The organism is Collinsella acetigenes, assembly GCF_012844445.1.
Lineage (GTDB): Bacteria > Actinomycetota > Coriobacteriia > Coriobacteriales > Coriobacteriaceae > Collinsella > Collinsella acetigenes.
In genome coordinates this window covers 57,672-161,428 of the sequence record NZ_JABBCP010000004.1, presented here as the reverse complement: position 1 = coordinate 161,428, position 103,757 = coordinate 57,672, and the positions used below count along the sequence as shown (strand labels likewise).

Genomic DNA, 103,757 nt, shown 5'->3' with positions numbered 1-103,757 from the left:
CCGCGAAGTCTCCCGCGGCGAACGCCGCCGCGGCCAGCGCGGCCGCCGCCTGCCACCTCATCTCTCGGGCCCCTCGATCTGGCGCGGGCCGCGGTCCCGGCCGATGCCCTGGCTGTGGGCCCTCGACGCCTCGCGCGCCCGCTCGGCGCGCTCCGCCAGCCGCTCGGGCGCCTGGCGCCTTTCGGCTATCTCGGAGAGCCGCTCCCTTGCGCGATCGGCGGCCTTGCCCGTCTCTTGCTCCAGCTGGCGGAAGGCCTCGTCGACCTCGGGGGCGTCCTCCACCTTGAAGAGCAGCCAGTCGCGGCCCTCGCCGGGGATGATGTGGTGCTCGACCGACGCGGCGCGCAGCTTGTCGGAGACGACCTCCTTGATCGTCGCGTACTCGGGAAGCCCAGAGAGCTCCTCGAGGCTGAGCTTCGCGTAGGTCGGCGCGCCGTCGGCCGCGATGGCCTCGGCGCGCCCGCCGGCGATGGTCCCGCGGATTCCCGCGAGGCGCTCGGAGAGCTCCCTCGCGCTGCGCGCCATTGCCTCGGCGCCGGCCTCCTGGCCGATTCTCAGCATCCAGTCGAGCAGCTTGCCGCCCGCCTCGTCCCCGTAGTCGCTCGCCATCCCGCGCCTCCCTTCCAGTCGAGATGAAAAAGGGCGCCTTCGCGCCCCGGTCGTCCCTATTCGGCCCCGACGGCCCTCTCGCGCGCCATTGGGGCGCGGGCTTCCTGCCCGGCGTGCGCGCGGCTCGCCTCGCGGGCGGACGCGGCGCGCTGCGCCAGCGGCTCGGGAGCCTTCTCGTGCAGATGGGCCCACTCGCCGCTGCGGCACTGCTCCGGCGTCGCCTCGCACATGTCGCGCATGGCGCGCTCGAACCGCTCGGGCTCCTGGGCGATGGCGCCGAAGCTCCAGCTCTCGAAGCCGGTCCACGCGTCGCCGTCGCGCTTGAGCGTCCACCACTCGTCGCCGCCGTTCACCTGCTGGATGAACGCGAGGTCGCGGTAGCAGAACCCCTGGCGTATGGCCCAGTTGCCCGAGCCGAGCGCCTCGCGGAGCCTGTCGACGCTGTCCGTGCGGGAGAACTCGTAGGGGTACTCCTCGAGGAACGGGTCGTCCTGCCAGTCGAAGCCGCCGACCTTGAGCCAGCCGTTCTCCTGGCACTTCTCCACGAGCCCGTCGTGCTCGCGGCCGGTTATCCTCTCGAAGCCGTCCATGGGCCCTCCGCCTTTCGTTTGTTGTTTGGCGGGCGGCGTCCTCGCGATGGGGGCACGGTGCGAGTCGGAGCAGGCGTGCGTGCCGGCGCGTCGGCGCCGCCCAAGACGTGTATAGCGATTTCGATTGCGGCGGCGACCGGGGCCGCCCGCGATGGGTCGAGCTGGGTCGAGCCGTCCGCGCCTCCACGGGAAGCGCACAAGCTAGCCGAGCCGGCGCCTGTCCCTTCCGCCCAGGTAGACGGGCCTGCAGGTCTGGGAGATCCTGCTCGCGATCGCCTCTGCCGTTACGCGCTCGCCGCGCCTCGCGAGCCTGTCCGCCAGCGCGCCCGGCGCGTAGTTCGACGTGACGATGGTCGGGCGCATGTCCTCGTAGCGCGCGTCGAGCACGCTGAACACGGTGCCGACGGACCATTCCGTCGCGTCCTCCTTGCCGAGGTCGTCGAGCACGAGGACGTCGCACTTGGCGTACCGCGCGACGGCCGCCTCGGTGCCGCCCTCGTCGAACGTGGCCTTCACGCGCTCGAGCATGCCCTTGGCCGTCGTGAAGGCGACGTCGTAGCCGGCCTCGGCGAACAGCCTGGCCATGGCGGAGGCGGCGTGCGTCTTTCCGGCGCCGACGCCCCCGTGTATGTAGAGCCCGGCGCCTCCGTTGCCGGCGAACGAGGCGATGTACTCGGCGAACTCGGGGCGGTCGGCCTCGGCGGCCCAGTAGCGCCTGGGGATGCCCGCGCGCGCGAGCGCCTTCTCCCGGCGGGCGGCCTCCTCCTTGGCGGCGAGGGCCGCGCGCCTTCGCGCCTCGGCCTCCCGCTCGCTGGTTGCGCCCTCGCACGGGCAGGGGGCGCTGGAGACCCAGGCGACCCTGCCCGCCAGCGCTGCGCCGAGCGGTTCGAGGGCGGCGCCGCAGTGCGGGCACGCCCTCGGCTCCGGCTCGTCGAAGGAGAGCCCGGCGGCCCGGGCCTGCTCCAGGGTGATGAGTCCCGCTCGGTCCATCGGGCGCCCCTTCCTTATCTTCTGAAGTCCTTGTTGTCCCTTTTGCTTATTGGGTGGCATATCGTCAGGGGTTTCCCTGTCATTTCGTCAGGGGTTCGGGCTGCGAGCCCTGACGGTTCGTCATCCTTGTTCGCGGCGAACCCTGTCATTTCGTCACCCTTTCGCGCCGGGAACCCTGACGAATCGTCAGGGGTTGCCAACGCTCCGGGCGGCAGCCTCTCGCGCACGATGCGGTATCGCTTGGTGGCATGCCCGCGCGCCGGGGCGTGCACGCCGCACTCCTCGATGAGGCCCTGGTCGAGCAGGTTGCGGATGGCGCGGTGGACGCTGCGCTCCTGCACGTTGAGGAATCGGGCCAGGCCGCCCTTGCTCTCGAAGTAGCCGCACCCGGCGTCGCAGAAGCCGAAGATGCGCGCGTAGACGAGCAGGGGAAGGCCTGAGAGGCCGAGGTCCGCCATCATGAAGTGCCGTACCGTCGCGAACTCGCGCGGGGAGGGGCCGTCGCGCCCCCTCGGGCCTGCGGCCGCCATGGCGCTAGCCCCTTCTTGGCGAGCCGACGACGCTGTTGCGCTCGACCCATGCGACGAGCTCGTCGTGCAGCACGATGCCGTCGCGCGTCTTGCCGCCGATGTAGCGGATCGGGAACGGGTCGTCGCGGTCCTTGGCGAGCCGGTACATGGCGTCGCGGCTGATGCGCAGCATCGCGCACGCCTCGTCGGCGCCGAATATCGCGTTTGTCGATGCGATGAGCCTCACCTGGCTCCTGCTAGTGCTCTTGGTCATGGTCGTCCTCGAGCTCCTTTCGTCTCGAGGCTCCCTCGCGTGCCCGGCCGCGGGCGGCTCCCGGGGCGGTCGCCGCCGTCATTTCCTGCCGCTCCTTGACTCGATGTAGGCGTCCACTGACGCCCTCGAAACCAGGAGCTTCCTGCCGAGCCTGTACGAGTCGATCTCTCCCGACCAGATGAGGTCGTACGCCTTGTTTCGGCTCGCCCTCATGTACTGCTGCATCTCGATCACCGTCATCCATTCGTCGCGGCCCTGGTTGTTCTCGGGCGCGGCGCATTCGGCTGTGCGTGCCATGGTTCCTCCAATCTTCCCGTGCGGCACCGTGCGGGCACACCGCGCGGCACAGTGTCCCTTTTCGTCTGCGCGACGATTGAACCGCCTGCTGGCGCATCGCGCGCATGACGGGAACGGAGACGGGTCGAGGTGGGTCGAGCTGGTCGGGCCTCCACGAAACGGCCATGAGCCGCGTGGCTTAGCTCTCAGCTAAGTCCCTGAAAAGTAAAAGGCGCCCATGCGGGCGCCTGCCTAGGAGCGATGTTCGTTCGGTTGTGGTTGGAATGCTTCTCTTCCGCGGTGCTGTCGTCCGGGGTCCGGCATCTGTCGTTCGCCTCTTCTGTCGTGTTTGATGTTGTGTGTTATGCGAGCGACCTTGCGCGGGCCTGCCGGCCCGTTGCCCCAGGTGCACCCGGGTAAATGGTACCCATCCGTTGGAACATGGACATCGCGGGAGGGCTGTTTGGGCAAGCTAGGATGGATGAGCGGCGGGGTTCTAAATGCAATAATTCGAGCTAAAGGGCCTTGTACTCTCTTTTGTAAAACGCGAGGGTGCAATAAACTCGACGATCCCCCTGAACCTTTTCTGAACGAATCAGCTCTTAGGCGGTATGACGCGACACGCATCGGTAGTGCTCGGACTGGGTTAGTCATCGAGTGGGTATAGAACATACGTTCTGTATAACGTTATAGCACCAGGTGGCAGGCGTAGTTTCAATCGAAGCTACGCCTGCTGCTATATATGGGTTGATGGTGGTATCAATGACCGCGATGCTTCTGTTTGCGCTTCAGTTTTCGCTGCTCGAAGCGCGCCTCCGCCTCATCCGCTCGACGCTGGCTTCTTGCTTGAGCCGATTCCCGCTTCATCGTCTCCCGCTGATTCGCGAGCGCCTGCTGCGCCTTGGTGCTCACCGCGGGCCGTTTAAGGGCTTTCGCCGCCTCGCGGGCGCGTCTCTTGGGGTTCTTCGCGGGCTCGCTCGCCTCGGACGGATCGTCACCGAAGAACGCGAGCTTCGCCCATTTGCTTGTAACGAATCGCAGGATCTCCTCATCGGACGGTTCTGCGCCGAAGACGATGCGGGCGACGCCGTACCTGCCGTCCTCGACATGCTCCGCCAGCCCGACCCAGAATTGGCCGTCGTGATATACGGTCAGGGTGGACGACACGCTGATCTGCATGGCTGGTTCCTCCTTTATGTAGATGACCATGCAGAGAAGGGACAACCAAGGAGGCAGGTTACTGATGCGGACTCCCGCACGCCCACGACTACCCGACGGGGACTGTGTTTTCATCTCTGGTGCCCGCATTGTAGCACGCGCGGATTCACGATGTTGATTGCCGGCGCCTAGACGGAGATGAAGGCGGTTCGTCTAGGTCAAGCCGGTCGCTCGTTCATGAAGCGGCCGATTCCCTGAAAATAAAAGGCGCCCACGAGGACACCTACAGGCTATCTTCGAACTACTTGGTTGGGGCAGACGGAGGAAAAAAATAGGGCAGAATCGCTCTCACGATCCCGCCCCGCAAACCCGAGGGTTTCTAACTGGCTCCATTATTCCGGGCTTCTCAGTTCTGTCATTGACCCAGGTATCATCCGTCTCCTATAGCGAGTGAATATAAAAATAGGGCAGAGTCGCTTGCGCAAGTCCGCCCCTAAAACCGTGAAGGTTTTGCTATCTGCAGGCTATTCTACCAACCCGAGCGATTCTGTCAACCTGCGAAGGAACTCGAGCGCGGAGCGAGCTGCGGCGTCGGGCCCCTTGTCGGGCAGCGCCTCGGTTTCGCCGTCGGCCCTGGCGAACATCTCGGCGAGCTCGGATGCGGCGCGCGAGCGCGAGGAGCCCTCGGGTACCAAGCCGGAGTGCGCCACGAGCACGGTCGCGACCTCCTGCATGGCCGTATTCCCCATCCACTTCCTCCTGGTCGCCTTGGGAATCCCCACGGCGGCGACCCTTCGGGAGACGCCGCTGGACGCCGAGCCCCGGGCGGCGCCCCTCTCGGCGAAGCAGTTGATCAGGCACGAGCCGTGCGCGGCGCAGTTGCGGACGGACTTCACGCGCTTGAGGTCGTAGTGGGAGGCCTCGAGGCGCCTGTCGCCCCATCGCCTGGCGCAGAAGCGCACGAAGTCGATGAGGGTGCCGAACGAGGTGAGCTCAAGGAAGGCCCAGGCAGGCATGTCGCCGGAGTACTTCGCGTAGAGGCTCGAGCTGTAGGGGCTGCGGCCGCTCATCTTGAGCTCGCGCAGGCGGTACTCCCTGTTTGCAGTGGTAAGCGATGCCATGTAGTCGGCCACGATGGCGTAGCCGTCCTCTCCACGGTCCTCCATCTCGCGAAGCAGTGTCACCTTCTGGAAATGCTCGATGTCGAGCGTCATGCCGAGCAGGGCGTGGCGCAGCTCCTGGTCGAGCGCCGCGAGCAGGCGCAGCTGGCCGAAGTCGAGGTCTACGTAGCGGCCGTCGCGCGGGCCTCCCTCGTATTTCGAGAAGAGTTTGCGGTAGGATGCGAGCTTGAAGAAGTTGCACTTGTCGCGCAGGTAGTCCGCGGCCTCTTCCTCGGAACACAGTTCGAAGGCTACGCCCTTCTGCTTGAGGTGCTCTATCTGCTGCTCGATCGTGAGGATCGGCTTCCTATCGTGGGGTTCGGCCATGCTCGGTCTCCTGTCATTGATTTGAGAATCCTATTCTACCAGCATGTTTGCCCTGAATCCTGAAGGCCCGTTCGCCAACTCATAAGCAAGCCACCTGAGACTACTCACTTTGTTCACGAATGGCGAAGACCTGCGACCTGGGGTTTTGCAAATGGCGCGCAAGCCACCCGCGTTAATTCACTTGCGATTGCAGCTGGCGGCTTGCGGGCAAAAGGGCGGTTGAGTTTCAAAACGGGCGTTTTCGGCGCCATCGAGCATCCAAAGGCGACCCGCCGCGCACTTTGGGACAAAAACAAAAACTCAAAGCCCTGAGTTTGAAAAAAGTTTTTGAGGTTGTCCCAGCTTTTGTCCCCGAAGCCGACGAAACGCGACATCGCGTCATTCGGCGGCACGCGTTCCGTGTCGATGCCGAAAACTGGGTGTAACTGGAGTGACGGGACGGAAGAACCGACGCCATCGAGTGGGAGTGACCCTAGGCTAATTTTGCCAAGCCACCTGAAATGATTCACCATGGCTCATAAAGTTCCATTGAGGGTCATAGCGAATCAAGGCACTTGCAAAACAAGAGAATGATTCCACCCCGGAAGCGTAAGTTTCCGGGGTATTTTTATGCCTTTGAACAGGTATTTTGATTTGCTGTCATTCTATGGATTCGATATTCGTTACACCCCATGGCGACCATGCGACAACATAGTGAAAAAGCGACAATCACCAAACCACCTGCGACGAGTGTTCTGGCGATTGCCGCGCTGTTTGAGGGTGATTCGAATCAATCGCGAATCACTGGGCCTTTTTCGGTGGTATTTGACTAAAACACCAGGTCAAATTGAGGGGATGACAAATCAAAAATTAAGCTGATCTCAGCCTCAAAATGCCCCTTGCAACAACGAAAAAAGTGGTTTTGACCGCAAGAAGTGATTCTCAATCATTCCCAAAGTGGCTTGCTAGGCTCCGAATTTCGCCTTCCATTCGGCGAGCTGCTCGGAGGTGATTTCGCCGGACTATTCCGAATCAATCTGCGCAAGCCAAGCTTTGAGCGCCTGAGCGAGCTTGGGCGCTTTCTTCGACGACGGGCCGATCGTCAGGACGACCTCGCCCCCCCCGATCTCTTTCGGCTTGAGGCCGAACTCCTCATCAATCCGGAAGATGAGCTCCAAGGCCTTGGCCTGGCGCTCGCCGCACTCGCCGTCGCCGCGCTATGCACCTGGATCGCCACAGACGACAGCGACAAGGCCGAGATCGCGGAGCCGCTCGAAGGCGCCGTGTCAGGGGAAAGCGAGCATGAGGAGCCCCGGGGTATCGACTGGGACAGCTTGTCCCAGGAAATCGTCGCCTGGATGGAGGTACCCAGCACGAACATAAGCCAACCGGTAGCCAGGCCCGATAAGCGGAACCCGAAGGCCTATCTCTACCTGGATGCGCTCGGCCAAGGCGGCTGCGGCACCCCATACATCGACGCCGACTGCACGGAAGAGTCGCTCCTCGTCCCGATCTGCGGGCGCAGCATGTCCGACGGCAGCGCGTTCGCGGATTTCACGAAGTACAGCGAGGAAGATTACGCGCGAAGCCATTCGCGCGTAATCTTCCTGCATACCCGCGATGGCGGCACGTATGAGCTATCGGTCATTGCCATGGACGTCGTGGACGCCAGTGCTGAGACCGTATGCCCAAGCTTCGACGACCCAAGCGCGATTGCCGAGTGGATTGGCAAAAGCGACCTCGTTCTGCTTGAATACGATGGGTCGAGCAAAGTATTCGCTTTCGCGACCTGCTCATACCAGACCGTCAATTCTTGAACAGTCGTTTATGCGTTGTCGGCAGCCTAATGATTCGAGATTTACGATGCACTCGCCAAAACGGTCGCGGGATTCATTTCTTGCAGCAAATCATTCCATTTTCGAGAAAGCTGATCATTGAGCTTGTTGAAAACTCTAGAACTAAGCCTAGTTTTGTAATGCGCCTTCACGGCTTCGTATTCTAGGGCCGTCGATTTGAGCTTAATTGCATCGATGCCACTTCCGTCGTATTGCCGAGTGACAAAGATGTCAAAAAAGATCTCGTTCAATCGTTTGACCCGTGTATAGCATACTATGCTTCCCGTACAGCCGAAGAGAACGCAAGTAGAGAAAATGCCCTGAGCCAAGATCACTACCACCGCAGGATCGAAGCAGAACATGAAAACAGTCAGGGCGATTGCCGATAGAGTAATTTTCACGATTATCCCAGGAAGCATCTTCTTCAAGATTGCCTCAGTGAAATAGCAGCTTTCGTATAGGTTGAGCGCATATTTCGTTTCAGAATCGCCGGCGCCGTTGTTGTAATAACCTTCCGTGCGCATCGGCGTCAACTTGGTATGGAAAGCGTTTTCAATGGCGCCTTTTCGCCGCCCGTTCTCAGCTTGGTACCACACATGGAGGTCGTCGATCATATATATAGCCGAGTAAGTGAACGCCGATATCGCGATTGCGATGTTCAGGCAGAACGATATATCGTTAGGAGCCACTGTCGCAGCCAGGTTTAAAACTACCGTCAACGCGAACAGTACGGTTTCGGCTACGCCGAGACCCGTGGCAACTTTGTATACTGATGAGTGGTCATCCCTGGTGCTCATGGAATCACTCCGGGAAAATTTTTTTTATTTCCGAGAGAGCGCTGTACGGCATATCATCCGCCTCGTACTTCAGAGCATTGTCGATATGTTGGACCGCATCGTCGACTTTCTTCCAATTCGTATCCCATTGAATGGCGAAGAAGGCCTTTTTCAGATATTCGGTGTAGGAAGAGCAGCAGAGATATGCATATTTCAGCTCTTCAGCGATCTTCTTCTCTAGCTCGAAAGATGCCATGTCTCTGCCGTTTAACGAAAGGTTCCATAGCTTCATGAGGCGAACGACAGGTTTGATCTTGTATTCGTTGTTCTTGTTGCACTCGACGAGGATGTTGTTAAATCCGTTCGGATCGGTTGCTTGCCATTCGCTTCTGCTTGCCGGTATATAGTAGCCGTACCAGCTCTTGTATGCAGGGGTAATTTCGAACGTGATATGTTCCAATTTCAGAACGATCGAGGGACTCGATTGAGCAACGATGCTATTTGGGTACCGGAATTCAGCAAATTTCTTAAGTTTGTCTAGGAAAGTTTGCGGCTTGCATCCGTACTCATTTTTGAATACTGCCATGATGTCAATGTCTGAGCGTGAGTCTGCCGAGCGGGGGAGGATAGTCCCCCTCGTGTAAGACCCGAATAATAGGACATCTGACAAGTCGCTACCAAAATAACCGTTGAGCCTTAATTTTATGGTATCAACCGATTTTTGAATCTTCTCTTTCTCGGTTTCACGAATAACCAAGTCATTTGCTCTGCCCTGCAAATACGAATTAACAGTCATGGCTCCTCCTTATCGAATCAAGCTATAGAGACACGTTCGTAGCTTCTTGATTTATGTTTAGTCAGTTTATTAATCACGAGTATTCTATCAGCCACCTGGAGACAAAACCGCACCGACAAGTTCTGCGCATCAATTTCTACCTTGTATCAAGATGGGCCTTGATACATTCTGAAGCAGTGCAAAATTCCGCGATCTTTCAGGGGCACCTATGGCCAAACAGGTCAAATCCCGAGATCGAGTCATGGACCACGGCGAGGTCTTCACTAATGAGCGCGAGGTCAACGCCATGCTCGATAGGTGGCTTCCGAATGCGAGAGCATTGAAAGCCGCTTCCTTGAGCCCGCCTGCGGCGATGTGAGCTTCCTAGCCGAGGTATTGCGCTGCAAGCTTTCGGTTGTCAAAAAGAACCACGGCAAGTCGGCATCCGACTACGAGCGCAACGCGTTCCTCGCGGTGTCGAGCCCCTACAGCGTGGGGCTGCTCGCTGACAACACCGCAGCACGCCGCAGGCGCTTGTTCTCCTTCTCGAGCTTCAGAAGCCGCTGCTGCTCGGGTGTCCTGCTTCCGGCCGCCTTGCTGGATCCGGTCTCGTTGATCCTGGTGATCCAGCGCCTCACCGTGGACCGGCCCAAGTCGTACTCGGACATGATCTTCGAAACCGGCTTGCCAGCGTTGTAGAGCTCGACTATCTGGCGCTTGAACTCCTCGCTGAAGTGCCTGGGGTGCTGCGGGTCCACCATCTCAGGTCCTTTCTCTCAAGCGATCTTCCTCCCTCGTTTTCCTGCCCAAGATAGTGTAGCCAATCCAGGGCTCCCGGCCCTCCAGCTGGGGCCGGGATGGAGGTCGGTTGCTCGACCCCTCAGCTGAAGGCGTTGATGTGGTGCCTCGGGAGCGCCCTGTCGGTGCTCACGACCAGCATGTCGATGATGTCGAAGCGGACCTGGATGTCGCCGTCGGGCGTGTTGCCTGCGAGCCAGGACGCTGCCGCGATCCCAAGGTCGCTGCGGGGGATCTTGCCGCCCCCGAAGCCGCCCCCGCCGTACTCGGTTGCGGTGACGTCGATGAAGACCAGGGTGTCCTCGTCGCTGGCGATCAGGTCGATCTGGGTTCCCTCGGGGGGAAGTCCAACCGGTCTCAAAAAGCTCGAAGCCCTTGCGCTCGATGAAGCGGGTGGCTGCCTTGACTGCCTTCTCCTGAAGTTCGAAATTGCTCATGATTACCTCCGTTTGTTCGTGGCCGGCCCCTTTGGCCTGCCTTGTGATTCGGAAGCCGCTCAGGTTCTGGCCGAGGGCAAGGAATCAAGCGAAAACCCGGTAGGGCTCGAGTTTTGCGCAGTAAAAGTTTTTCGCGCCTTGCCTGAAGAGCCTGGTTCTGAGCGAGTGTGGCGGAGCCAAGGAAGGCGAAGGGGGACGTCCCGGCATAGGGGTCTGCGCAATGAACTCAGGATGGCTGGATGGGCTTGCCGTCGCGTTTGCGCCTCCACCTGGCCGCGCTCTCATGGCTCACGCCGAAGCGGCGCTCCGCGTCTCGAGCCGAGTGTCCCTCGTCCAAATATGCCAGAACTTCATCGATTGCTTCTTTTGAGTACGCCATTTCGATTCCTCCTCGAGAGATTTTCTCCAGGATTTGGGGCGCACCCCCAGCACCCATGGCGCACTGCGTCATGGGTGCTGGGGGTGCGCAAGGAAGCGGGCCGCGGCGCACTGCAGGCACCATCTCAGGGCTGCATACTTTTGATAGGTCAAAAGTATAGTAAATACGCTATACTTTCGGTATGGCTAAAATCGACGACATATACGAGGCGGTAGACGACTTCGGCCTAATCACCTCTGCTGAGGCAGCCGGGCTCGGCATGTCCAGGGCGGAGATGGTCCAGCAAGAAAAGCTGGGGAAGCTCGTGCGCGTCGCGCGCGGCGTGTACCGCATGCCCATTTGGCCATCGCAGCCGCAGGCGCCCTATGCCATCGCCGTGAAGGCGGCGGGTGAAGATGCCTTCCTCTGCGGAGAATCGGTTGTGGCGCTACTGGGGCTGGCGCCGACCGACCCTACTAAAATGCGTCTCGCGTCGCCGAGGCGCTGCCGGCGCAATCTGGGCCCCGGGGTCACCTTGGAGCGAATGGGTGGGACGGTCCCCGTCTACCTGGAGGGCATCGCCTGCCAGCCCTTGCCGGCCGCCATCGCGGCGGCCTCGAAGACCATGGGGGCCGACAGGGCCGTCGAGGCCGCAAGCGAGGCGCTCGCGCGCGGCTACATAACCAAAGAGGAGGAAGAGCGGATCAAGGAGGAGATAACCCGATGAAGAGGCCCAACAGCATGCGCCATCTCGACGACGCGATACGCAGGCTCTGCGGGGGCGCGCCCCAGGACTTCGTGAGGGCGCGCATCGTGATGGCGAACGCGATCGTGGCGAGCATGCTCCCCGACGGGGTCGTCAAGGGCGGCAGCGCGCTCAAGATGCGCTTCGGCGAGGATAACACACGGTTCACCACGGACCTAGATACCGCCACGGCGACCGATCCCGCAGCCTACGCCGCCCAGCTCGACTCGGGGCTCCGCTCCGGCTGGGAGGGGTTCTCCGGCCGCGTGGTAGAAAAGGACCCGGCCTCACCCGATGGGATTCCCGAGCAGTACGTCATGCAGCCGTATGACGTCAAGCTGGACTACCTCGGGAAGCCCTGGTGCACGGTGCCGCTCGAGGTCGGCCACAACGAGATAGGCGACGCCGACGCGCCAGACTGGGCCGAGCTGACGGACGCCGGCGAGCTCTTCGAGGCGATGGGGTTCCCCGCGCCCGGCAGAGTTCCCCTCATGCCGCTCGACCACCAGGTCGCCCAGAAGCTCCACGCCGTCTCCGGTCCGGGCGATCGGGCCCGCGATCTCATCGACCTCCAGCTGATCGACGCCAGAGCCGAGGTCGACCTTACGGCTGCGAGGGCCGCCTGCCGGAGGCTTTTCTCCTACAGGCGAGCGCAGGCCTGGCCGCCGGCCATTGCCAAGCAAAAGGGATGGGATGAGATGTACGCCTCCCTCGCAGAGGGCCTGCCCGTGCTCCAGGATGTTGACGAGGCGATTCGGTGGGTCAATGAATTCGTCGCCAGGATCGAAGACGCCCGGTAGGCTCGGGCGGAAGCAGACGGGCGGCGCCGGCCTGGGGAAAGCGCACAGTAGGAACGGGGCCTGTCTACCGCTTCTCTCTTGCCATGCAATTAAAACACCTTGAGAACCCACTCGCCAGCTTTCGTGACCCACTGTGACCTACAAAATAGCCTCCGATGACCCGAAAAGCCGTGACCCAGATTTGACCCCATGGAATTTTGTCAATTTTTGAGACTGAGCGTAAATAGGGCAAACTGGAGAGAGGTTTTTGCTATTGAAGAGGTATCTGAGAAGGTCCTGGAACAAACTGAAAACCTCAAGGCAGAATCGAACTGCAGCTTCGAAGCGATGAAATGGTCAAAACAGGCAACATCTGATTTGCAACGTCGAACAGCATAGCTAAGGACTATCAAATGGTTGATTTTAAAAAGATGGCAGCATCGCAGAACCCTACGCTGCGCATAAAGCCTGATGAGATTTTCGATAGGCTGCCGAAACCCCAATCCTTTGATGATTTACATAGCAGCCAGGCTGAGGTACTTGATGCATGGTTTGCTAACAGAAAAACGAAAGACACCGTTATCAAGCTTAATACGGGAGGCGGCAAAACCCTTATAGGCCTGCTGATTGCCCTCTCTAGTGCACGAGAGCTAAAACGTGGAGCATTGTACCTTGTCGACAACAAACAGCTTGTCCATCAAGTGTGCGAACAAGCAAGGACACTTGGAATACCCGCTTCCGAATATAACGGAAGGGGATCGCTTACTGCGGATTTCAGAAATGGCTCAACGATTCTCGTTGCCCATTATCAAGCCCTCTTTAACGGCAAGTCCTCCTTCGGCTTGGAAGGAGGACCCGAAGCCGAGGAAGTTTCAGTAATCATCATAGATGATGCGCACTCTTCCTTTGACTCGGTTCGAAGCGCATTCACGGTGGAGGTAAATGCATCGGATGCACCTGACTTATATCAAAAAGTTGCGATGCTCTTTCGCTTAAGCTTTGATGATATCGATAAAGTGTCAACTTTCGACGATTTCGTTTCTGGGACTCGCACAGCTGGCGAAGAGGTGCTGGAGGTCCCATTCTGGGCGTGGGAAAAGCATCGACAGAAGGTCGCCCGAAGCATTTCTGATTTCGCAGCGTCAAATAAAAAAGGCACGCCTACGGCAAACTCTATAAGCTTTGGCTGGGATCTCATCAAAGACGATCTCAAGTACTGTCTTGCAACACTGAGTCGCGACAGATTCTCAATTACTCCAATTCTTCCCCTTGTGGAGAAGTTTCCGACATTCGAAGAAGCACCTAGAAGAGTGTACATGTCTGCAACGTTTGCTGACGAAAGTGCAATCGTTAGATCGTTTGGATGCAAGAAAGATGACATCAACGTCATCTCCCCCAAAACACTTGCTGGTGTAGGGCGGAGGATGGTTCTCGAGATTGGGGCAAAAGAAGAGCTTCGAACCGCGCTCGTCGAGAAAATGATTGCCCTTGCGAAAGACAAAAAGGGCGTCGTAGTCCTCGAACCGAGCTTTGCAACTGCAGAGCAATGGAAACAATTGGGAATCCCCACTGTAAAAGGAGGAAGCGAGGTTGTTCAGGCTGTAAACGACCTGAAGGTAAGCAAGCTGGACACACCAATTGTATTTGCAAATCGATACAACGGTATTGACTTGCCAGGCGATGCATGCCGTATGCTTGTCGTCTCAGGCATCCCCAAGGGGATGTCCGATCACCATAAATTGATGTCGAAAATCCTAGTCCATAGCAAAGTCTATGCCCGCTCAATCGCCCAAAACATTGAGCAAGCAATGGGCAGAGGTACAAGGGGTTCGGGTGATTACTGTGTCGTTGCTTTGATTGGATTCGATCTTTGCGAGTGGGTTAATGACAACCGCCATGCTGTGTTCTTGACCCCTACAACAAGAGCCCAAATCGAATGCGGGCAAGGCATTATGAACGAAGTAAAGTCAGCAAAAGACTTCGTTGAGGTTATCGATCAGGGAGTCAATGACGACCCCGATTTTGCAGCCTATTTGTCAAGCTATGTGGCAGATAAGGTCAACGATTTTGAATCTGTTGACGACAGCATGCTCGAAGATTTTGCTCTCTGTGAAAGAAAAGCGCTAAACGAATGGCGCAAAGGCAGGAGTGGTCGAGCTGTCGAGCTCCTAAAACAATTTACGAATAGTGAAAATATAGACAATTCAGTAAAGGGACTTGTCCTCCGCCTGGCAGCTCAAATTGCCTATTCGGATGACGATGTAGAGACTTCCAGAGAGCTACAAACTCGCGCAAACGGGCTCAACCGTTCACTTGCTAAGCCCATGTTCTCTAGCTCAGACTCTGACGTTAGCTTGCAAGCAAGAAAGATAATTGAATTCATTTCGTACCAAACTCGAAAAAGCAGCGATGTGTCGACGAAATTCGACACAGACTTGAAATCCTTATCGGAGCAATGCGATTCAAAAGAATTCGAATCAAAACTTGAGCTGCTGGGGAAATACCTTGGTGCCAGCTCGAAACGTTGCGACGATAACGGTGACGGACCCGACGTTGCCTGGGTTTTTGAAGAAGAGGATATTGCTTTTGCCTTTGAAGCAAAAAACGAAAAACTTTCGGATAATCCGCTCACGAAACAAGAACATGGACAGCTTCAGGTCGCAAAAGAGTGGTTACGAGCTCAGTATCCAAAAATGAAATGTTTTGCAATATCTGTTCATCCAAATAATTTGGCATACAAGAATGCAAGTGCAGAATCAGCATTAGTGCTTACGCTTAATAAGCTTAACGAACTTGTAAAATCGATTGGTCAATTGATTGCGATCCTAAGTCATGGAACGCTTAATGAGGGAGGTCGATTGGCGGAATGCGAGATGCTAATCGACCAGCACAACCTTCGCCCCGACCAGATCCTTGATACCAGGGTTGAAACATTCATAGCTAAGGAACAAAGGTAGACTCGTGGTGGATTCCTCGCCAAAACCGACCGTATTAAAGCGCTTGAGATGTTTTTCAATCCTGGTCATTGCAACGGCTGATCTTAGTTTTCAGAAGAGGCAAGTGCTGGATAACGGATGCACAGAAGTTTTGGCGGCATCCATCCATACCAACATCCTCGAGTTCATGCAGGAAGGGAGGATCTTTTAAGGGTTTGTAGAGCTTCTCTACCTTGCCCTCCCTTGATATATAGTGCCCGTGCGACTATTCGGTACTGCTCGCAGCTTGCCGTGACTCACAAAAATGCTTCGAATGACTCGGACAACCGTGACCCAGATTTGACCCCATGGAATTTCGTCAATTTTTGAGACTAGGTGTAAATAGGACAAATTGGAGCAAACTGCGACAAACCAGCCCAAACTGGAGAGAGTTTCTAACTATTGAGTGGGAATAGTAAATAGCTCTTTGCGAGGGAGGTCGGATGCGGCCTCCCTCGTTTTTTATTTGCGTGCCATGGATGCTTGTGCATTGTGGTGTATGTGGTACATGCAAACCAGCCACGCAATCTCTCAAGCTGTTTAGCTGGGATTATTGTTTGCTGGTATGTTTTAAAGTGTTTTCAATTACCGAAGCAACGCCATCAATTTATTTCTAATTAATGCTGACCGGCAGATTGCGTCCGCCCGCAAGAGGCCGCTCGGACTGGTACTCAAAATGTACTCACGACGTTTTGAGTATCGATTTGCTGGTACTCACAGACGGTAAAAACGACTGTCTACCTCGATATATTCGTTATCCCCAACGATTCGTCAACGAATACTGACTAGTGATTGATTGATGCATGGCTCAAATTGGCATACGTAATTACGTAATTACGTATTCTGAAGTAAAATGATTTCGGTCAATTAAGGAACGTAGAACAGGTCAATTCGGAGGGGCGACCATGGAGGAAGATCAGGCTGTTCATGCCGAAAGGGAGCTAGATAAGTTCACGCTCTCGATAACCCGCGAGGATAAGCGGGCTCTTAAGTCCTATGCCGCGCGCCAGGATAAGACGGTGGCTAAAGTCCTGCGCGAATGGATTGACGAGAAATGCAAGGGGGAGAAGTGATGTCTCAGACGGCGCAAGCAGTCGTTCAGAACCTTGTTGATCGCGCTGTCAAGCTGGGCGATCGTCAGCTCGCTGCCGACATCCGCGCCTTTGCGGCGCAGCGCCAGTTTGGGCTTGTATTTGAACACAACCGTCCAGAGCGACTTCGCCTTTATGGCAAACCTATCATGGAGGGCGATGTCGTACAGGTGCTTCCCGAGCGTGGTAAAAAAGAGGACTCTAGCTCCCAACTGCTATGGTTGGTAAATGCCGTTCGGGGGGGGGTTGCTGATCTAAAGCCATATCAATCGCCCTCATATGACGAAAACGAATGTGAGCCCCGCTCCGTTGCTGTCGACGATGTCGTGCCTGTTGCTGAATATGACCAGCCGATTTATGCTGGCCTCAAAGAGACTGGGCGTGTCGAGCGCGCTGGCGATAAGCCCTATCAAGTAGTCATTAACGGCGAAAACTACCATGCTCTTGAAACCTTGGCCTTTGCCTATGCAGGCAAAGTGGACTGCATATATATTGACCCACCCTATAACACTGGCGCCCGCGACTGGAAATACAACAACGATTACGTCGACGGCTCCGACGCCTATCGCCACTCCAAGTGGCTTGCCTTCATGGAGCGCCGCCTCAAACTCGCCAAGCAGCTGCTCAACCCCAACGATTCCGTACTCATCGTGACGATCGACGAGAAGGAGTACGCAAGGCTTGAGCTTCTTTTAGAGAGCGTTTTTCCCAACGCGACCGGTATCCAGACGGTTTCAATCACCATAAACAAGAACGGGGTTGCCCGCGGCAACCAGTTCAAGAGAGCTGACGAGTACGCTGTCTTTTGCTTTTTTGGCACCGCCGCGCCGTGCCAAGTGGACCGCAGACTCTATTCCGTTGAGTTCGGAGAACTTGAGGAAAAAGTGGCTGATGACGCGTCGAGCAGCCGCTCCCAACGTAAAGTACGTTGGGAGTGGCTGCTGAGGGGCGGTCCCAATGCCGCTCGCACCGCAAGGCCGAATCTCTTCTATCCCATCTATATCGATGAGGAGACCGCGACCATTAAGGAGCTCGGCGCTTCTCTCCCCCTTGAACAAGACTGGACAAAGATACCGACAAAAACGGGTCTCAGGGCAGTTTGGCCTATTAGGACCGATGGCCGAGAGGCGACTTGGAGGATCTCCCAGAATGCTCTACAGGCCAAGCTTGATCGCGGGTGCGCAAAAGTAGGTGAGTACAACAAAAAGAGTAATCGGTACTCCCTCCTTTACCTAGGAGATTCCCAAGAGGAGCGTCTCAAGAATGGAGAAATTAAACTCATCGGCAAGGCTGAGGATGGGTCCTTGCTTCTCGAAGAGCAGGGAGAGCGCTCTGCCATTCCAACAACTGTTTGGAGTGGTACGCAGTTCTCTGCCGGTGAATACGGGAGCCGATATATCAAAAAGTTCATCGGCGATAGGCGCTTCACATTTCCAAAGTCCCTTTATGCGACCGAGCTCTCAATCGCTTCCGTTGTTGCCGACAAGCCCGACGCCCTTGTAGTCGATTTCTTCTCAGGATCGGGCACCACGGCACATGCCGTCATGCGCTTGAACCATCAGGACGGCGGGCGCAGGCGCTCCATCAGCGTAACGAATAACGAGGTCTCCGAGGACGAATCCAAAAAGCTCACCAAGCGCGGTCTTCGCCAGGGCGACCCCGAATGGGAAGCACTGGGCATCTGCCAGTACGTTACCAAACCACGCGTCACGGCGGCCATCACGGGCAAGACGCCCGAGGGTGACCCCATCAAGGGTGACTACAAGTTCACCGACGAGTTCCCCATGGCCGATGGCTTCGAGGAAAACGCCGTCTTCTTTGACCTCACCTACGAAGACCCGGACGCCGTCGAGCTGGGCGTGGCCTTCGAGGAGATCGCGCCCCTGCTCTGGCTGCGCGCTGGTTCGCGTGGCAGCATCATCAAGCACGAGCAGCCGGGCTTTGCCATGGCCGACGCCTACGCCGTCCTCTTCGACTTTGCTTCGGTCGGCGCTTTCATAGACGCCGTCAAGCAGAATGCCAGCATAGGGTGCGCCTATGTGATCACGGACGACACGGCTCGATACGCCTCCGTCAAGGCACAACTGCCTGGACTCGACGTCGTCCGCCTGTACGAGAACTACCTGCAATCGTTCAAGATTGCCGCCGAGGATGCGGTGAGGTAAACATGAGAGTCGAACTTAAGGATTTCCAAGCCGGTGCGGTCGCGACCCTGGCGAACAAGTTGCAGTCGATGCGCCGACGCTACGAGCAGGACGGCGAGCTGTCCTCGATATGCCTCGCATCTCCCACGGGGTCGGGCAAAACGGTCATGTGCGCAGCGACGATCGAAGCGCTCTTCTTCGGAGACGACGATCTGAGCCTCATGCCCGACGAGAATGCCGTCGTTCTTTGGCTCTCGGATTCCCCGAGCCTGAACGAGCAGACGAGCGTGCGTTTCTCAAACGTGGCGGACAAGCTGGCAGACAGCATCCTTGACAGGCGCCACCTGGTCACAATTACCAACGACTTCGGAGCCGCGCACGACATTCTCGAGCCGCGCCACGTCTATTTCCTCAGCAAGGACCTACTCAGTAAGAACGGCCTGCTCACCAAGGGTAGTGAGGCCAACTCCGGCCGCGTGTTCTGGGACATCCTTGACCGCACCATCAGGGATCCGGAGCGTAACCTCTATCTGTTCATAGACGAGGCTCATCGCGGTCTGGGGGCCAATGCCTCGAGCGAGCGCGGCACCGCGACGATCTACGCCAGCCTCATTGATGGGCTCGACGGCCGTGCAGCGATGCCCATCGTCGTCGGGGTCTCTGCCACGCCGCAGAGGTTCGAGGCGGCCATGGACCAGCGCGCCGATCGCGTGCGTATGCCAAAGGTCGCTGTGACCCCTCGCGAGGTTCAGGAGTCAGGTCTGCTCAAGGACATCATCGAGTTGCGCGTGCCAGAGAAGGACGACCCTGTCGAGCACCAGTACCTCACTATGGCGTGCGAGCGCTATGCCTTGGCCTGCCGCGAGTGGGGCGAGTACTGTGCCCGTGAGGGCGAGAGTCCCGTCAACCCGCTGCTGCTCATCCAAGCGGCGGACAACGCGAGCAGCTCGGCCCTGGCTGAGATGTGCGACCAGATCACGGGCCTGGTCCCCGGCCTTTCCGAGGCGATGTCGTTCGCCAACGTCTTCGGCGAGCATAAGGACATCGCGGCGGGAAAATACCTCATTCCCTATGTCGAGCCCGAGTTCGTTCAGGACGCCTCGCGCATTCGCGTGCTCTTCGCCAAGGAGGCTGTCTCCAACGGATGGGACTGCCCGCGAGCGGAGGTCATCTTCTCGCAGCGCAGGCGTTCGGACTCGACCTATATCGCACAGCTCGTGGGACGTATGGTACGCACTCCACTTGCGCGGCGCATCGAATCCGATGATCTTTTGAACTCAGTCGCCTGCTACCTGCCCCAGTTCAATCCCGAGAGCACTCAGGACGTGGTCGACTACCTCATGGGCCGCAAGGACGACATGGGCGAGAGCTCAATCGGCAAGCAGAACATCGTTCTCAACCCCGTGACTATCACGGCGGCTGTGCCCAAGTCCGAAGCCGACTATCAACAGGAGCTCAAGGCGTACGAGGAGAACGAGAAGGCCATCGAGACGGCGCGGCAGGCACAACCCGGCTACCAGGCGTCGCTTGCCGGCATCGCGATTCAGGAGCCGTTGGACATGCAGGGAGCGCAGCCCTCGCTTGCCTCGGCGGTCAGGCCCGTCGACGTCCCGGCGCCAGAAGCGGAGCTGGCGCCTCAGCCCGCAACAGGCAACTACGTTGCAGCGTCTGCCCCGCAGCAACTTGCGACACCTGAGCCAAGTTCCGCACGGACCGAGCCGACCCAGCCCGTCTCGATCGTAATACCCGTGCCCATGGCAAAGCCCAAGCCGCCCACCAAGCGCGAGCAGTCTTTCACGCATCAGGAGTGGCAGGGTATCCGCACAGCCTTCGATTCCATTCCCGTGCAGCGCATTCCGAAAAAGGCCAGGAACGAATTCCAGAGCCTGGTTAAGACGGCGACTCTGCTTGTCGAGACTGGCCTCGATGTCAATGCCGCGGCCGACGTGAAAAAACAGTTCGTCCAGAAGCTCAAGGGATACATCGTTGCTAACGAGGACGAGTACCGCGAAGCCAAACACGACGTAGAGGTTGCCGAGACCGTCAAGATCACGCTCGACAAGCTCAACGAGACCGAGGACCAGGAGCAGGAGGAGGCCCGCACGGACGCCGAAGGCCTCAGAAAGGCCGCCCGCGACGCCGACATGCATTTCACTAAGGAGTTTGCGAATGAGTATCGTCGCGCCAACTTCAAGGAGCTTGGGCGGCCCGAGTGCGACCTGCGCCTTGCCGCAGCGGTGCGCACGCAGACCATCGTTGATGCGCTCGAGGGCTGGGCGGCTCAATGCCGAAAGGAATACTTCGATAAGGTCGATGGATCTGGCGATTATGACTACCTTAACGACGCGGCAAAGCAGCGCTACGACGAGCTGGCGCGTGAAACCGAGGGCAAGCGCCTCACAAAGATAGAGTGGCCCACGTCTACCAGCACGTCGGATGACTTCGCTAAGTATCCGTGCCATATCGTGCAGAAAGAGGACGGCCTCTGCCCGCTCGACCTGAACCCGGCGGAAGACTATATCGTTAGGAACGAATTGGCAAAGAATCGTACGGTTGCCTTCTATCGCAATCCGTCGGGCAGCATGTCTGCCAAGGCGTTTTCGATTCCGTACATGTCTTCGGTGGGACGCAAGGCCCTGCATCCAGACTTCCTCTTCTTCGTGAAGGACGGCGACGGGACAATCAAACCGTCGATCGTCGACCCGCACGGAGATTTCCTCAGTGACACGCTTGCCAAGCTCAAGGGTTACGTTGCCTATCTACGTGAGTATCCCGACGTGTTTAAGCAGGTGCTTTTCGTTGGGGACATGGGAGGGGGCGTATACAAGGTGCTTAACCTTTTGCGCGCCGATGTGCAGGATGCCGTTATGGGCTACAGCGATGTCGATTGCAAGGCGCTCTTCTATAGTTCGTATGCAAACGACTACCAATAGAAGATTGATTGGATACCGACTCCGAAGTGCGCTCAGTTTAGGGCTACACAAAACAACAAAGGAGGAAAACGAGGAATCAAGGCGGTCGATACGTCAATCGAACGGTTCACAGCTTATTGACGGCCATTTTTATAGCGATTTCTGCCCCTTCGACGAGCGTTTCAAGAGGGGGTATGCGCTTGCTTAGCAAGTGCTTCCTTTGTTGACGAGTCGGAGCATATTGTTTCGGGACATGCCGCTAGGAAGGATAAGGGATATGAATAAAGAAACAAAATTGGGCGACGGAGTCGCTAATGAGGTAAAGGAAGAAATCAATCGCGAGTTGTCTTCGACGGCCAAGGCCCTCATTCGGATCTTGTTCGCATACCTTAACGATAAAGTTCAGGGCATTGATATTGATGATATTCTAGGAAAACTTAGCAAGAAAGACGAGGATGAGATTATCTCCCTATGGTCTTCTCAGCTCGTAGAAGAAGGCTTACTGCCAAGTGGATATGGCGGCTTGCCAAATGATTTACTTATTGAAAATTTGCACCAAACGGGTTATGTGGACGGTCTTTATAGCGGATATGTTCTTGCAATGATTTCGCTGATAGACAACAATGCGCCTCACGAGTTGATTGCTTCCGTAAAAGACGATCTTTCCCCTAAACCTATAGCGTTGCGCTATAGAGATCGCCATGAGTTGGCCGCGCGCCTTGACGATGAGAAATATCGTTGGGTCAAATGCCCGCCAAAGGATGATTCAGTTGATTAAAGATCTTGAATCGGCCTTTCCGTTTTATGCGTGGGGACCAAATGAGGACCAAATTTAGTTGAAGAAACGCCTGTTAATTTGTGGTGCAAATAACTGGACTACACTTCTACCTGCGGATCTTGTTATCGAGTGGGAATAGGAAATTCTTTAGTTATGGGGGTATAAATTTGATTTACTTTAGGATAAGCCCCCATGACTATATGAATTGACCTGCTAACTCCAATGAAGATTGGAGGGTAACTGCCAGGGATGACGGCCCAGCGAGTGTTATTTTGCGAGCCGTGCGCATCGAAGGCGACGTTTAGTGGTATAAACTACTTGCCGGAAGCCGCGGCTTTCAGAGTACGGCTTACGTGTACGTTTAACCTCCGTGGGAGACGGGGTGCCGCAAGGCGTAGAGTATCGCCCACCTGTAGGGGCCTGCAGCGATGCGGGCCCCGCTTCGTATGAGGGGGCGCAACCGGTGAAGATCGTATCCGTCTCCCAGGACTTTTTCGACCTCGTCGAGGGCGACCGTGAGCTCATGCTTAAGCGCGACCGCCCCTGCAGCGTGGTGGTGAGGCTGCGTTTCCGCGGGAAGCGCAGGGACTTCGCCGTGCCGCTGCGCTCCGACATCGCCCCCAACGTGCCCAAAGACCAGTACTTCGCGCTACCGCCCCGCCCCGCGACGCGTCCCGGCTGCCGCCACGGCATCCACTACGTCAAGATGTTCCCCATAACCAAGGCCTACCAGCGCCGCTTCAGGACCGAGGGCTCGGCCTACTACGAGACGCTCCAGCGCATCATCGACGGCAACACCAAGCGCATTGTCTCCGAGTGCCAGGAGTACCTCGACCGCTACGAGCGCGAGGGAAGGCCCCGCTTCGCCGTCGACATCGACCGCATCGTGGGCCTGCTGGAGGGCGGGAAATAGGGCGCCTCGGCTCAGTCTCGAGCCATGCGGAGCCGCTCCGCATTTTTGAACGCCGCGTGTGCGTCCCAAATACCCGAGAAGCAAGCCATGAGGTGCGGCGGCACGCTCGTGCCCGCACGCAGCCATCTCCATCAGCGTCTACGGTGCGCTACAACATCACGAGCAAGCTGCCTGGCAAGCCGGGCGTCGTAACCGTTCCGCCTATGAGCTACGTCGCCGTGCGGGGTAAGGGCGATCCCAACATCGAAGGCGGCGAGTACCAGAATGCGTTGCCGTTGCTCTACGGCGTTGCCTATACCATCAAGATGTCGAAGAAGGGCCTGCGAGAGATCGAAGGCTATTTCGACTTCGTTATTCCGCCGCTCGAGGGCTCCTGGTGGCAAGACCGCACCGATGGCGGGATCGATTATGCACGGAAGGACGACTTCAACTTCATCTCATGCATCCGCCTGCCCGATTTCGTCACTCGCGAGGACTTCGACTGGACCGTTTCGGAAGCTGCCGTCAAAAAGAAGCCGGACTTCTCGGCGGTCGAGCTGCTGAGGGTTGACGAGGGCCTTTGCGTTCAGTGCATGCATACCGGGCCTTACGGCGGCGAGCCCGTGATCGTAGAGGCCATGCGCACATTTGCAACGGAACAGGGCTACGCCCCCGACTTCTCCGAAGCCCGCCTCCATCACAAGATCTGCCTCTCCGACCCGCGCAAGCGTGCGCCGGAGAGGCTCAAGACTGTGATCCTCCATCCCATCAAGTCGATTTAGCGAAACGAGTGACGCCGCGCGGTCCGGCTTCTGCTATTGCGGTTTCGAAATGGCGGGCCGGCGGCCGACCATAGCGCCCGGTTGATCAGCTACATGAAGGTCTTTGGCTATCGCGATGGCGAGATCTCGCATCTGTACATCCGCTCGATTACGCTATGTGTGGCGGCATCGCTCGCGTTGAGCCTGCCGTTGATCATCGGCTCGCTCAGCGCGATTTTCCGTGCGATGCTGCTCTCCTACAACGGCAATATCGAGATTTACGTGCCGACCTGGTCCATGGCGGCATGCGTGGGCATCGGCTTTACAACGTACCTGGTCGTGGCGCTGTTGCACATGCGGTCCATCAAGCGCGTCAGCCTGGCCGAAGCCCTCAAGGTGCAGGAGTAGTCATCGGAGACGTTTTCAACGACCGGGCGTCGCGTTTGACTTCAACCCCACTTCAGCGGGTGCCGCCCTCTATGTCTGTAACGCCGTATAGACCAAGGGGGTATTGGCGTCTGCCCCATTATCGCTTCAAAGCGAAGGGGCCGAGTCTGGACTACCTCCAGGCTCGACCCCTTTCATCAAGCAGCCCTATTTCTGTACTACCGTGCAGCAAACGGAGATGAGCAAGCTTAATACGTTAGTTCATCTTCTTACGACGAAGCACGGATGCTGCAACCAAGGCAGCGATAGCGGCAACCAAAGCACATGCGCTACCGACAAGAGTGAGGCTGTCGCCGGTCTTGGGCAAGCCGCCCTTTGCAGGCTTCTTACCCTTGTTGTGACTGTTGTTGTTAACGGTGTTGGCGTTTGCGTTCGCATTGGCAGAGGAGCCGCCGTCGTTGCCCCCGTTTTCGCCCGTACCGGGTTGAGTTGCTGCTTTCCAGCCTGCATACAGGGTGAGCTCGGGCTCAGCGCCGTCCACGGCGGCGTCAAAGTCATAAGCCGTGGCGCAATCCTGGTCAGTGAACCACCCAGTAAAGGTATAGCCTTCCTTGGTAGGATCTGCCGGCTTCGCTACTTTGCCACCGACGGCAACAAGCTGAGAGACAACTGCCGTGCCCTGGTTGGAATCGAAAGTGACGGTAACCTTCAAAACCTTAGGAGCAGCGCCCGATTCTTGGGCATAGTTGTTGGCACTCTGAGCATCGGTGAAGTAAACAACGGTTCCGTCAGCATTAGTTACGGAATAGGCCGCATCGTCCTTCGCGGTCTCCTCGTCAGTGACGGCATACTTGCCGTCGCTGAACAGCACGGCAAAGCCGCTCTTGAGGTGCTTGGCAACCTCTTTATCTGTGTACTTGCCGCCGCTTACTTCGATATTGCCAAGATTGAGACTGCCGTTAAATTCACCGTCGGAAACGGTGATCGCGTTATCGGCACCATCGAAATCCGACTCCTCCTTGGTCGAGGAATTCCAGGTGTAAGCCTTGATTACCGCGTTGTCGCCCTTAGCCGTAAAGGTGCCACCGGTGATGGCGACCTTGTCGAGGCCCTTGTAGCCGGGACGGTTGACGATGGAGATCGCCGCGCCGTCCTGGATAGCGCCATCGCCCTCGGTCTTTGCAACCGGATCGCCCGAAGCGGTAATCGCGCTACCCGCGTTGATGCTCAGGCTGCCCGAGCACACCTGCACGCCCATCGTCTTCGCGTTGATCGTGGAGTTGTCGATGGTCAGCTTTCCGCTGCTGGGGAAGTAGATACCGAAGCCATTGGGAACGTTGAGCGTGCTGTTCTTCAGGACAACAGTGTCGTTCGTGTTGTTGCCGTTGGTCTCAATGCCGCTCGTGGCAGTGGTAGAGGCCTCGACGCCATCGAACGTAAGGGTAGAGTTGTCGTACGTGATCTTGCCGCCATTGGCTGACGGAATCAGGCCGATGAGCTGCGAGCTCACGACCTTGCCGTTTTTCACCGTAAGTGATGCGTTGGGGTAATTGATTTCGAACGCCGCGGAGTTCGCGTCGGTTCCGGTGCACGTCCAGGTGTGGCCGTTCAAGTCAACCACGCGAGCAACGGTTCCGGAGTTGAACGTGCTGCCCGTGGTGTAGTCGCGCAGCAAGGTGATGGCTTCGCCAGTTTTGGTCTGAGCATCGAACGCCTCATCCATGGTGTAATAGCTGGTTTCGCCAACCTGAGCGAGGTAAGCTTTTGCCACGCCGTACGTGCCGTCGGCGTTTTGGGTAGCCGCAGAGCCTTCAACCAGGTAGCGGGACGGATCGGTGCTAAACGTACCGCCCGTGACCTCGATTGCTGCCTTTGTGGGGTCGTTGGAAGTGGTACCCGTGCTGTAGTCAACCGTGTTCAGCGTGCCATTGACGGTGCCGCCGGTGATTGCCACCTTCGCCGCTTTACCCTCGGCGCCGTCGTAAGTCACTGACTCAACGTTACCGTTGACGGTGCCGCCACTGATAGTCAGATCAGAGCCGCGCCCTTCGTACGTCCACGACGAAACGTTGCCGTTGATGACCGCAGTATCTTTGATGATGGCATTTTTCCAGTTTTCAATGGCATAGCTGTTTTGCGAATTGATTTTGCCGCCCTTCACATAAAGGGTGCCGTAATCAACCTTAATTGCAATGAAGTTATCCTGCGTAAAGGTGCCGCCTTCAATTGTCATAGTTGGTTGCACTTTAACGCTATCGTCACCGATACGAACGAGGGACGCACCTTTCGTTCCGCCGGCACCGCTGTTGTTCTTTACGGTGCCGCTCTTGAACAGCAGGAAACCGGTTTTGCCCTGAACGTCGATGACATAGTGGGACGAAGTGCCGGAATTCGCCGCAGTATCCTCGCGCATGATAGTGCCCGTCTGGGCTTCGCTGGAGTCCTGGACGGTAACCCTGGCGTTGTTGATCGTCAGTGCCGGCTTGCGCTGGCCTGTACTGCCGTTGAGGATATGGCCATTCAGGTCAAGCGTAACCTCATACGTAGAGATCGTGACGTTTTCCTTCGTGTCGGCGAGCAGCTTCACCGTTGCCTTACGCGGCGCAGCGTTAATTGCCTCCTGGAGGCTGGGGTAGCTTTTGCCGTTTACTTCTGCAATTGCAGATTCGGTGCCTTCAGGCTGAGTCAGTTCGGCCGGGGATGACGAAACCCCCCGATGCCGCGCCAGCCCCTGCCGCGAATGCCGCGGTTGGCAACACCATGGGGCACATCGCAGCACCTATCAGGAGCGAAATGAATTTGCTTTTATTGCTTATCTTCATTCCTTACGCATCTTCCTTTCTGTTTTCTTGGATTCCAACAATTGTCTTATCTTTTGCATCCCCCCCCTTGTTTTTGTGTGTCTATTTCCAGCATTTTAACGTGTATTGAAAATGGTCTGTTAAATAAAAAATGGTCTACTAAAATTAATTTACAAGCAGCCGCGTATTAACACCGGTTTTATAAGCGCTTTGGCGAAAACGCCCTGCTTATCAGAAGGATTTAAATCCCAATTAAACAAGGAGCGGAAAGAGAACCAGATGCAATAGCAAGATTTGCTATTGCATCTTTTGCTTGGATTTGCCTTAGAAAGCCTTATATGCCCTATATTACGATGTTGCGCAATCGTATCCTTTTACCGAATCTGAGCAAGCACTTGCACGCCCCGGCTCAGATTCTAAAGACTTTGAAAGCGAGATACCGTGAGTAAAAAACGCAGGGTGTTGACCTTTGTTGCAGCATTGGCACTCTACGCATTGGCGATGCCGATATCGGCCTTCGCGGCAACGCCAACCACTATTAAAGTGGGCAGCAGCAGCGAATTCGATAGCGCGGTAGCCACCGTAAACGCTGCTCCCAGCGGCGAATACGTCATTGAGCTCACCGACGACATTCAAACCGGAGGAGCCTCGTTCACCTCTTCGCGACCTGTAAGCATTGTGGGCAACGGGCACACCATGACGCTTGGTCAGTACAGCTCGATTTCCGTACAGTCGGGAGCTCAATTGAACTTGGGCGCAGCAGATGGCAGTGACACGCTAAAAATTAGCGGCGGGAACGAACAGAGCAACGACGTACCTGGTCTGTTGTATATCCAAGGCACGTGCAATATGTATCCCGGCGTTACCATTGCCGACCGTAAAGGCAATAACTACTTTGGCGGCGGCGTAACCGTGCAGGGCGGTACCTTTCATATGTATGGCGGCACCATTGATAACTGTGGCATCACCGGCGGATCCATGTGCTACGGCGGTGGTGTTGCCGTGATTTACGGCGGTTCGTTTACTATGGATGGCGGCGAAATCACGAACTGCTTCGCCACTTCCTCCTTCAAAGCCTCGGATTACGGCATGGATTCCCGCATTATCACGTCTGCCGGCGGCGTGTACGTTTCCGGCGGATCTTCGTTCGTCATGACGGGCGGAACCATTTCGAACAACAAGGCCAACGAAATGGGCGGCGGCGTTGCTGTTGTTGCGTCAATCGATGAAATCATCAATGGCGGATGGGGCAACCTTCAAAGCTCGGCACAAATCCTTGGCGGTACCATTAGCGGAAACCAAGCAAACGATGGCGCAGGTGTTCTTTCTTCCGCATACTTCTACGCCGCAGCATACGGCCTGTGCGCTGACACCCCAAACGTAGGCGCTGCCGAAAAACCGGGCTTATTCCTTAAGAACACCACCATCACCAATAACACAGCGAATCAGGACGAAGGCTATGGCGCCGGCGTGCTTGCGGTGATGATGAAATCGCCTGCCGCAGCAGAAATTCGCGACTGCACGATAACAAAGAACAGTGCTGCAATAGGCGGCGGCGTTGCGTCGTACGGCAACTTCACCAGCTTGACCATTGACGGATGCACCGTCACGGGCAACAAGGCGGCAAATTACGGCGGAGGCTTTGCTGCAGAATCGAATTCCGGTGAAGGGGCAGGCACCACCATCGCCAACACCAAGCTGTGCAACAACAGCGCAGGCAAGGCGGCTTCCGACGTCTACCTGGATGGTTCCCGTGCAAAATTGTCGGCCGCAAAAGACATGAACGAGCTTTACCTGGGCAAACCCGACGACGTGACCAATAAAAAGATTGACGGCTGGTATCTTGATAACGAAAATGCCCGCTACGCAACGCAGACAAAAGAACAACGCACCGAGTGCACCAACTACGCCAGCATCGACTCCGATGGCAAGGTTTATCTGATTGCCGCCGCAAAACCGTCTTTGGTGAAAATCACCTTCGCGAATGAAGACGGAACCACCATCTATAGCGAAGACTGGTACGAAATCGGCACGAAAGCAGACCAAATCACGGTACCCACTCCTACGAAACCGTCTGACGACAAGTACGACTACGTGTTCGATTCGTGGCACAAGGAAATCACCGACGCGACAGAAGATGTTGTCTACAAAGCCCAGTTCAAGAAGGTGCCCAAGAACAATCCGGGCAATTCCGATACCGACAAACCCGGCACGGACGCCCCGGGCAACAACACCCCTGGCGCGGACGGTTCTCAAACCAACGGCGGCAACGCGAACGCCAACAGTGCCCTTCCTTCGATGGGCGATCATACGGCAACAGCGCTTGGCACTGCCCTGACCGGAACGGGCGTACTTGCATTGGCAGTTGCAATCTACACGCGCAAAAGAAAGCGCATCTGGTAAACTAGGCGCTCTCATTTCGCTTGCCGCAAGAAGCCGGTACCGCGCGGGTGTGAACTGCGGCCCAAACTTAGACGGCTCAATAAAAACTAAGCTGCAGAGGGCTGGCCCGGAACTTCTCCGGGACCAGTCCTTTCAATTTGATCCGACTCCTCTGGGCGTTTCAATGGGATGCGTAGGCGTCGAGATAACATCTGTACCTAGCCAATAAAGACGAGCCTATGGAACGAAGAATCAGAAAGCTTGGGCTGCTGTTTGCTGCACTTGTCGCGTCTCCACAAATTACTTGGATGGCGTATCGCAAGAGTCCTCTATTTCGTTCGAAGGCGAGAAATGGGAGGCGATTTTTATGAGGTAGCCAATGTCTTTCCGACTCCAATTTGGGACATGGGGTAATTCCGCCTGCACGGAATGCGCGTTACGCTGAATGCAGGGTAGAGCGCGGTGCTGTCTCCTGCGGCAGGCTCGTCTTGCTCCATAGCGCACCGCGCCACTACCAGCGTTCCCGCATCGAAAGGAGCCACCATGGCAGTTGGAAACGAAAAGGCCCCTAAGGAAATCATCTGTCCAGGCTGCGGCGACGTCATCAAAAACACGGCGTTCAATCCTATCACCGACACGTGCGGCGCCATGCTGCAGGACGGCTGGCTTTGCCCCGAGTGCGCCTACAGGCTGCGGCCCAAGTACCCGATGCACTATACCGACGACGAGCCCGCCACGTTAGAAAAGGCGCCTGATGCCGGCAGGCCCATCCTCACCATGCTCAGGAACGACTTCCTCTATGCCGATCCGCTCGATCCGGTGGACAGCACTGCCTTCTCTTATACCGGCGCGCTTCGGAGCGATCCTTTGGCCAAGCTCAGATCGGAGCAGATCGAGGACGAGCTCGCGAGCATCGATGCGTACAAGCAGGAGGTCTCGAAGAGATTCGGCGGTGCCAAGAACGTATTCGAGGTGCTTGAGGTCGCTCCGATGCCCAAACTCAAGCCGTTTTGCGCGGGGCTTCCCAACATCAAGCGCCTTAAGGGCACCATCGCAATCGCGGGCAACGTGCGCCTGGGCGCATTCGCGGCAGGTGACATTGTGACGGTCCATCATGGCAGCATGCGCTATTCGGCAAAGGTGCTTATTAACCGTGCCACCACAGGGTTCTTGCGCTGGTGGATGTTTCCCAACGCAATTATTGGCAAGCCGCTGCCGACCGTTAGCACAATCGACAGTTCGGATCTTATCCCCGAGAAGGGCGGCTTAACCGAAGGGTGGCACGGCGTGCTGGTGCTGAGTCCCGAGGCTTCCGACATCGCTCCGGGAGACGTACTCACGCTTGGGTGATGGGTGGCTCCGTACACGTATACGGCGGGGACGTTTCGGGTCTTGATTCATGCCCTTGTTTAGAGCGCGCCTCTACCCTCGGGCGATGTGCTGCGGATACCACTTCTGGAACCATGCAGTAAAGACGCCCATAAGCGCGGGGAGGACCGAGTTGATCGCGCCAACAAAGCTGGCGGCATCCGTCTGCATGATGAAATATGTCCAGATGGGCGTGACCAGGTAGAGGATCCCCCATGCGGCGGTGAGGATGCGATTCGTCCGCATGAAGATTGGGTTTCGCAGCGCCGCGTCTCCGTTATAGCTGTTCTTGGAGTAATGAGCAGTCAGCGGCACGTTTGTGAAACAGGAGACGGTCCAGATGAGCCCGAACAGGAAATACGATGCCGGAATCACGAGGATGGGGGAGGCCCCTGTCAGCAGCGCGATGGAGCATGCGCCGACTCCCAGGTTCGAAATCTGGTCGTATCGGGTGGCCTTGGTTCGGCACATCAGTACCGGCAGAAGAACGCATATCGCCATGCTGAGAAGGCTGCCCCAAAAGCTGTCGATGGAAGCTGCAACCCAAAAGACGATCCAGGGAATCAAGAGCAGCAACATGTTGGTTTTTGGCTCGTCTGCGTTCTTGCCGGTACCCAATTCGTTGACGCTCGCGTCTGCATTGCCGCTGCCCGCGTTGCCGCGTGCTGCCTCAAAGTATTCGTCCCAGTGCATCATCAGGTCGAAGTCGCCCTCAACCGAGTACATATGTTTCATGAGTGCCTCGTCGCCGGCAATTTCGCCGGCGGCAATCGAGCGCCAAACGCTCAGAGGCGTGTTGATTTGAGTGGTGCAATTGGTGGTGAAGCCTTCGGCGGGTTCCTCCTCGACGTGACTGCCGTTCTTTCCAAGGACGATGCGGTAGGTCTTGTCGATGTCGGTATAGTTCATGTCGAGCAAGACATCATGTCCAGGCCAGGCATCCTTGCGGTAGAGGGCTGCCATCTGACGGGTGAACACCAGGCTGGGGTCCTCTGCTTCGCCCGATTTGCTGATTCCCCAGCTGGCATCCGCCATCGCTTCGAAGACATCGCGCGGGAACAGGTCTTGATCGAGTTTGGCACGGGTCTCCCCAGTGATGCCCCCGTCTGCGAACTCCTCGCCTGCTTTTTCGACGTGTGAAAGGTATTCGTCCGTACGCTCTGCCAACTCCTTCACGCGGAAGAGTTCGCCTTGCCCGCAGAAGAGCGCGGTGTAGCCGCCTTTGCCGCAAAGTCGATCGAACAGATCGGTCACACCGCTGTAATTGCCCTTTGCGGTATAGAATCCGCAGGTCGAAATCACAACTGTCCGTTTGTCGCTCATGTCATAGCGCGACGGGTGTCCGCCGTTTTGCGCCTCGACGCTCATAAAGGGAAGCGACATGGGAAGCTGGCGGTCGATGAGGTTCTTCAGCGGACCGGGCAGCCCGAAGTAGTACAGGGGGAAGCTCCAGATAATGACATCGGCCCACAGGATTTTCTCAATGATTGCTTGCATGTCGTCGTGCAGGCAGCATGTTCCCGGCGTCTTGCTCCAGCAGGAAAAGCAGCCCAGGCAAGGTTTGATGTCGAGTTTGGTGACATGTAGGGTTTCGACTGCTGGCGTGCGCCCGTAGGCACTCTCTTCCCGGGTGGCGATTCCTTGCAGGAAAGCGCTGGTCAGGCGCCAGGTGTTGCTTCGTTCGCCTTTAGGGCTGCCGTTGATGGCCAGGATGTTCATCGTTCGCTCCTCAGTTTAGCGGCGCAGTGCTCGGCCCAGTCGATGTGCATTTGCAGACTTCTCCTGCCAAAGTCGGCGGTCATTTTCCAGTATGGACTTTGGTCCTGCAGGTTGAGTTCGCCCTCAAAGTAGTCGATGCTTTGTTCGATGTCGGAAAAGGAGGCCAGCTGCTGGCGGCATGTGCATGCGATGCCTTCGAAGTAGGCGATGTTCTCCTCTTTGCTTCGGTTGCCCAGGAAGAACACCTGCATGAGCAGGGGCACGCGGGTATCGCCGATGGGGTCTTGCCTGGAGAGCCAGCTTAGAAGCTCGGTGCGGCCATTTTCTGTAATGGAACAGACATTCTTGTTGGGTTTTCCGCTTTGTTCGACGGTGGTGATCGCTATCCAGCCGTTTTTCTCGAGGGTCCGCAACTCGCGATAGATCTGACTGCTTTGCGCCTGCCAGAAGAAATTCAGGGATTTGTTGAAGATCTCTCGGATTTCGTAGCCGGTCATGTCGCCGTAATTGAGAAGGCCGAGTATCCCGTGTTTTAGCATCGCCCCTCCGTCCCTTATGATGATATTCCACTTGTGCACTATGATTATAGGCTACGGAAGGGCGATGCCGGGGGACGAGGCGTAATGGTTCGGTAAAGGCGGGGTTGGATGCGCGAGCGGATTTGAAATGAGTGGCGGAACGAGTGGCGGTGAAACGTGCACTTTGAGATGACTGGCGGTAAATCGTTCATTTTGTTGCCGAGTTTAGTTTCGTAGGGGGCTTCGGGTCCGAGCGGGGTCCAAACGAGTGGCGGTAAATCACTCGTTTTGAAATGAGTGGCGGAGAAACATGCGTTATTCGGCCGATTTCGGCCCTGAGACGCTTCAAAATCCGCCACTCATTTAGAAATGCTTGAGAAACCGCCACTCGTTCAAAGCGGACGATGCCGGTAGACAGGTGGCTTCTCAACCATATGCTGCTGCGAGGACGTCTTTTTTCTTGGGCGTCTTGTTGGCGCATTTTACGCACGGTCTTTACGTACGGGCTTTGTCTTTTGCGAGGCCGTCGAATAACAGACATTGACGTTCGCCGCGCGTCGGGCGTTCCTCGTACAGAACGTGCCGATGCGCGGCTAATGGCTAGCGAGATTCTTGCTAAACGACGTATCGGAATGACGCGCCCATACCGCGTAGATAAAGACACTTACCACGCAGGCCAGCGAGACGATTATCCACATACTCGAATAACCCATGGCGGTAATCAACGAACCCGCGATGCCACCACCCAGGCCGTAGCCGATGTCGTAACCGCATAAAAATGTCGAATTGGCTGAGCCGCGCGTTTCATCGGTTGAGGTATGAACCGCCATCGACTGCAACGAAGGCTCGAGACCGCCAAAGGTGTAGCCGGCAAGCGCTGCGGAGAGGATGTACATTGCCGTGTTGGGGGCGAGGGCCAAAAGCAAAAAGGCTACAAGCATCGCCGCGTTGCAGGTGTAGACGAAGATGGCTTCGCCGCGCTGGTCGACCAACTTGCCCAGCGTGATGCGCACCACCAGGAGCATCACCGACATTACGATGAAGTAAATTGACCCTGAGGGCAGGGAATTCTCGGCTGCAAAAATAGCGACGAAGTTTTCCAGGGCGCCAAGGGTCAGCATGAAAACGAACATGGTTGCCGTAGCAGGCAGGGAGTCGCGGTTGATGATGGTTCGCAGGTCGAGCTTTTTCTTAGGGACATCTACCTTGCGCGTGCGCACAAAGGCAAAAAGAACAAGCCCAAGTCCCGCGATGCCAGCGGCGACAGCATACAGCGTGCCAAATCCAAAGCCTTCCATGAGGCTAAGGCCCAATGCCGGTGCGATTGCCGAGGCCAGGGCGGTTGCCATGCCAAAATAGCCCATGCCCTCTGCAAAGCGGGGGCGGCAAATCACATCGGAAGCAACGGTTGCTGTGGTCGAATTAGAGAAGGACAGACCGACGCCGTGAAGCATGCGAAAGGCGATGCTCATCGAAAGGACCGGCACGAATGCATAGCCCAGCGGTGCGGCACCCAAGAGGAGCAGGCCCGCCACAAGTGCTACTTTGCGAACGCCGTTATCGAGCCACCAGCCTACAAACGGTCTGATGATCACGGCCACAAAGGCAAAGGCTGCCGCGCAGACACCTGCGATGGCTTCGCTACCACCTAGGCTTTGGATAAAGAACGGGAAGGTGGAGAGGGTCATGATGTGGTTGGTGAAGACGCAGAGATTCACCAGGATGATGAGCACTAGATCGCGTGTCCATAGTTTTGCGGCAGGCTTGCCGGCGTGCGCAGTTTTTTCTGTTGACATAAAAAATCCCTCCTAGACGGGTTTGATAGGACCGTCCAGCAGGGATTGAATGCGCGCGATGCGAAAAATGTCACAGCTGAACGGCGAAGCCATCAATTGGACTTACGCACGGAGCAGCTCATTGACGTGTTGAAGTATATCGAAGACAGAGCCGGTTTGGCATGCATCTTTATGCTTTGGCTTCTTCTGCCGCCCTTGTTTCTCCCATGTGCGAGAAAAGCGCTCCAAAGACAAGACGCGTGACAGGAGACGCTGCAAAGAGGTTCCATAACAGTGCCATAGGGAAATTTTTGACAAGCGTGCCTACCCAGATACCCGGAAGTTGGCTTACGGGCATGCCTGCGAGAATGATGTTGAAAAGGATGCTTGCAACAAGGCTCATCGTGGGGCACGTGACAAGGACGGTGCAGCAAGAACGAATGGTCCCCTGGACAAAGGCACTGTCGCGCTCAGGGTCGATGAGGCGTTTGGCCAGGGATGCGCCCCCGCGCGTGCCCCACAGATTTGAGAACAGGAAGACAAAGATCCACATGTACGACGCTTCTATAAAGGCATCGGCGAAGACATCGTTGGTCATGTTGGAAAAGCCGCCCGCCATGATGGGGATGCCCAGTTTCCAGGCCACGTTGTAGACCTCCATTCCATAGGCCATCGTGATGGACATGAGGATTCCAAAGATCACGCCTTGCACCTTGTTCTTTGGCATGAATTTCTCCTTTCTTGTGGGGGTTCGCGCGGCATACCCCTAACAAACAAAAGCGTGCGGTCACCCCGAGGGGCAACCGCACGCTTTGCTTACTACACTGTATTTGCCGCGGGGGAGTGACGCCGTTGGACATCTGCCGCGGCAGCTTCGTGCTACACGCAATAGCCACTCTAGCATGCCTGTGTTGCGTGCTAACAGAATCAACACGAGGGTACGAGGGCATTACCAACGGCTGTACTGGTCGCGCGAATCTAGTTCCTCGAGCGCGTTGATGAGTTCCTGCTGGAGTTGTGCTTTCGTTAGCTTCGAAACGTACGAGACGATCTCGCGATGTCGCTCTTCTGCCTCGCGTTTTAAGGCTGCGTTGTAGAGAAGCTCTTCCAGTTCGACCTCTCGAAGAAAGTCCCTCTCGGCATTGGGAACGGCTTTGAAGAAAAGCGCGACCTTGTGCTTGCAGATGACTGCTCGGTTCTTCGCGTGCGGGCAGTCGCACGTGGAGCTGCGCGGATGGTCCAAGGACAGTCTGACGTGGTACGGCTGCTCAGCCGAGCCCTGCACAGTCCCTTCAAACCAGTTCCCCTCGGCTTTTTCGCAAGTGAGAACCTTGCCCGCGCGGTAGATGCCAAGGCCGCGCCAGGCCGATTTTGCGCTGGCAAGATTGATTACTGGGTGATACATGTGCGGCTCCTCTGCGAGATGATGGGTCCGTGCCCGTTAATTACGAGCTGCCTGTGGCCAGCTTGAAATCGCTCGGAAAGTTGTGGCAGCCCATGGGGTTCCGTCTACATTCTGTTGCGAATCTTCTTCACGTTTCGATTCATGAGACGCCTGCCAAGATATCGGTAGGCGAACGCCTTTATTGCAGACATTGCCTGGCCATGTTCTTGCAGCAGGTCGTCTGGACAGTCGTAGATTCCAAGGTTGCGGGTGATGCCTTCGCTTTGGATATAGGTGTCGTTACAGTCGAAGTCAATCGGCGGGTGCTTGAAGTCCTTGACGGCGACGCCGTAGCCGCAAAACGCGCCGGCACATTCCGGGTGGGCTGCTTGTAGGCTTCCCAGATAGCCCTTATCGAGGATAAAGCCCTCCAGCTCGTACCAACGCCCGTCGAGAAGGACTTCGACCCAGCTGTGAAGGATTTCTTGCGGTGCGTTGCGATAGACGATGCCGGTCATGGCGCCCTTTTGCAGCTTTTTGTCGATCATAAAGCCGTGGACTCGGCAGGGGATGCCGCAGGGACGCAGCAGTGCCATGAAAAGCGTCCCCTTGGTATTGCATTGGCCAAAGCCGTCAGCGAGGACACGTGATGCGGGGATGCTGTCGTCGATGTTGTAGCCAAACAGTATCTCGTTGCGTACGTAGTTGTAGATAGCCCGCACCCGCTCTGTTTCGGGAAGTTCGTTCCAACCGTGTCTGTGAATCAGCGCCTGAATGGAGGCGCTGCCGTAATCGAGCATCGGTGTTTCCCGCAGGTATCGATCCATGGTGCGCCCTTCTTCTCCTGGCTTTTGCTCATTGTACGGGAAGGACAGCCTGGGTCTATCGTGGGCGGGCGTCGGTTTGGATGCAGGCGACGAGTGGCGGTAAATCACTCATTTTGAAACGAGTGGCGGAGAAACGTGCGTCACTCGGGCGATTTCGGCCCGAGGATGTTTCAAAAACCGCCACTCGCTGAGGAATGCACGAAAAACCGCCACTCATTCGGCGCCATTCAGGGCGAACGCTGCGGCTCCTCCCGGCCGAGCCGTAGGTAGCTTCTCCCGGGTGCGCTGCAACTTGTGCTTGTATTCCATCTCGCCCGCATTTCTCTTTTTGGGTAGAACAAACAAACCTATGTGCCGTACGCCTGTGGCGCTCAGAGAGGAGAAAACAGAATGAATATCGTTGTTTTGAGTGGCAGCCCGCGCAAGGGAGCCAATACCGACATCATGGTCGAGGCGTTTGCCCAGGCCGCGCGCGAGCGGGGGCACGCCGTCGAGGTCGTGCCCGTGGCGCGTAAGAGAATCGCCGGTTGCCTGGGTTGCAAGTACTGTTTTAGCCACGAGGGGGTTTGCGCGCAGAAGGACGAAATGGGCGATGTTATCGAGACGCTCAAGAGCGCCGACATGGCAGTCTTCGCTTCGCCTATCTATTGGTTCGATGTCACTGCGCAGGAGAAGGCCGCCATCGATCGCTTGTATGCCTTTGGCGGAATCGGTTTCCCCTTCCACAAGACGGCGCTTTTGCTCGATAGCCATAGCGATGGCGTTTACGATGCGGCAATCGCGCAGTACAAAGCTTCATGCGCGTATTGCAACTGGGAAGACCAGGGCATCGTTACCATCAGCGGTATGACCGAGCGCGACAGTATGGCAACCTCGCCCAAGCTCGACGAGGTTCGCGCCCTTGCCCGCAAGCTTGTCTAGCGATGCATGTGAATGGGGCGTGCGAGTGGGGTCGAGTCTCCTTCGTGCGCCCTTTGTTTGAGAAAGACGAGGTACTAGAGTCGAAGGACGAGGTGCTAGGGTCGTTATATCGATTCGCGACCAAACGAGTGGCGGTAAATCGCTCATGTATGAATGAGTGGCGGATAAACGTGCATCATTCGATTGATTTTGCTTTCTAAAAGATTCAAAAACCGCCACTCGGTGGAAAATGCTCGAAAGACCGCCACTCATTTCGAGGTCACGTGTGGGGCCGTGCCCGGGCCGTCGCCTGAGAGACGGTGGCCGGGACTGTTGTCTAACGCTGCTACTTGATTCCACTGCCTAAGGCTGACAGCTGGTGCCATGGAGCACACAGCCGCCCCTCTGCTCGCTTGGGTGTTCGCTGCCTTGGTGCCATCACCCGCGACCGCCTCGAGGCGCTGCGCGATGCCGACGTGATCGTCCGCGAGGAGAGCTTCTACTCTTTTAAGCGAATTGCATTGACAAAGGGGTCCTGCGCAAACGTGTGCGGGACCCCTTTCGTTTTACTGTTCGGTTAACGCTGCGGATCGTTTTGGAAGGCTTACGAGCATGGTGGTCCCGTTCTCGGAACTTGCTTCGACCTCTACAGCGCCACCGTGAAGCGCTGCAATCTCCCAGACAAGTGCTAATCCGAGCCCTGCGCCGCCGTATGCTCTGCTGCGGGATTTGTCGAGACGAAAAAACGGCTGGAAGATGCTCTCTCGGTACTGCTTGGGTATTCCAGGGCCCTGGTCCTTGACTCGCAGGAACACGTGGCTATCGGTATCGCAGATAGAGACGTTGACAGTCGAGCCGGGGTGACTGTAGCGGATGGCGTTTTCGACCAGATTAAACACCAGCCGATAGAGGAGCGTATCACTTCCGATTGCCAAAGCGTCCCCGGTGCAATCGAGGGCTACGTCCTTATTTTCGGCAAGCGGCGCAAGGTCGGTGAGGACCTCTTCGGACAGGGGGCCGAGTTCAACATCGTCCCCGCAAGGGACGCCGCGGAGCTCACTCATCTCGAGCAATACCTTGGTCATTCTCGACATGCGCTCGGTTTGTTCTTGTAGCAGGCCGAGCAGCTCGGCTGTTTCGGGTTGCAAACCGGAGTGCTCGGAGATGAACAGTTCAATCTGTGCTTGCATAAGGGCGAGCGGGGTGCGCAGCTCGTGTGCGGCGTTGCCGGTAAACTGACGCTGTGCAGAGAACCCTTCGCCAAGACGGGCGATCATGTCGTTGAAAGAGGCGCTGCATCGTTGTAGCTCGGTGGGCACATCTTCACTGAGCCTGATTTCGCTTAGGTTGTCAGGCTGCACACGCTCAACCTGGGCTGCAAAAGCCCGTAGCGGTTTGAGTGCACGGCCACTCACAAAGTATGCCAGCACGCCGCCAAGGAGTGTGACTCCAGCCGTGATGTACCAGGCCGTCGTGCCAAAAGACTCCTGTGCGTCGTTTACGACGATTGTGACCTTGTCATCGAGGGTCGCTTTCGTTGGGTCGAACGCCTGGGGCGAATCTTCGCCGGTTGCGTTAAAGGCCGAGATGTCACTGCCGATGGCATCCATGTAGCGCATGCCCGTATAGCCGACCAGGCAGTTCGTCAGCACGCACACCGTACACGTTAGCAGTGCCGTCATAATCGTTATGCGCCATTGCAGCGAAAGCCCTTTCATTCGCTATCCTCCATAACGTAGCCCTCTCCAATCCGATTGCGAATCGGGTCGTATCCCAAAGCGTTGCGTAACTTTTTTCGAAGTGAGGAGATGTGCACACGCGCCGCATTGCTAAAGCTGTTGACGCTGCTGTCCCATACATGCTCGATAAGCTCTTCCTGGCTCACCGGCCGCCCCTGGTTAAGCATCAGGTATTCCAAGATGCCGGTCTCCTTGCGCGTGAGGGATAGGGCCACGCTGCCCACGGAGGCGACGCGTGCCTTAGTGTCAAAGTTTAGCGATCCGCAGGTCAGGACAACATCGCTTTGCGTAAAGCGCCTGAGCGTGAGGCTGCGGATGCGCGCCGCCAGCTCGTCAAGATGAAACGGTTTGGTGAGATAGTCGTTGGCACCCGCATCGAGTCCCGCCACCTTGTCGGCAACCTCGCCGCGGGCCGAGAGCACGAGCACCTTGGTTTCGCAGTCGGTTTTCCTAAGTTCCCTGAGTACGGTCATGCCGTCGATGCGGGGGAGATTGAGGTCGAGTACCACGAGGTCAAAGACTTCGACGCCCAGCAGGTCGAGCGCCTCCTGTCCATCGTGGCAGCAGTCGACGCTGTATGCCAGGTTTCGCAAGCTGCGTGCGATTGCGTCGCACAGCGCCCACTCGTCTTCGACGATCAAAATACGCATAACAGTCTCCTTGTACATTCCAAATCGCGCTTAACACGGATTTTATGGTCGATATGGTCCAATGGTCGCGTAACGAAAGGAGTGGTCAGGTTGTTCAAAGCGGTAAAACCCGTGGTACAGGTCGCTTTGTTGATCGTCGGAATTGCCATGGTGTGCTTTGGCGTTATGCGTGGCGAGGCGGATGCCGTGCTGGCCAAAGCGATTAGGCTGTGCTTGGAGTGTATCGGAATTGGATAAAAGAGAAAACACTGCGTCGCATGTTTTGGCCCGATTTCGCGGATTCATTCAGGCGGCGGCGACGCTCATCACCAACATTCACCTGCCAAACTTTGCCAAAGGCGGCATCTATCAGGGCGCGGGAAAAACAGTCTGCGTACCCGGACTTAATTGCTATTCGTGCCCCGCGGCATCGGGTGCGTGCCCCATCGGGTCGTTCCAGTCGGTAGTAGGTTCATCCAAGTTCAACTTTTCTTACTACGTCACCGGTACGCTCATTTTGCTCGGCGTGCTGCTGGGACGCTTTGTATGCGGCTTTCTGTGCCCGTTTGGCTGGCTGCAGGAGCTGCTTCATAAGATTCCCGGCAAAAAGCTTTCGACAAAAAGGCTCAAGGCGCTTACGTATATCAAATACGTTGTGCTGCTATTTGCCGTGGTATTGCTGCCTGTGCTGGTGGTCAACGATCTGGGGATGGGAGATCCGTTCTTTTGCAAGTACATCTGTCCACAGGGTGTGCTCGAGGGCGCCATTCCGCTGGCCATCGCCAACGCCGGCATTCGATCTGCGTTGGGGCAGCTCTTTACCTGGAAACTTGCTGTTCTCATTGCCGTGGTGCTGCTGAGCGTTTTGTTCTATCGCCCCTTCTGCAAATGGATTTGCCCGCTCGGCGCATTCTATGCGCTCATGAATAAGGTATCCCTGCTGGGAATCCGGGTCGATGCATGCAAATGTGTCTCGTGCGGCAAGTGCTCAAAGGTTTGTCAGATGGACGTTGATGTGGTCCGCGCGCCCAATCATGCCGAATGCATCCGGTGCGGAAAGTGCATTGGGGCCTGTCCCGTCGATGCCATCAGCTATCGCTATGGCCTGGATGTGTCGGCGGAAAAGCTTCCCTTGACCGCTGATAAAAAGTAAACAAGCTTCGACAAAACGGAGGAATGACTATGAAGCTTTCTAAGATTGCAGCCCTGTTTATGGTGCCGGTATTGGCCTTGTGTCTTGTGGCATGTTCGGCGCCCGGTGGCAATGCGAGCGAATCTGCGAGTTCCGATCCTAAGATCGCAGAACTCACTGCGCAGAAGCCGACCAATGCCGACGAGGCCGCCGAGTTGTATGCGAAACTCATGAAAAAGGAGAACGATATCCTTTCGAGTGATAACGCGCTGTGGGAAAAGGTATTCAATGCGGCAAATAAAGACTCGGCAATGATTGAGGACGGTAGCAATTACGGCGATTTCCTGCTCAAGACCATCGACGGCGCCAAGGATGAGTTCACGGCGGATGAGCTTAAGACGCTCAAGGCCGGCGCGCAGCAAATCAAAGAGATTGAGGACAAGCTCGAGAGCTTGGAGAAGGAGTTCCCCGGCTGTGGAAGCACGCCGAGCGCAGGCGAGTGCGTCGACGCTTCGGACGCGGGTATGACGACTGATGCCAATGCTTCGAGCGAGGCGACGAAGTTCCCCAGCTTTACGGGCAAGGACCTGGACGGCAACGACGTGAGCAGCGACGAGCTGTTCTCTAAGAACAAGGTCACCGTCATGAACTTCTGGTTCACCACTTGCAAGCCGTGTGTGGGCGAACTGGGCGATCTTGAGAGCCTGAATAAGGAGCTTGCCGAGAAGGGCGGTCAGGTCGTGGGCGTCAATTCTTTCACGCTCGATGGTAACAAGGACGAGATTGCAGATGCCAAGGACGTGCTGAAGAAGAAGGGCGTGACGTATAAGAACGTCTGGTTCAAGTCGGACAGCGAAGCTGGCAAGTTTACGTCAAATCTGTTCTCGTTCCCGACAACCTACGTTATCGACCAGAACGGCAACATCGTAGGGGATCCAATCGTGGGAGCCATCAGCTCCGCCGAGCAGCGCGCAGCGCTCGATAAGCTTATTGACCAGGCGATTGCGAATAGCGAGCGGTAGAAAACGCGTAAAGCATGGCGAGGATCGTGCGCCGCCGTGCGAAGTGGTCCGCTGCCTTTCAAGATAAGCTCCACCATATAGAGGCCCCGCTCGGGGCCTCTTCTTTTGGGCACCATTTCGAACGTTTTTTGGCGCGCTTCGTTACATTCCTCACTGATGACGGCAAAAAATGGGGATAGAGTAGGACAAACACGTCGAATACGAACGGCGGGGGAGAGCGGGCGAGTGCGCCCGCGTGGGAGAGGTTGCCGTCCATGCTGGAGCTCAAAGGTATTTGCAAGCGATACGTTACGCAGTCGTTTACGCAGGTGGCGCTCGACAGCGTGAGCTTGGCGTTTCGCAATAACGAGTTCGTGGCCATTCTGGGTCCCTCGGGTTCGGGCAAGACCACGATGCTCAACGTTATCGGCGGACTCGACCACTTTGACTCGGGCGATCTGCTTATCGACGGTATTTCGACCAAGGACTTTCGCGATCGCGATTGGGATGCCTACCGCAATAACCGCATCGGCTTTGTGTTCCAGAGTTATAACCTTATCCCGCATCAGACCATCTTGGAAAACGTCGAGCTGGCGCTTACGCTCACGGGCGTGGGACATGCCGAGCGTCGCCAGCGTGCGCGCGAGGCGTTGGAGAAAGTCGGTCTGGGCGAGCACGTTAACAAACGCCCGAGCCAGCTTTCGGGCGGACAGATGCAGCGCGTGGCCATCGCCCGCGCCTTGATCAATGACCCTGAGATCGTCCTTGCCGACGAGCCGACCGGCGCCCTCGACTCCACAACATCCGTGCAGGTCATGGACCTGCTCAAGGACGTTGCGCGCGACCGTCTGGTCATCATGGTCACGCACAACCCGGAGCTTGCACACCAGTACGCTACGCGCATCGTAAACCTTGCCGACGGCAAGATCACGCACGATTCCGACCCCTTTGACGTGGCTAAGGCGCAGCGCCGCGAGGCCAAACCCACGCGCAAGACGTCCATGAGCTTCCTCACGGCGCTGGGACTCTCTGCTCGAAACCTCATGACCAAGAAGGGCCGCACCGCCATGACGGCCTTTGCGGGCTCGATTGGCATCATCGGTATCGCTGCGATCTTGGCGCTCTCGAACGGTGTGAACAATTACATCAAGAAGGTCGAGGAGGACACGCTTTCGAGCTACCCGCTCACGATCTCCCGTCAGGATTACGACCTTTCCACCATGATGGACGGCCACGGCTCCGCCGCTTCAGGCGACGCCGACGCTCAAGATACCGAGAGCACGCCCAAGAAAACCGACAAGATCCCCGTGGTCACGGCTGTCAAAGACATGTTTGCGAGTGTCAAATCCAACGACATGACGAGCCTCAAAAAATGGCTGGACGGCGGTGGCGACGGTATTGATGAGGACGTCAACGCTATCCAGTACAACTACGGCGTTACCCCCATCGTCTACCGTGCGGATACGGGTGACGAATCGCCTGTCAAGCTCGTGCCCAATGCCATGACCGCCGCGATGAGCGGCGGCGCCAGTTCGGCTGCCACGGCCAGCATGAGCTCCATGGGTACAGATGTTTTTAACGAGATGATCGATGATCAGAATCTTCTCGATTCGCAATATGACGTTGTGGCGGGCCACTGGCCCACGGCTGCCAACGAGGCGGTGCTTGTACTTTCGAGCCGTGGCACCGTGGGCGACTACACGCTCTACAGCATCGGTGCCCTGGACATTGACCAGCTCAACGACCTTGTTGCGAGCGCCATGTCGGCAGACGGCGAGGTAGAGACGCCGGATACCGATGTCGATTTCACCTACGAGGATGCACTTTCCACTACGTTCAAAATCCTCTCGCCCTCCGATGTCTATCGCAAAAATGCCGAAGCGGGCACTTGGACCGATATGTCTGATGACGCCAACTTCATGGCGAGCAAGGTTGACTCTGGCATTGATCTGCGTATTGTTGGCGTGGTCAAGCCTAACAAGACAGCCAATTCCTCTGCGCTTAGCCCGGGCATCGCCTACACGCATGCTCTGACGCTCCAGCTTATGGAACGCGCCGCTAACTCTCAGATTGTGCAGGAGCAACTTGCGCATCCCGATACCGATGTCTTTACCGGCAAGACCTTCGACGAGCTGCAGGGCGAGGCCAAGCAGGGTGTGGACGTGGGCAGCATGTTCTCGGTCGACGAGGCCGCGCTCAAAGGCGCATTCTCCTTCGATACGTCCGCGCTCTCCGGTGCGGCCGCCGGCATGGATCTTTCCAATGTTGACCTCTCCGGGCTCAACATCGATCTTTCTGGCATAGGCAATAATATCGATTTCACCGACATCATGGCCAAGGCGCCCACGCCTGACCTCTCGGGCATCTTTGACGGCTTGGAGCTCACGCCCGAGCAGATGCAGCAGGCGGGCGCTATCGCCAATCAGCTCTTTACGGGCTTTATGCAATCGGAGCAATTCCGCGCCCTTTCGCCCGACGATCTTAAAGACGCGTCGAAACTCGCGGGTGCATTCACGGCATACCTTGAGCAGGATGCGACTGCCCGGCAGTACGTGGCTCAGCTCAAGGCTCTGGGCGGTGACGCTTTGGCCGAGCGTTTGCAGCAAGCTATGACCGATTACGTGCAAAACCAGCTTGCGCCTTATTTCCAGCAGGCCATGGCCCAGATCATGCAAGAGATAAGCGACGAGATTGCAGCCACGGTTTCGTCACAGCTCAAAGCCGGTGCTGCAGGCATTATGGACCAGATGGCGACACAGATGTCGTCCAACATGTCCAGCTTGGCAAGCGCCTTCCATGTAGATGCCGCCGCGTTTGCAAGCGCCATACACTTCAATATGGATGCCGAGGACCTGAGCTCCTTGATGATGAACTACGCTAAGGCCTCAAAGCTCACCTATGACAACAACCTCACCACGTTGGGATATGCCGACGAGGACAATCCCGTTTCTATCAAGATCTTCCCGCACGACTTTGAGGCGAAAGAGCGCGTGCTTGCGCATATCGACGATTACAACGAGCGGGCAAAGGCCGGCGGCCATGAGGACCAGGTGATTTCCTACACCGACTACATGGGTATCATCATGGGATCCGTGACCGATATCGTGAACACGATCAGCCTGGTGCTTATCGCTTTTGTGAGCATCAGCTTGGTGGTGAGCTCCATCATGATCGGCATCATTACGTATATCAGCGTGCTCGAGCGCAAAAAAGAGATCGGCATTTTGCGCGCCATCGGTGCTTCCAAACGAAACGTTGCGAACGTCTTTAATGCCGAGACCTTTATCGAGGGCTTGATAGCTGGCGTTTTTGCCATTGCGGTGGTGGTTATCGTGAGCTTCCCGGTTAATGCCTGGGCGCTGGAAGCTAAGCAGGTACCCAACCTTATGAGTCTGCCCGTTCAAGACGCGCTCGTGCTTATTGCGATTTCGGTGGTGCTCACGGTGGTTGCCGGCCTGCTGCCAGCTCGAAGTGCCTCAAAGAAAGACCCGGTGGAGGCACTGCGCTCCGAATAGGCGCACCGGTCGCCTTGCTGTTAAGTGATGTTTCGAGTCGGGCGCGCGAACATTCAGCCCTTCTTCGATAAGGGCTTCATGTTCCAAAGGACCACGTTCATGATGACAACGATCAAGGAAACCACGGCCGAGGACACCCAAAATCCCATGCTTAGCCCAAGCCATTCGGTGGCGCCAAACATATCCATCCAAATCTGAGTCCAGTTCATCTTTGCTCTCCTTTGCTGGTCTTTTGGGCTTCGCTACAGCAGCTCTCCGTAGCGCTTGACATAGGCCTTCTTAATGCTCGTGGCGAGCGCCATGTAGAGCAGGATGCACGGGATTAAGAAGCAGAAGTACTCGATCGGCAGGGCGCCCAGCCCGAGCTCCGGTCTCAGGGGGCTAAAGGGCAGTGCGGTGAGCAATGCGATTCCTGCCATGGTGAGCAGCGTCACGGGTGCGGAGGCGCGGCTTTGGATAAACGGCAGTTTGGGCGTGCGGATCATGTGGATAACGAGTGTCTGGCTCCACATGGATTCAACGAACCAACCGGCCTGGAACAGGGCGATGTAGGCGGCCTGCATGGTGGCGAGGGCGTCGCCCGAGTACACGCTTGCCAGGTTGTTGAACAGCACGCCGTGGCTTACAAACAGCGGGCAGAAGACAAAGTACATAAAGATGTAGGTCATGAAATCGAAGATGGAACTGGTGGGTCCGATCCAGAGCATGAACTTCCCAATGCTCGAAGCGTCCCACTTACGTGGTACGAGCAGGAACTCCTCGTCTACGTTGTCCCAGGGGATCGCCAGGCAGCTGCAGTCATAGATAAGGTTGAGCAGGATAAGCTGGATGCTCATCATGGGCAAAAACGGCAGCAGGGCAGAGGCGGCGAGGACGCTGAACATGTTGCCAAAGTTCGAGCTGGCGGTCATCTTGATGTACTTAATCATGTTTGCGTAGGTCTTGCGGCCCTCGACGATGCCCTCTTCCAGAACCATAAGGTCCTTTTCCAGCAGGATGATGTCGGCGGACTCCTTGGCAACATCTACGGCGATATCGACGGAGATGCCGATGTCGGAGGACTTCATGGCCGAGGCGTCGTTGATACCGTCGCCCATGTAGCCCACGACGTGCCCGTTTTCACGCAGGATAGAGACGATGCGCGTCTTTTGATCGGGCGTGAGCTTTGCAAAGACCTGCGTATGCTCGGCTTCACGGGCAAGCTGCTCATCGTCCATCGCGGCGATGTCGGGGCCAAGCAGCATGTTACTGACTTCGAGTCCCACTTGCTTGCAGATGGTGCGCGTGACCTTCTCGTTGTCGCCGGTGAGAATCTTGGTCGCAACGCCGTGCTTCCGCAGTGCCTCGATGGCATCGGCTGTGGACTCCTTGGGTGGATCGAGGAATGCGAGGTAGCCCATGAGGACCATGTCGCATTCGTCGGCCGCACTAAAGGCGCCCACCGGGGAGGGGTTGGATTTCTGGGCGATGGCCAAAACGCGGAAGCCGTCGTCGTTGAGCTCGGAGACTGTGGTCAAAATGCGATTGCGCAGTTCCTCATCGAGCGTACAAACTGCTCCATCTACCTCGGCAAAAGAGCAGATGGAGAGCATTTCTTCCACAGCTCCCTTGGTGACCATCTGAATCTTTCCGCTTCGGTCGCGTACTACGGTGGAAAGACGACGGCGCGTAAAATCGAAGGGAACCTCGTCGATCTTCACATATGCCTCGGAGAGGTCGGTGAGACGGGGGTCGCACAGCTCCTCTTCCTCTGTGCACTTGATGATCGCCAGGTCCATGAGGTTCTTATAGCCCGTCTGAAAATAGCTGTTGAGGTAGGCATGCCTCAGCACGCGCGAATCTTCCTGGCCGTCGATGTTCCAGTGGTACTCCAACACCACCTGGTCCTGTGTGAGCGTGCCGGTTTTGTCGGTGCACAGCACGTCCATGGCTCCAAAGTTCTGAATCGAGTTGAGGTTCTTGACGATGGTTTGCTTCTTGCTCATCGCGACCGCGCCCTTGGCCAGGCAGGTAGTCACGATCATGGGGAGCATCTCGGGAGTGAGCCCCACGGCGATGCTGATGGCGAAGAGCCCCGCTTCGAGCCAGTCTCCCTTAGTGATGCCATTGATTACAAACACAAAGGGGACCATCACCATCATGAACCTGATAAGGACCTGGGAAACGCTGTTTACGCCCTTGGAGAAACTTGTCTCCACGGCCTCGTTGGAAAGGTCTGACGCCATCGCACCAAAAAGCGTGCCGTCGCCCACGCTAAAGGCGAGCGCGCAGGCGCTGCCCGAAACAACGCTACTGCCCATGAGGGCGATGTTCTCGTAAGAGGTTGCCGAGTCGGATGCCTTGCAGCTTGTGGGGATCTTCTCGACCGGTTCGCTCTCGCCCGTCAGGCTTGCCTGGCTTACAAAGAGGTCTTTTGCCTCGATAATCCTTACATCGGCGGGAATCATGTCGCCTGCGGAGAGATGGACAATGTCGCCCACGACCACCTCATCGATGGGAATCTCCTCGCGCGGAGCGCCCTTCCTGCTCACCGTTGCCGTGGTGGTGATCATGTCGAGGAGCTTCTCGGCGGCATTGCCGCTGCGGGCCTCCTGGACGTAGCGAAGGGTGCCGGAGAGGATCACCATGGTGGCGATGATGACCACGGTAAGAGGGTCGAAGTCTTCTGGCGTGTTGCCCATGAGGGAGAGAGCGGGGAAGAGCATGTCGGTGGCCGCCGAGATGACGGCCAAGAAGAACAGGATTGCCGTGAACGGGTTCACAAACGCGTCTGCAAGCCTGCGTGCCAGCGATTTTTTCTTTCCGTGGTTGATAATGTTGCGGCCGTTCTTGGTCCTGCTTGCCAGGACTTCTTCTTGGGTGAGGCCCCCGAGGTTCGACCCTGCCCAGGTCATGACTTCGGTGAGGGGGCGAGTTGCCGCATATGGAATGCGGTCTTGGGTCTTGTACTGTGCCTGATCGAGGCGGTTTTGATTCTGTTGTACACGGCAGGTGGCGCCGCCGCGCTTCTTCATGGTCTTCAATGTGCCTGCTTTCCGTTTTCTTGGTTGGAATGCAGGACGGGCTATTCAAGGGAGCCTGCGCGATGTTGCGTTTGCTCATGTATATGCCGCCCTGCAGCGGTGGTACTGTCACTGTCGCTCAAGCTCCTCGCCCCCTTTCGTATCTGCGACTATCTAGAGAATAGAAAAGCCGCAGAACCAAGCCCATGACTGGATTCTTGCGGCTTTCTTGCGATTCGATAAGGTTTATCGCGCGTCTACTCGCACATTTTGTAGCCCACGCCCCATACCGTCAGGAGGTAACGGGGATTGTCGGGCTCTGGCTCGATTTTTTTTCTGATCTTGCGGATAAATGCCATGATGTTGCTGGAGTCGAGCAGGTAACGGTCGTTCCAAACCGCCTGGTAGATCTCTTCCTTGCTAAATACCGTCCCGCGGTTTGCCGCTAGGAACGCAAGGATGTCAAACTCCTTGGGGGTCAGCTGGACCGGCGTGCCCGAGAGAGCGACCGTTCTTGATGCCGTGTTGATTGCAAGTTCGCCTATGACAATGAGGTTTTCGTCGTCGCTGTGCGTGGCACCATCGATTGCAACCTCGACGGCGCTGAGCCTACCTGCGGCGATATCCGAGAATACGGGGGCCAGGTCGCGGGCGAGTGCGCTATCAGATGAGAAGAGCGCATGGCTGAGTTCTGCGGCTTCTGCCGGCGTGATGTCGATACGAGTTCTTCTTGTAACCATGAGCCCGCCTTAGAACAGATTTCCCGCGCGGGAAAGGTAGGCCCTCTTGAGGGCGGTGACGACGATTAGATATAGGATGCTCAACAAGGCGACAATGCCCAGATACCAGGTTGGCAACGTGGCGAGTTCAAACCAGGACGCCGCTGGCCCAAGCATAAAGATCGCCGAAAGCGCGAGCATGCTCACGGACATGATGGCGAGGGGTCGGCAGGGGTATCCGCCCTTGCTCCCGAGGTGCCGGCTTCTGAGCGTGAGCACGACGAGCGACTCGGTCCAGATGCATTCAAGAAGCCACCCGGCTTGGAACAGGGCTATGAATGAAGCCTTCCCCGCGGCGTCAAGAGCGGCATACGATGCACCGCATGCGCCAGGGCAAACAATGAGGAACAGGATGGCAAACGTGATGATGTCAAATGCCGAGCTCGCAATGCCAAAGCAGCCCATGAAGCTACCTAGACCCTTTTCGGACCAGGTTTTGGGCTGCTTGATTTCCTCTGCGTCCACATTGTCCCAAGTAATGGAGAGGCAAACGGCGTCGTAGAGGAGGTTCAAGACGAGCAGCTGTGCGGCGGTTGCGGGCAAGAACGGAAGAAACACGCTTGCAGCGGCAACCGAGCAGATGTTTCCAAAGTTCGAGCTCGAGGCGATGCGAATGTACTTGGAAGCGTTTGCAAAGGCACGGCGGCCCTCTCGAACGCCCTCGGCGACAACGCCTAGGTCCTGTTCAAGAAGAACAAGGTCTGCAACCTCCTTGGACTCTGCCGCCGCGGAATCGACGACGATGCCGACGTCTGCCGCGGTGAGTGCGGGAACGTCATTCACGCCGTCTCCGATGTATCCGACGGTATGTCCCGAGAGCCTGATGAGGTTGACGATCCGTGCCTTTTGGAGGGGCGTGAGCTCGGCAAAGATGCGTCCTCGGCCCACGCGGAGCAGGGCTTCGGATTCGGTCATCTTGTCGAGCATCGCGCCAGTTATCACGGTATCGGATGCGATGCCGAGTCTCGAGCATGCGGACTTGGCAACAGATGCCGAGTCTCCGGTGAGCACGCGGACCTCGACCGATAGGTCGGAAAGCGCCTTCACGGCTGCGCGGGCGCTTGCTTTAGGTGCATCGAAGAAGCCCAAAAAGCCGCAGAGGACCAGATCATTCCAGTCGGTTGATGTCGTGCTATAGGCAACTGCCAGGACCTTGATGCCGTCCGAGCGCATGTCGTCGGCAACGTCCAGGGCGCTTGCCAGCCCTTCGCCATCCATGGGGACGAGCTCGCCTTTGAAATCGGCCCAGGCGCACCGGTCGCATACACTTTCGACTTCGCCCTTAACAATGGTCAGACGCGCATTGGGCAATGCAGAAAAGCCCAGGCAGCCAAAGGCGCCGGGCGTTGCAGAGAGCTTCACGCCGGACGCTTTGGTCACATGGTCAAAGGGGTCGCTCGCGCACAGGGAGAACGCTTTTGAAAGGTCTTTTGCCGGGAAGGACAAATGCTCCGAGCTGCAGGCTGTAGCCACGGCGCGGTCCAGCTGGTTTTTCTTTATGCCTTGTCGTGTGCATTCGAGATAGGCTAGCCCAAGGGTTCGGGTGCTCTCGTTTCCCAAGATGTCCGTGTAATACTCAAGTACGGCGAGGTCCTCGGTAAGGGTGCCTGTCTTGTCAACGCACACAACATCCATGGATCCCAAGGACTCCATGGCATCGACGTTTTTAACGATGACCTGCCTGTTTTTGAGGCGTCGAGCACTTCCGGAAAGGCAAACGCTGGTGACCACCGGCAGCATTTCGGGCACTAGGCCTACGGCGGTTCCGAGCGCGAACAGCAAGGCCTGCGTCCAGTCTCCAAGCATCGCGCCGCGGACAAGCATCACAAAGGGGAGTACGACGAGCATGCATTTGATGAGGCTGAGACAGACGTTTTTTGCACCGATGCCGTATTTGGCATGCGAGGTGCCCTCAAGGCGCACCCGAGGCGCCTCGTCATCGATTTTCGAAAGCACGGTTGCGGTTGCCTGGCCATCGGTGACAGTGGTCCCTGCCAGGATGACGTCGCCTTCTTCTTTTACGGAGAAGCCGCTTTCGCCCGTGAGGGAGGCTTCGGAGACAAGAACATGCTTGCCTGCGTTTAGAGATACATTGACGGGGCACAGCATGCCCGCGTTGATGCGGATCACGTTGCCCGGGGCGAGCAGGTTTGCGTCAACCTGGGTCCAGCACTCGCCGTCTTGCTTCCAGACCATTGCGTGATTTGCGCGGGACATATGGCGTTCGAAAGTCCGCTTTGCTTCCTCTTCGTAAAAGAGTCTGACGAGGCCTCCCACAAACCACATGAGGAACAAAACGGCGGGGGCGAATATATCTGCTTCGCCTTGTGGCCGGGGGAGAACATCGACAAAAAGCGCGAGGATGGCGAGTGCGAGCAGCAGCGCGGAGAATGGGTTGAAGAATGATTTCCTGAGCATCGGGGCCCCTTTCTTGCGTTGCCATGATTCTATGCGACGAGATGCCGTCCGTTCCCCTATATCTCCTTGCTATTTCCTTGTTTTGACAGACACAATGAACGATGTGCTCACAGCGAGCACGGTTGAGGCAGCAAGTCGCATTTTCGCTGAGGGACCGAGGTACGCGTCTGCCGGATCGCACATCCTAAAAGGAGGGGATTGACCGACATGAACGTAGTAAAGATCGTATTTAGCCCGACAGGCGGAACTCAGAAGGTCGCCGATGCTCTTGCAGAAGAGCTGGCGAAGGACGGGGGCTCAATCTCTCAGATCGATTTGTCCGACCCCGCGATGGAGAAGGCCGATCCCTGCGTTGACGCCGATGCCCTTGCCGTTATTGCCGCTCCGTGCTTTGCCGGCCGTGTGCCCGCGCTCGTCATGGAGCGTCTTGCCAAGGTGGCCAGCAATGGCGCAAAGGCGGTCGTGACGATCGTTTACGGCAATCGCGATTTTGACGATGCCCTGCTTGAGCTCAAGGACGGCGCTGTTGCTCTTGGCTATACGGTGGTCGCCGGTGTGGCCGGCATCGCCGAGCACTCTTTGGCACATCAGTTCGCCGCGGGCGAGCCTGGTCCGGATCAGATCGCGATGCTCCATTCGTTTGCGCAGCAGATCCTCGAGAAGCTTCAAAACGGCGTTACCGGCGACGTTGAGGTCCCCGGCAATAAGCCCTACAAAGATTCCGGTGCTGGGACGTTGGTTCCCCAGCCGACTCCGGCGTGCTCGGCATGCCGCCTCTGCGCTCGTGTATGCCCTGTTGGGGCAATTGGCACATTGCCGCGCGGCATGGCAGATGAGAACCTTTGCATCGGCTGTATGCGCTGTGTCGCCATGTGCCCCAAGCATGCTCGCGTCGTGAATCAAGAGATTGCCGGTGCTATCGCCGCGAGGATCGAGGGCGCGTGCTCCGTGAAGAAGGATCCCCAGCTCTTCCTCTAGCAAATATGGGGCTTAGTTGCCCAATTGGATATCGTCCGGCGATGCCGTAAGATGATGCGAGCCAAAAAGCAACTGAGCCGAGAGGGATAACATACGTGATAGTGTCGTTGGCTCCCATGGAGGGCCTTACGGGATACGTGTTTCGCCGTGTCCATGCGCAGTGTTTCGGTTCGCTCGATCGCTATTACACGCCATTTCTGCCGCCTCCTCGCGTGGGGAAGCAGTTTGGCGGCAAGGCTTTTAAAGAGCTTGACCCGGAACATAACCACGGTCTCAACGTTGTTCCTCAGCTGATGAGCAAGAATGCCGATGAGTTTGTAGGGGCGACCCAGGTTTTGGCCCACATGGGCTATCGAGAGGTAAATCTCAACCTGGGTTGCCCTTCGGGAACCGTTGTGGGCAAGGGGAAGGGTTCCGGCTTTTTGCGCAATCTCGACGAACTCGAAGCCTTTTTGCAGGATGTTTGCAGCAGATCCGCGTTGCCCGTCTCGGTTAAGACGCGCGTGGGTTTTGAGGACGATGCCGAGTACGAGGAGATTTTGAACCTGTATTGTCGCTGTCCGCTGGCCGAGCTCGTCGTGCATCCGCGCGTGCGCAGCGATTACTACAAGGGTGCTCCTCGGCAGTGGCTTTATGGCGAGACGCTCGCGCGTGCGCCGTTTCCCGTGGCATACAACGGCGACATCTTTAGCGTGGAGGATGCGGATGCGCTGATGGCATCCTATCCTCAAACGCGCCATGTGATGATTGGTAGGGGGCTGCTTGCCAACCCGGCGCTTGCGCGCATGATGCAAGGAGGCCCCGCAGCGACGGTCACAGAGCTCCAGCGTTTCCACGATGCGCTCTACCGCGCCTATGAAGCCGAGATCGGCGGTAACGCGGTTTTTCGCATGAAGGAGTGGTGGTTCTACGCCAAATGCGCTTTCGCCGATCCGCTAGCGGTTCATCGCCTCATTCGCAAGACGCGCAAGGCGTCTGAGTACGAAGCTGCTGCCGAGCGGGTTTTTCGCGAGGAGGGCCTTGCTGCCGTAGCCCGTTTTCATGGATAACGATGGGGCGCGTTCCTTATGGAGCGCGTCTTTTTTGTTAGAGCAGGTTCTTTTGGGCCCAGGCGATGATGTCGCTTGACTCATAGAGTGGCGCGCCATCGATAAAAAGGCAGGGAACCTGGCGTTTTCCGCCTACGGCGATCAGGTTTTGCTCGGCCTCGCGGTCAGTTGTGATATTGCGCTGGGGAATGGAGATGCCATTGTCCTTAAGGAAGCGCTCAACTTTGATGCAATAGGGGCATCCGGTCATTACGTACAGCTCGAGGTTGTGATTTGCAGCCATGGGACTCCAATCGGTTGGGGCCGTTACTTGATATCGAGGGAGAGATACCCAAAGAAGGACGGGGCGTATCCCATGCGCTCGGTATTTACGCGATGAGGGTATCAAGAAGGACAAGTTCCCTGAGGCGTTCAGTTCGTGTTTGCCCGTGTTGTTTTGCTTTTTCATCAAATGCCGCAATAACCGATTCACCTACGCGCGTGGAAAGGACGGCGCTTGGTTCGTCTGCAATAGGCGGTCGCCCGAGTCTGGTTGTGCGTCCTGCTGGCCATTCGTCGTTTTCGTAGGCTTCAGCGGCTTTCTCAAGCTCATCAATATCAAAACCAAGCTCTCTTTCCAGGTCTTTCATGTCCATGATGTCTCCTAACGTACCAGTCCGATTTCCCTGAGTACCTTTTGGGTCGGTGGCGTGAAAGCGTGGTAGATGACATATCCGCGCTGGCTTTGCCAATAGCGCGCGATCATCTCGATTAGCCTACCGTTGCATCCCACTCCAACCAAAATGTAGTCAATGCCCCCGTTGTCCAAATCTCGGCGGAACCAGGCAAACGCCTGGTTCCATGCGCTCGTGATTTCACCTTTACTGAGCCCATGCTTCAATGCATGAGGATGAATGCTGTACAGGTCCATATGCGTCTCTTTCTTTTTGTATACACTTTTGTATACAAAAAATCAATCGTTTTTAGAGCGAATGCCTCACCCTTATGCTTTTCTGGCTGTGATTTCAGCGTAAGAATGGCCGTTAAACTCCCGGAGAGGCAATTGTGCATAGAGGGGTTCAAGAAGATTCTTGATCATGTTGCGCTGCGGATTTTCGGCATGGGGAAAGCCCGAGCAAACGAAGAGGAATGCAACATCATCGTCGATTTCGCTAGCCGATGCCATTCCCGTAAGGCCAACGTACCTGTTTGACTTTGCGATGGCAAAGTCAAACAAATGCCGAAGATGAGGTTGTCGAGGACGGATAAGGGAAAGGGAGGGATGGTTTGAACCATAGCTAAGCACTCCTGTGAAACTCACGGACAACAAAGAAGATTGTGAGTGTCGCTCTTCTTGGGTGGCGACGGACAGGAGCGCAACCTGCCTGAAACAAACGTGTGCCGCAGCAATAAAGTGAACAACTGAGCCTGCTATTCCGCACCATTGGGGGTCTTCGGAACAGCTCACGTAGGATTTCATACCGTAAGCAAAGTATAGCATGAATAAGAACGTATGTTCGATTCAATTGATTCAATCCTAGAAGTCGTTTTTATACCAAAGCGCATCGGTGTAGCTCCGAGTTGTCGACTCGGGGTAAATTCAACGGATCTGGGTCCAGCATGGGACTTTCTGTCATGTGTGCAAAGATGGCATCAAGGCCAATTTACGTCATATGTCAAAAATAGCTTGCAATCGGGATCAATCGGCGTATGCTCATTTATGACATATGTCAGGAATGGAGAAGACAATGGCGGGACGGCGCGAAAAAACAAGGCACGTGGGCATGCAGCCCGAATACCTGGGCTTCACTCCAGACGGAATGGCTGCCGGCGTGGACGTGACCCTCGCTATCGATGAGCTGGAGGCGCTGCGCCTGATTGATTTGGAGCAACTGAGTCAGGCGGAGGCGGCCGAGCGCATGGGCGTTGCGCGCACCACGATCGCCATGATTTGCAGCCGCGCTCATACCAAGGTCGCAGATGCTCTGGTCAACGGTCGTCGTCTTGTCATCACGGGTGGAAACGTTGCGTACGACCCCGCTCCACAACCTGACGCAAACGCTTGGTCGCACAAGAAGGAGAACAGTATGAGGATCGCGGTCACGTACGAAGACGGTAAGATTTTCCAGCACTTTGGTCGAACGGAGCAGTTCAAGGTCTACGACGTTGAGGATGGTAAGGTTGTATCTTCGCAGGTGGTAGGCTCGAACGGTGCCGGTCATGGCGCCCTTGCCGGCGTGCTTGCAGCGGGTGGCGTTGACGTGCTCATCTGCGGTGGCATCGGCGGCGGGGCTGTTAGCGCTCTCGCTCAGACCGGCATCGATATCTTCCCCGGCGCGGCAGGCGATTGCGACGACATCGTAAATGCCTTCCTTGCCGGCGAGGTTGTACAGACCGAGGGTGCTACCTGCGGATGCGGAGGCCATGGTCACGAGCACGGCCACGGCCACGAGGGCTGTGGTTGCGGCGGTCACGGCCATGAGCATGGCGAGGATCATCACTGCTGCCACTAGCAAGCATGTAATAGATGCATGCAATAGATGCGCTTGAGTATTTGCAAGCTCCTACATAACGCGCTAGAGTTTCCGGTAGAAAACTAACCGAGCGGGACAGACTCCCTAAGGGGTTTGCCCCGCTTTCGCTTTATCTGAGGGGACCTTGCGTGAAGCTCGACGAGCTGGAGATTGGCAAGGACGCGATTATTGCGTCGGTGGCGTCAGACGACGTGGCACTGCATCAGCACATTCTTGACATGGGCCTAACGCCCGGTACCGAAGTGACCATGATGAAGTACGCCCCCACGGGCGACCCCATGGAGATTCGCCTGCGCGGCTATGAGCTCACCCTTCGCCGCGACACCGCGGCACGCATCGAGCTCGTGGACGTTCACGATACCGATACCGTTGCGCGCCGTGCCCCGCAAACGGGCAGCGTTGCACACCCTGCTTTGGGCGAGGGGTACCATCCGCGCCGTACAAAGAAGGCAGTGCCCGAAGGCTCGCCTATTACTTTTGCCCTTGCCGGCAACCAGAACTGCGGCAAGACAACGCTGTTCAACTGCCTTACTGGCTCCAATTAGCATGTGGGCAATTTCCCGGGCGTAACGGTTGATCGTAAAGATGGCCAGATCCGCAACCACCCCGAGGCGACGGTCACCGACCTGCCCGGCATCTACTCGCTCTCTCCGTATACGGGCGAGGAAGTTGTGACCGCCAGTTTATTCTCGAGTCGCAGCCCGACGCGGTGATCGACATCATCGATGCCACCAATATCGAGCGCAATCTCTACCTCACGCTCCAGCTTATGGAGCTCGATCGACCTATGGTCATCGCCCTCAACATGATGGACGAGGTCACGGCCAATGGCGGCACCATCGACGTCAACCTGCTCGAACGCGAGCTCGGTGTGCCCGTGGTTCCCATCTCGGCGGCAAAGAACGAAGGCATCGGCGAGCTCGTGGAGCACGCCATGCACATTGCCCGTTACGGTGAGCGACCAGGGCGCATCGACTTCTGTTCGAGTGCGGCCGACAGCCCCGATCACGGTGCGCTTCACCGCTGCATCCACGGTATCGCAAACCTGATTGAGGACCATGCCAAGGCGGCGGCTATTCCGCTGCGCTTTGCGGCGACCAAGCTCGTCGAGGGTGACGCGTTGGTTATCAAGGCCCTGAATCTCGATCAAAACGAGCTCGATGCCATCGAACACATCATTTGCCAGATGGAGGAGGAGTCGGGCAGCGATCATCTGTGCGCTCTTGCCGACATGCGCCTTACCTTTATCGAGGACGTGTGCGCCACCTGTGTGGTCAAGCCGCATGAGAGCCGCGAGCACAAGCGCTCCGTTGCCATTGACCGTGTACTTACGGGGCGCTTCACCGCATCCCGATGTTCATTCTCATCATGGGGCTTGTCTTTTGGCTCACCTTTGGCGTTATCGGCGCGGCGCTTCAGGGCTTGCTCGAACAGCTGGTCTCGGTGGTGATTGGGGCAGCGGACGCAGGCCTTGCGGCGTTTGGCACCAATCCTGTGGTCCGTTCGCTTGTGGTTGACGGCGTGCTCGCCGGCGTGGGCAGCGTGCTTTCGTTCTTGCCCAGCATCGTCGTGCTGTTTTTGCTGCTCTCGATCCTCGAGGACTCGGGCTATATGGCACGTGTCGCGTTTGTGATGGATAAGATTTTGCGCCGCTTTGGCCTTTCGGGTCGCAGCTTTGTACCCATGCTTGTGGGTTTTGGTTGTAGCGCGCCCGCCATCATGTCCACGCGCACCTTGCCTTCCGATCACGATTGAAAGATGACGGTCATGTTCACGCCATTCATGAGCTGCTCGGCAAAGCTTCCCGTCTATGGTCTACTCTGTGCGGCATTTTTCCCGCAGGCAACCGTGCCCGCTATGGTCTCGCTCTACATCTTGGGCATTCTAGTGGGTATGATTGTCGCCACGATTCTCAACCACACAACATTTAAGGGCGAGCCTGTGCCCTTTATCATGGAGCTTCCCAACTACCGCATGCCCAGTGCAAAGACCACGCTGTTGCTTGCATGGGACAAAGCCAAGGGCTTTATCACCAAGGCGTTTACCATCATCTTTGCGGCTTCGGTCGTGATCTGGTTCCTGCAGACGTTCGACATCCGCTTCAATATGGTGACCGATCAGTCTCAAAGTATGCTCGCGGGTCTGGGCGGGCTTATAGCGCCTGTGTTCGCGCCGTTCGGCTTTGGCGACTGGCGCACCTCGACGGCGCTCGTGTGCGGCCTTGTTGCCAAGGAGAGCGTCATCTCAACGCTTACGGTGCTGCTGGGCTCCACGTCTGCGGCGGCGCTTTCGGGCATGTTCACGGCACCCATTGCATACGTGTTCCTGGTGTTTGTCCTGCTTTACCCGCCCTGCGTGGCAGCCATTAGCACCGTGCGTTCCGAGCTGGGCGGGCGTTACGCCGTGGCGGTCTTTGCCTTACAGGTAACGGTTGCCTGGATTATCGCCTTTGTCGTACACACCGTGTTTTTGCTTACAGGGTTGCTCTAGTGCAAAAGGGGAACAAAGTCCTTCAAGGGTTTTGTTTCCCTTTTTTATTGAGTGACTGTGCTGGTTGGGGATTAGAGGGTCATCGTATGATGAGGAAGTCGAAGGCGAGCGTATCAAGCCCGATGGGATTCATCTTGGGCTTTGGCATTGTGAGCATGCTCATGGACATCGTGTACGAGGCAGCGCTTTCGGTCCAAGGTCCGTTGCTGTACTCGGTAGGCGCTACAGCGGCGGTTGTAGGTTTGGTTTCGGGCCTGGGCGAGGCAACTTCGCTGGCGGGACGTTTGGTAAGCGGGCCTGCTGCCGATCGTTCCGGCCGCTATTGGCTCTTTGCCATCTTGGGTTATGCGGCAACGGGTCTCGCGGTTCCCGCTATGGGATTTGCGGGCAGTGTGCTGGGCGTATCGTTCCTCATCGTGTTCGAGCGCTTTGGTAAGTCGCTGCGCACACCTTCGCGCGATGCCATGCTTTCGCATGCGGCCTCTCGTGTGGGCCGTGGTAAGGGTTTCGCGTTTCACGAGGCGCTCGATCAGGTGGGCGCCGTGGCGGGTCCACTCATCGCGGCGGCGATTTTGCAGGTGACGCATAACGCGTACGGCCCTGCGCTTGGCGTGATGCTCGTCCCCGGTCTCGCCGCCATCGGTGTGCTACTGTATCTGCGCCACCGTGTTCCGCACCCCGAGGTGTTTGAGGAGGGCGATGGAGGTCAGCCGGCGGAGGACAAGGCTGCGGGCGCGTCGAAGGACATGACGGCCCAGCCCGTCAAGCTCCCTCGTCTGTTTTGGATGTACACGGGCTTTTGCGGCTTGGTCTTGGCTGGCGTAGGAACGTTTGGTGTCATGTCGTTCCACATGGTCTCGGCCCATATCGTCTCGGCGTCAACCGTTGCCGTGCTCTATGCGGTGGCTATGGGTGTTGACGGCGTGTTTGCGCTGGTAACAGGTTCGATTTACGACAAAGTGGGCGTGCGCGTGCTGTTCGCTTTGCCAGTGGTGAGCGTGATCGTTCCCTTCTTTGCCTTTGGCAACAGCCTTGCCTCGGTGGTTGCGGGCGTGGTTTTGTGGGGCGCGAGCCTGGGCATTCAAGAATCTACCATGCGCGCGGCGGTTGCCGATATGGTGCCGGGTTGCAAGCGCGCAACGTCGTATGGGATGTTCTCGGTCTTTATGGGCGTGGGCTCGTTTGTGGGCGCCGGTGTGACGGGTGCTCTGTATTCCTATGGCCACGCGGCAATTATCGTGTATGCGTTGGTTCTCGAGGCGGCGGCGTGCATGCTGCTGTTCTTGGCGCTGTGCCGTGCGGGGAGGTAGATCGTGATGAGGCATTGTCCAGCATCGATGGATAAGAAAAACGCTCCTGGTAGATGCTTCTACCAGGAGCGTTATGCGTTTGCGTTGTGGTGTGCTGGTCAGACGCCTATGCGGCCAGCGACTTGCGGAGCATGCCTTCGGGGTCTTTGACAAGCAAGTAAAGCGCCCAGGCGATCAGGCCGGTCGTTACAATAACGAGGCCCAGCAGGGCATCGTCGATCATTGCGGCGTGGTCGACGATCTCGATGAAGGCCTCGCCCTCAATGAGGCTGGCAATGCCGTCTACCGTCCACATAAGGCCTGCACCCCAGTACATAAGGGCAAGGACGCCAATCTTCATCTGGTTATTGGGGCCGGCAACGTACCATGCGATGGTGGCGATGGCGGCGGCAAGAAGCGTGATAATGAGCGTCATATTAGGCCTCGGTTGCAATCGTGTGTGCGGAGCGCTTGACCACGGCGTCCGCCACGACGGTGACGATGGCCCAGCATACGGTGACCATGACGCACATGCCAACGCCGACGGTTGCCATCTCGTGGAGCATGACGGAGGTGTCGGCCGCGTTGTACATAGCGGTCAGGAACGGCGGGAAGGGCACGACCTCGCCATGCCAGATATGCTCGATGCACAGCAGGATAACGCCACCCCACAGCATGTTGCACAGCCAGCCGAGCTTGCGGGTCCAGCAGATGCCGGTTTCGGCAGCGTCGGTGAGCTGATTGCCGTCCTTATCGACGATACCGCGCTCCATCTCCTTTTTCTTGACGATGGAACGAACAGCGGTAACGGCCACGGCCTCGCCGCCTCCAACAACAAAACAAGCCATAAGAAGTCTCCTTTGTCTATCGATGCAACGTCGCATCGGGCTGTTTCTAGTTGAAGCAGTATAGGCGAATTGCATCATGCTGCGCATGCTGCGCAAGACGTTTTACCAAACTGTCACGCTTGGCAAAAAATCGTCAACTTTGATGGCCTTGCGTGCACGGCAGGGCGGGGCGAGCCTTTATGCGCTCTGCGTTTTCTTGGGTGATAATGGCGAATGAGCAAAAGGTAAGATTGGGGTCTGCATGATTTTGTACTTTAGCGCCGAGGGCAACAGCCGCTATGTTGCTGAGCGCATTGCCGAGCATCTGGGCGACACTGCCGTCTCGATTGAGACGTTCAAAGGCGAGACCAATCCGCATATCGCTGTTGAAGAGGGCGGATGTTTGGGCTTTATCGCTCCCACGTACTGCTGGGGCCTGCCCACGCCGGCTGTCGACTTTCTCAAGCGTGCAACGTTCGAGGTCCCTGCCAATGCCTATGTCTTTACCGCCACGACGTTTGGCACCACCGCCGGGCAGACTACGCGCTTTGCTGCCAATCTGTTGCATGAGCGAGGCGTTGAGACGACGGCCCAATACAGCGTCCAGATGCCTGATACCTGGACTCCGATGTTCGATCTTTCCGATACGGAGAAGGTGGAGGCGATTAACGCCCGGGCAGACGAGCAGATTGATGAATGCGCGCAGATGATTGCCAATCGCGCGATGGGAAACCACGTGCGCCGTGCCGTCCCGATGTTTGCCGCCAAGCTCTACTACCGCTTTGGCTTGCCTGCATGCCGGGACACGAGCAAGTTTAGCGTCGATGCGAATACTTGCGTGGGCTGCGGCCTGTGCGCAAAACGCTGCCCGGTCGATGCGATTCAAATGCGCGACGGTGTGCCCACATGGAGCAAATCCGAGTGCGCGGCGTGTCTGCGCTGCCTGCACAGTTGCCCTAAGTTCGCGATCCGACGAGGCCCCAAGACGCATGCGCACGGGCAGTATCGACATCCATAAGGACTGCCGCTAAGGCCGATTTTCCATATAAAACTACGAGGTCATGTGCCTTAAAAACGCCTCAAGGGGCTTGCCTCCTGAAGGCGTTTCTTTTTTGTGGGCTTGTTCGTGTCCGGGCCGGATGCTAGAGTGTGAAACACCCGAGGGTTGAGAGACCCAACTCCTGGCACAAAGGGCGCTTGACGCCTTTAGGAGATGCCGGCGGCGTTTGTGCCTGTCGTCGGATTTTTATTCAAGTACAACCTCATAGCGAGAGTCCTGGCGTGTGCGGCTGCCGTTTTTGGCTACTATCAATACGCGTCGGTTTCCATCGCGCTTGTGGTTGTTGCGTCTCACCCTCGGAAGGAACTCAATATGGGCGAGCACACCATCATCTACCAACCTCAAATCATCCGCGAGACGGCCGAAGGCCTCAATCGCCTTGACATCATCGCCGCGAACCTGATGCCGCTCGCATTCGACTGAGCGCTCGCATCGTTTCGCAAGCCCGAGCAGATTGACTTTCGCGACCTGGGGCGCGAGCTTATCGAAGCCGAGCGCAGAAGCGCGTTTGGTCCCTGTTATGTCTATCGCGCGCATGCCGACGAGCTCTTGCAGATCGTGGGGCAGATCTCTGACGCGTTGCCGAGCCGCGCCTCCTTTTTGGCGCGCACGGACCCGATGGAGGCTGCGCGCCCCGAGAATCATTCGGTCGCAGCGTATGCCGAAGTGGAAAACCCCGCCGTCGCCTTTGTGTGGGAGCTGCGCCACAACCCCGAGGGTGCCCTTGCGACCTTGCCGGACCGCAGCTACAGCAAAGTGCTCGATGCCACGGATGTGCTCAAGGAGCTGTGGGAGGATAAACCCGCAGTCAACGAGCTGGAGCTCGCGAAGGCCCTAATCACACAGATCGTGCTGCTCGACGATAACCTGTGCGAGCAGGTGCTTACCCGCGCAAACATCATGGCGAGGGAGTGCTCAACCGCCGTGGCCCCGTACCTGCGGCCCCAAAGTTGATGATTTTCCGTTGGGCTATTTGCGCGCGTCAACGCTAGAATCGAATGGACTGTCTCGAGACTAGAGGAGAAGCACGTGGCCCAGGGCTTCTTCGACCTGCTGTACAACGGCTATACCGGTGAGTACCAGCTTATGAGCTCGCTGTATCGCAACGGCTTGGACGCACTGCGCCCGCCTGCAGACATGGGCGTCGACGTGGTGTCGCTCAACCTTAAACAAAGGCTCGAACAGCCCGATGTGCCCGCCGAGATGTTCTATTTCCAGGTGAAGACCGCCGTTACCAACGTGAGCGAGAATGCAGATCGTCCCGGTGCGTTTGCCGTGGTGGAGTTCAAGCTCAAGGCGACCGAGGTCAATCTACTGAGCTGCTCGGGCGACCGCGCCTTGTTCTGCTATGTGTACAACAGCGAGGCCGGTGCGCTTACAGGTGCGTTTGAGACACCGTTTATCTGCTTTTGGCTCGATGGCTGCCTGCTGGCAAAGCTTGAGCGCCAGGGTGCCTTTTATTGCAAGGAGGGCGAGTCCAAGCTGACGCTGACATGCCAGCTGCGTAAGCCCGCGCACGAGTTTGGCCACTGGTACGCGCTTGTAGTGGACAAGGACGGCAACAAGCTCGAGGACGGTTACCTGGGCGTTGTAGGCGGCGAGGGAAACCCGGCGAATGATGGTGCCGATCACTACAGCGTGGGCGGCTATCTGAAGTACGCGCGGCGGGACTAGGTGTTTGGTGCCGCGGACGTGATGGGTTTTATGCGCTAGCACGGGGCTGCATATCGTTTGTGGCAAATCTTGCAAAGTAGGATTGCAAGAAGTGTCCCAATCTTGCAAAGTCGCTTTGCAAGATTGACTTGAAACGCTGTCGATCATTATTCGGGCTCATCGGGAAAACGCTTTCGTCTGCCGGCTGCCGACTTTAGAGGCAATTTCGTAAAGCCGTTTTGGGAATGACACATGCGTAGTTCACAATGAGCGGGATATAAAATTGTCCATGGCGGGTCTAAATTCCGGGACCGAGTCTGGTTGGTGATGAGTTGCAGAGCTTGGGTCAGAATGCGTGCACTTGGGAAGGCAGCCTTGCCCTTTCTCGTGAGGCATGTTCTCTTTGGGGCAAGTCGGATTATGGCCTCCAGCGTGCCTGGCTCCCTCTTTTTGTCCATATGGCAGATTCCTCTGCTGTCGCTTTTCGGCTGTGGGACGAATGGCTTCCCCGGTCGACGAAACGGGTACTGTCGAGCTTCATAGAGGAGGGGGCAGCTCGGTCCTTCTTTTCGTTTATCGCCGCTGTGCACGACGTAGGAAAGGCGACGCCTGCTTTTCAGAGCCAGCCCTGTTGGGTGCCTTGCGGTGGAAGTGTCTCTTCGTTGATGTGGCTTCCGGAGGGTGCCGGCTTGCCTTTTCCGGCTGGTTCATGCGACTCTCGGGGTCCGAATCATGCGTTTTCGGGACAAGTCATCCTTGAACAGTACCTTAACGACAAGATGGTCGGAGATACTTCGGCAGAGGTTTCCAGCGCTCAGTTGGCCGACGCGCGAAAAGGGGCGCGCTCCATTGCGAGTATTGTCGGGTGCCACCATGGAAGGTCCCAATCGAGCGCAGATATCCTCAACGCTCGCGAAATACGACCGTCGTCTCTTGGAATTAGTAGCGAGCAATGGCATCGCGTTCAGGAGGAGCTGATTGAGTATTCGCTGAAATTGGCAGGCTTACCTGAAAGCGATCTTATTCAGATTGCTCAGCTGCGAGTTCCACCTCAGGCGGCAAGCATTTTGTCGGGTGCTTTGATCATGTGCGATTGGATGGCGAGCAACACTGAAGCGTTTCCCCTGGCAACGCTGCCCTCGCACGAATATGCGTACGCCGATGGTCAAGATGCTTTTGATGACGGGGTTATTAATCTGAGCTCTTTTTTCTTGGGCGCAACCAGTGCGCTTGATTTTGACTATCTTGCCAAACGTGCAGAGCGCGGGTGGACATTAATTGGCGTTATCCCATCTTGGAGTGGTGATCCGTTGGGGCCGGGAGATATTGCCAACCTTTATGTGGACAGGTTCGAGTTCTCTAAGCCATTTTCTCCTCGTCCTGTCCAGAAGACTGCCGTGGAAGTTGCTTCAACGTTGGAGGAGCCGGGTCTTATGATTATCGAGGCTCCGATGGGTGAGGGAAAGACCGAGGCTGCCCTTGCGGTTGCAGAAATCGTCGCGAGAAAAGTCGGTCTTGGCGGCGTGTGCGTTGCTCTTCCGACGATGGCCACTACAGATGCGATGTTCGCTCGTGTTCATCGCTGGCTGGAGCACCTCCCGCATGATGGCATTAATCCTCAGAGCATCTGCCTGGCTCATGGAAAGGCCAAACTGAACGAAGAGTATCAGGGTATCAGCAAGAACGCTGCTGTCTATCGGATCGATATTGATCGAGACGCTGTTGATGGAGCGTCTGTCTTTAGAGAAAGTGATCCTGGCGTTGTTATCTCGGATTGGATGTGCGGCAAAAAACGGGGAATGCTTTCAAACTTTGTAGTCTGCACGGTCGATCAGGTTTTGATGGGTGCACTGCAGATGAAACACCTGGCTTTGCGTCAGTTGGCTCTTGCAAACAAAGCTGTCATCATCGATGAGTGCCATGCCTACGACATGTATATGAGACAGTATCTTGATGTGGTACTGGAATGGCTTGGAAGCTGGCATGTTCCGGTCATTCTTTTGTCCGCAACCTTGCCTGCAAAACAGAAAGAGGAAATGGCTGGGCACTATCTTGCTGGGTGGACCGCTAAAAGGAGAATGGCAACACGCCCGCGAAGGAGGGTGGCGCTGAGAGTTCCGCTCTTGAACAGCGAGGAGCCGAAAAGGGATGTGACGGCCCCTACCCCATGCCAATATCCCTTGTTGACCTACACGCGTGGGGAAAGGATCGAGGAATGTGCCGTCGGCGGATCGGGCAAGTCGTCCGAGGTCACTCTTTCGGTTATGCCCGATGATGAGAGTAGGCTTGTTGAACTTCTTGAAACGATGCTTGCTGATGGCGGCTGCGCCGGCGTTATCTGCGATACGGTTACGCGCGCACAGAAGACTGCGGCCGCGTTGGCTCGAGTGTTTGGCGAAGATGTCGTTACGCTTACCCATGCGCGTTTTATTGACATTGATCGCATGGAAAACGAGAACTGCCTGCGAAGTATGTTGGGCCCCGATGCCACGATTGAAAATGGGCAAAGACCGTATCGATATGTCGTGGTCGGAACTCAGGTACTTGAGCAATCGCTCGATATCGACTTCGATGTGCTGGTGACCGATGTGGCGCCTGTCGACTTGATTCTCCAACGTATTGGTAGGTGCCATCGTCATCAAAGGACAACCCGCCCGTCTCGTCTTGCCTCGTCGCATTGCTATATTCGTGGAATTACGTCATGGCGCGACGGCGGTCCCGCATTCAGTAGTGGCGTGTCAAATGTATACACAAAGGCGAGCCTTATTGAGGCCCTTTCTGTCTGCGGACTTACGAAGGCCGGTGCTTCCGTAAAGCTGGTTTTACCAGACGATATCGCGCGCTTGGTGCAATATGCATATAGCGATGCCGTTGCCGGTGTGATTCCTAATACTTGGGGTGCTCTGTATCAGAAGGCATGTCAGACGCGATTGGAAGAAAACCAGCGTAAAGAGCAACGCGCTCATTGCTGCTTGCTCAAATCGGCGAAAGTTATGGTTCAAGATGGACAAAGTCTTACTGACTGGTACTTTCTATCTGCAACCGATAAGACCGACGCCGATTCCGGGCCTCGCGCGGTACGTGACACGCAAGAAACAGTCGAGGTTATGCTGCTTCAACGGATTGATGGGCATATTTATCTTTTACCGTGGATCGGTGATTCGAGGCATGGTGTTGAATTCGGGGCGGAAGTCCCTGTGGACCAAGTTCCAGATAGCGCCGTCGCCAAGCTGGCTATCCAGTCAAGCGCTCGCCTGCCTCTATCCATATGCAGCATGGACAGAATCGGGCAACTTATCGAGGTTCTTGAAGCGATGGATTCTCCGTACGTTGGATCATGGCAGGAATCTCCATGGCTGCAGGGTCAGCTGGCTCTGTTTCTGGAAGATGAGGATGGAAAGCTAACTGCGCAGTTGAATTTAGGAGAAGAGGGAGGACTATGGACAGTTTCATACGCTCGGGCCACTGGATTGACCGTTCGCCTATCCAAATAATAACTGTTCAATTATATTGGACATAATGAATGTGTCCCGACGGCATGTTTAACTATGTTGGGATGATCCAAGTTACTACTTGGATACCTCGTGTTCCCCTCGTTCGTGGGGTTTGTTGCCAGTGGCGCTCGAGGCGCATTCATGAAGGGAGGTCCTGATGATGGAATCAGAGGCTCCTCATTTCAATTTGATTGACGAACCGTGGATTCCCGTTTCTATGACCGACGGGTCATTTGGCGAAGTGTCGCTCAGGGAGTTATTTAAGAAGGCTACGAGCATAAGGACTGTTGCGGGAGACATCCCGCAACAGTCAGCTCCAATCCTGAGGCTTTGTCTGGCGATTGTGTACCGGACGTATGCTCTTACTCACGAGGAATATCTAAAGCACGGCGAGGAGGTGGATCCGATCGAGCTGTGGCGTGAAGCCTGGGAAGACGGGACGTTCGACCTTTCGCTCTTGGATTCCTACCTCGATCAAGTGCATGATCGTTTCGATTTGTTTGGGCAAAAACCCTTTATGCAGGTAGCGGGCCTTAAGTACGTGGCGAAAGAGTACGATCCTGTATCTGAATTTATCGCTGATGTGCCCAAGCCAGAGAAGTTCTTGTTTTCCATGCGATCAAAGGCTGCGCCTGAAACCATAACGTTTGCAGAAGCCGCGCGGTGGCTTTTGTTCTGTCTTGCTTTTGATTGTGCGGGAATCAAGTCTCCCGTCGTAGGAAACACCCACGTTACGAGTGGAAAGGTCTATGCGCCAAAGGGTATTCCTGGTATCGGGTGGCTCGGTGCAATCGGTACGGTTTTTGTCCAGGGTTCGAACCTTTTTGAGACTTTGATGCTTAATTGGGCCGTGAACAACGGCCCTAAGAGCGATTCTCATTTTTTGATTCCGGACGACATTCCCGCATGGGAGCTTCCTGTGCAGTCGGCTGATCTTGGAGTCTATACCGCAAAAGGTCCTGTTGGGTTGTTCACTGTGCTGGACAGGCGAATTCGTCTTGTCGTTAACGAGGATATGGATGCTGTCGATGGGATTATCGTTTGCTACGGTGATATCGTCCAACCCATTGGGGCTTCGCGTTATGAGACGATGACCGTTTGGTACGAAAGTGTGAAAAAACAGAAAGAGCTTAACCTGCCGAGGGCCCCTCTCCTTCCCAAGACCCACGATGCTTCAAAGGCCTTGTGGCGAGGTCTTGGACCTTTACTTTTATCGGAAGGACAGGGCATTGAAGATGAGTTACGACCCGGCGTGGTTTGCTGGGTTGGTACCCTTCGAGACGAAGGAATTGACGATCTCCCCAGGACTCTCTGCTTGCACGCTCAGGGCGTTGAATACGGTACCCAGAGCTCGGTAATCACCAACGCGTATGATGATGAGCTTGATATTGCCGACATTCTTGTTCGAATCGATTCCGGTGCGAGCCGATGCGCGGTGGGCTCTGTGAATCGCATGGAGCGTGCTGTTGATTATCTTGTCGAATTGGCACGTGATGTCGAAATGATTGCCGGTGCTAGAACGGTTTCGGGTCGCTATCTGGATGATATTCGAGAGGAAGCATATCTTGCTCTCGATCCCCTTATGCGTCAGCGGCTGAGAGATTTTCCATCCGATTGCTCACCTGAGGATTATTGCGCCGCTTGGTGTGTTGACGCAAAAAAGATAATTGCATCGATTGGCGGACGCTTTGTTTCAAAGTTTCCGCAATCACGTTTTGAACGTAGGGAGAAACGTGAAGATAAACAGGCGAATCGCCGTACGGAAGGGGGTTCGATTGCCGAGGCTGAGCGTCGGTTTAACCGCAAATTGAAAGAGGCTCTCGGTGTATAGAAGCCAAATTTATGCGGGAGGGAAGGAATGACCGTGGAAAAACATGTCGATCATGCTGCACTTGCACGAGAGGCGGGGAGACTGGCTAACAGTAAAATCGCGTCAATCCAGTGCCGCTATACGGGGCAAAACAATGCTGCCTCGGCGCGAGCCCGTGCCGAACTGGCGCAACTTCGCAAAATTAACGGCTCGAACAACGATTCTTGGTTTGCGACGGGCGGGCTCGTTCTTGAGGGTTGGTCGCGCGAGAGGATGGAGCAGTTCGGCGCATCCGAATCTGATGAAGGCCGAGTGTTCTGTGCATTGAAAAGCACATTAGGGCTTTATGCGCTTCATCAGCAATCGAAGTCCATTGGTTGCGCCGTATTGCGTAGTAAGGACGAAAGTGACGAAGATTATCGCGCACGCGCAGCTCGAGCTTCGTTTGGGAGGGCGTGCAGGCTCATCGAACCCAAGCTGGACGAAGCGGCGTGCGTCAGACGGCGCCTTATGGCAATTGAGCGGGCGAATGATTTCGACGCCGTGCTCTATAACGTTCGATCGCTTATTCGGCTTATGAAAAGCTCCAAAACCGATCAGCTAATTCGTCTCGATTATTGGACACTTGCCAAAGACCTTTATTTACTTCAGCTGCCGGGCGGATGGCAGGAAAACGTTCTAAGCCGATGGTCGCAGGATTACTTTGCTTTTGTTGAAACCCTTGAGTAGGAATACTCAATTTGAGAAAGGTCGACACTATGTTTATCGACATCTATGCAATCCAGTCCGTTCCTCCCAGCAATATCAACCGTGACGATACGGGTGCTCCCAAGACTGCACTTTATGGAGGCGTGCGTCGCGCTCGCGTATCGAGTCAGGCGTGGAAACGTGCTGCGCGTGAAGAATTTCCCAAATATCTTCCCGAAGAATCTTTGGGCATCAGAACAAAATTTGCGGCAGAGTTGCTTGCACAGAAAATTGTCGAGCTTGATGCCGGGTTGGAAGAGCGGGCTGCCGAACTGGCAAGCGCCGTTTTGGGGGCTCTTGGAATAAAGGTCGAGATATCAAAACGAGCCGGAGACGACGAAGGAAAGAATGAGACAAAATATCTCATCTTCTTTGGACGCGGTGAGCTCGACGTTTTGGCGCGCATTGCTGTTTCCTGGGCAGAGGAGGGCAAGAACCTCAAAAAGCTTGATAGGGCGGCGAAAGAGGAGGCGAAGTCTGCATTTAAGGGTGCAAAAGCAGTGGATATCGCGCTGTTTGGCCGCATGCTCGCAGACGTCCCAGAGCTGAATACCGACGCTTCGTGTCAGGTTGCCCATGCGATTTCGGTTGATAGGGTCACGCAGGAGTTCGACTACTTCACTGCCATCGACGATTGTGCATCTGGGGATAATGCAGGCGCATCGATGATCGACACAGTTGATTACAACTCTTCGACGCTGTACCGCTATGCGAATATCAACGTTGACGCTCTGCGCGAGCAGCTTGCCGATGCCCATGCAACTGCATGTGGCGTAAAGGCGTTTCTTGAAGCATTTGTGCGCTCGATGCCAACGGGAAAGCAGAACTCATTTGCAAACAGAACGCTTCCCAACTGCGTTTTGGTTTCGCTGCGCGAGGAGCAGCCGTTTAATGCGGTTTCTGCCTATGAGAGCCCGGTGTCCGCCGGTAAGGATGGCCCTATTTCCCACATTGCCGCAAAGCGTCTGGGAGAATGCGTCGCGCAGTATGAGAAGGAATATGACATGAAGGCCCAGAAGGCCTGGTATGTTTCGGTTGATGGGCCGATTGAGTCTTTGGATTCCATTGCCGAAAAGGTGACCCTTGCGGGTCTCGTGGAGGGCGTCAACTTTGAGGTCGAGGCGGCGTTTGGTACGGGTGAATAACATGTCGGTGTTGCTGCTTTCGCTTTCGGGCCCATTACAGTCATGGGGTGATTCGTCGCGTTTTACCGTTCGTAATACTGGGCGAGAGCCGTCAAAAAGTGGTGTTTTGGGTTTGGTGGCGTCTGCGCTGGGTAGAAGCCGTGAGGCTTCGCTGGAGGATTTATGCTCGCTTGAGTTTGGCGTAAGGGTCGACCAGCTCGGCGAGATGATCCGCGATTTTCAAACTGAGCATCTGGCGCGAGGCGGTGACAGCTTGCCTCTTTCGAATCGCTATTACCTTGCTGATGCGAAGTTTCTTGTTGCCCTGGGAGGGGATTCGGCGCTAATTGCCGAGATCGAACGAGCGCTGCTTCATCCAAAGTGGCCATTGTTTCTGGGCCGTCGTTCGTGCCCTCCCGACGCTCCTCTTCTCTATCACGCGAAGAGGGGGCCGTATGATGACATCCGCGTTGCTTTGAAAACCGAGCCGTGGATTGCATCTGAGTGGTATCGGAATAGATTAGGCGCACGGTGGAATGACGACTATCCCGATCTTGAAATCGCTTGCGATGCTCGCGACGGCGAGAAGGGCGAGATTCACGCCGATGTGCCCATGAGCTTCGGGGCGATTCGTCGTTATGGGCAGCGGTCGGTTGTGCGTGAGTGGATCAATAACCCCTCTGCTCCAGAGGATGACAGTCAAGGTTTGGATGCCCAGCTTTCTGCCGCATTGCAGGGGCATGACCCTATGGAATTCATCTAGGAAAGGAGGCAAATTGTTTATTTCGAGAGTCCCTCTGAATGGCGCCCGTCGTACTGCGCTTGAAATCATGGCGTCGCCAAACAAGATGCATGGCGCCGTTGAGGCTGCGTTTGCGCCGGTTCCTGATTGTGACTTTTTATCTGCATGTCAGTCGGGGCAAGATTTTGCAGAGGGGAGAATTCTCTGGCGAATCGATCGCGCTCCCGGCGAGGGCCGCGGTGCCTGGCTTTACGTTGTTAGTCCTAAAAGACCAGACTTCACTCATCTTTGCGAACAAATGGGGTGGCCAGTTGAAGGCGGTTGGGAAACCAAAGATTACGAACCCTTTTTGAAGAAGATAGGGGAAAGGCAACGATGGCAATTTCGCCTCAAAGCCAATCCGGTACGTAAGGTTTTTGTCGACAAAGGCTCCAGGAGCGACAAAGACGTCATTGGCACTATCCAAGGGCATGTAACCGTTGAGCAGCAGATGCAATGGCTTCTCGACCGTGCTGAGGCCCATGGATTCCGTATCCTTGAGGACCCGATGGGGAATCTTCAGTTTCAAGTGGGTCAACGGGAAAAGTCTTCTTTTTCGCATGCTGGATCCCGTGCCACGTTGACAACTGCGGTATTTGATGGCGCTTTGGAAGTAATCGACCGCGAAGCTCTTTGCCATGTTTTACGTTTTGGAATGGGACGTGCCAAAGCTTTTGGGTGCGGTCTGATGACCTTGGCTCCACTTCCGTAGGTAATTTGGCTAAATGGAGGGTTCCGATGGATGCTCAATTGCGCGAGAGGCAAAGGGGAGAGTCGGCGAACGGGAGACTTGCGTCTGCGCCTTCAGACATTATTGAGTTGTCTCGTATCGAGGACAGGGTCTCCTTTGCGTATTTCGAAAGGTGCGGTATCAATAGAGCGGACAATGCCATTACTGTTGAAAGCGCCGCGGGCACGGTCTATGTGCCCGCGGCTTCTTTGTCGGTATTGATGCTTGGTCCGGGCACTACGATTTCGCATCGAGCTATGGAGATGATTGGCGACAACGGGGTGACGGTGATTTGGGCTGGCGAGCGAGGTGTGCGTATGTATGCATTTGGCAAGCCATTGACACATTCATCGGCGTTGCTGCAGCGCCAAGCAGCCCTTGTTTCGAATAAGAGGAGTCGTCTGGAAGTTGCCCGGAAGATGTATCTGATGCGTTTTGAGGGCGAAGACGTGGCAGGGCTGACGATGCAACAGCTGCGAGGCCGGGAAGGCGCGCGGGTCAGAAGAATTTATAAGAAAATCTCAGAGGAGACGGGCGTTCCATGGAGTGGCCGCATGTATGATCCGAGCGACTACGCTGCTGGTTCTGATATCGATCAGGCGCTCAGTGCGGCTCATTCGTGTTTGTATGGCATTTCTCATGCCGCGATTGCTTCGCTTGGATGCTCCCCGGGGCTTGGTTTTGTCCATTCTGGTCATGAGCGCTCTTTTGTTTACGACATTGCAGATTTATACAAAGCCGAGGTTTCTATTCCTGTGGCCTTTAGAGTGACGGCAAGTGGGACGAGTGACATACCGGGAGATGTGAGGAGGGCAATGCGAGATGAAATCTATCGCACTGGCCTTATTAAGCGAATCGTGAAAGATATCAAACTACTGCTTGCGACTGAAGAGGATATTGAGCTTGACGGCGACGTCGTGCTGCTTTGGGATGAGAAAAACGAGTCTGTTCCAAGTGGCGTTCAATATGAGGACCCCTGCGAAAGGAGCCCTTTTTCTGCGGACGTGGAGGAATAGTTATGACGGTTATAGTGCTTTCCGCATGTCCTGTTGGGTTACGGGGAGATCTTACGCGATGGTTCCTCGAAATTGCTCCGGGAGTGTTTGTAGGTCATGTTTCTGCGCGCGTTAGAGAGCGAGTGTGGATTAGGGTAAAGGCTTTTGCGAAGTCGGGCCGAGCGATTATGGTGTATCCCGCTGCGAACGAGCAGCATTTGGCCTTTGAAGTTCATCAGCCTGATTGGGCACCCGTTGATTGTGACGGATTGAAACTAATAATGCGCCCCAAGGGTACGGAGGATGCGACTTTCGCTGGACCCCCAAAGAAAAATTGGAGCAAGGCGAGCCGCTTCCATAAAGCGCGCAAATTCAGTGGTTAATGAATTGCTGCTCGAAAGGTTCTTTGACAATCGAATGAAATAGTCTTAATTCGCTATATAATGACGAGGTATTTTAGTGTGCTCCCCGCGTATGCGGGGATGATCCCGGACCCGGTACACATATGTATAATGAGATCATGTGCTCCCCGCGTATGCGGGGATGATCCCGACGAATGTTCTCAATACTGACACCACAGGTTGTGCTCCCCGCGTATGCGGGGATGATCCCAGTATTTGACATTTGAAAGGATATATCATGGAGTGCTCCCCGCGTATGCGGGGATGATCCCATCAATGGCGACGCCCGCAAGGCGTTCCTCGGGTGCTCCCCGCGTATGCGGGGATGATCCCGGTACCGTCCGCACCAAGGTTTTGAATATCGCGTGCTCCCCGCGTATGCGGGGATGATCCCTCAGCTTCCACTTTGGCGTCATGATTGCGGCCGTGCTCCCCGCGTATGCGGGGATGATCCCGGTGTCAATCAGACCGTCATGCAGCAGGGTTAGTGCTCCCCGCGTATGCGGGGATGATCCCTACACTGGAGATGGGTGCATCGCCCGTTACAGGTGCTCCCCGCGTATGCGGGGATGATCCCAAGATTTCCGGCTTCGCGAGCAGCGTAGTCGAGTGCTCCCCGCGTATGCGGGGATGATCCCTGCGGCGAGGTGTTGACACCGACGACATCGCCGTGCTCCCCGCGTATGCGGGGATGATCCCCGCTGGTTGATGCATGGCAGCAGCTTATGGACGTGCTCCCCGCGTATGCGGGGATGATCCCTGAATGCCGCCGCGAAGGTCGGCGTTGCAGCCGTGCTCCCCGCGTATGCGGGGATGATCCCTGGAAGGTGGCCGCGCTCGGGGTCTGCACGTCGTGCTCCCCGCGTATGCGGGGATGATCCCATCGTCCCGCGCGTCTCCGAGATCGTGACGACGTGCTCCCCGCGTATGCGGGGATGATCCCATGATGGCGACGTCCTTGTCCTGCGCCATGTTGTGCTCCCCGCGTATGCGGGGATGATCCCGTCCTCGCCCCCGCGCTGCAACCGCTCCAGCAGTGCTCCCCGCGTATGCGGGGATGATCCCAGCGCGCGGAGGTCGCCGTCCTCCCCGCACGCGTGCTCCCCGCGTATGCGGGGATGATCCCAGCAGTCAAGCGATGAAGTCGTGGGAGGTGAAGTGCTCCCCGCGTATGCGGGGATGATCCCGGGCATGCATGCGACCGCGCTCGTGATGAAGTGTGCTCCCCGCGTATGCGGGGATGATCCCAGTGGGTTCATGATTCGCCTTCCATTCCTCAAGTGCTCCCCGCGTATGCGGGGATGATCCCCAGAGGCGGTGCCCGGGGTGCATCGCGAAGAGGTGCTCCCCGCGTATGCGGGGATGATCCCAACTTTTTTAGCTTATTGGCAATTTTTTTTAGTGCTCCCCGCGTATGCGGGGATGATCCCGATCAGAAGAGATACATGGCCACGGGCGCCGAGTGCTCCCCGCGTATGCGGGGATGATCCCTTCTCGTTGACGTTGGCGTTCACCGCGTCGATGTGCTCCCCGCGTATGCGGGGATGATCCCGAGATGGAGGGCGCGGCGCTGGTCGTGTCACGGTGCTCCCCGCGTATGCGGGGATGATCCCGAGATGGAGGGCGCGGCGCTGGTCGTGTCACGGTGCTCCCCGCGTATGCGGGGATGATCCCACATCTGGGAAGTCTTTTCTAATCCTGTTCCAGTGCTCCCCGCGTATGCGGGGATGATCCCGAGTATGCGAAGAGCATCGGCAAGGCCGGTGAGTGCTCCCCGCGTATGCGGGGATGATCCCTTCACCGGCGTGAAGGCCTTCTTGTACTCGTCGTGCTCCCCGCGTATGCGGGGATGATCCCTGTCACTGGACAAACCCGCTCTGGCAATGTGAGTGCTCCCCGCGTATGCGGGGATGATCCCGCCCGCATTGACGCCGCGCGTAAAGCCCTCGAGTGCTCCCCGCGTATGCGGGGATGATCCCTTGTATCGATGCAAGCGACCGCATGCATACCGGTGCTCCCCGCGTATGCGGGGATGATCCCGTCCCGGGAGCGCTCTCAAGCACGCATGGGGAGTGCTCCCCGCGTATGCGGGGATGATCCCGTGATGGACGGGTTCAAAATCTTGAAGCGTCTGTGCTCCCCGCGTATGCGGGGATGATCCCTTCTCGGCATCGACGGAGTAGCCCTTCTCGGCGTGCTCCCCGCGTATGCGGGGATGATCCCAGCACGAGGCGCGGTGAGACCGTCCTGGACGTGTGCTCCCCGCGTATGCGGGGATGATCCCTTCAATTACAAGTCGGGCGGAATCAATGGAATGTGCTCCCCGCGTATGCGGGGATGATCCCTACTGCGACACTACTGCGTGATTTGCTTCCACGTGCTCCCCGCGTATGCGGGGATGATTCCGTCGCTAGCCCAGGCGCTTCATGGCCTGCCTGCGCTCCCCACGCATGCAGGAATTATAAATATTAGCTGTGCTAATATTTAATGTTGAGAGGACCCGGACGGTGACTAAGAAGGGGGTCTTGAGCGGGAGCCGACCGACGCTGGCTACGCCAAACTCAACGGTACCGGTGCCAAGCAAGGCAAGTTCCGCTGCGGGGACGTGTCGGTGCCGGTGCCGAGGCGCCGCGAGAAAAGAAGACGATCGCGAGAGGGGGCCAGGAAGAAGGCGGGGCAGCTCAGACTCTGCCTTCCTCTTCACCGCAGATAAGGAGTGAGCATGATCGTCATACAGGAGTTCGAGTTCTACCCCGACCCCGAGGGTGGCTATGTCGTGAAGCCATGCGGACTTGACGGAGCCACCGAGGGCGATACCTACGAGGATGCCGTGGAGATGGCGGTTGACTGGCTGCGCGTCCGTGCCCTGGCGGCGCTGGAGCGTGGAGCGGAGTTCAGGGGCGGCGGCCTCGGCCATGCGTCGTCTCGCGGCGGGACCGTTGTCACCCTGGCGGTGAGCGCTGAGCTTTCCGACGTCCCGGCCGTTACAGCCGCTGAGGCCGCCGAGATGCTGGGCGTAAGCACCGCGCGCGTGGCGCAGCTCTGCCGCGACGGGAGCCTGAATAGCTGGAGGGTCGGCAGCGCCCGCATGGTTTCGTGCGACTCCATCGAGTGCCGCCTCGCCGCCAGACCCGAGTCGGGAAGGCCGCACAGGGCCTCCGCCGAAGCGTAAAAAGAAGGCTTACGAAACTTACGGGCCGATGCTGACCTTGCGAGAAGAACGGAGTGGTGTATGATAGGAATCGAAAGTACCGGGGGCACTTCTAGCGGCGACGCAAGTGGAAATCCCCCGGTCGTATTTTCCCACGCTTCAAATCAAATAAAGAGATTCTGGCGACCCTCGCAGAGGACGGGTTCCTCGATGCAGGCACCCCTGAGGCCCTGTACGTACTCGATCATGTAAGCTACCAGCACCTGCTCCCATACATCAAGGTCCTCGACTCCTTGCCGGCATGGGAGCAAAGGACCATAAACATGGTCCACAATCTGCTGACGTTCGACAGGCGCATGCAGTCTATGCTGATGAAGTACATTGGCATATTCGAGGCTCAATTTCGCGCCCAGTATCTGCGCACCATGGCATCGGAGCACGGTCCGTACGCCGTCTACGATGGTTCCCTGTTTCTCAGGCCGGATAACTATGAGAGGTCGTTCAGGTCGTACAGCGAAGAGGTCGACAAGAGGATCTCGAGGGACAAGCCGTTCAGGGCCGCCTTCGAAGCGGGGCACCGTAGGCTCCCGATCTGGATGGGGCTCGAGTGCATGACGCTTGGAACGCTGTCGGCACTGTTCTCGAATACTGCCGATAAGTCTGTGACCGATGCTGTCGCCGAATCGTTCCGCTGCACGAAAGCCGAACTTACAAGTTGGACAAAGACCATCACCGCCGTTCGGAACATCTGCGCGCACTTCGAGCCGCTGTTCATCAGGGCTCAGCTGCCGTCTCAGCCGAAAGGGATAATCGGAAACACCTGTCCACGCAGGAGTCCTCTCTACGCCATCGTCCTCCTCAGCCGTTTGCTCGAGGACATGGAGTTCGAAAGCTACGACGGGAACCTCATCTACGCTAGACGCCTCGAGATGGACGCCCGCGAGTACCTCTTGATGCTCGAAAAATTTTGCGGAGGTTTGCTGCCACTTCCTAGCGTCCCGCAAAACTGGAGGACATATCTACACGTACTGAGCTAAAAGAAAGCTCTCGCACGGGCCTTGGTTCATCGTAGGGGCCCATCCTGGAGACGGAGAATCTCTGATGGGACGCGAGTATTATGCCACACAGGGAGAGCTCGTCGTGGGGATGCGTGCAGAAGATTGGGCTGCGCGACTTCAGACAGTGCTGGGACAAGCGGTACATGCCAAAGATGGCGTCCAGGCTCGAGTCCGGCGAGATCGCAAAGAGTGTCACCAATAGCTACGGCGGCCTATGGTGGAAGTGCGTCTCGCAGCTGTGGGGCGTGACGGTCGCGTCGCCCGTCACGGAGGAGGAATGTCAGGTCTGGTTCCTCTCGATGTCGAGCTGTGCTCCCCGCGTATACGGGGATGATCCTAGCGTGTCGCCTTGGGGCAGGGCGCGCGTTCAATGGTCCCCGCGAATGCGGGGTTAATGTTTGGATAATTAGATGACGAGGCCGCGCTTCCTGCGGATATCCGGCGATTGGCGGAGATGTCTCAGCGAAAGAGCGAGGAAGTCATGGAAATGCGGCAGATTTCCTGCCCTCGCCCTACATCCCACCCTTTACAGCCTCAACCAGAAACGCGGTGGCGCCAGTTCCGCAGGGGTTATCGTAATAGGACACAAACCGCGGGTCAGCAAGGTATCCCTTAACAAGCTCCGGGTAAGCCTCGTCTTCGGGCTCACTTCCCCAGTGGAGGCCCACCCACCGGCGATGCATCCGTATCAGCTTTTTCGCCTCGGGGCCGCGTGGGTCGCCCTCTGCCATAGCAATCGAGAGCTGGCCCAGAATCGCTCGCTCAAGCTCCTTCATGTCATTCCATGCTGCCGGGTCCATATCCAACAGGCGCTCATTGGCAGCATCAATCGTCTCGTTTCCGTAGAGCTCGCGGGTTTCTTCGCCATAACGCTCCTCGTTCTCGCGCACCGCGCGCCACCGCTCCAGCTGCGGCAACACCGCACCCATAAGCGACACCGCCTCGTCGAGCGTCATGCCCGTATTTTCCGCCAGGCGTGGGGCACAATCCTCGATCATGGCCTCCATTGTGGTCTCGTACGTGTATTCTCCCTGCTCATAGCACCATTTGCAGTAATGGTCGGTTTTCTTGCCGCTCGCATCGGTGCCGCAATCGTCAGGGGTGAGGTACATGCCGCAGCTCTCGCAATAATGCTCAGGCATCTCCAAAAGGTGCGAGAGCGGCTCGCCGGTAACGGCGGCGATGAGCTTCATCATGTCGATTCCGGGCGTAACTTCCCCGCGTTCCCAGCGGCTCACAGCCTGGCGTGTCACAAAGAGCTTGCCCGCAAGCTGTTCTTGCGTAAGGCCATGCGCTCGACGTACGGCAATAAGGTTCTCGGCAAAGGCCATAGTGGCTCTCCTTCCAGCGGGTTTCTTGATAGTGCAAGCTTAAGCGGCGCAGGCAGCCAATCCAAGCAACCGTTTGTTGCGCGGGGCAAGTTGGCCTATAACTGGGCAAAACCTCTCGGTCCCATCGCGCCGCTTTGATACGATGGGATAAGCTCGAAAGGATCCATCATGCGCGTTATCGACCTTACCCATACCATCACCCAGGACATGCCGGTCTATCCGGGGACGGACACGCCCCGGCTTACGCCGGCCGGCACGTACGAGAACGATGCCTTTGCGCCGCAAGAAGCTCTTTTCTTCCTGCGCCATCGCTTAGTTCGAGTGACCCCGTTGCCAAACGCTGCAGGCGTTGCTGCACTACGATGACCACATCGCGCACCGTTTGGTCTACCATCTTTTATACGAGCAAGCTAGAACGTGCGGACGCAGCAGGGGAGACCGGATGGCTTCGAGCGTTATTTCTCGTGATGAACTCTTGGAAGAGGCATATCGCATCGCCGATGCGCAGGGCCTCTCGGCGCTTTCCATCCGCTCGCTGGCGCAGGCGTGCCATGTGAGCGTGGGCACCATCTACAACCACTTTGCTTCTAAGGACAAACTCACCACGGCAACTATCGAGCTGTTCTTTCGCCGTTCCGTCTTCGACGGCTTTTGCCACCTCGACGCGCGCAAGGGTTTTGTCGACTATTGCGAGGATCTCTACGCATCGCTTGTCATGGTGCTCGACCGCTTTAGGCGCTGCTGGCTCAAGGGCGCCGAGGTGCTCCCCGCGGTCGAGAAAAATGCGGCCCATCTGCGCGAACAGCAGATCTTGAACCATGCCCTGCGCGGTCTGGTAGAGGTTTACAAGAACGACGCCGCCATCCGTACAGACTTACCTGTGGGTTTTGACGCCGCGTCGGTGTGCCGCTTCACGTTCGACAACATGCTCAATGCGCTGCATGCGGGGCGGCAGGGCTGTCCTATTCTTTTCGGTCTTCTTCGAAGGACGTTCTACAACGCGTAAGACATGAACAAGGCACCTTTGATGTTCAGGTGTGGTGATTCCACAATATGATTCGAAGCCGGGGCGACTAGCGCATCCGGCGCGATATCGACTTTGGAGGAATCACATACCTATGAATTCGTTGATTATGCCTGCGTCGACGGCGATCACGCTCGCTCTTGTCTTTTATACCATTGGCGTTTTTGGCGAGCGCCGCGCCGGCACGCTTAAGAAGAGCCATCTCGCGCTGTTCTGGTTGGGCCTGATCTGCGACACAACGGGCACCACCATCATGACCGCCATCGCGCGCACCTCGACTGCGGCTGTCTCCCCGCTGCACGCCATTACCGGCTTGCTGGCCATTATCTTCATGCTTTTCCATGCCCTGTGGGCAACGTTTGTCACCGTGCGCGGCAGCGAGCAGAGCCGCCAGGGCTTCCACAAACTGAGCATCTGCGTGTGGCTCATCTGGCTCATCCCGTACTGCGCGGGCCTGTTTATTGGCATCCCCGTGTTCCATTTTGGTGACGCCGCGGTGCTGGCATTTTCCGTGTGCATCCCGGCGCTTATTGGCATCGTGCTGTTCATGCAGGAGCGCAAGCGCGCCTGCTAGCAATTCGATGCCCCTCTTTTCACTGCGCCAAGGTCGGAGCGGGTTCCTTTGGGTGCCCACCCCGACCTATTTTGTTGCGCGTGCGACCGAGAGGATGGCGCCCACGGCGGCTCCGCAAAGGGCGGGGAGCAGCCAGCCAAAGCCCAGGCTCGCAAGCGGCAGGGCGTCGAAGGGCAGCCACGTACCGGCAAAGAACGCATCGCGCAGGGCCGTGGCAACGCTCACGATCGTTGTGGCTCCGATGGCCCAGGGCCAGGTGAGGGGCAGGCGGTCGCACGCGCGGTGTGCCATGCCCATGATCACGAAGACGATGGAGACGGGGTAGAGCGCGCTCAGCAGCGGGACCGAGAACGTCAGGATGGCGTCGAGGCCAACGTTTGAGAGCACGCAGGAAAAAACGGTAAAGGCCGCCGCCCAGCCTGCGTAGGGGATGCGGCCCAGTATACGCGTCTGCGCACCGGGGCCTGCCGCGCCAAAGGTCTCGGCAAAGTAGGTGCCGCAGCAGCTAATGAGGCCAATGCAGACGTTTAGGCAGGCGAGTAAGTAGATGGCGGCGATAATCACCGTTCCCGCAATGCCAAAGTGCAGCGTAGCGGAGGCAGTGAGCAGCGCCGCGCCGTTGGTGGCGTGCGGCATGACCGAGCCAAAGCTGGCGCCCACCTGTGCCAGGCCGCAGTAGACAAGTGCCATAAGGATGCCAGCCACAATGCCCGCACGCGAGATCTCGCGCATGAGACCGTGCGAATCGCTCACACCGAGCCCCTTGATATTCTCGGCGATAACGAGGCCAAAGGTGAGAGAAGCGAGCAAGTCCATGGTTTGGTATCCCGTAAGGAATCCCTGGATGGAGGCGGCGCTATCGTAGGGTGCCTGAGGCGCTTGCGCCACGCCGGCGGGTGAGACGATCGATGAGCCCACGACCATGATCAGCAGGAGGATGAGTGCGGGTCCCGTGATGCGCCCCAGGAGCTTGGTGAGGGCTCCGGGGTGCATGGCAAGGGCGTATGCCACGGCAAAGAACACGATGGAGAAGACCAGGCGGATGGTGCCGATGGGTGCGCCCTGCGGAAAGAGCGGGACGAGCATCTCGAAGGCGGTTGAGCTGGTGCGCGGAATGGCGAGACAGGGTCCGATGGCCAGGTAGATGGCTGCAACGAAGATGCTCGAGAACAGCGGATGGACGCGGTCGGCTAGCTCGCGTGCTGTGCCCACAAGCGCCACGGCCACGATGCCGAGTACCGGCAGGCCGATGCCGGCAACAAGGAAGCCGATCATTGCCGGGATGGTGGAGGTGCCCGCCTGGAGTGCGAGCATGGGCGGCAAGATGAGGTTGCCGGCTCCAAAGAACATCGAGAACAGCGTGATGCCCACCGCGATGGACTGTCGGGGCGAAAGGGATTGGTTCGTTGCCACTTTGTTCATACTGCGGGCCTTTCAAAAGAGTACGTTCGTGGATTGTATTGTCTCATACACGACGGCACCTGGATGAATATCGGGAAGAGACATTTAACCATAACAAGCGAACATATGTTTGATATGATATTGTCAGTATGAAAATAGTAACGTTTGACGTTAATAACGCGTTGGGTATGCGCAACGTGTGCAGATCGTTGATTATCACGACTAGGGGGGTTGCTATGACCGAATTGCTCGACCCCGTAACTCCGGGGGAGCTTCTTAAAGAAGAGTTTCTCGAGCCTTTGGGAATTTCTCAGTATCGTCTTGCCAAGGAAATTGGCGTGCCCGCGCAACGCATTGGGCAGATTGTGCTCGGAAGACGTGCCATCACGGCCGATACCGACTTGAGGCTTTGCACGTTTTTTGGTTTGTCGGATGGCTATTGGCTGCGCGCGCAGGCAGCCTATGACATGGAGATTGCTCGCAGGAAGCTTGAGCCCGAGCTTAAGAAGATTCGCCCTTGGAGCGCGGCCGCGGCTCTGTAGCTCCCGTCCACCGCGCCGGCGCAAATAATGGGCTAGTCGCTTACAATAAAACGAAGACTGCAAGAAATATCGCCGAGAATTGAGTGCATGCGATGGCCAGCGCATTTACCAAAGATGTGATTCGCTCCGTTACCCATTCGTGGGGGCGTTTTATCGCTATCGCCATCATTGCGGCGCTGGGAACGGGCTTCTTTGCAGGCTTGCGCATGACCGGACCGGACATGCGCCTGGCGGGGGACGAATATTACGACGGCACCTACCTTTCCGACGCCCGCGTGGTCTCAACGGTGGGCCTTGACGATAACCAGATTGACCAGATTCGCGCGGTCAAGGGCGTGGCTGCCGTTATGCCCGCCTACGAGGCCGATGCGATTTCCGATGTTGACGGCATTCAATGCACCTTGCGCTACCACTCGCTCGACGTGGACGCAGCGCGCGCCTGCGAGTACGACGGCGTGAACACCACGTCTAAAGATGACGACTACCTTAACCGCCCAATTCTCACAAGCGGCACCTGGCCTAAAGCTGCAGATGAGTGCCTGCTTTCAGCCGATACGGTGTGGCAAAGCGACGTGAAGATCGGCGACAAGGTGCGCTTGATCGAGGGCACGCAGGACCTGGACGATACGTTTGCCGTGCGCGAGTTCACCATCGTGGGCTTTTGTGAATCAGGCTACTACACCTGCTCGACCAGCATGGGATCAACCTCGCTGGGCAGTGGCAAGCTGACGAGCTTCGCCTATGTTCCCGATGGCGCCTTTGCGGACGACTATCCCTATACCGAGGCCTTTATCTCTGTGGAGGGGGCGCGCGATGAGCGCTGGTCGAGCGATGCCTATCAGCAAAAGGTCGATGCGGTAACCGCTCGTATCGATGCGATTTCTAACGACATCAAGACTTCGCGTTTGGATGATTTGCGTGCGGAGGCACAGGCCGAGCTTGACGAGAAACGCGCAGAATACGAACGCAAGAAGGCAGATGCCGAGGCTCAGCTTGCCAGCGGCCAGTCGGAACTCGATAGCGCGAAGGCTCAGCTCGATAGCGCTGCGGCAGACCTGGAATCGGCGCGCGCTCGCATAGCGCAAAGCGAAGCGCAGCTGCGCGACGGCAGAGCTCAGTACGAGGCGGGAACCGCGGAACTCGAGGCCCAAAAGCGACAGGCGTATGCGGCCCTCGCGCAAGCTCAAGCCCAGATAGACAACGCGCAGGCACAGTACGATGCGGCGATGGCCTCGCGCGCGCAGCTTGCCGAGCAGCTCGATACCGCGCAGACGTCCCTCGACCAGGTACAGGACGGCCTTGCCCAGGTCGACGCCGGCATTACGCAGGCAACGGCAGGCATCGATACGCTGACGGCGACCATCGATCAGCTTCAGCAGCAGATTGATGCTCTGCCCGCGGACGATCCGGCGCGCGCTACGCTCGAGCAGCAAAAGGCCAGCTGTGAACAGCAGCTCGCTCAGGCTCAAGAGGAGCTTGCGGGCCTGCAACAGCAAAAACAGACCCTCGAGGGGCAAAAGACTCAGCTTGAGGGTGCAATTTCCCAGCTCAAAGGCGGCATCGCGCAGATTGATTCCCAAACCGCCGGCGTGGCCGAAAGCCTGAGCGCCGCGCGATCAGAGCTTGCGGCTCAAAAGGCAGCTGCCGAGAACGGCTTTGCCACAGCCCAGCAGAGCCTCGATGCGGCGCTGTCGCAATTGCAGTCGGGAGCGGGGCAACTTGAGAGCGGAAAGGCTCAGCTCGCAGAAGGTCAGGCACAGTACGACGAGGGCTTTGCCCAGTGGCAGGCGGGCAGCTCCGAGCTTGCGCAAAAGCGTGCCGATGCCCAAAGTCAGTTTGCCGACGCCGAGGCCCAGCTCGAAGAAGCCCAGGCCAAGGTGGACGATATCGCCACCATGGACGCCGATGTCTACACCCTCGACTTAAAGAAGAACATGGGCGTTGAGAGCTACCGCTCCGACGCCGGGCGTATCGACCAGATCGCGCAGGTCTTCCCTCTGCTGTTCTTCCTGGTTGCAGCACTTGTTTCGCTCACCACCATGACGCGCATGGTGGACGAGGACCGTATGCTCATTGGTACCTATAAAGCGCTGGGCTATTCCAACGCGCGCATTACGGGCAAGTATCTGGGTTATGCGGCCATCGCGAGCGGTGTGGGCTCGATTGTGGGTATCCTGGCGCTCTCTACGTTCCTGCCGTGGTTCATCATGGGGGCCTACGCCATCATTTACGCCGTTCCCTGCAGGCCCGTGCCTATCGATGCGCCCATTGCCCTGTCCTCGGCAGGCCTTGGCATTGGCATCACTGTGCTGGCCACTTGGTTTGCCGTGGCGGCCACCCTGCGCGAGAAGCCCTCGACGCTCATGCTCCCGCGTGCGCCCAAGGCAGGTAAGCGCATTTTGCTGGAGCGCATCCGCCCCGTTTGGAGTCGTCTGACCTTCTCGTGGAAGGTCACCGCGCGCAATCTCTTTCGCTATAAGCGACGCTTCTGCATGGCCATCATCGGCATCGCCGGCTGCACGGCTCTGCTGCTTACGGGCCTTGGACTCGAGAATTCCATCAACGACATCATCGACAAGCAGTTTGGCGAGCTGTACCACTACAACACAATCGTGCGCATGGACGAAGACGTCACCGTGGCGCAGAAAAAGACCGCGACCGAGCGTATCGATGAAGATTCCACCGGCTCTTCCACCTGGCTTGCGACCGAGAACATGGTGGTGCGCCAGGCGGGCGCTCGCGACAACGATTCCGACCAGATGGTCGAGCTTGACGTGCCGCAAAAGGTCAAGTCGTATTCCGAGTTCCATACGCTGCGCGACCGCGTCTCGGGGAAGACGATGACGCTTGACAACACGGGTGCGCTCATCAGCGAGAAGCTTGCCACCGAGTTGGGCGTGCGGGCAGGCGACTCGGTTGATATCTACGTGCAGGATGCCATTGGCAACCCCACGGGCAAGGCGTACCGAGTGCGCGTGGCGGGTGTGGTTGAGAACTATGTGGCGCACTACGTGATCATGACTCCGGCGCTTTTTGAGAAGACGTTTGGCGAGAAGGCCTCGTTTACCACGCTGTATGCGAGCGTGAAAGAAGATGAGGCCACGCGCGACAAGGTGAGCGACGATTTACTGGCCTGCGACGGCGTAAAGACTGTGAGCTATAACGACGAGACCATCAGCAGCTATCGCAGCATGCTCAAGAGCGTGGACTCGGTTGTAGTGGTGCTGGTGGTCGCTGCGGCGACCCTTGCGTTCGTGGTGCTCTACAACCTTACCAACATCAACATTGCCGAGCGCGTGCGCGAAATCGCGACGCTTAAGGTCTTGGGCTTTACGCAGCATGAAGTCAATGCCTATATCTATCGCGAGACGTTGCTGTTGGCACTCATCGGCTCGCTTGTGGGTCTTGTGCTGGGCATCTTTATGGAGGGCTACGTGATCGTGACCGCCGAGGTGGACCAGGTGATGTTCGGTCGCGACATTCATCTTCCGAGCTTTATTGTCGCGTTTGCCCTCACCATGGTGTTCTCGGTGATCGTAACGCTGTTCATGCGTTCCAAGCTTCGTCGCATCGACATGGTAGAGAGCCTCAAGAGCGTGGAGTAGCGCGCAGGCTCAACATGGCTGCGCTTCCTCATCATCAAAAACAAGGGGAGCAAAAGGGCATGGCTGCTGCTTGGTAGGTGGCATCAGGAGTTCTCCAGAAGCCTTAATGCGTTGGGCATGGAGGCGATGGTCGATTGGACAGCTTGGCCGATAGTGACAAGCTTGCCATCGTCAATTCCGTCTGCCGAAGCAAGAATCGCTTTAGGGGTAATGGTGTTGTCTTTTTCGGGGGAGTAGACACTGGCCCAGGCTCCACCGGGCTTATGAGACAACGTTACTAAGTCGAACGCAGACAGGTTTCCGAGCTTTTCCATTACGGAATGAACAATCTGCTTCGAAGCCGCATCGAGCTTCTCAGGCCCATTTGTCACTTGGATGCGATTTCTGCCATAAGAGGAGAATGCCTGATATACCGCGGGCTCGACGGGACCGTACTGCCACGCTTCGATTGCGTCGTCGAACAGAGGGCGCCCCAGCTTGCGTAGGGATTCGACGTATGAATAATAGACAAGCTTGTTGAGCTTGAGATTTGTGATCTCGATCGTATCGCTCCAGTTATTGACGATGTAGTTTGCAACGCTCAGTGCGTTCATGCCGTTCTCCCTTCTGCATCCTAAAGCTATCAATTTCGAATTGGGTAAATTATCTACCCATTTGTCTGGTTGTCGAGGCGAGCCCCGCAAACCTGTCTTTGAATTTCACGATAGATTATCGCGTAGCGTGAGGACAGATTGAGCTTAGATGAGGACTGCCTGATGACGGGAATCTGGGCCGGTTTGTTCAGACGGGTTTTGAATGGACTTCTCTTGTTCTCTCGTTATGCGATAACGGCGTGGTCCTCGTTGCTCGCGCTCTATGGCTCGCGCTACAATGCTAAGGTTGCATATTCGCACGTTACGCATACCAATACCAGTTAGGACACGCATGGCATCCCTGTCTGATCAGATTTCCTCGCGTCGCACGTTTGCGATCATTTCGCACCCCGACGCCGGCAAGACGACCCTTACCGAAAAACTGCTGCTCTATACCGGCAGCATCCAGACAGCGGGTTCCGTTAAGGGCAAGTCGAGCTCTAAGCATGCCGTGTCCGACTGGATGGACATCGAAAAAGAGCGCGGCATCTCCGTCACCTCCTCGGTGCTGCAGTTTTCCTACAACGGTTGCTGCGTGAACATCCTCGACACCCCAGGCCACCAGGACTTCTCCGAGGACACGTACCGTACGCTCATGGCTGCCGACGCTGCCGTCATGGTGATCGACGCCGCCAAGGGCGTCGAGGCTCAGACCATCAAGCTGTTCCGCGTTTGCACCCTGCGCCACATTCCCATCTTCACCTTTGTGAACAAGCTCGATCGCGAGGCGCGCGATCCCTTTGAGCTCATGGAAGAGATCGAGAATGTCTTGGGTATCAACACGTATCCCATGAACTGGCCGATTGGCTCTGGCCGCAACTTCCGTGGCGTCTTTGATCGTCAGACGCGCCACGTGATCGCCTTCGAGGGCGATGGCCATGCCAACGCCACCAAGAAGGTCGCCGAAGTTGAGGCCGAGCTGGGCGATGCCAAGCTCGACGAGCTCATTGGCGAGGAGAACCATCGCAACCTGATGGACGATATCGAGCTGCTCGACGGCGCGGGCGATGAGCTGGACCTCGACGCCGTGTCGTGCGGCAAGCTCAGCCCTGCCTTCTTTGGCTCGGCACTCACCAACTTTGGCGTGGAGCCCTTCCTGCAAGAGTTCCTGCGCCTGGCGCCCACGCCGCTGCCCTACAAGGACACCCTTACGGGCGAGCCCGTGGATCCCGCGGCCAACGACTTCTCCGGCTTTGTCTTTAAGATTCAGGCCAACATGGACAAGAACCACCGCGACCGCATCGCCTTTGTGCGCATCTGTTCGGGCAAGTTCGAGCGCGGCATGGACGCCTTCCACATGCAAGGCGGGCGTAAGCTCAAGCTGGCTACGGGCACCGCGATGATGGCCGATGACCGTGCAATCGTCGACGAGGCCTATGCCGGCGACATCGTGGGATTGTTTGATCCGGGCATCTTCTCCATTGGCGATACGGTGTGCGCGGGCAAACAGCGTGTGCAGTTCCCGCAGATCCCCACGTTTGCGCCGGAGCATTTTGCGCGCATCACGCAGGTCGATACCCTCAAACGCAAGCAGTTCGTCAAAGGCATGGAGGAGCTTGCCCAGGAGGGCGCCATCCAGATCTTCCGTGAGCTGGGCGCCGGTATGGAGAGCGTGATCGTGGGCGTTGTGGGCGTGTTGCAGTTCGAGGTGCTCGAGCAGCGCCTGAAGTCCGAGTACCACGTCGAGGTGCGCCGTCAGCCGCTTTCCTACACCGATATCCGCTGGATTATGAACGACCCTGATACCATCGATATCCCGGCGCTTTCACTCACGCGCGACACGCTGCGCGTCGAGGACATGCGCGGCGGCAAGCTGCTGCTGTTTACGAGCCCGTGGAATGTGGATTGGGCGACCGATCATAACGAGGGCCTTGAGCTCTCCGAGTTCGGCAACATCTCGTTCTAACGAGCGTTTGACGCGGGAGTTTGAGGGGAAACATCGAGCATGAACATCACCGTGTATTTGGGTGCCTGCGAGGGGTGCGATCCGCAGCTCAAGCAAGCCGTGCGCGAACTGGGCACCTGGATTGGCACCTCCGGGAACTCCCTGGTGTATGGCGGGTCCAAGACGGGCCTCATGGGCGAGCTTGCCTTAGCGGCGCTTGAAGCGGGTGCCGAGGTTACGGGCGTAGAACCGCAATTCTTTGTCGATTCTGTCTTACAGCTGGAGGGCCTCACCCGCCTGATCGTCACGCCCGATATTGCCGAGCGCAAGGCAAAGATGATCGAGCTGGGCGATGCCTTTGTGGCGTTTCCCGGCGGTACGGGCACACTTGAGGAAATCTCTCAGATCATGAGCATGATCGGTCTGGGACAGCTCGATGCGCCGTGCGTTTTCTACAACCTTAACGGCTATTACAACCCTATGGCAGAGCAGCTCGACCGTATGCTGGCGTGCGATCTGACCTCACCTGAGCGCCTACAGGGCATCGCGTTTGCTCGCGACCTGGATGAACTTGTCGCCTGCTTACAGGCGTAATGCACAAACGAGGCTAGCTGTTGATCTGGACGCGATGGGCGCATGCCTGTCGCGTCTTTTATGTCGCGGTGGCTAGGCGCACCAATCGATGGGGATGGCTCCATGCTGAGTGAGCAGTTCGTTGGCGTGCGAGAAAGGACGCGAGCCCATGAAGGCAGGCAGGCCGCCTGCCGCGCGCGTGGCAGAGAGAGGCGAGGGGTGCGTGGAGGCAAGGAAGAACTTGTTTGCGTTTGCGTCCGTTGCCTTGCGTGCTGTCTCGACCATATCGATGGCGTGGCGTCCCCAGGTGAGGAATACGACCGGCTGCTCAAGCTGTAGACAGAGCCGCACAATCGCATCGGTGAGAGTCTTCCATCCTAGCTTGGCATGGGAGTTTGCCGCGCGCTCGCGTACCGTGAGCGTGGTATTGAGCAAAAGGACGCCCTGTTGTGCCCAAGAGGTCAGGTCGCCGCAGGCGGGTGGCGTGCACCCAAGGTCTACAGCCATCTCCTTGTAGATGTTTCGCAGGCTCGGAGGCAGCTTTTGTCCTTTGGGGACCGAGAACGAGAGGCCCATGGCCTGGCCGGGCCCGTGGTAGGGATCCTGTCCTAAAATGACAACGCGTACACTTGCGGGCGCGGTGAGCGCGAGCGCATTGAGGATGTTATCTTGCGCGGGATAGATGGTCTCGGTTTGGCGCATGGTGTCGACGTGTTCCAGGAGACGTTGCGTTTGGGATACTACGTCTTCGGGCAGCTGCTCGAACCATTCGTCAATATGCGTGCGCTCGGTCATGAGGCCCCTTTAGGCAGATAGAGGGTAAAAGCTACGACGATTTTGTCCCAGTTTGGATGGCGAGGTCAAGGAGCTTGGCGGTGCAAGAGCGTGATGTGCCACAATGGGGTTCAGGTTTTGTTGACGATGGAATGGAATGAGCATGCTACGTTGCCCTGTATGCGGACAAGAGCTTCAGGCGGACAATCGCGGTGCGACGTGTCCTTTGGGGCACCGCTTTGACCGTGCGCGCGAGGGTTACCTCAATTTATTGCGTTCCAATAAAAGCGGTGACTCCATGGGCGACCCCAAGAGTCAGGCGCGCAGCAGACGCGATTTTCTAAACCAGGATTATTATGCCCCCTTGCGCGACGCGTTGATGGACATCGTGCGCGAGCAGGTCTCCGCCCGCTCGGGCCAGGAGCCTTTGGTGCTGCTCGATATTTGCTGCGGCGAGGGCTACTATACTTCCGCTATGGGCTCGGTCGAAGGCGTTGACGCCTACGGTTTTGATCTGGGCAAAGAGATGGTGCGTTTGGCCGCCAAGCGCGGCGGCGCCACGTATTTTGTTGCCAACATGCGCGCTATCCCTGTGGCCGATAGATCGATCGATGTGGCGACGCATTTGTTTGCCCCCTTTAACGAACGTGAATTCACGCGCGTACTTAAACCGGGCGCCTCGCTCTATACGGTTATTCCTGGCGCGCGTCATCTTTGGGGCCTTAAAGAGGTGCTCTACGATACCCCTTACGTAAACGACGAGAAGTTGCCGCAGACAACGGAGCTCGAGTTGGTCTCGACCCGCAAGGTCGCGGCGCAGATCACGCTCGCCACCCCGGCCGATATCGAGGCGGTATTCCAAATGACGCCGTACTACTACCGCACACGCCGCAAAGACCGCGAGCGCCTGGCGAACCTCGAGCAGCTCCAAACGCCCATCGAGTTTCTCATCGCCCAATACCACCGCCCCATGTGACAAAAAGTCGACAGGTTTATTTTGTCACATTCGACCGCTGGGAGGCGTAAATGAACCGTTCACAGGAAGAAGCACGCGCAGCGGGGCTGCAGCTTGTCCAAACGCCGGAAGGTCTTGCCCTCACCGACGGGACCATGCAGCTTATTGCCGATTATGCGCACATGATTCCCCGTCTTAAGCAAGGGGTCCTGCAGCGTGAGCTGCTGGTCCGTGCTGCGCGTGCTCGCGGCGTGGAACATCCGGTTGCCTTTGACGCGACGGCGGGATTTGGCGAGGATTCGCTGCTCTTGGCTGCGGCGGGCTATACTGTCGAGATGTTTGAGTGCAACTCGGCTATCAGTGCGCTGCTGGCCGATGCTCTGGAGCGCGCGGCGAGCGATCCGCGTTTGAGCGAGGCAGCCGCCCACATGCACCTCCATGTGGGGGATAGCATTGCAGGCATGGCGGAGCTTGTGGCGGCGGGCACCGTTCCGTACGCGGTCTATTTGGACCCGATGTTTCCCGGGCGCACCAAGAGCGCTTCGGTTAAGAAAAAATTCCAGTTGCTGCATCACTTGGAGCAGCCCTGTGCGGATGAGGCCGCGCTTCTTGCCGCAGCGCGAGCAACGGGCGCGCGCAAAATCGTGATCAAGCGCCCCGTAAAGGGACCGCTTCTTGCAGATGCCAAACCGAGCGCTCAGTTCAAAGGCAAGGCCGTTCGCTACGACGTCCTCGCCTTTTAGAGGTGCCGGCGCTCGGCCGCGCCCGTGTTATCGCTGCGGATGAGACGTGAGGTGCCAACCTCCGCACCAGGAGCATTTGTAGCAAGCGAGGCCGCCGCGTCCATGGGCGGCGCAGGCAGCAATGGCGTCTTGGGCTTCGAGCCGGCTGTTGTAGCGCGTCTTGCGCTCGCAGGACTTGTAGCGCAGGGCTTCTTCATGTTTGGCATGCATGCGGTCGCGGCGTTTGTCCTCGGCGGCAAAGAGACTGTCGGACACGCCCGTGTCCTCGTTGCCAAGGTCTGCCAAAAAGGCCATCTTTTGCTTTTCGCGAGCCGAACGCTTCTTGCTGCCCATCGTAAAATCCTTGCGTTGCCGGAGTTGCTTGGGGTCATTATCGCGCATCTTTGAGTACGATAGGGGGCGTTTGCAATTGTTTGGGAGCATGGGCGCAACGCCGCATATCCCGTGGGGCACATTGGGAGAGCTATGAAGATCCGCAAAACCACCGAGGCCGATCTGCCACAGGTCATGGCAACGTTCGATGCCGCGCGGGCCTTTATGCGCGCTCACGGCAATAAAACGCAGTGGCCAAAGGGCAACCCCTCGGAAGACAAGGTACGCGCTGATATCGCACGCGGCAACAGCTACGTATGCGTGGAAGATGATGCCGTGGTGGGAACGTTTGCCTTTATAGCCGGACCCGATGCCGCCTATGTTCATATCGAAGACGGCGCATGGAACTTCGACGCACCGTATCATGTGATCCATCGCGTTGCCTCAAACGGCAAGACGCATGGTGTTGCCAAGGCCTGCTTTGAGTTTTGCCAGCAGCGCGCCGATGCCCTGCGTATCGATACACATGAAGATAATATCCCCATGCAAAATGCGATCCGCAAGTATGGCTTTGCGAGAGCGGGGGTTATTTACGTTTCCGATGGAACGCCGCGTATCGCATTTGATTGGCAAAAAGAGCACTAGGCCACAGCGCTACATTCCGGGGAAGTCCGTCTGGCGTAGTGCCTCATAGAGGACGATGGCAGCGGAATTGGAGAGATTGAGCGCGCTAATGCGATAGCTTGTGGGGTCGATAAAATTGCCGCAGATGTCCTGCTGCAAAATCGCCTCATGATCGGGTTCGCTGTGTCCAAGCGCTTGCTCGTGTGCCTCCCAGGCTTCGGCATTGGCAAGCGACGCTTCGTCGGGGAGCATGGGGATGCGCTCGCAGCGTTCGGGCGAACAAGCCAGCAGTTCCTCGGGAATGCCGTTGCTTTCGCTACCAAATACCAGGTAATCGCCATCGCGGTAGCTGCTTTGGGCATACGTGCGGCGCGCCTTTTTGGTCAAGAGGTGCAGGCGCTCATCGTCGCGAGCGAGCTCGTTTTGACGCAAGAAGTCCTCCCAGCCCTCATAGGTGCACACATCGAGGTTTTCCCAATAGCCAAGGCCCGCGCGGTGCACGGTCTTATGGTCGAGCGAGAATCCTAAGGGGCCAATTAAATGGAGGCGTGCTCCGGTGACAACGCAGGTTCGTCCGATGTTGCCGGTATTCGCCGGAATTTCCGGTTGGTACAAAACCACGTTGAACATGAGTCTCCTTTGCATGCGGGCCATATGAGCGAAAACCATCATACGGCTTTGGACGCAGCTTGCAAAAGGTGCTGAGCGCAAAGGGGCCGCCTCCCATGCGCTATGATTCTGCAGGGCTACCAGGCGGGTGCCAATGCCGTTGTCTCCAATCCCGGCGTCTTGTATAAATCGCGGGCGGAGGATGGGGACGACGTCGATGTCCTCAAAATGGCGGGTGAGCTTGCGGTCGTCTCGCAATGGGGATACAGCCGCAGCCACTTTATCGCCGATGAAGATTATTGCAATCGCCAATAGGGTTGCGACAGCGTGCCTTGACAGGCTGTCGTTACAGGGGAGAACCGATGAAATACACCGTTATCGCTGTAGGTAAACTTAAAGAGCGTTTTTGGAAGGATGCTTGTGCCGAGTATCTCAAGCGTTTGGGCGGCTATGCCAAGGTTGAGGTGCGCGAGGTTGCCGATATCGACCCTGCGCGCGCCGGCGGTGTCGATGCATCGCGCAATCGCGAGGGGGCGTCCATCCTCTCCTCGATTCCCGATCGCGCACATGTGATTCTTCTCGCTATCGAGGGCAGGGAGCGTTCGAGTGAGGAATTCTCTCGGTGCCTTGACCAGCTTGCGCTGGGCGGAGACAGCGACATCGTCTTTATCATCGGAGGCTCCGATGGCGTGTCGGATGCCGTGCGCGCCCGCGCGAACGAGACGCTCTCCTTTGGCCGCATCACCATGCCGCATAACTTGGCACGCGTGGTGTTGCTAGAGCAAGTCTACCGCGCCATCAAAATCAGCCGTGGCGAGCCGTACCACAAGTAGCTGGGCCGCCGGGAGGCTGGCTGCGATTAAAGCCCGTCTTGTGCTGCGATGCCGCTACAGCTCGAGCACTTGCGCTGTAAGAGCCTGAGCGTCGTTCGCATCATGCGTGGCGAAAACGACGATACGCCTGGTGCCATGCCGTTTCACAAACGCGAGCGCACAAGAATGCGCCTGCGCGTCGAGTCCGCCAAACGGCTCGTCTAGCAGCACGAGCTCGCCCGGAGCGGCAAAGGCGCGCGCCAATTCGACGCGGCGCCTCTGCCCGCCCGAAAGCTCGCGCACGGGGCGGGAGAGCGCATCTTTTGGCAGTAGCTCACATGCGAGGTCGCGCGCGTCTTTGCGGGTAAAGCCCGGGCGCGCAAAGAGCAGAATATTGTCGATGGCATCAAGGTCTTCGACAAGGCACGCATCTTGGAACATCATCGAGCATCCCCGGGCGGCGTTCTCAAGAGCACCGCCGAGCGGCTTTTGCAGGCGCGCCATGGTGCGCAAGAGGGTTGTCTTGCCCGTGCCCGAGGGGGCCTGAAGACAAAGACAAGAAGACGGGCCGAGCGAGAAGCCGAGGGGCTCACGCAACGGCTCAGCGCCATATCCAATCAAGAGCCCTTGAGCGCGTAGGGAGGCGTTATGTCCGCTGGGGGCTTCGCCTCCGCTTTCCATAAGGTCGCGCGGAGCCCTTAGGGCAAGCTTCGCCGCACGAGGCCAAGTACCGCGAAGAAGCGCCATCGCGCCATGTTCAAATAACCAAGACAGGCAGATCACGCAAAACGTCCAGGCAAAAAGGTCAGGCGTTTCGAGCAGTAGTTTTGCCTGGTAGATTCTCTCGCCAAGGGAACCCGCGGGAACGCCGATAAGCTCGGCGGCGATTCCTGCTTTCCAGCTCATGCCTAAGACGGTGCTGCTAGCGGCCTGCAGGTAGGGAAGGACCGCAGGCCATATGAGCGCGAAGAAGCGCCTTCGCCCGCGTGCGCCAAAGATTTCAAAGAGGTCGCGTTGGCCTGCATCCATGTTGTCGAGCCCTGCGCACAAAGCAAAGTAGATGGCGGGCACAACCAGAAGCAATACTGTGATGATGCTGACATTTGCCGCGCCGATCCAAATGAGCAAGATGACGACGATGCAAGCGACCGGCGTGCTCTTGATGGCCAAAAGTGCCGGCTGCAGCAGGATGCGAACCGTACTCATATGCCAAGATACGGCGGCAAGGACGCCGGCAATGACGTATCCAAGCAAAACACCCGCCACGATGCGTAATGTGGAAAACCAGATGCTGCCCCAAAACGTTTGTGTGCTTGACAGGCGACAAAGGGCAAGCAGGGCGTCGAGCGGTCCGCAGAGCAAAATGCCGCTGCTGTCCAGCATGCTTGCTACCTGCCACACGACAAGCCAAAAGGCGACGGGCGCGCAGCGGGTGAGGGCGTGCACGCCCGTCGCCTTTTTATCGATCGGTGGGTTTTTATCCATGGGACAGCTCGTTGCGTCTAGGGGGCGGGGCGCGTCTTACGCCTGATAGTAGAAATCGTCTGCAGGAAGAGAGCCGCCTACAGACGAGGCATCGGCTTGATAGAGCACCTCGAGGTAGCCGGCGAGCGCCTGCTTGAGCTTCTTGCCGGTAAGGCACACCAGGTGACAAGCGGGAATGGCTTTCTGTGCCACTGCTTCGGACTCAAGGATGCCCTGCTCGACTACGAGCTCGGCAGCTTTGTCGGGATGTTCATTGACGTACTCCACGCTTGCCGATTGACCCTTGAGAAATTCCTCGACCGCATGGGGGTGCTCTTCAAGAAACTCATTGCGCACGACGGTGACGCCGGTGACGAGCTCGCTGGTATCGCCGGATTGCTCGGCAGCCTCATTCCAGGCATCCGTGAGATCGATGGGGGCGGCGAGGGCCTGATTTTTGGCGAGGGCTGCGGTGGCAAAGGGCTGCGGCAGCACGCCGATAGCCGTAGGATCCGAGGCAAGAACGCTTACGACCTCGGTTGCCTCGCTTTTGAACTCGAGCGTGACGTTGCCGGCGATGCCCGCGGCGTCAAGCAGGTAATTCATCACGTATTCCGGCGTGGTTCCCTTGCCGGTGAGATAGACGGTCTTGCCTGCAAGGTCTTTGAACGAGACGATGGACGTGTCTGCCGTGACCACGCTGAGGACGCCGAGCGTATTGACATTCAGGCAGGTGATGCCGCCTTTTGTTTTGTTGTAGACCACCGATGCCGCGTTTGCCGGGATCAGCGCGATGTCGATATCGCCTTTGATGAGGGAAGGGAGCACCTCGTCTGCAGCCGTGGAGAGGGTGAACGCATAGCTGTTGGCAAGGCCGCTGTCCTTGGATGCGGCCTGGTCCATAAAGTGTACGAGACCGATGGTAGTGGGACCCTTGAGCGAGGCGACGCGTACGCTGGTGGACGAGTTGCTCGCAGCCGAGTCCGCCGTGGAGCCTTTGGCGCTGGCGGCAGTGCCCTTGGCTCCGCAACCGGTGAGTGCGATGCTCATGATGCCGAGCCCCGCTGCAGACAAAAAGCCGCGCCTGCTAATCATCATGCTGCTGTCAAATGCGCTAGATTTCATTTCGAGCCCTTTCAAGATTTGATGTGAGGTGGGCATTTTTGCTTGCAGTGCCCCATGCTCAAGATATGACTCTACAATGATATATATCTGCTTGTCGTTCAAGAGGGGGGACGATTGTGAGCAACACGATGCGCGGGGTGTACACAGGCCTCGCAAAGATTCGCCGTACCGTTTTTTCCGAGGTGGCACGCCTGGCGTACCAGGGAGGAGCGGATGCCGAGGGCAACGGCGAGGGCAATGCCAGCGACTACAGTTGGGTCGATGAGCTGCCGTACAAAATCATTCCGGGTGACGTGGCCGCGTACCGCGAGAGCGTCTTTTTGGAGCGCGCCGTCGTGGGCGAGCGCATCCGTCTGGCAATGGGCCTGCCACTGCAGGGCATGGACAAGCCGGCAAAGCTTTCCGACGGGGTGGCCGAGGCGGCAAAGCCCGAGACGTACTATCAGCCGCCGCTCATCAACGTTATCAAGTTCGCATGCAACGCTTGCGAGGACAACGTCTATCGCGTGATGCCGAGCGCCTGTCAGGGTTGCTTGGCCCATCCGTGTCGCGAGATCTGTCCCAAGGGTGCTATCACCTTTAAGGACAAGAAGGCCTTCATCGATCACAGCAAGTGCATCAAGTGCGGACGCTGTGCGCAGGTTTGCCCGTATCAGGCCATCCATCACCATGTACGCCCCTGCGCGGAGGCTTGCGGCATGAACGCGATTGGCTCCGATGAGCACGGTCGTGCCCAGATCGATTACGACAAGTGCGTGAGCTGCGGGCAGTGCCTCGTCAACTGCCCCTTTGGTGCCATTGCCGATAAGAGCCAGATTTTCCAGGTGATTCAGGCCGTACGCGCCGGTGACGAGGTTATCGCCGAGGTCGCGCCTGCCTTTGTGGGTCAGTTTGGCGGCAAGGGCAATGTCGATAAGCTGCGAGAGGCCTTCCGCGACTTGGGATTCTCGGGCATGGAAGAGGTCGCTTTGGGTGCGGACCTGTGTGCCGTGCAGGAGGCGCGTGACTTTTTGGACGAGGTTCCCGAGAAGATTCCGTTTATGGGCACGAGTTGCTGTCCCGCATGGTCGGTCATGGCAAAAAAGGAGTTTCCGGAGCATGCCGACTGCGTCTCCATGGCACTGACCCCCATGACGTTGACAGCGCGTCTGATTCGCAAGCAGCATCCCAACGCCAAGATCGTATTCGTGGGACCGTGTGCTGCCAAGAAGCTTGAGGCCATGCGCCGCAGCGTGAAGAGCGAGGTCGACTTCGTGCTCACATTCGAGGAGATGGCGGGCATGATGGATGCGAAGGGCATCGATTACACCAAGCTCGCAGGCGAGGGGTCGAGCGACTTTGACGTGGCGAGCGCCGACGGCCGCGGCTTTGCCGTCTCGGGCGGTGTGGCCACAGCGGTTGCCAACGCGATTCATCGCGTGCATCCCGACCGCGAGGTGAAGGTTGCAAATGCCGAGGGCCTTTCCGAGTGCCGTAAGATGATGAAGATGGCCACGAAGGGCAAGTACGACGGCTATCTGCTTGAGGGTATGGCATGCCCGGGCGGATGCGTCGCAGGTGCGGGCACGCTCCAGGCCATCAACAAGACGACCGGCGCCGTGAAAATGTACGCAAAAAAGAGCCCCAATAAAAATGCCACGGATAACGAGTACATCGGCTATATTCCTGAGCTCGAGCGCCCGGGCGACGGTATTCACATCCATGCTGATGAAGCCGAGGCAATCGCCGTTCAAGAGACATTTGAGGCACAAAAGCCCCGGGAGTAGCATCCTGGTGCGCGCTTCTGCGCCGCGTTTTGCCTTATAGATGATGTTGCGTCCCCGATACCCTTATGGTGTCGGGGACGTTTTGCACGTGGTTGGTGCAAAGAAAAAGGCTCCCGCGCTTATGCACGGGAGCCTTTTGCATGAAGATGCGCTGGTGTAGGCAGCGAGTCTTACATGTGATCGTGGCAGGTACGAGCGATAACGTCGAGCTGCTGCTCACGGGTAAGGTCGATGAACTTAACAGCGTAGCCGGAGACGCGGATGGTGAAGTTAGCGTACTCGGGCTTCTCGGGATGCTCCATGGCGTCCTTAAGCTTCTCGACGCCAAAGACGTTGACGTTGAGGTGGTGAGCGCCGTTGGCGAAGTAGCCGTCCATGACGTTCACAAGGTTGGTCACGCGCTGCTCGTCATCGTTGCCAAGAGCAGACGGGTTGATGGTCTGCGTGTTGGAGATGCCGTCCAGAGCGTACTCGTAGGGGAGCTTGGCCACGGAGTTGAGGGAGGCAAGCAGGCCGTTCTGCTCAGCGCCGTATGCGGGGTTAGCACCCGGGGCAAACGGGGTGAACGCCTTGCGGCCGTCCGGGGTACCACCGGTAGCCTTGCCGTACACCACGTTGGAGGTGATGGTAAGGATGGAAGTGGTGGGCTCGGAGTTGCGATAGGTGTGATGCTTGGCGATCTTCTTCATGAAGGTCTTCAGCAGCCACACAGCGATGTCGTCGGCGCGCTCGTCGTCGTTACCGTACTTGGGGAAGTCGCCCTCGACCTCGTAGTCAACAACAACGCCCTGCTCGTCACGGACGGTCTTGACCTTGGCGTACTTGATAGCGCTGATGGAGTCGACCACGTGAGAGAAGCCGGCGATGCCAGTGGCGAAGGTACGACGCACGTTGGTGTCGATGAGAGCCATCTCGGCGGCCTCATAGTAGTACTTGTCGTGCATGTACTGGATGAGGTTCAGGATGTTGACGTACAGGTCGGCCAGCCAGTCCATCATCAGATCGAACTTGTGCATGACCTCGTCGTACTCGAGGTACTCGCTCGTGATAGGAGCGTACTCGGGGCCAACCTGCATGTGGTTGCCCTTCTTGTCCATGAACTTCTCGTCCTTACCACCGTTGATGGCGTAGTTGAGAGCCTTGGCGAGGTTGGCGCGAGCGCCAAAGAACTGCATCTCCTTGCCGGTCTCGGTAGCAGACACGCAGCAGCAGATGCTGTAGTCGTCGCCCCAGACCGGACGCATGACGTCGTCGTTCTCATACTGGATGGAAGAGGTGGTGACGGAGATCTTGGCAGCGTACTTGCGGAAGTTCTCGGGCAGACGCTTGCTGTAGAGAACCGTCAGGTTGGGCTCGGGGGCCGGACCCATGTTCTCCAGGGTGTGCAGGAAGCGGTAGTCGTTCTTGGTCACCATGTGACGGCCGTCCTGGCCAAGACCGGCAACCTCGAGCGTAGCCCAGACGGGGTCGCCGGAGAAGAGAGCCTGATAGGACGGAATACGAGCGAACTTGACGATACGCAGCTTGAGCACCAGGTGGTCGATGAGCTCCTGAGCCTCGGCCTCGGTAATCTTACCGGCAGCAAGGTCGCGCTGGATGTAGATGTCCAGGAAGGTGGAAACGCGGCCCACGGACATGGCGGCGCCGTTCTGGGTCTTGATGGCGGCCAGATAGCCAAAGTACAGCCACTGGACGGCTTCCTTGGCGTTGGTGGCCGGCTGGGAGATGTCGTAACCGTAGGCAGCGGCCATCTCCTTCATGCCCTTGAGGGCACGGATCTGCTCGGCGATCTCCTCGCGGGCACGCACGACGTCGTCGGTCATGGTACGGCCGCCGCAGTGGTTGAGGTCGTCCTGCTTGCCGGCGATCAGGCGATCGATACCGTAGAGAGCGACACGACGGTAGTCGCCGACGATGCGGCCGCGGCCATAGGTGTCGGGCAGACCAGTGATGACGTGGGAGTGACGAGCAGCGCGCATCTCGGGGGTGTACGCATCGAAGACGCCCTGGTTGTGGGTCTTGCGATACTCGTTGAAGATCTGGTTGTACTTGTCGTTGACATGGAAGCCGTAGTTCTCGGCAGCCTGCTGGGCCATCTTGATGCCGCCGTAGGGCATAAAGGCGCGCTTGAGCGGCTTGTCGGTCTGCAGACCCACAACCTGCTCCAGGTCCTTCATCTCAGGATCGATGTAGCCAGCGCCATAGGCGGTCAGGCCGGAAACGATCTCGGTTTCGCACTCGAGAACGCCATTGTTAGCGCGCTCGGCTGCCTGAAGCTCCTGGACCTTGCCCCAGAGCTTGTCGGTCGCGTCGGTCGGACCGGCCAGGAAGGAGTCATCGCCATCATAGGCGGTGTAGTTGCGCTGGATGAAGTCGCGGACGTTGATGTCGTCCACCCAGTGACCTCCGGTAAAGCCATTCCACTCGTCGCGTAGTGCCATGTATGCCTCCTTGCATTCTCGTGCCGATTCCTGTTCGGCACGTTGATTACCTACATCTCGCCCCGTAGAATCCTTTGCGCACGCTCGGTGCGCTCGGGCGTCGGGGGGTCGACGTCACGAAGTTTGTAAGGGATGTTTAGCTCATCCCACTTGAAGATGCCCAGCGTGTGGTAGGGCAGAACCTCGACGCGTTTGACGCAATTGCCCAGCTCGGCGATAAAGTCGCGTGTGCGATACAGGTACTCGTCGACATCGGTGATGCCGGGAACGAGCACGTGACGAATCCAGAGCGGCTGACCGATCTGGCTCAAGTAGCGCAGGCAGTCGAGGATATTGGCGTTGTCGCGCCCGGTGAGCTTTTTGTGCTCCTCGGGGTCGATGTGCTTGATGTCTGCCATCACCAGGTCGCACACGTCCATCAGCTTGGTAAACGTGCCAAAGTACGGCTCGTTGCGCGTGAAGGGTGCAAGCGAGGTGTCGAGGCAGGTGTTGATGCCGCGTGCTTTTGCTTTGGTGAAAAGATCGAGCACGAACTCGGTTTGAAGCAGAGCCTCGCCGCCTGAGACGGTGATGCCGCCCTCTGGACCCCAGTAGCTACGGTAGCGTTCGGCTCGATCGAGAAGCTCATCGGCTTCGATCATCTCAGCGCCTTCTGCCGCCCAAGTGTCCGGGTTGTGGCAATAGCTGCAACGCATAGGGCAGCCCTTGAGGAAAATGATAAAGCGCACGCCGGGGCCGTCGGCCGAGCCAAATGATTCCGTGGAATGGACACGTCCCTGCATCGTCGCTCCTCTCGTCACGTCGGTGCCGCAGCGGGTTTCGCTTTTGAACCCGTGCAAAGCATGCGTCAGTACAAGGGCAATGTACTGTGTCCCGCAGGGGCGTTCCTTGATTAGAATCAAGTAACGAGAAAAAATCAGGAAATTTTAAAGCGCTGGAAAGGAGGCGTGGAGATTCGTTAGAGAAATGACCATATGAACAATGTTCACAGGTAGATAGGGATTTTTGACGAGTGTCTTGGGGTGAGGGAGCACCGCGTACTGAGGCGTCCGGGTTCGGCGGCGCATTTCCAGACGAATGCGTAGCGGGCAGGTGGGTAGGCGGCAGGTGGGTTTCGCTTATGCCCATGGGTATTGTGTGCCAGGAAGCTCGCTAGTCCTCGTGGTGCGCGACCTCTGCGAGTCCGTCGCGATTGAGCACGAGCAGCTTGCCTCGGCCCACGCGTTTGACAAGGCCTTCGCGGACAAACTGCGCCACGTGGCGCGAGACGGTCTCGGGGCGCAGGCCTACGGAGTTGGCAATATCTTCGAGGCGCATGTTGATTTCAGGGCCTACGCAGCTGTGGTCGCGCAGCAGCAGGTACTCGGCAAGACGGCGACGCGGGTTGCGGATACCCAGCATCATGGTCTTTTCTTCCGCGTGATCGAGCTCGGTGCATACCATGCGGATCAAGCCGAGTGCCACGCTGGGGTGATTGGCGAGCATGGTCTCGAAGTCGGCGCGATGAATACGGCACAGCTGCACGCGCGTGAGGCATTCAACAGAATAGTGGTAGATATGGTCTTTGAGAAACATGCCATACCAGAGAGCCTGGCCGTCATGCAGCACGTCGAGAACATATTCCTTGCCGCCCGGGGTGGTTCGATAGGTCTTGATGCGCCCCGAGCGCACGACAATGATCGACTCGATGGGGTCGCCTTCATGCACGATGATGGACCCGCTTTCATGTGTCGAGTGGCGCGAACAGGCAAGCAGCTCGCGCTTGGCATCGGCGGGAAGGTCGGCAAACAGGCGGATGTTTTCCATGCACGATGACCCTGCGCGCGAGAAAGCGCAGTTATGGCCCGCGCCGGCGCAAACTCGCCCGGCTTGGTTCATGCTTAGCTTGTCATCCATATGCGCATCTCCGATTACACGCAGTAATACGTTGGAGTTTATTGTCACACAAAAGGCGCGGCGGCGGTATGGTATGCGGCTGTACTGGATGCGCGGCTGGGCATGGAGCCGTGGTTGAGCTGGGCATAGAGCTGCGCCGGGTCGGACGGCAAATAAAACCCACGCACAAACGTCAACTTTTTGGCAAAAATAAGGAAAAGTGAACGTTTGTGCGCGGGTTTTGGTTGCAGTGTGGTGTGCGACAATGGGCGGCATATGGAGCGGCAGCAACGGCCGTGGCGATAGACGTGGCGACTGCCGTGGCGATGCCCGCGG

97 protein-coding genes, 1 pseudogene and 1 CRISPR repeat array are annotated in these 103,757 nt (G+C 57.3%); of the genes and pseudogenes, 54 read left to right on the top strand and 44 right to left on the bottom strand.

Going from position 1 to position 103,757, the window contains the following annotated elements; all coding sequences use genetic code 11:
* Positions 1-57: 57 nt before the first annotated feature.
* The 9 genes from HF320_RS06590 to HF320_RS06550 form a co-directional block, all read right to left on the bottom strand.
* Entirely contained in the window at positions 58-609 is a 552-nt protein-coding gene (locus HF320_RS06590; protein WP_169277613.1) for a hypothetical protein, read from the bottom strand.
* Between the two features lie 56 nt (positions 610-665).
* Positions 666-1,199: a hypothetical protein gene (locus tag HF320_RS06585; RefSeq protein ID WP_033500213.1), complete on the bottom strand. Its 534-nt coding sequence runs from the start codon at positions 1,197-1,199 to the stop codon at positions 666-668.
* Positions 1,200-1,400: 201 nt separating this feature from the next.
* A complete protein-coding gene (locus tag HF320_RS06580; RefSeq protein ID WP_073293320.1) occupies positions 1,401-2,189 on the bottom strand; it encodes an ATP-binding protein in 789 nt (262 codons plus the stop codon).
* 14 nt (positions 2,190-2,203) lie between these two features.
* Positions 2,204-2,719 (bottom strand): hypothetical protein, encoded by a 516-nt coding sequence (locus tag HF320_RS06575; RefSeq protein WP_073293322.1) that lies wholly within the window; start codon positions 2,717-2,719, stop codon positions 2,204-2,206.
* 4 nt (positions 2,720-2,723) lie between these two features.
* A complete protein-coding gene (locus HF320_RS06570; RefSeq protein WP_073293324.1) occupies positions 2,724-2,972 on the bottom strand; it encodes a helix-turn-helix domain-containing protein in 249 nt (82 codons plus the stop codon).
* Positions 2,973-3,050: 78 nt separating this feature from the next.
* Positions 3,051-3,269 carry a helix-turn-helix domain-containing protein gene (locus tag HF320_RS06565; protein WP_073293326.1) on the bottom strand — a complete coding sequence of 73 codons (219 nt, stop codon included), beginning with the start codon at positions 3,267-3,269 and terminating at the stop codon, positions 3,051-3,053.
* A gap of 738 nt (positions 3,270-4,007) precedes the next feature.
* A complete protein-coding gene (locus HF320_RS06560) occupies positions 4,008-4,427 on the bottom strand; it encodes a YjdF family protein (protein ID WP_169277612.1) in 420 nt (139 codons plus the stop codon).
* A gap of 503 nt (positions 4,428-4,930) precedes the next feature.
* Positions 4,931-5,893, bottom strand: coding sequence for an Abi family protein (locus tag HF320_RS06555; RefSeq protein WP_075844146.1), 963 nt, complete (start codon positions 5,891-5,893; stop codon positions 4,931-4,933).
* Between the two features lie 113 nt (positions 5,894-6,006).
* Complete coding sequence (locus tag HF320_RS06550; protein ID WP_169277611.1) at positions 6,007-6,405, bottom strand: hypothetical protein; 399 nt, start codon at positions 6,403-6,405, stop codon at positions 6,007-6,009.
* 402 nt (positions 6,406-6,807) lie between these two features.
* Between HF320_RS06550 and HF320_RS06545 the strand changes: the two genes are divergently transcribed.
* On the top strand, positions 6,808-7,689 hold the full coding sequence (locus HF320_RS06545; RefSeq protein ID WP_211158996.1) for a class B sortase: 882 nt from the start codon (positions 6,808-6,810) through the stop codon (positions 7,687-7,689).
* 41 nt (positions 7,690-7,730) lie between these two features.
* Here the strand turns inward: HF320_RS06545 and HF320_RS06540 are convergent, their stop codons facing one another.
* The 5 genes from HF320_RS06540 to HF320_RS09220 form a co-directional block, all read right to left on the bottom strand.
* A complete protein-coding gene (locus tag HF320_RS06540; RefSeq protein WP_152070848.1) occupies positions 7,731-8,504 on the bottom strand; it encodes a hypothetical protein in 774 nt (257 codons plus the stop codon).
* 4 nt (positions 8,505-8,508) lie between these two features.
* Positions 8,509-9,279, bottom strand: a complete 771-nt coding sequence (locus tag HF320_RS06535; RefSeq protein ID WP_169277610.1) for an SMODS domain-containing nucleotidyltransferase — start codon at positions 9,277-9,279, stop codon at positions 8,509-8,511.
* Positions 9,280-9,743: 464 nt separating this feature from the next.
* Complete coding sequence (locus HF320_RS06530) at positions 9,744-10,019, bottom strand: transposase (protein ID WP_152070847.1); 276 nt, start codon at positions 10,017-10,019, stop codon at positions 9,744-9,746.
* A gap of 119 nt (positions 10,020-10,138) precedes the next feature.
* On the bottom strand, positions 10,139-10,417 hold the full coding sequence (locus HF320_RS06525; protein ID WP_211158995.1) for a PDDEXK family nuclease: 279 nt from the start codon (positions 10,415-10,417) through the stop codon (positions 10,139-10,141).
* 302 nt (positions 10,418-10,719) lie between these two features.
* Complete coding sequence (locus tag HF320_RS09220; protein ID WP_169277609.1) at positions 10,720-10,872, bottom strand: IS630 transposase-related protein; 153 nt, start codon at positions 10,870-10,872, stop codon at positions 10,720-10,722.
* Positions 10,873-11,053: 181 nt separating this feature from the next.
* On the opposite strand from HF320_RS09220, the gene HF320_RS06515 reads away from it, so the two are divergent.
* The 10 genes from HF320_RS06515 to HF320_RS06470 all read left to right on the top strand — a co-directional run bounded on the left by HF320_RS06515 (position 11,054) and on the right by HF320_RS06470 (position 24,336).
* Positions 11,054-11,578 (top strand): type IV toxin-antitoxin system AbiEi family antitoxin domain-containing protein, encoded by a 525-nt coding sequence (locus HF320_RS06515; protein WP_152070846.1) that lies wholly within the window; start codon positions 11,054-11,056, stop codon positions 11,576-11,578.
* A complete protein-coding gene (locus HF320_RS06510) occupies positions 11,575-12,396 on the top strand; it encodes a nucleotidyl transferase AbiEii/AbiGii toxin family protein (protein WP_169277608.1) in 822 nt (273 codons plus the stop codon). The genes HF320_RS06515 and HF320_RS06510 overlap by 4 nt, the downstream gene beginning before the upstream one ends.
* A 392-nt stretch (positions 12,397-12,788) precedes the next feature.
* Positions 12,789-15,332 carry a DEAD/DEAH box helicase family protein gene (locus HF320_RS06505; RefSeq protein WP_169277607.1) on the top strand — a complete coding sequence of 848 codons (2,544 nt, stop codon included), beginning with the start codon at positions 12,789-12,791 and terminating at the stop codon, positions 15,330-15,332.
* 923 nt (positions 15,333-16,255) lie between these two features.
* Positions 16,256-16,423: a hypothetical protein gene (locus HF320_RS06500; RefSeq protein WP_158553195.1), complete on the top strand. Its 168-nt coding sequence runs from the start codon at positions 16,256-16,258 to the stop codon at positions 16,421-16,423.
* Positions 16,423-18,606, top strand: a complete 2,184-nt coding sequence (locus tag HF320_RS06495) for a site-specific DNA-methyltransferase (RefSeq protein ID WP_169277606.1) — start codon at positions 16,423-16,425, stop codon at positions 18,604-18,606. Before HF320_RS06500 ends, HF320_RS06495 begins: the two co-directional genes overlap by 1 nt.
* A 2-nt stretch (positions 18,607-18,608) precedes the next feature.
* Complete coding sequence (locus HF320_RS06490; protein WP_169277605.1) at positions 18,609-21,518, top strand: DEAD/DEAH box helicase family protein; 2,910 nt, start codon at positions 18,609-18,611, stop codon at positions 21,516-21,518.
* A 256-nt stretch (positions 21,519-21,774) separates the two neighbouring features.
* Complete coding sequence (locus tag HF320_RS06485; RefSeq protein ID WP_169277604.1) at positions 21,775-22,275, top strand: hypothetical protein; 501 nt, start codon at positions 21,775-21,777, stop codon at positions 22,273-22,275.
* A 463-nt stretch (positions 22,276-22,738) separates the two neighbouring features.
* A complete protein-coding gene (locus HF320_RS06480) occupies positions 22,739-23,188 on the top strand; it encodes a hypothetical protein (protein ID WP_169277603.1) in 450 nt (149 codons plus the stop codon).
* A 143-nt stretch (positions 23,189-23,331) separates the two neighbouring features.
* Positions 23,332-23,949 (top strand): GyrI-like domain-containing protein, encoded by a 618-nt coding sequence (locus HF320_RS06475; RefSeq protein WP_349290713.1) that lies wholly within the window; start codon positions 23,332-23,334, stop codon positions 23,947-23,949.
* Between the two features lie 81 nt (positions 23,950-24,030).
* On the top strand, positions 24,031-24,336 hold the full coding sequence (locus tag HF320_RS06470; RefSeq protein ID WP_169277602.1) for an FtsX-like permease family protein: 306 nt from the start codon (positions 24,031-24,033) through the stop codon (positions 24,334-24,336).
* A 235-nt stretch (positions 24,337-24,571) separates the two neighbouring features.
* Here the strand turns inward: HF320_RS06470 and HF320_RS06465 are convergent, their stop codons facing one another.
* Positions 24,572-26,902 (bottom strand): InlB B-repeat-containing protein, encoded by a 2,331-nt coding sequence (locus HF320_RS06465; protein WP_169277601.1) that lies wholly within the window; start codon positions 26,900-26,902, stop codon positions 24,572-24,574.
* A 655-nt stretch (positions 26,903-27,557) separates the two neighbouring features.
* On the opposite strand from HF320_RS06465, the gene HF320_RS06460 reads away from it, so the two are divergent.
* Both HF320_RS06460 and HF320_RS06455 read left to right on the top strand, forming a co-directional pair.
* Positions 27,558-29,519, top strand: coding sequence for a hypothetical protein (locus HF320_RS06460; RefSeq protein WP_169277600.1), 1,962 nt, complete (start codon positions 27,558-27,560; stop codon positions 29,517-29,519).
* A gap of 522 nt (positions 29,520-30,041) precedes the next feature.
* On the top strand, positions 30,042-30,848 hold the full coding sequence (locus HF320_RS06455) for a hypothetical protein (protein WP_169277599.1): 807 nt from the start codon (positions 30,042-30,044) through the stop codon (positions 30,846-30,848).
* Between the two features lie 72 nt (positions 30,849-30,920).
* On the opposite strand, the gene HF320_RS06450 is transcribed toward HF320_RS06455, so the two are convergent.
* The 6 genes from HF320_RS06450 to HF320_RS06425 form a co-directional block, all read right to left on the bottom strand.
* On the bottom strand, positions 30,921-32,585 hold the full coding sequence (locus HF320_RS06450; protein WP_169277598.1) for a flavodoxin family protein: 1,665 nt from the start codon (positions 32,583-32,585) through the stop codon (positions 30,921-30,923).
* Positions 32,582-33,124, bottom strand: a complete 543-nt coding sequence (locus HF320_RS06445) for a PadR family transcriptional regulator (protein ID WP_169277597.1) — start codon at positions 33,122-33,124, stop codon at positions 32,582-32,584. Before HF320_RS06445 ends, HF320_RS06450 begins: the two co-directional genes overlap by 4 nt.
* 572 nt (positions 33,125-33,696) lie before the next feature.
* Positions 33,697-34,899 carry an MFS transporter gene (locus tag HF320_RS06440; RefSeq protein WP_169277596.1) on the bottom strand — a complete coding sequence of 401 codons (1,203 nt, stop codon included), beginning with the start codon at positions 34,897-34,899 and terminating at the stop codon, positions 33,697-33,699.
* Between the two features lie 169 nt (positions 34,900-35,068).
* Complete coding sequence (locus HF320_RS06435) at positions 35,069-35,605, bottom strand: hypothetical protein (protein ID WP_169277595.1); 537 nt, start codon at positions 35,603-35,605, stop codon at positions 35,069-35,071.
* A 222-nt stretch (positions 35,606-35,827) separates the two neighbouring features.
* Positions 35,828-36,283, bottom strand: a complete 456-nt coding sequence (locus tag HF320_RS06430; protein ID WP_169277594.1) for an SWIM zinc finger family protein — start codon at positions 36,281-36,283, stop codon at positions 35,828-35,830.
* Between the two features lie 104 nt (positions 36,284-36,387).
* Positions 36,388-37,089, bottom strand: a complete 702-nt coding sequence (locus HF320_RS06425) for a transglutaminase-like domain-containing protein (protein ID WP_169277593.1) — start codon at positions 37,087-37,089, stop codon at positions 36,388-36,390.
* A gap of 390 nt (positions 37,090-37,479) precedes the next feature.
* Here HF320_RS06425 and HF320_RS06420 point away from each other — a divergent pair, with 390 nt between their 5' ends.
* The gene (locus HF320_RS06420; protein WP_169277592.1) at positions 37,480-38,010 is read left to right on the top strand and encodes a flavodoxin family protein; all 531 of its coding nucleotides are present in this window, start codon (positions 37,480-37,482) and stop codon (positions 38,008-38,010) included.
* A 545-nt stretch (positions 38,011-38,555) separates the two neighbouring features.
* Here HF320_RS06420 and HF320_RS06415 read toward each other — a convergent pair.
* Positions 38,556-39,671, bottom strand: coding sequence for a HAMP domain-containing sensor histidine kinase (locus HF320_RS06415; RefSeq protein ID WP_248276653.1), 1,116 nt, complete (start codon positions 39,669-39,671; stop codon positions 38,556-38,558).
* 32 nt (positions 39,672-39,703) lie between these two features.
* On the bottom strand, positions 39,704-40,396 hold the full coding sequence (locus tag HF320_RS06410; RefSeq protein ID WP_169277590.1) for a response regulator transcription factor: 693 nt from the start codon (positions 40,394-40,396) through the stop codon (positions 39,704-39,706).
* Between the two features lie 129 nt (positions 40,397-40,525).
* On the opposite strand from HF320_RS06410, the gene HF320_RS09215 reads away from it, so the two are divergent.
* From HF320_RS09215 to HF320_RS06390, 4 genes are all read left to right on the top strand, one after another.
* Entirely contained in the window at positions 40,526-40,615 is a 90-nt protein-coding gene (locus tag HF320_RS09215; protein ID WP_022094046.1) for a CD1871A family CXXC motif-containing protein, read from the top strand.
* A complete protein-coding gene (locus tag HF320_RS06400) occupies positions 40,608-41,510 on the top strand; it encodes a 4Fe-4S binding protein (protein WP_169277589.1) in 903 nt (300 codons plus the stop codon). The genes HF320_RS09215 and HF320_RS06400 overlap by 8 nt, the downstream gene beginning before the upstream one ends.
* 29 nt (positions 41,511-41,539) lie before the next feature.
* Positions 41,540-42,511: a TlpA family protein disulfide reductase gene (locus HF320_RS06395; RefSeq protein ID WP_169277588.1), complete on the top strand. Its 972-nt coding sequence runs from the start codon at positions 41,540-41,542 to the stop codon at positions 42,509-42,511.
* A 254-nt stretch (positions 42,512-42,765) separates the two neighbouring features.
* Entirely contained in the window at positions 42,766-46,005 is a 3,240-nt protein-coding gene (locus tag HF320_RS06390; protein WP_169277587.1) for an ATP-binding cassette domain-containing protein, read from the top strand.
* Positions 46,006-46,058: 53 nt separating this feature from the next.
* On the opposite strand, the gene HF320_RS06385 is transcribed toward HF320_RS06390, so the two are convergent.
* The 4 genes from HF320_RS06385 to HF320_RS06370 all read right to left on the bottom strand — a co-directional run bounded on the left by HF320_RS06385 (position 46,059) and on the right by HF320_RS06370 (position 52,204).
* Positions 46,059-46,214, bottom strand: coding sequence for a hypothetical protein (locus HF320_RS06385; RefSeq protein ID WP_169277586.1), 156 nt, complete (start codon positions 46,212-46,214; stop codon positions 46,059-46,061).
* A 33-nt stretch (positions 46,215-46,247) separates the two neighbouring features.
* Positions 46,248-49,019: a magnesium-translocating P-type ATPase gene (gene mgtA / locus HF320_RS06380; protein ID WP_169277618.1), complete on the bottom strand. Its 2,772-nt coding sequence runs from the start codon at positions 49,017-49,019 to the stop codon at positions 46,248-46,250.
* A gap of 245 nt (positions 49,020-49,264) precedes the next feature.
* Complete coding sequence (locus tag HF320_RS06375; protein ID WP_169277585.1) at positions 49,265-49,747, bottom strand: winged helix-turn-helix domain-containing protein; 483 nt, start codon at positions 49,745-49,747, stop codon at positions 49,265-49,267.
* A gap of 9 nt (positions 49,748-49,756) precedes the next feature.
* Entirely contained in the window at positions 49,757-52,204 is a 2,448-nt protein-coding gene (locus HF320_RS06370) for an HAD-IC family P-type ATPase (RefSeq protein WP_169277584.1), read from the bottom strand.
* Between the two features lie 207 nt (positions 52,205-52,411).
* On the opposite strand from HF320_RS06370, the gene HF320_RS06365 reads away from it, so the two are divergent.
* Positions 52,412-53,182: a 4Fe-4S binding protein gene (locus tag HF320_RS06365; RefSeq protein ID WP_169277583.1), complete on the top strand. Its 771-nt coding sequence runs from the start codon at positions 52,412-52,414 to the stop codon at positions 53,180-53,182.
* 95 nt (positions 53,183-53,277) lie between these two features.
* A complete protein-coding gene (locus tag HF320_RS06360) occupies positions 53,278-54,231 on the top strand; it encodes a tRNA-dihydrouridine synthase (protein ID WP_169277582.1) in 954 nt (317 codons plus the stop codon).
* Positions 54,232-54,268: 37 nt separating this feature from the next.
* On the opposite strand, the gene HF320_RS06355 is transcribed toward HF320_RS06360, so the two are convergent.
* The 4 genes from HF320_RS06355 to HF320_RS06340 form a co-directional block, all read right to left on the bottom strand.
* On the bottom strand, positions 54,269-54,514 hold the full coding sequence (locus HF320_RS06355; RefSeq protein ID WP_169277581.1) for a glutaredoxin family protein: 246 nt from the start codon (positions 54,512-54,514) through the stop codon (positions 54,269-54,271).
* 85 nt (positions 54,515-54,599) lie between these two features.
* Positions 54,600-54,866, bottom strand: a complete 267-nt coding sequence (locus tag HF320_RS06350) for a hypothetical protein (RefSeq protein WP_169277580.1) — start codon at positions 54,864-54,866, stop codon at positions 54,600-54,602.
* 8 nt (positions 54,867-54,874) lie between these two features.
* Complete coding sequence (locus HF320_RS06345; protein WP_169277579.1) at positions 54,875-55,141, bottom strand: hypothetical protein; 267 nt, start codon at positions 55,139-55,141, stop codon at positions 54,875-54,877.
* A 72-nt stretch (positions 55,142-55,213) separates the two neighbouring features.
* The gene (locus HF320_RS06340) at positions 55,214-55,678 is read right to left on the bottom strand and encodes a hypothetical protein (protein ID WP_169277578.1); all 465 of its coding nucleotides are present in this window, start codon (positions 55,676-55,678) and stop codon (positions 55,214-55,216) included.
* 259 nt (positions 55,679-55,937) lie between these two features.
* Between HF320_RS06340 and HF320_RS06335 the strand changes: the two genes are divergently transcribed.
* The 7 genes and pseudogenes from HF320_RS06335 (at position 55,938) to HF320_RS06325 (ending at position 60,544) form a co-directional block, all read left to right on the top strand.
* Positions 55,938-56,723 (top strand): DUF134 domain-containing protein, encoded by a 786-nt coding sequence (locus tag HF320_RS06335; protein WP_349290712.1) that lies wholly within the window; start codon positions 55,938-55,940, stop codon positions 56,721-56,723.
* Between the two features lie 149 nt (positions 56,724-56,872).
* Positions 56,873-57,289: a FeoA family protein gene (locus HF320_RS09110; protein WP_349290711.1), complete on the top strand. Its 417-nt coding sequence runs from the start codon at positions 56,873-56,875 to the stop codon at positions 57,287-57,289.
* Positions 57,290-57,292: 3 nt separating this feature from the next.
* Positions 57,293-57,615 (top strand): annotated as a pseudogene (locus HF320_RS09210) (FeoB small GTPase domain-containing protein); the annotation flags it as partial.
* A gap of 63 nt (positions 57,616-57,678) precedes the next feature.
* Entirely contained in the window at positions 57,679-58,194 is a 516-nt protein-coding gene (locus HF320_RS09100; protein WP_248276655.1) for a hypothetical protein, read from the top strand.
* Positions 58,167-58,499, top strand: coding sequence for a nucleoside recognition domain-containing protein (locus tag HF320_RS09095; protein WP_248276650.1), 333 nt, complete (start codon positions 58,167-58,169; stop codon positions 58,497-58,499). The genes HF320_RS09100 and HF320_RS09095 overlap by 28 nt, the downstream gene beginning before the upstream one ends.
* 12 nt (positions 58,500-58,511) lie before the next feature.
* Positions 58,512-59,234: a nucleoside recognition domain-containing protein gene (locus tag HF320_RS09090; RefSeq protein WP_248276649.1), complete on the top strand. Its 723-nt coding sequence runs from the start codon at positions 58,512-58,514 to the stop codon at positions 59,232-59,234.
* 86 nt (positions 59,235-59,320) lie between these two features.
* The gene (locus HF320_RS06325; RefSeq protein ID WP_169277576.1) at positions 59,321-60,544 is read left to right on the top strand and encodes an MFS transporter; all 1,224 of its coding nucleotides are present in this window, start codon (positions 59,321-59,323) and stop codon (positions 60,542-60,544) included.
* Between the two features lie 106 nt (positions 60,545-60,650).
* Here HF320_RS06325 and HF320_RS06320 read toward each other — a convergent pair whose 3' ends face one another.
* Positions 60,651-60,959, bottom strand: a complete 309-nt coding sequence (locus HF320_RS06320) for a hypothetical protein (protein ID WP_169277575.1) — start codon at positions 60,957-60,959, stop codon at positions 60,651-60,653.
* A gap of 1 nt (position 60,960) precedes the next feature.
* Positions 60,961-61,371: a hypothetical protein gene (locus tag HF320_RS06315; protein WP_169277574.1), complete on the bottom strand. Its 411-nt coding sequence runs from the start codon at positions 61,369-61,371 to the stop codon at positions 60,961-60,963.
* 76 nt (positions 61,372-61,447) lie between these two features.
* On the opposite strand from HF320_RS06315, the gene HF320_RS06310 reads away from it, so the two are divergent.
* The 14 genes from HF320_RS06310 to HF320_RS06245 all read left to right on the top strand — a co-directional run bounded on the left by HF320_RS06310 (position 61,448) and on the right by HF320_RS06245 (position 78,333).
* The gene (locus tag HF320_RS06310; RefSeq protein WP_169277573.1) at positions 61,448-61,588 is read left to right on the top strand and encodes a hypothetical protein; all 141 of its coding nucleotides are present in this window, start codon (positions 61,448-61,450) and stop codon (positions 61,586-61,588) included.
* Positions 61,589-61,612: 24 nt separating this feature from the next.
* Positions 61,613-62,368, top strand: coding sequence for an EFR1 family ferrodoxin (locus HF320_RS06305; protein WP_169277572.1), 756 nt, complete (start codon positions 61,613-61,615; stop codon positions 62,366-62,368).
* A 600-nt stretch (positions 62,369-62,968) separates the two neighbouring features.
* Positions 62,969-63,364 carry a hypothetical protein gene (locus HF320_RS06300; RefSeq protein ID WP_169277571.1) on the top strand — a complete coding sequence of 132 codons (396 nt, stop codon included), beginning with the start codon at positions 62,969-62,971 and terminating at the stop codon, positions 63,362-63,364.
* A gap of 75 nt (positions 63,365-63,439) precedes the next feature.
* Positions 63,440-64,084, top strand: a complete 645-nt coding sequence (locus HF320_RS06295; RefSeq protein ID WP_169277570.1) for a hypothetical protein — start codon at positions 63,440-63,442, stop codon at positions 64,082-64,084.
* Between the two features lie 320 nt (positions 64,085-64,404).
* The gene (gene cas3, locus HF320_RS06290; RefSeq protein WP_169277569.1) at positions 64,405-67,557 is read left to right on the top strand and encodes a CRISPR-associated helicase Cas3'; all 3,153 of its coding nucleotides are present in this window, start codon (positions 64,405-64,407) and stop codon (positions 67,555-67,557) included.
* A gap of 157 nt (positions 67,558-67,714) precedes the next feature.
* The gene (casA, locus tag HF320_RS06285) at positions 67,715-69,388 is read left to right on the top strand and encodes a type I-E CRISPR-associated protein Cse1/CasA (protein WP_169277568.1); all 1,674 of its coding nucleotides are present in this window, start codon (positions 67,715-67,717) and stop codon (positions 69,386-69,388) included.
* A 33-nt stretch (positions 69,389-69,421) separates the two neighbouring features.
* Positions 69,422-70,096 (top strand): type I-E CRISPR-associated protein Cse2/CasB, encoded by a 675-nt coding sequence (gene casB, locus HF320_RS06280; RefSeq protein ID WP_169277567.1) that lies wholly within the window; start codon positions 69,422-69,424, stop codon positions 70,094-70,096.
* Between the two features lie 29 nt (positions 70,097-70,125).
* Positions 70,126-71,259, top strand: a complete 1,134-nt coding sequence (gene cas7e, locus HF320_RS06275; RefSeq protein ID WP_169277566.1) for a type I-E CRISPR-associated protein Cas7/Cse4/CasC — start codon at positions 70,126-70,128, stop codon at positions 71,257-71,259.
* Between the two features lies 1 nt (position 71,260).
* On the top strand, positions 71,261-72,001 hold the full coding sequence (gene cas5e / locus HF320_RS06270) for a type I-E CRISPR-associated protein Cas5/CasD (RefSeq protein WP_169277565.1): 741 nt from the start codon (positions 71,261-71,263) through the stop codon (positions 71,999-72,001).
* A gap of 13 nt (positions 72,002-72,014) precedes the next feature.
* Positions 72,015-72,731, top strand: coding sequence for a type I-E CRISPR-associated protein Cas6/Cse3/CasE (cas6e, locus tag HF320_RS06265; RefSeq protein ID WP_248276647.1), 717 nt, complete (start codon positions 72,015-72,017; stop codon positions 72,729-72,731).
* A 26-nt stretch (positions 72,732-72,757) separates the two neighbouring features.
* Positions 72,758-73,765, top strand: coding sequence for a type I-E CRISPR-associated endonuclease Cas1e (cas1e, locus tag HF320_RS06260; protein ID WP_169277563.1), 1,008 nt, complete (start codon positions 72,758-72,760; stop codon positions 73,763-73,765).
* 2 nt (positions 73,766-73,767) lie between these two features.
* Positions 73,768-74,127: a type I-E CRISPR-associated endoribonuclease Cas2e gene (cas2e, locus tag HF320_RS06255; RefSeq protein WP_169277562.1), complete on the top strand. Its 360-nt coding sequence runs from the start codon at positions 73,768-73,770 to the stop codon at positions 74,125-74,127.
* Between the two features lie 78 nt (positions 74,128-74,205).
* Positions 74,206-76,551: direct repeats of the CRISPR family, unit length 29 nt; unit sequence GTGCTCCCCGCGTATGCGGGGATGATCCC.
* A 316-nt stretch (positions 76,552-76,867) separates the two neighbouring features.
* A complete protein-coding gene (locus HF320_RS06250; RefSeq protein WP_169277561.1) occupies positions 76,868-77,317 on the top strand; it encodes a type II toxin-antitoxin system HicB family antitoxin in 450 nt (149 codons plus the stop codon).
* A 125-nt stretch (positions 77,318-77,442) separates the two neighbouring features.
* A complete protein-coding gene (locus HF320_RS06245; RefSeq protein WP_169277617.1) occupies positions 77,443-78,333 on the top strand; it encodes an Abi family protein in 891 nt (296 codons plus the stop codon).
* Between the two features lie 533 nt (positions 78,334-78,866).
* Here HF320_RS06245 and HF320_RS06240 read toward each other — a convergent pair.
* Positions 78,867-79,685: a TipAS antibiotic-recognition domain-containing protein gene (locus tag HF320_RS06240; protein ID WP_169277560.1), complete on the bottom strand. Its 819-nt coding sequence runs from the start codon at positions 79,683-79,685 to the stop codon at positions 78,867-78,869.
* Positions 79,686-79,853: 168 nt separating this feature from the next.
* Here HF320_RS06240 and HF320_RS09015 point away from each other — a divergent pair, with 168 nt between their 5' ends.
* From HF320_RS09015 to HF320_RS06225, 3 genes are all read left to right on the top strand, one after another.
* Positions 79,854-80,051 (top strand): hypothetical protein, encoded by a 198-nt coding sequence (locus HF320_RS09015; protein WP_211158992.1) that lies wholly within the window; start codon positions 79,854-79,856, stop codon positions 80,049-80,051.
* A 76-nt stretch (positions 80,052-80,127) separates the two neighbouring features.
* Positions 80,128-80,691 carry a TetR/AcrR family transcriptional regulator gene (locus HF320_RS06230; protein WP_169277559.1) on the top strand — a complete coding sequence of 188 codons (564 nt, stop codon included), beginning with the start codon at positions 80,128-80,130 and terminating at the stop codon, positions 80,689-80,691.
* Positions 80,692-80,803: 112 nt separating this feature from the next.
* Positions 80,804-81,283 (top strand): HsmA family protein, encoded by a 480-nt coding sequence (locus tag HF320_RS06225; protein WP_169277558.1) that lies wholly within the window; start codon positions 80,804-80,806, stop codon positions 81,281-81,283.
* Between the two features lie 66 nt (positions 81,284-81,349).
* Here HF320_RS06225 and brnQ read toward each other — a convergent pair whose 3' ends face one another.
* Entirely contained in the window at positions 81,350-82,705 is a 1,356-nt protein-coding gene (brnQ, locus tag HF320_RS06220) for a branched-chain amino acid transport system II carrier protein (protein WP_169277557.1), read from the bottom strand.
* Between the two features lie 215 nt (positions 82,706-82,920).
* Here brnQ and HF320_RS06215 point away from each other — a divergent pair, with 215 nt between their 5' ends.
* Positions 82,921-83,226: a HigA family addiction module antitoxin gene (locus HF320_RS06215; RefSeq protein ID WP_169277556.1), complete on the top strand. Its 306-nt coding sequence runs from the start codon at positions 82,921-82,923 to the stop codon at positions 83,224-83,226.
* Positions 83,227-83,318: 92 nt separating this feature from the next.
* Positions 83,319-86,831, top strand: coding sequence for an FtsX-like permease family protein (locus tag HF320_RS06210; RefSeq protein ID WP_169277555.1), 3,513 nt, complete (start codon positions 83,319-83,321; stop codon positions 86,829-86,831).
* An 83-nt stretch (positions 86,832-86,914) separates the two neighbouring features.
* On the opposite strand, the gene HF320_RS06205 is transcribed toward HF320_RS06210, so the two are convergent.
* Positions 86,915-87,424 (bottom strand): Panacea domain-containing protein, encoded by a 510-nt coding sequence (locus HF320_RS06205; RefSeq protein ID WP_169277554.1) that lies wholly within the window; start codon positions 87,422-87,424, stop codon positions 86,915-86,917.
* A 331-nt stretch (positions 87,425-87,755) separates the two neighbouring features.
* On the opposite strand from HF320_RS06205, the gene HF320_RS06200 reads away from it, so the two are divergent.
* Positions 87,756-89,369, top strand: coding sequence for a peptide chain release factor 3 (locus tag HF320_RS06200; protein WP_169277553.1), 1,614 nt, complete (start codon positions 87,756-87,758; stop codon positions 89,367-89,369).
* 39 nt (positions 89,370-89,408) lie between these two features.
* On the top strand, positions 89,409-89,942 hold the full coding sequence (locus tag HF320_RS06195) for an LOG family protein (RefSeq protein ID WP_169277552.1): 534 nt from the start codon (positions 89,409-89,411) through the stop codon (positions 89,940-89,942).
* A 72-nt stretch (positions 89,943-90,014) separates the two neighbouring features.
* On the opposite strand, the gene HF320_RS06190 is transcribed toward HF320_RS06195, so the two are convergent.
* Complete coding sequence (locus tag HF320_RS06190) at positions 90,015-90,716, bottom strand: uracil-DNA glycosylase (protein WP_169277551.1); 702 nt, start codon at positions 90,714-90,716, stop codon at positions 90,015-90,017.
* A gap of 142 nt (positions 90,717-90,858) precedes the next feature.
* Here HF320_RS06190 and HF320_RS06185 point away from each other — a divergent pair, with 142 nt between their 5' ends.
* A complete protein-coding gene (locus tag HF320_RS06185; protein ID WP_169277550.1) occupies positions 90,859-91,671 on the top strand; it encodes a putative RNA methyltransferase in 813 nt (270 codons plus the stop codon).
* A 50-nt stretch (positions 91,672-91,721) separates the two neighbouring features.
* Positions 91,722-92,393, top strand: a complete 672-nt coding sequence (locus HF320_RS06180; RefSeq protein ID WP_169277549.1) for a class I SAM-dependent methyltransferase — start codon at positions 91,722-91,724, stop codon at positions 92,391-92,393.
* Between the two features lie 27 nt (positions 92,394-92,420).
* On the opposite strand, the gene HF320_RS06175 is transcribed toward HF320_RS06180, so the two are convergent.
* Positions 92,421-92,726 carry a hypothetical protein gene (locus tag HF320_RS06175; RefSeq protein WP_169277548.1) on the bottom strand — a complete coding sequence of 102 codons (306 nt, stop codon included), beginning with the start codon at positions 92,724-92,726 and terminating at the stop codon, positions 92,421-92,423.
* 132 nt (positions 92,727-92,858) lie between these two features.
* On the opposite strand from HF320_RS06175, the gene HF320_RS06170 reads away from it, so the two are divergent.
* On the top strand, positions 92,859-93,350 hold the full coding sequence (locus tag HF320_RS06170) for an N-acetyltransferase (RefSeq protein WP_169277547.1): 492 nt from the start codon (positions 92,859-92,861) through the stop codon (positions 93,348-93,350).
* 9 nt (positions 93,351-93,359) lie between these two features.
* On the opposite strand, the gene HF320_RS06165 is transcribed toward HF320_RS06170, so the two are convergent.
* Positions 93,360-93,959 (bottom strand): tRNA (cytidine(34)-2'-O)-methyltransferase, encoded by a 600-nt coding sequence (locus tag HF320_RS06165; protein WP_169277546.1) that lies wholly within the window; start codon positions 93,957-93,959, stop codon positions 93,360-93,362.
* 102 nt (positions 93,960-94,061) lie between these two features.
* On the opposite strand from HF320_RS06165, the gene HF320_RS06160 reads away from it, so the two are divergent.
* On the top strand, positions 94,062-94,253 hold the full coding sequence (locus HF320_RS06160; protein WP_169277545.1) for a hypothetical protein: 192 nt from the start codon (positions 94,062-94,064) through the stop codon (positions 94,251-94,253).
* A 47-nt stretch (positions 94,254-94,300) separates the two neighbouring features.
* Positions 94,301-94,771: a 23S rRNA (pseudouridine(1915)-N(3))-methyltransferase RlmH gene (gene rlmH / locus HF320_RS06155; RefSeq protein ID WP_169277544.1), complete on the top strand. Its 471-nt coding sequence runs from the start codon at positions 94,301-94,303 to the stop codon at positions 94,769-94,771.
* 54 nt (positions 94,772-94,825) lie between these two features.
* Here the strand turns inward: rlmH and HF320_RS06150 are convergent, their stop codons facing one another.
* Together HF320_RS06150 and HF320_RS06145 are read right to left on the bottom strand one after the other, a co-directional pair.
* Positions 94,826-96,235: an ATP-binding cassette domain-containing protein gene (locus HF320_RS06150; protein ID WP_169277543.1), complete on the bottom strand. Its 1,410-nt coding sequence runs from the start codon at positions 96,233-96,235 to the stop codon at positions 94,826-94,828.
* 36 nt (positions 96,236-96,271) lie between these two features.
* Positions 96,272-97,339, bottom strand: a complete 1,068-nt coding sequence (locus HF320_RS06145; protein WP_248276645.1) for an ABC transporter substrate-binding protein — start codon at positions 97,337-97,339, stop codon at positions 96,272-96,274.
* Positions 97,340-97,455: 116 nt separating this feature from the next.
* Here HF320_RS06145 and HF320_RS06140 point away from each other — a divergent pair, with 116 nt between their 5' ends.
* Complete coding sequence (locus tag HF320_RS06140) at positions 97,456-99,105, top strand: monomeric [FeFe] hydrogenase (protein WP_169277542.1); 1,650 nt, start codon at positions 97,456-97,458, stop codon at positions 99,103-99,105.
* Between the two features lie 170 nt (positions 99,106-99,275).
* Here HF320_RS06140 and pflB read toward each other — a convergent pair whose 3' ends face one another.
* From pflB to HF320_RS06125, 3 genes are all read right to left on the bottom strand, one after another.
* Entirely contained in the window at positions 99,276-101,546 is a 2,271-nt protein-coding gene (pflB, locus tag HF320_RS06135) for a formate C-acetyltransferase (RefSeq protein WP_169277541.1), read from the bottom strand.
* Between the two features lie 50 nt (positions 101,547-101,596).
* Positions 101,597-102,328 carry a pyruvate formate-lyase-activating protein gene (pflA, locus tag HF320_RS06130; RefSeq protein ID WP_169277540.1) on the bottom strand — a complete coding sequence of 244 codons (732 nt, stop codon included), beginning with the start codon at positions 102,326-102,328 and terminating at the stop codon, positions 101,597-101,599.
* A 370-nt stretch (positions 102,329-102,698) separates the two neighbouring features.
* The gene (locus tag HF320_RS06125) at positions 102,699-103,442 is read right to left on the bottom strand and encodes a Crp/Fnr family transcriptional regulator (protein WP_248276644.1); all 744 of its coding nucleotides are present in this window, start codon (positions 103,440-103,442) and stop codon (positions 102,699-102,701) included.
* Between the last annotated feature and the right edge of the window lie 315 nt (positions 103,443-103,757).

Bases quoted from the DNA above. Each gene is read 5' to 3' on its own strand.
- HF320_RS06385 (WP_169277586.1), bottom strand. From the start codon at position 46,214: ATGAACTGGACTCAGATTTGGATGGATATGTTTGGCGCCACCGAATGG.
- HF320_RS06585 (WP_033500213.1), bottom strand. From the start codon at position 1,199: ATGGACGGCTTCGAGAGGATAACCGGCCGCGAGCACGACGGGCTCGTG.
- HF320_RS06440 (WP_169277596.1), bottom strand. From the start codon at position 34,899: ATGTCAACAGAAAAAACTGCGCACGCCGGCAAGCCTGCCGCAAAACTA.
- HF320_RS06350 (WP_169277580.1), bottom strand. From the start codon at position 54,866: ATGGACATGAAAGACCTGGAAAGAGAGCTTGGTTTTGATATTGATGAG.
- HF320_RS06375 (WP_169277585.1), bottom strand. From the start codon at position 49,747: ATGGTTACAAGAAGAACTCGTATCGACATCACGCCGGCAGAAGCCGCA.
- HF320_RS06195 (WP_169277552.1), top strand. From the start codon at position 89,409: ATGAACATCACCGTGTATTTGGGTGCCTGCGAGGGGTGCGATCCGCAG.
- HF320_RS06335 (WP_349290712.1), top strand. From the start codon at position 55,938: ATGTCAGGAATGGAGAAGACAATGGCGGGACGGCGCGAAAAAACAAGG.
- HF320_RS06505 (WP_169277607.1), top strand. From the start codon at position 12,789: ATGGTTGATTTTAAAAAGATGGCAGCATCGCAGAACCCTACGCTGCGC.
- HF320_RS06550 (WP_169277611.1), bottom strand. From the start codon at position 6,405: ATGGTGAATCATTTCAGGTGGCTTGGCAAAATTAGCCTAGGGTCACTC.
- cas1e (WP_169277563.1), top strand. From the start codon at position 72,758: ATGGATGCTCAATTGCGCGAGAGGCAAAGGGGAGAGTCGGCGAACGGG.
- HF320_RS06500 (WP_158553195.1), top strand. From the start codon at position 16,256: ATGGAGGAAGATCAGGCTGTTCATGCCGAAAGGGAGCTAGATAAGTTC.
- HF320_RS06435 (WP_169277595.1), bottom strand. From the start codon at position 35,605: ATGCCAAAGAACAAGGTGCAAGGCGTGATCTTTGGAATCCTCATGTCC.
- HF320_RS06575 (WP_073293322.1), bottom strand. From the start codon at position 2,719: ATGGCGGCCGCAGGCCCGAGGGGGCGCGACGGCCCCTCCCCGCGCGAG.
- HF320_RS06205 (WP_169277554.1), bottom strand. From the start codon at position 87,424: ATGAACGCACTGAGCGTTGCAAACTACATCGTCAATAACTGGAGCGAT.
- HF320_RS06535 (WP_169277610.1), bottom strand. From the start codon at position 9,279: ATGACTGTTAATTCGTATTTGCAGGGCAGAGCAAATGACTTGGTTATT.
- HF320_RS06180 (WP_169277549.1), top strand. From the start codon at position 91,722: ATGAACCGTTCACAGGAAGAAGCACGCGCAGCGGGGCTGCAGCTTGTC.
- HF320_RS06320 (WP_169277575.1), bottom strand. From the start codon at position 60,959: ATGACGCTCATTATCACGCTTCTTGCCGCCGCCATCGCCACCATCGCA.
- HF320_RS09015 (WP_211158992.1), top strand. From the start codon at position 79,854: ATGCGCGTTATCGACCTTACCCATACCATCACCCAGGACATGCCGGTC.
- HF320_RS06485 (WP_169277604.1), top strand. From the start codon at position 21,775: ATGAATAAAGAAACAAAATTGGGCGACGGAGTCGCTAATGAGGTAAAG.
- HF320_RS06210 (WP_169277555.1), top strand. From the start codon at position 83,319: ATGGCCAGCGCATTTACCAAAGATGTGATTCGCTCCGTTACCCATTCG.
- HF320_RS06395 (WP_169277588.1), top strand. From the start codon at position 41,540: ATGAAGCTTTCTAAGATTGCAGCCCTGTTTATGGTGCCGGTATTGGCC.
- HF320_RS06495 (WP_169277606.1), top strand. From the start codon at position 16,423: ATGTCTCAGACGGCGCAAGCAGTCGTTCAGAACCTTGTTGATCGCGCT.
- HF320_RS06510 (WP_169277608.1), top strand. From the start codon at position 11,575: ATGAAGAGGCCCAACAGCATGCGCCATCTCGACGACGCGATACGCAGG.
- HF320_RS06125 (WP_248276644.1), bottom strand. From the start codon at position 103,442: ATGGATGACAAGCTAAGCATGAACCAAGCCGGGCGAGTTTGCGCCGGC.
- pflA (WP_169277540.1), bottom strand. From the start codon at position 102,328: ATGCAGGGACGTGTCCATTCCACGGAATCATTTGGCTCGGCCGACGGC.
- HF320_RS06515 (WP_152070846.1), top strand. From the start codon at position 11,054: ATGGCTAAAATCGACGACATATACGAGGCGGTAGACGACTTCGGCCTA.
- casA (WP_169277568.1), top strand. From the start codon at position 67,715: ATGATGGAATCAGAGGCTCCTCATTTCAATTTGATTGACGAACCGTGG.
- HF320_RS06415 (WP_248276653.1), bottom strand. From the start codon at position 39,671: ATGACGGCACTGCTAACGTGTACGGTGTGCGTGCTGACGAACTGCCTG.
- HF320_RS06250 (WP_169277561.1), top strand. From the start codon at position 76,868: ATGATCGTCATACAGGAGTTCGAGTTCTACCCCGACCCCGAGGGTGGC.
- HF320_RS06150 (WP_169277543.1), bottom strand. From the start codon at position 96,235: ATGGATAAAAACCCACCGATCGATAAAAAGGCGACGGGCGTGCACGCC.
- HF320_RS06365 (WP_169277583.1), top strand. From the start codon at position 52,412: ATGAACGTAGTAAAGATCGTATTTAGCCCGACAGGCGGAACTCAGAAG.
- HF320_RS06325 (WP_169277576.1), top strand. From the start codon at position 59,321: ATGATGAGGAAGTCGAAGGCGAGCGTATCAAGCCCGATGGGATTCATC.
- HF320_RS06530 (WP_152070847.1), bottom strand. From the start codon at position 10,019: ATGGTGGACCCGCAGCACCCCAGGCACTTCAGCGAGGAGTTCAAGCGC.
- HF320_RS06305 (WP_169277572.1), top strand. From the start codon at position 61,613: ATGATTTTGTACTTTAGCGCCGAGGGCAACAGCCGCTATGTTGCTGAG.
- HF320_RS06490 (WP_169277605.1), top strand. From the start codon at position 18,609: ATGAGAGTCGAACTTAAGGATTTCCAAGCCGGTGCGGTCGCGACCCTG.
- HF320_RS06445 (WP_169277597.1), bottom strand. From the start codon at position 33,124: ATGCTAAAACACGGGATACTCGGCCTTCTCAATTACGGCGACATGACC.
- HF320_RS06185 (WP_169277550.1), top strand. From the start codon at position 90,859: ATGCTACGTTGCCCTGTATGCGGACAAGAGCTTCAGGCGGACAATCGC.
- HF320_RS06190 (WP_169277551.1), bottom strand. From the start codon at position 90,716: ATGACCGAGCGCACGCATATTGACGAATGGTTCGAGCAGCTGCCCGAA.
- HF320_RS06420 (WP_169277592.1), top strand. From the start codon at position 37,480: ATGAATATCGTTGTTTTGAGTGGCAGCCCGCGCAAGGGAGCCAATACC.
- HF320_RS06560 (WP_169277612.1), bottom strand. From the start codon at position 4,427: ATGCAGATCAGCGTGTCGTCCACCCTGACCGTATATCACGACGGCCAA.
- HF320_RS09215 (WP_022094046.1), top strand. From the start codon at position 40,526: ATGGTGTGCTTTGGCGTTATGCGTGGCGAGGCGGATGCCGTGCTGGCC.
- HF320_RS06215 (WP_169277556.1), top strand. From the start codon at position 82,921: ATGACCGAATTGCTCGACCCCGTAACTCCGGGGGAGCTTCTTAAAGAA.
- HF320_RS06540 (WP_152070848.1), bottom strand. From the start codon at position 8,504: ATGAGCACCAGGGATGACCACTCATCAGTATACAAAGTTGCCACGGGT.
- mgtA (WP_169277618.1), bottom strand. From the start codon at position 49,019: ATGAAGAAGCGCGGCGGCGCCACCTGCCGTGTACAACAGAATCAAAAC.
- HF320_RS06390 (WP_169277587.1), top strand. From the start codon at position 42,766: ATGCTGGAGCTCAAAGGTATTTGCAAGCGATACGTTACGCAGTCGTTT.
- HF320_RS06355 (WP_169277581.1), bottom strand. From the start codon at position 54,514: ATGGCTGCAAATCACAACCTCGAGCTGTACGTAATGACCGGATGCCCC.
- HF320_RS06310 (WP_169277573.1), top strand. From the start codon at position 61,448: ATGCTGCGCATGCTGCGCAAGACGTTTTACCAAACTGTCACGCTTGGC.
- HF320_RS09220 (WP_169277609.1), bottom strand. From the start codon at position 10,872: ATGGCGTACTCAAAAGAAGCAATCGATGAAGTTCTGGCATATTTGGAC.
- HF320_RS06225 (WP_169277558.1), top strand. From the start codon at position 80,804: ATGAATTCGTTGATTATGCCTGCGTCGACGGCGATCACGCTCGCTCTT.
- HF320_RS06455 (WP_169277599.1), top strand. From the start codon at position 30,042: ATGGCAGTTGGAAACGAAAAGGCCCCTAAGGAAATCATCTGTCCAGGC.
- brnQ (WP_169277557.1), bottom strand. From the start codon at position 82,705: ATGAACAAAGTGGCAACGAACCAATCCCTTTCGCCCCGACAGTCCATC.
- HF320_RS06410 (WP_169277590.1), bottom strand. From the start codon at position 40,396: ATGTACAAGGAGACTGTTATGCGTATTTTGATCGTCGAAGACGAGTGG.
- HF320_RS06370 (WP_169277584.1), bottom strand. From the start codon at position 52,204: ATGCTCAGGAAATCATTCTTCAACCCATTCTCCGCGCTGCTGCTCGCA.
- cas5e (WP_169277565.1), top strand. From the start codon at position 71,261: ATGTCGGTGTTGCTGCTTTCGCTTTCGGGCCCATTACAGTCATGGGGT.
- rlmH (WP_169277544.1), top strand. From the start codon at position 94,301: ATGAAATACACCGTTATCGCTGTAGGTAAACTTAAAGAGCGTTTTTGG.
- HF320_RS06170 (WP_169277547.1), top strand. From the start codon at position 92,859: ATGAAGATCCGCAAAACCACCGAGGCCGATCTGCCACAGGTCATGGCA.
- cas7e (WP_169277566.1), top strand. From the start codon at position 70,126: ATGTTTATCGACATCTATGCAATCCAGTCCGTTCCTCCCAGCAATATC.
- pflB (WP_169277541.1), bottom strand. From the start codon at position 101,546: ATGGCACTACGCGACGAGTGGAATGGCTTTACCGGAGGTCACTGGGTG.
- HF320_RS06175 (WP_169277548.1), bottom strand. From the start codon at position 92,726: ATGGGCAGCAAGAAGCGTTCGGCTCGCGAAAAGCAAAAGATGGCCTTT.
- HF320_RS06230 (WP_169277559.1), top strand. From the start codon at position 80,128: ATGGCTTCGAGCGTTATTTCTCGTGATGAACTCTTGGAAGAGGCATAT.
- HF320_RS06555 (WP_075844146.1), bottom strand. From the start codon at position 5,893: ATGGCCGAACCCCACGATAGGAAGCCGATCCTCACGATCGAGCAGCAG.
- HF320_RS06450 (WP_169277598.1), bottom strand. From the start codon at position 32,585: ATGAACATCCTGGCCATCAACGGCAGCCCTAAAGGCGAACGAAGCAAC.
- HF320_RS06590 (WP_169277613.1), bottom strand. From the start codon at position 609: ATGGCGAGCGACTACGGGGACGAGGCGGGCGGCAAGCTGCTCGACTGG.
- HF320_RS06240 (WP_169277560.1), bottom strand. From the start codon at position 79,685: ATGGCCTTTGCCGAGAACCTTATTGCCGTACGTCGAGCGCATGGCCTT.
- HF320_RS06570 (WP_073293324.1), bottom strand. From the start codon at position 2,972: ATGACCAAGAGCACTAGCAGGAGCCAGGTGAGGCTCATCGCATCGACA.
- HF320_RS06345 (WP_169277579.1), bottom strand. From the start codon at position 55,141: ATGGACCTGTACAGCATTCATCCTCATGCATTGAAGCATGGGCTCAGT.
- HF320_RS06565 (WP_073293326.1), bottom strand. From the start codon at position 3,269: ATGGCACGCACAGCCGAATGCGCCGCGCCCGAGAACAACCAGGGCCGC.
- HF320_RS06430 (WP_169277594.1), bottom strand. From the start codon at position 36,283: ATGTATCACCCAGTAATCAATCTTGCCAGCGCAAAATCGGCCTGGCGC.
- HF320_RS06425 (WP_169277593.1), bottom strand. From the start codon at position 37,089: ATGGATCGATACCTGCGGGAAACACCGATGCTCGATTACGGCAGCGCC.
- HF320_RS06145 (WP_248276645.1), bottom strand. From the start codon at position 97,339: ATGAAATCTAGCGCATTTGACAGCAGCATGATGATTAGCAGGCGCGGC.
- HF320_RS06200 (WP_169277553.1), top strand. From the start codon at position 87,756: ATGGCATCCCTGTCTGATCAGATTTCCTCGCGTCGCACGTTTGCGATC.
- HF320_RS06315 (WP_169277574.1), bottom strand. From the start codon at position 61,371: ATGGCTTGTTTTGTTGTTGGAGGCGGCGAGGCCGTGGCCGTTACCGCT.
- cas2e (WP_169277562.1), top strand. From the start codon at position 73,768: ATGACGGTTATAGTGCTTTCCGCATGTCCTGTTGGGTTACGGGGAGAT.
- HF320_RS06580 (WP_073293320.1), bottom strand. From the start codon at position 2,189: ATGGACCGAGCGGGACTCATCACCCTGGAGCAGGCCCGGGCCGCCGGG.
- HF320_RS06160 (WP_169277545.1), top strand. From the start codon at position 94,062: ATGATTCTGCAGGGCTACCAGGCGGGTGCCAATGCCGTTGTCTCCAAT.
- HF320_RS09100 (WP_248276655.1), top strand. From the start codon at position 57,679: ATGCACATTGCCCGTTACGGTGAGCGACCAGGGCGCATCGACTTCTGT.
- HF320_RS06165 (WP_169277546.1), bottom strand. From the start codon at position 93,959: ATGTTCAACGTGGTTTTGTACCAACCGGAAATTCCGGCGAATACCGGC.
- HF320_RS09090 (WP_248276649.1), top strand. From the start codon at position 58,512: ATGTTCACGCCATTCATGAGCTGCTCGGCAAAGCTTCCCGTCTATGGT.